Source organism: Promicromonospora sp. NPDC050262 (assembly GCF_040655935.1).
In the GTDB taxonomy this organism is placed as follows: domain Bacteria; phylum Actinomycetota; class Actinomycetes; order Actinomycetales; family Cellulomonadaceae; genus Promicromonospora.
In genome coordinates, this window is sequence record NZ_JBFAKX010000002.1 from 57,672 (window position 1) to 173,014 (window position 115,343).

97 protein-coding genes and 1 pseudogene (2 of these 98 cut by a window edge) are annotated in these 115,343 nt (G+C 73.3%); 69 read left to right on the forward strand and 29 right to left on the reverse strand.

What is annotated here, in order from left to right; translation table 11 throughout:
* From AB0I29_RS03715 to AB0I29_RS03740, 6 genes are all read left to right on the forward strand, one after another.
* Positions 1-834, forward strand: the 3' portion of a protein-coding gene (locus AB0I29_RS03715) for an ABC transporter substrate-binding protein (protein ID WP_285102339.1). The gene continues 813 nt to the left of window position 1, outside the view; only the last 834 of its 1,647 coding nucleotides appear in the window; its start codon lies beyond the left edge, outside the window; it ends in the stop codon at positions 832-834.
* A gap of 123 nt (positions 835-957) precedes the next feature.
* Positions 958-1,965, forward strand: coding sequence for an ABC transporter permease (locus AB0I29_RS03720; RefSeq protein WP_285102338.1), 1,008 nt, complete (start codon positions 958-960; stop codon positions 1,963-1,965).
* 56 nt (positions 1,966-2,021) lie between these two features.
* Complete coding sequence (locus tag AB0I29_RS03725; protein WP_357478967.1) at positions 2,022-2,924, forward strand: ABC transporter permease; 903 nt, start codon at positions 2,022-2,024, stop codon at positions 2,922-2,924.
* A complete protein-coding gene (locus AB0I29_RS03730; protein WP_357478223.1) occupies positions 2,921-4,687 on the forward strand; it encodes an ABC transporter ATP-binding protein in 1,767 nt (588 codons plus the stop codon). The genes AB0I29_RS03725 and AB0I29_RS03730 overlap by 4 nt, the downstream gene beginning before the upstream one ends.
* A 193-nt stretch (positions 4,688-4,880) precedes the next feature.
* Positions 4,881-6,356 carry a 30S ribosomal protein S1 gene (gene rpsA, locus AB0I29_RS03735; protein WP_285102336.1) on the forward strand — a complete coding sequence of 492 codons (1,476 nt, stop codon included), beginning with the start codon at positions 4,881-4,883 and terminating at the stop codon, positions 6,354-6,356.
* A gap of 237 nt (positions 6,357-6,593) precedes the next feature.
* The gene (locus tag AB0I29_RS03740) at positions 6,594-9,383 is read left to right on the forward strand and encodes a tetratricopeptide repeat protein (protein WP_357478227.1); all 2,790 of its coding nucleotides are present in this window, start codon (positions 6,594-6,596) and stop codon (positions 9,381-9,383) included.
* Positions 9,384-9,429: 46 nt separating this feature from the next.
* On the opposite strand, the gene AB0I29_RS03745 is transcribed toward AB0I29_RS03740, so the two are convergent.
* Positions 9,430-10,353 carry a cation diffusion facilitator family transporter gene (locus AB0I29_RS03745; protein ID WP_357478230.1) on the reverse strand — a complete coding sequence of 308 codons (924 nt, stop codon included), beginning with the start codon at positions 10,351-10,353 and terminating at the stop codon, positions 9,430-9,432.
* A 49-nt stretch (positions 10,354-10,402) separates the two neighbouring features.
* Positions 10,403-12,292: an ABC transporter ATP-binding protein gene (locus tag AB0I29_RS03750; protein ID WP_357478970.1), complete on the reverse strand. Its 1,890-nt coding sequence runs from the start codon at positions 12,290-12,292 to the stop codon at positions 10,403-10,405.
* Positions 12,293-12,513: 221 nt separating this feature from the next.
* Between AB0I29_RS03750 and AB0I29_RS03755 the strand changes: the two genes are divergently transcribed.
* Positions 12,514-13,770 (forward strand): cytochrome P450, encoded by a 1,257-nt coding sequence (locus AB0I29_RS03755; protein WP_357478233.1) that lies wholly within the window; start codon positions 12,514-12,516, stop codon positions 13,768-13,770.
* Positions 13,771-13,837: 67 nt separating this feature from the next.
* Here the strand turns inward: AB0I29_RS03755 and AB0I29_RS03760 are convergent, their stop codons facing one another.
* Both AB0I29_RS03760 and AB0I29_RS03765 read right to left on the reverse strand, forming a co-directional pair.
* Entirely contained in the window at positions 13,838-14,770 is a 933-nt protein-coding gene (locus AB0I29_RS03760; RefSeq protein WP_357478236.1) for an alpha/beta hydrolase, read from the reverse strand.
* 128 nt (positions 14,771-14,898) lie between these two features.
* Positions 14,899-15,891, reverse strand: coding sequence for an alpha/beta hydrolase (locus tag AB0I29_RS03765; protein ID WP_357478238.1), 993 nt, complete (start codon positions 15,889-15,891; stop codon positions 14,899-14,901).
* A gap of 123 nt (positions 15,892-16,014) precedes the next feature.
* On the opposite strand from AB0I29_RS03765, the gene coaE reads away from it, so the two are divergent.
* From coaE to AB0I29_RS03795, 6 genes are all read left to right on the forward strand, one after another.
* Entirely contained in the window at positions 16,015-16,644 is a 630-nt protein-coding gene (gene coaE, locus AB0I29_RS03770; RefSeq protein ID WP_357478242.1) for a dephospho-CoA kinase, read from the forward strand.
* A 30-nt stretch (positions 16,645-16,674) separates the two neighbouring features.
* Positions 16,675-17,361 (forward strand): pyroglutamyl-peptidase I, encoded by a 687-nt coding sequence (locus tag AB0I29_RS03775; protein WP_357478245.1) that lies wholly within the window; start codon positions 16,675-16,677, stop codon positions 17,359-17,361.
* 80 nt (positions 17,362-17,441) lie between these two features.
* Positions 17,442-19,553: an excinuclease ABC subunit UvrB gene (gene uvrB / locus AB0I29_RS03780; protein WP_357478248.1), complete on the forward strand. Its 2,112-nt coding sequence runs from the start codon at positions 17,442-17,444 to the stop codon at positions 19,551-19,553.
* 121 nt (positions 19,554-19,674) lie between these two features.
* Positions 19,675-20,103, forward strand: a complete 429-nt coding sequence (locus AB0I29_RS03785; RefSeq protein ID WP_285102327.1) for a VOC family protein — start codon at positions 19,675-19,677, stop codon at positions 20,101-20,103.
* A 92-nt stretch (positions 20,104-20,195) separates the two neighbouring features.
* Complete coding sequence (locus AB0I29_RS03790; protein WP_357478251.1) at positions 20,196-21,167, forward strand: NAD(P)-dependent alcohol dehydrogenase; 972 nt, start codon at positions 20,196-20,198, stop codon at positions 21,165-21,167.
* A 257-nt stretch (positions 21,168-21,424) separates the two neighbouring features.
* Positions 21,425-22,453, forward strand: coding sequence for a TerC family protein (locus AB0I29_RS03795; protein WP_285102325.1), 1,029 nt, complete (start codon positions 21,425-21,427; stop codon positions 22,451-22,453).
* Positions 22,454-22,543: 90 nt separating this feature from the next.
* Here the strand turns inward: AB0I29_RS03795 and AB0I29_RS03800 are convergent, their stop codons facing one another.
* Entirely contained in the window at positions 22,544-23,410 is an 867-nt protein-coding gene (locus tag AB0I29_RS03800) for a hypothetical protein (RefSeq protein WP_357478254.1), read from the reverse strand.
* 136 nt (positions 23,411-23,546) lie between these two features.
* A complete protein-coding gene (locus AB0I29_RS03805; RefSeq protein WP_357478257.1) occupies positions 23,547-23,828 on the reverse strand; it encodes a YciI family protein in 282 nt (93 codons plus the stop codon).
* 89 nt (positions 23,829-23,917) lie between these two features.
* On the opposite strand from AB0I29_RS03805, the gene sthA reads away from it, so the two are divergent.
* Positions 23,918-25,336, forward strand: coding sequence for a Si-specific NAD(P)(+) transhydrogenase (gene sthA / locus AB0I29_RS03810; protein WP_285102322.1), 1,419 nt, complete (start codon positions 23,918-23,920; stop codon positions 25,334-25,336).
* A 122-nt stretch (positions 25,337-25,458) separates the two neighbouring features.
* On the opposite strand, the gene AB0I29_RS03815 is transcribed toward sthA, so the two are convergent.
* Positions 25,459-25,695 carry a hypothetical protein gene (locus AB0I29_RS03815; protein WP_020014780.1) on the reverse strand — a complete coding sequence of 79 codons (237 nt, stop codon included), beginning with the start codon at positions 25,693-25,695 and terminating at the stop codon, positions 25,459-25,461.
* Positions 25,696-25,914: 219 nt separating this feature from the next.
* Here AB0I29_RS03815 and AB0I29_RS03820 point away from each other — a divergent pair, with 219 nt between their 5' ends.
* The 28 genes from AB0I29_RS03820 to AB0I29_RS03955 all read left to right on the forward strand — a co-directional run bounded on the left by AB0I29_RS03820 (position 25,915) and on the right by AB0I29_RS03955 (position 59,442).
* The gene (locus tag AB0I29_RS03820) at positions 25,915-28,695 is read left to right on the forward strand and encodes a tetratricopeptide repeat protein (protein WP_357478261.1); all 2,781 of its coding nucleotides are present in this window, start codon (positions 25,915-25,917) and stop codon (positions 28,693-28,695) included.
* A gap of 81 nt (positions 28,696-28,776) precedes the next feature.
* Positions 28,777-31,734: an excinuclease ABC subunit UvrA gene (gene uvrA / locus AB0I29_RS03825; protein WP_285102320.1), complete on the forward strand. Its 2,958-nt coding sequence runs from the start codon at positions 28,777-28,779 to the stop codon at positions 31,732-31,734.
* A gap of 252 nt (positions 31,735-31,986) precedes the next feature.
* Positions 31,987-33,027 carry a C2 family cysteine protease gene (locus tag AB0I29_RS03830; protein ID WP_285102319.1) on the forward strand — a complete coding sequence of 347 codons (1,041 nt, stop codon included), beginning with the start codon at positions 31,987-31,989 and terminating at the stop codon, positions 33,025-33,027.
* Between the two features lie 29 nt (positions 33,028-33,056).
* On the forward strand, positions 33,057-33,356 hold the full coding sequence (locus AB0I29_RS03835; RefSeq protein ID WP_285102318.1) for a hypothetical protein: 300 nt from the start codon (positions 33,057-33,059) through the stop codon (positions 33,354-33,356).
* Positions 33,357-33,419: 63 nt separating this feature from the next.
* Positions 33,420-33,905, forward strand: a complete 486-nt coding sequence (locus AB0I29_RS03840) for an OsmC family protein (protein ID WP_285102317.1) — start codon at positions 33,420-33,422, stop codon at positions 33,903-33,905.
* A 96-nt stretch (positions 33,906-34,001) separates the two neighbouring features.
* Positions 34,002-35,993: an excinuclease ABC subunit UvrC gene (gene uvrC / locus AB0I29_RS03845; protein WP_285102316.1), complete on the forward strand. Its 1,992-nt coding sequence runs from the start codon at positions 34,002-34,004 to the stop codon at positions 35,991-35,993.
* A 19-nt stretch (positions 35,994-36,012) separates the two neighbouring features.
* Positions 36,013-36,951, forward strand: a complete 939-nt coding sequence (gene rapZ, locus AB0I29_RS03850; protein WP_285102315.1) for an RNase adapter RapZ — start codon at positions 36,013-36,015, stop codon at positions 36,949-36,951.
* Positions 36,948-37,958, forward strand: a complete 1,011-nt coding sequence (gene yvcK / locus AB0I29_RS03855; RefSeq protein WP_357478265.1) for a uridine diphosphate-N-acetylglucosamine-binding protein YvcK — start codon at positions 36,948-36,950, stop codon at positions 37,956-37,958. Before rapZ ends, yvcK begins: the two co-directional genes overlap by 4 nt.
* Positions 37,959-38,465: 507 nt before the next feature.
* On the forward strand, positions 38,466-40,109 hold the full coding sequence (locus AB0I29_RS03860) for an ABC transporter substrate-binding protein (RefSeq protein WP_357478266.1): 1,644 nt from the start codon (positions 38,466-38,468) through the stop codon (positions 40,107-40,109).
* Positions 40,109-41,074, forward strand: a complete 966-nt coding sequence (locus AB0I29_RS03865) for an ABC transporter permease (RefSeq protein ID WP_357478267.1) — start codon at positions 40,109-40,111, stop codon at positions 41,072-41,074. Before AB0I29_RS03860 ends, AB0I29_RS03865 begins: the two co-directional genes overlap by 1 nt.
* Positions 41,071-41,895, forward strand: a complete 825-nt coding sequence (locus tag AB0I29_RS03870; protein WP_357478268.1) for an ABC transporter permease — start codon at positions 41,071-41,073, stop codon at positions 41,893-41,895. The genes AB0I29_RS03865 and AB0I29_RS03870 overlap by 4 nt, the downstream gene beginning before the upstream one ends.
* Entirely contained in the window at positions 41,892-43,667 is a 1,776-nt protein-coding gene (locus AB0I29_RS03875; RefSeq protein WP_357478270.1) for an ABC transporter ATP-binding protein, read from the forward strand. The genes AB0I29_RS03870 and AB0I29_RS03875 overlap by 4 nt, the downstream gene beginning before the upstream one ends.
* Complete coding sequence (locus AB0I29_RS03880) at positions 43,664-44,518, forward strand: DUF1684 domain-containing protein (protein ID WP_357478272.1); 855 nt, start codon at positions 43,664-43,666, stop codon at positions 44,516-44,518. Before AB0I29_RS03875 ends, AB0I29_RS03880 begins: the two co-directional genes overlap by 4 nt.
* Positions 44,515-45,144, forward strand: coding sequence for a GNAT family N-acetyltransferase (locus AB0I29_RS03885; protein ID WP_357478274.1), 630 nt, complete (start codon positions 44,515-44,517; stop codon positions 45,142-45,144). The genes AB0I29_RS03880 and AB0I29_RS03885 overlap by 4 nt, the downstream gene beginning before the upstream one ends.
* Complete coding sequence (locus AB0I29_RS03890; protein ID WP_357478276.1) at positions 45,141-46,217, forward strand: amino acid ABC transporter permease; 1,077 nt, start codon at positions 45,141-45,143, stop codon at positions 46,215-46,217. Before AB0I29_RS03885 ends, AB0I29_RS03890 begins: the two co-directional genes overlap by 4 nt.
* Positions 46,214-46,978 carry an amino acid ABC transporter ATP-binding protein gene (locus AB0I29_RS03895; RefSeq protein ID WP_357478278.1) on the forward strand — a complete coding sequence of 255 codons (765 nt, stop codon included), beginning with the start codon at positions 46,214-46,216 and terminating at the stop codon, positions 46,976-46,978. Before AB0I29_RS03890 ends, AB0I29_RS03895 begins: the two co-directional genes overlap by 4 nt.
* A 98-nt stretch (positions 46,979-47,076) precedes the next feature.
* A complete protein-coding gene (locus tag AB0I29_RS03900) occupies positions 47,077-48,090 on the forward strand; it encodes an ABC transporter substrate-binding protein (protein WP_357478280.1) in 1,014 nt (337 codons plus the stop codon).
* Positions 48,091-48,095: 5 nt separating this feature from the next.
* Entirely contained in the window at positions 48,096-49,370 is a 1,275-nt protein-coding gene (locus tag AB0I29_RS03905) for an LLM class flavin-dependent oxidoreductase (RefSeq protein ID WP_357478282.1), read from the forward strand.
* 32 nt (positions 49,371-49,402) lie between these two features.
* Positions 49,403-50,518: an LLM class flavin-dependent oxidoreductase gene (locus AB0I29_RS03910; protein ID WP_357478284.1), complete on the forward strand. Its 1,116-nt coding sequence runs from the start codon at positions 49,403-49,405 to the stop codon at positions 50,516-50,518.
* Positions 50,518-51,636, forward strand: coding sequence for an LLM class flavin-dependent oxidoreductase (locus AB0I29_RS03915; protein WP_357478286.1), 1,119 nt, complete (start codon positions 50,518-50,520; stop codon positions 51,634-51,636). Before AB0I29_RS03910 ends, AB0I29_RS03915 begins: the two co-directional genes overlap by 1 nt.
* Positions 51,633-52,826: an LLM class flavin-dependent oxidoreductase gene (locus tag AB0I29_RS03920; RefSeq protein WP_357478288.1), complete on the forward strand. Its 1,194-nt coding sequence runs from the start codon at positions 51,633-51,635 to the stop codon at positions 52,824-52,826. The genes AB0I29_RS03915 and AB0I29_RS03920 overlap by 4 nt, the downstream gene beginning before the upstream one ends.
* Positions 52,827-53,015: 189 nt before the next feature.
* Positions 53,016-53,915, forward strand: coding sequence for a DUF1684 domain-containing protein (locus tag AB0I29_RS03925; RefSeq protein WP_285102299.1), 900 nt, complete (start codon positions 53,016-53,018; stop codon positions 53,913-53,915).
* A 112-nt stretch (positions 53,916-54,027) separates the two neighbouring features.
* Complete coding sequence (gene whiA, locus AB0I29_RS03930; protein WP_285102297.1) at positions 54,028-55,008, forward strand: DNA-binding protein WhiA; 981 nt, start codon at positions 54,028-54,030, stop codon at positions 55,006-55,008.
* 257 nt (positions 55,009-55,265) lie between these two features.
* Positions 55,266-56,270: a type I glyceraldehyde-3-phosphate dehydrogenase gene (gap, locus tag AB0I29_RS03935; protein WP_285102295.1), complete on the forward strand. Its 1,005-nt coding sequence runs from the start codon at positions 55,266-55,268 to the stop codon at positions 56,268-56,270.
* Between the two features lie 126 nt (positions 56,271-56,396).
* A complete protein-coding gene (locus tag AB0I29_RS03940) occupies positions 56,397-57,596 on the forward strand; it encodes a phosphoglycerate kinase (protein ID WP_357478291.1) in 1,200 nt (399 codons plus the stop codon).
* Between the two features lie 57 nt (positions 57,597-57,653).
* Positions 57,654-58,424 (forward strand): triose-phosphate isomerase, encoded by a 771-nt coding sequence (gene tpiA, locus AB0I29_RS03945; protein ID WP_285102476.1) that lies wholly within the window; start codon positions 57,654-57,656, stop codon positions 58,422-58,424.
* Positions 58,425-58,782: 358 nt separating this feature from the next.
* A complete protein-coding gene (secG, locus tag AB0I29_RS03950; protein ID WP_020014806.1) occupies positions 58,783-59,025 on the forward strand; it encodes a preprotein translocase subunit SecG in 243 nt (80 codons plus the stop codon).
* A 54-nt stretch (positions 59,026-59,079) separates the two neighbouring features.
* Positions 59,080-59,442 carry an RNA polymerase-binding protein RbpA gene (locus AB0I29_RS03955; protein WP_285102292.1) on the forward strand — a complete coding sequence of 121 codons (363 nt, stop codon included), beginning with the start codon at positions 59,080-59,082 and terminating at the stop codon, positions 59,440-59,442.
* 92 nt (positions 59,443-59,534) lie between these two features.
* Here the strand turns inward: AB0I29_RS03955 and pgl are convergent, their stop codons facing one another.
* Genes pgl through tkt form a run of 5 tightly spaced genes read right to left on the reverse strand, consistent with a single transcriptional unit; the run spans position 59,535 to position 66,087 of the window.
* The gene (pgl, locus tag AB0I29_RS03960) at positions 59,535-60,305 is read right to left on the reverse strand and encodes a 6-phosphogluconolactonase (protein ID WP_357478293.1); all 771 of its coding nucleotides are present in this window, start codon (positions 60,303-60,305) and stop codon (positions 59,535-59,537) included.
* Positions 60,305-61,234, reverse strand: coding sequence for a glucose-6-phosphate dehydrogenase assembly protein OpcA (gene opcA, locus AB0I29_RS03965; protein WP_285102289.1), 930 nt, complete (start codon positions 61,232-61,234; stop codon positions 60,305-60,307). Before opcA ends, pgl begins: the two co-directional genes overlap by 1 nt.
* Positions 61,234-62,796, reverse strand: coding sequence for a glucose-6-phosphate dehydrogenase (gene zwf / locus AB0I29_RS03970; RefSeq protein ID WP_285102288.1), 1,563 nt, complete (start codon positions 62,794-62,796; stop codon positions 61,234-61,236). Before zwf ends, opcA begins: the two co-directional genes overlap by 1 nt.
* Positions 62,793-63,941, reverse strand: coding sequence for a transaldolase (gene tal / locus AB0I29_RS03975; RefSeq protein ID WP_357478296.1), 1,149 nt, complete (start codon positions 63,939-63,941; stop codon positions 62,793-62,795). The genes zwf and tal overlap by 4 nt, the downstream gene beginning before the upstream one ends.
* Before the next feature lie 40 nt (positions 63,942-63,981).
* Positions 63,982-66,087 (reverse strand): transketolase, encoded by a 2,106-nt coding sequence (gene tkt / locus AB0I29_RS03980; RefSeq protein ID WP_285102285.1) that lies wholly within the window; start codon positions 66,085-66,087, stop codon positions 63,982-63,984.
* Between the two features lie 432 nt (positions 66,088-66,519).
* On the opposite strand from tkt, the gene AB0I29_RS03985 reads away from it, so the two are divergent.
* The 11 genes from AB0I29_RS03985 to AB0I29_RS04035 all read left to right on the forward strand — a co-directional run bounded on the left by AB0I29_RS03985 (position 66,520) and on the right by AB0I29_RS04035 (position 78,161).
* Entirely contained in the window at positions 66,520-67,398 is an 879-nt protein-coding gene (locus tag AB0I29_RS03985; protein WP_036970961.1) for a heme o synthase, read from the forward strand.
* Positions 67,399-67,585: 187 nt separating this feature from the next.
* Complete coding sequence (locus tag AB0I29_RS03990; RefSeq protein ID WP_285102475.1) at positions 67,586-68,437, forward strand: CoA ester lyase; 852 nt, start codon at positions 67,586-67,588, stop codon at positions 68,435-68,437.
* Positions 68,438-68,637: 200 nt separating this feature from the next.
* Complete coding sequence (xerD, locus tag AB0I29_RS03995; protein ID WP_285102474.1) at positions 68,638-69,534, forward strand: site-specific tyrosine recombinase XerD; 897 nt, start codon at positions 68,638-68,640, stop codon at positions 69,532-69,534.
* 111 nt (positions 69,535-69,645) lie between these two features.
* The gene (locus AB0I29_RS04000; protein ID WP_285102473.1) at positions 69,646-70,545 is read left to right on the forward strand and encodes an AAA family ATPase; all 900 of its coding nucleotides are present in this window, start codon (positions 69,646-69,648) and stop codon (positions 70,543-70,545) included.
* A gap of 127 nt (positions 70,546-70,672) precedes the next feature.
* Positions 70,673-71,539: a ScpA family protein gene (locus AB0I29_RS04005; protein ID WP_357478976.1), complete on the forward strand. Its 867-nt coding sequence runs from the start codon at positions 70,673-70,675 to the stop codon at positions 71,537-71,539.
* Positions 71,536-72,195, forward strand: coding sequence for an SMC-Scp complex subunit ScpB (locus AB0I29_RS04010; protein ID WP_285102283.1), 660 nt, complete (start codon positions 71,536-71,538; stop codon positions 72,193-72,195). The genes AB0I29_RS04005 and AB0I29_RS04010 overlap by 4 nt, the downstream gene beginning before the upstream one ends.
* A gap of 73 nt (positions 72,196-72,268) precedes the next feature.
* Positions 72,269-73,231 carry a pseudouridine synthase gene (locus AB0I29_RS04015; protein ID WP_285102282.1) on the forward strand — a complete coding sequence of 321 codons (963 nt, stop codon included), beginning with the start codon at positions 72,269-72,271 and terminating at the stop codon, positions 73,229-73,231.
* Between the two features lie 73 nt (positions 73,232-73,304).
* Positions 73,305-74,042: a (d)CMP kinase gene (cmk, locus tag AB0I29_RS04020; protein WP_285102281.1), complete on the forward strand. Its 738-nt coding sequence runs from the start codon at positions 73,305-73,307 to the stop codon at positions 74,040-74,042.
* A gap of 64 nt (positions 74,043-74,106) precedes the next feature.
* On the forward strand, positions 74,107-75,651 hold the full coding sequence (gene der, locus AB0I29_RS04025) for a ribosome biogenesis GTPase Der (protein ID WP_285102280.1): 1,545 nt from the start codon (positions 74,107-74,109) through the stop codon (positions 75,649-75,651).
* A 93-nt stretch (positions 75,652-75,744) separates the two neighbouring features.
* Complete coding sequence (gene lgt / locus AB0I29_RS04030; RefSeq protein ID WP_285102279.1) at positions 75,745-76,737, forward strand: prolipoprotein diacylglyceryl transferase; 993 nt, start codon at positions 75,745-75,747, stop codon at positions 76,735-76,737.
* A gap of 167 nt (positions 76,738-76,904) precedes the next feature.
* Positions 76,905-78,161, forward strand: a complete 1,257-nt coding sequence (locus AB0I29_RS04035; protein ID WP_357478300.1) for an MFS transporter — start codon at positions 76,905-76,907, stop codon at positions 78,159-78,161.
* Positions 78,162-78,191: 30 nt separating this feature from the next.
* Here AB0I29_RS04035 and AB0I29_RS04040 read toward each other — a convergent pair.
* Positions 78,192-78,583, reverse strand: a pseudogene (locus AB0I29_RS04040) (DUF4232 domain-containing protein).
* Positions 78,584-79,145: 562 nt separating this feature from the next.
* On the opposite strand from AB0I29_RS04040, the gene AB0I29_RS04045 reads away from it, so the two are divergent.
* Entirely contained in the window at positions 79,146-80,060 is a 915-nt protein-coding gene (locus tag AB0I29_RS04045; RefSeq protein ID WP_357478303.1) for a glycoside hydrolase family 43 protein, read from the forward strand.
* A 57-nt stretch (positions 80,061-80,117) separates the two neighbouring features.
* Here AB0I29_RS04045 and AB0I29_RS04050 read toward each other — a convergent pair whose 3' ends face one another.
* The 3 genes from AB0I29_RS04050 to AB0I29_RS04060 are packed head-to-tail and all read right to left on the reverse strand — an operon-like array spanning position 80,118 to position 85,634.
* Positions 80,118-83,492: an SbcC/MukB-like Walker B domain-containing protein gene (locus AB0I29_RS04050; protein ID WP_357478306.1), complete on the reverse strand. Its 3,375-nt coding sequence runs from the start codon at positions 83,490-83,492 to the stop codon at positions 80,118-80,120.
* Entirely contained in the window at positions 83,489-84,151 is a 663-nt protein-coding gene (locus AB0I29_RS04055) for a DUF4194 domain-containing protein (RefSeq protein ID WP_285102272.1), read from the reverse strand. The genes AB0I29_RS04050 and AB0I29_RS04055 overlap by 4 nt, the downstream gene beginning before the upstream one ends.
* A complete protein-coding gene (locus AB0I29_RS04060) occupies positions 84,144-85,634 on the reverse strand; it encodes a DUF3375 domain-containing protein (RefSeq protein WP_357478311.1) in 1,491 nt (496 codons plus the stop codon). Before AB0I29_RS04060 ends, AB0I29_RS04055 begins: the two co-directional genes overlap by 8 nt.
* Positions 85,635-85,749: 115 nt before the next feature.
* Between AB0I29_RS04060 and AB0I29_RS04065 the strand changes: the two genes are divergently transcribed.
* The 3 genes from AB0I29_RS04065 (at position 85,750) to AB0I29_RS04075 (ending at position 89,859) form a co-directional block, all read left to right on the forward strand.
* The gene (locus tag AB0I29_RS04065) at positions 85,750-86,571 is read left to right on the forward strand and encodes an ABC transporter ATP-binding protein (RefSeq protein WP_357478314.1); all 822 of its coding nucleotides are present in this window, start codon (positions 85,750-85,752) and stop codon (positions 86,569-86,571) included.
* A 131-nt stretch (positions 86,572-86,702) separates the two neighbouring features.
* Positions 86,703-87,728: an iron-siderophore ABC transporter substrate-binding protein gene (locus tag AB0I29_RS04070; protein WP_357478316.1), complete on the forward strand. Its 1,026-nt coding sequence runs from the start codon at positions 86,703-86,705 to the stop codon at positions 87,726-87,728.
* A gap of 4 nt (positions 87,729-87,732) precedes the next feature.
* Positions 87,733-89,859 (forward strand): iron ABC transporter permease, encoded by a 2,127-nt coding sequence (locus tag AB0I29_RS04075; RefSeq protein WP_357478319.1) that lies wholly within the window; start codon positions 87,733-87,735, stop codon positions 89,857-89,859.
* 9 nt (positions 89,860-89,868) lie between these two features.
* Here AB0I29_RS04075 and AB0I29_RS04080 read toward each other — a convergent pair whose 3' ends face one another.
* Complete coding sequence (locus AB0I29_RS04080) at positions 89,869-90,702, reverse strand: class I SAM-dependent methyltransferase (protein WP_357478322.1); 834 nt, start codon at positions 90,700-90,702, stop codon at positions 89,869-89,871.
* Positions 90,703-90,869: 167 nt separating this feature from the next.
* On the opposite strand from AB0I29_RS04080, the gene AB0I29_RS04085 reads away from it, so the two are divergent.
* Positions 90,870-91,751, forward strand: coding sequence for an LLM class F420-dependent oxidoreductase (locus tag AB0I29_RS04085; protein ID WP_285102263.1), 882 nt, complete (start codon positions 90,870-90,872; stop codon positions 91,749-91,751).
* A 35-nt stretch (positions 91,752-91,786) separates the two neighbouring features.
* Here the strand turns inward: AB0I29_RS04085 and AB0I29_RS04090 are convergent, their stop codons facing one another.
* Positions 91,787-92,458 (reverse strand): GAF and ANTAR domain-containing protein, encoded by a 672-nt coding sequence (locus tag AB0I29_RS04090; protein ID WP_285102261.1) that lies wholly within the window; start codon positions 92,456-92,458, stop codon positions 91,787-91,789.
* Positions 92,459-92,537: 79 nt separating this feature from the next.
* Positions 92,538-93,395, reverse strand: coding sequence for a UbiA family prenyltransferase (locus tag AB0I29_RS04095; RefSeq protein ID WP_357478328.1), 858 nt, complete (start codon positions 93,393-93,395; stop codon positions 92,538-92,540).
* A 67-nt stretch (positions 93,396-93,462) separates the two neighbouring features.
* Between AB0I29_RS04095 and AB0I29_RS04100 the strand changes: the two genes are divergently transcribed.
* From AB0I29_RS04100 to AB0I29_RS04140, 9 genes are all read left to right on the forward strand, one after another.
* Positions 93,463-94,548, forward strand: a complete 1,086-nt coding sequence (locus tag AB0I29_RS04100) for a 3-oxoacyl-[acyl-carrier-protein] synthase III C-terminal domain-containing protein (protein ID WP_285102259.1) — start codon at positions 93,463-93,465, stop codon at positions 94,546-94,548.
* 1 nt (position 94,549) lies between these two features.
* The gene (locus tag AB0I29_RS04105) at positions 94,550-95,077 is read left to right on the forward strand and encodes an isoprenylcysteine carboxyl methyltransferase family protein (protein WP_285102258.1); all 528 of its coding nucleotides are present in this window, start codon (positions 94,550-94,552) and stop codon (positions 95,075-95,077) included.
* Positions 95,078-95,082: 5 nt separating this feature from the next.
* A complete protein-coding gene (locus tag AB0I29_RS04110; RefSeq protein WP_357478333.1) occupies positions 95,083-96,234 on the forward strand; it encodes an NAD(P)/FAD-dependent oxidoreductase in 1,152 nt (383 codons plus the stop codon).
* Positions 96,235-96,352: 118 nt separating this feature from the next.
* Positions 96,353-97,378 (forward strand): acyl-CoA desaturase, encoded by a 1,026-nt coding sequence (locus AB0I29_RS04115; RefSeq protein ID WP_285102256.1) that lies wholly within the window; start codon positions 96,353-96,355, stop codon positions 97,376-97,378.
* A gap of 103 nt (positions 97,379-97,481) precedes the next feature.
* Positions 97,482-97,850 carry a LapA family protein gene (locus tag AB0I29_RS04120; protein ID WP_285102255.1) on the forward strand — a complete coding sequence of 123 codons (369 nt, stop codon included), beginning with the start codon at positions 97,482-97,484 and terminating at the stop codon, positions 97,848-97,850.
* A gap of 131 nt (positions 97,851-97,981) precedes the next feature.
* A complete protein-coding gene (locus tag AB0I29_RS04125) occupies positions 97,982-98,515 on the forward strand; it encodes a toxin-antitoxin system HicB family antitoxin (protein ID WP_357478338.1) in 534 nt (177 codons plus the stop codon).
* A 105-nt stretch (positions 98,516-98,620) separates the two neighbouring features.
* Positions 98,621-99,460, forward strand: a complete 840-nt coding sequence (locus tag AB0I29_RS04130; protein ID WP_285102253.1) for a DUF4097 family beta strand repeat-containing protein — start codon at positions 98,621-98,623, stop codon at positions 99,458-99,460.
* Between the two features lie 35 nt (positions 99,461-99,495).
* The gene (locus tag AB0I29_RS04135; protein WP_357478341.1) at positions 99,496-100,338 is read left to right on the forward strand and encodes an ATP-binding cassette domain-containing protein; all 843 of its coding nucleotides are present in this window, start codon (positions 99,496-99,498) and stop codon (positions 100,336-100,338) included.
* Complete coding sequence (locus AB0I29_RS04140; protein ID WP_285102250.1) at positions 100,335-101,099, forward strand: ABC transporter permease; 765 nt, start codon at positions 100,335-100,337, stop codon at positions 101,097-101,099. The genes AB0I29_RS04135 and AB0I29_RS04140 overlap by 4 nt, the downstream gene beginning before the upstream one ends.
* Before the next feature lie 94 nt (positions 101,100-101,193).
* Here the strand turns inward: AB0I29_RS04140 and AB0I29_RS04145 are convergent, their stop codons facing one another.
* On the reverse strand, positions 101,194-101,913 hold the full coding sequence (locus tag AB0I29_RS04145; protein ID WP_285102249.1) for an ABC transporter permease: 720 nt from the start codon (positions 101,911-101,913) through the stop codon (positions 101,194-101,196).
* 35 nt (positions 101,914-101,948) lie between these two features.
* On the reverse strand, positions 101,949-102,845 hold the full coding sequence (locus AB0I29_RS04150; RefSeq protein WP_357478346.1) for an ABC transporter ATP-binding protein: 897 nt from the start codon (positions 102,843-102,845) through the stop codon (positions 101,949-101,951).
* A gap of 163 nt (positions 102,846-103,008) precedes the next feature.
* Between AB0I29_RS04150 and AB0I29_RS04155 the strand changes: the two genes are divergently transcribed.
* Positions 103,009-104,187: a histidine kinase gene (locus AB0I29_RS04155; RefSeq protein ID WP_285102245.1), complete on the forward strand. Its 1,179-nt coding sequence runs from the start codon at positions 103,009-103,011 to the stop codon at positions 104,185-104,187.
* Here AB0I29_RS04155 and AB0I29_RS04160 read toward each other — a convergent pair.
* Both AB0I29_RS04160 and AB0I29_RS04165 read right to left on the reverse strand, forming a co-directional pair.
* Complete coding sequence (locus AB0I29_RS04160) at positions 104,171-105,343, reverse strand: GDSL-type esterase/lipase family protein (protein WP_357478349.1); 1,173 nt, start codon at positions 105,341-105,343, stop codon at positions 104,171-104,173. The genes AB0I29_RS04155 and AB0I29_RS04160 overlap by 17 nt on opposite strands.
* 14 nt (positions 105,344-105,357) lie before the next feature.
* Positions 105,358-105,927 (reverse strand): WHG domain-containing protein, encoded by a 570-nt coding sequence (locus AB0I29_RS04165; RefSeq protein ID WP_357478352.1) that lies wholly within the window; start codon positions 105,925-105,927, stop codon positions 105,358-105,360.
* A 228-nt stretch (positions 105,928-106,155) separates the two neighbouring features.
* On the opposite strand from AB0I29_RS04165, the gene AB0I29_RS04170 reads away from it, so the two are divergent.
* Positions 106,156-107,364, forward strand: a complete 1,209-nt coding sequence (locus AB0I29_RS04170) for a TerC family protein (RefSeq protein ID WP_357478355.1) — start codon at positions 106,156-106,158, stop codon at positions 107,362-107,364.
* Here the strand turns inward: AB0I29_RS04170 and AB0I29_RS04175 are convergent.
* The 6 genes in view from AB0I29_RS04175 to AB0I29_RS04200 are tightly spaced (at most 3 nt apart) and all read right to left on the reverse strand, a layout consistent with a single transcriptional unit that may run on beyond the window.
* Positions 107,361-109,406, reverse strand: coding sequence for an FAD/NAD(P)-binding protein (locus AB0I29_RS04175; RefSeq protein WP_357478357.1), 2,046 nt, complete (start codon positions 109,404-109,406; stop codon positions 107,361-107,363). The two genes, AB0I29_RS04170 and AB0I29_RS04175, sit on opposite strands and share 4 nt — an antisense overlap.
* Positions 109,403-111,436 carry a hydantoinase B/oxoprolinase family protein gene (locus AB0I29_RS04180; protein WP_357478360.1) on the reverse strand — a complete coding sequence of 678 codons (2,034 nt, stop codon included), beginning with the start codon at positions 111,434-111,436 and terminating at the stop codon, positions 109,403-109,405. Before AB0I29_RS04180 ends, AB0I29_RS04175 begins: the two co-directional genes overlap by 4 nt.
* A gap of 3 nt (positions 111,437-111,439) precedes the next feature.
* The gene (locus tag AB0I29_RS04185; protein ID WP_357478363.1) at positions 111,440-113,623 is read right to left on the reverse strand and encodes a hydantoinase/oxoprolinase family protein; all 2,184 of its coding nucleotides are present in this window, start codon (positions 113,621-113,623) and stop codon (positions 111,440-111,442) included.
* A gap of 3 nt (positions 113,624-113,626) precedes the next feature.
* Positions 113,627-114,460, reverse strand: a complete 834-nt coding sequence (locus AB0I29_RS04190) for an ABC transporter permease (protein WP_357478366.1) — start codon at positions 114,458-114,460, stop codon at positions 113,627-113,629.
* The gene (locus tag AB0I29_RS04195; protein ID WP_285102233.1) at positions 114,453-115,322 is read right to left on the reverse strand and encodes an ABC transporter permease; all 870 of its coding nucleotides are present in this window, start codon (positions 115,320-115,322) and stop codon (positions 114,453-114,455) included. Before AB0I29_RS04195 ends, AB0I29_RS04190 begins: the two co-directional genes overlap by 8 nt.
* Before the next feature lies 1 nt (position 115,323).
* Positions 115,324-115,343: the 3' end of an ABC transporter ATP-binding protein gene (locus tag AB0I29_RS04200; RefSeq protein ID WP_357478369.1), read on the reverse strand. It continues 1,048 nt past the right edge of the window; 20 of the gene's 1,068 nt are visible here — the last part of the coding sequence; its start codon lies beyond the right edge, outside the window; its stop codon occupies positions 115,324-115,326.

Genomic DNA, 115,343 nt, shown 5'->3' on the forward strand with positions numbered 1-115,343 from the left:
CAGGCGCTCGAGGCCGGCGACATCGACGGCTACGACCTGGTCGCCCCGGCCGACGTCGACGCCCTCAAGGGTGCCGGCTACCAGGTCCTGAACCGTGACCCGTTCAACATCCTGTACCTGGGCATGAACCAGAAGCAGAAGCCGCTGGACGACCCGCTGGTGCGTCAGGCGATCGCCCACGCGATCGACAAGGAGGCGCTGGTCGCCGCCGCGCTCCCCGAGGGCACCGAGGTCGCCACGCAGTTCGTCCCCTCGATCGTCTCGGGCTACAGCGACGACGTCGCCACGTACGAGTTCGACCAGGAGAAGGCCAAGGAGCTCCTCAAGGAGGCCGGGCAGGAGAACCTCGAGATCGAGTTCAACTACCCGACCGACGTCTCGCGTCCGTACATGCCGGACGCCGCGGCGATCTACGAGGCCATCTCGGCCGACCTCGAGGAGGTCGGCATCACGGTGACGGCGACCCCGGAGCCGTGGAGCCCCACCTACCTCGACACCATCCAGGGCAGCGACAAGCACGGGCTGCACCTGCTGGGCTGGACGGGTGACTACAACGACACCTACAACTTCATCGGCACCTTCTTCGGCGCCGAGTCGGCGGAGTGGGGCTTCAACGACGAGGCGCTCTTCAAGAGCCTCGGCGATGCCCGCTACGCCCCGATCGACGAGCAGGAGGACCTCTACAAGGCCGCGAACGAGGCCGTGATGGAGTTCCTGCCCGGCGTGCCGCTGGCCAGCCCCGTGCCCTCGCTCGCGTTCACCGAGCAGGTCCAGGGCTACCCGGTCTCGCCGGTGCAGGACGAGGTCTACAACGTCATCACGTTCACGGAGTGACCAGAACCTGATGACATACCTAGGGCGCATCACGCCTTAGGGTGAATTGCTCAGGTCGGGGCGCGGCGCCTGCCGCGCCCCGACCGCTGTCCGTGCCATTCGAGGAACTTCACGAGGATAGGTATGCTCCGCCTCATCGTGCAGCGGCTGCTGCTCCTGATACCGCTGCTGCTAGGGCTGTCGGTGCTGTTGTTCGCGTGGGTCCGGGCGCTGCCCGGCGGCCCCGCCACCGCCCTGCTGGGAGAGCGGGCCACGCCCGAGGCCGTCGCTCGGATCAACACCCTGTACGGGTTCGACCAGCCGGTACACGTCCAGTACTTCAAGTACCTGTCCCGGCTGCTGCAGGGAGACTTCGGCGTCTCCACCCGGACCGGCCGTCCGGTGCTCGACGAGTTCCTGACGCGGTTCCCGGCGACGATCGAGCTGACGGTCGTGGCCCTGATCATCGCGATCGGCATCGGCATCCCGCTGGGCTACGTCGCTGCCCGTCGCGCCGGCTCGTTCCTCGACCACTCGTCGGTGGTCGTGTCGCTGATCGGCGTCACGGTGCCGGTGTTCTTCCTCGCCTTCATCCTGAAGTACGTCTTCGCCGTGGAGCTGGGCTGGTTCCCCTCCACGGGCAGGCAGGACCCCACGATGATCGCGACGCACCCGACGAACTTCTACGTGCTGGACGGCCTGCTCACGGGTGAGTGGGACGCGGCGTGGGACGCGCTGGTGCACCTGATCCTGCCGGGCATCGCGCTCGGCACCATCCCGCTCGCGATCGTGGCCCGCATGACGCGCGCCGCCGTGTCCGAGGTGCAGAACGCCGACTACGTCCGCACCGCCCGCGCCAAGGGGATCAAGTCCGCCCGGCTGCGCGGGGACCACATCGTGCGCAACTCGATGCTGCCGGTCCTGACGACCATCGGCCTGCAGGTCGGCCTGCTGCTCTCGGGTGCGGTGCTGACCGAGACGGTGTTCGCGTTCAGCGGCATCGGCTCGTTCCTCGCCGAGGCCGTCTTCAACGCCGACTACCCGGTCATGCAGGGCTTCGTCCTGATGATCGCGATCGTGTACGCCCTCGTGAACCTGCTCGTCGACGTGTCGTACGGGCTGATCGACCCCCGGCTGAGGAGGCAGCAGTGAGCGCCAACGAGCTTCCTGTGACCGACGGCGCGGCCGCCGCGCCGCTCCACCAGAGCATCCACGGCGACGGCCCCGGCGGCGCCGACCACGCCGGCGAGGGCGTCTGGGCGCGTGCCTGGCGCACGCTGCGCAAGAACCCCGTCGCGATCGCGGGCTTCGTCATCGTCGCGGTCTTCGTCCTGGTGGCGATCCTCGCGCCGGTGCTTGCCCCGTACGGACCCGACGAGCTGCCGGGCCGCGCCGAGGTGCGGCCCACCATGATCCCCGGGCCGTCGGCCGAGTACCCGCTCGGCCTGGACCGCTACGGCGGTGACGTGCTGAGCAAGCTGATCTGGGGCGCGCAGGCCTCGCTCCTGGTCGGCGTGCTGTCCACGCTGTTCGGCCTCGTCGGCGGCATGCTCCTGGGCCTGCTCGCCGGCTGGTTCGGCAAGTGGGTCGACTTCGGCGCGATGCGCCTGGTGGACCTCATGCTGTCGGTGCCCTCTCTGCTCCTGGCGGTGTCGATCGCGGCGATCGCCGGCCAGTCCTCGATGTCGGTGATCATCGCCATCGGTGTGGTGCAGATCCCGATCTTCGCCCGCCTGCTGCGCGGCTCGATGCTCGCGCAGCGTGGTCAGGACTATGTGCTGGCCGCCTCCGCGCTGGGCCTCAGCCGGCGTTCGGTGACCATGAGCCACGTGCTGCCCAACAGCGTCGGCCCGGTCATCGTGCAGGCGACGCTGACCCTGGCCACGGCAGTGATCGAGGCCGCGGCGCTCTCCTTCCTGGGGCTGGGCGGCGGCGAGCCGTCCACCGCGGAGTGGGGACGCATGCTGACGGCCGCGCAGCAGGAGCTCGCGGTCGCCCCGCGCCTGGCGATCCTGCCCGGTATCTGCATCGCCATCACGGCCCTCGGCTTCACCCTCGTGGGCGAGAGCCTGCGCGAGGCCCTCGACCCCCGGAACAGGACCCGACGATGACCGACATCGCTGACAACACGGCCGACGCCCCGGTGGACGCCCCGGTGGACGCTCCCGTGGACGCCCCCGCCGAGGACGTCGTGCTGCGGGTCGAGAACCTGAGCGTCGACTTCCGGACCGAGGGCGGCCCCGCCCGCGCCGTGGCGAACGCCGACCTGACCGTCCGGCGCGGCCAGACCGTCGCGATCGTGGGGGAGTCCGGCTCGGGCAAGACCACGCTCGCCATGGCGGTGCTGGGCCTGCTGGCCAGCAACGGCTCCGTGGCCGAGGGCCACATCTGGTTCAAGGACGAGGACCTGGGCCACATCAGCGCGCAGCGCATGGCGCAGCTGCGGGGCACCGAGCTCGGCCTGGTGCCGCAGGACCCGATGACCAACCTCAACCCGATCCTGCGGATCGGGCAGCAGATCGACGAGGGCCTGATCGACAACGGCCTGCGGACGCGCCGCGACGCGCGCGCCCGCACCGTCGAGCTGCTCGACGAGGTGGGCCTGCCCGACGCCGCCCGCCGCGCGGGCCAGTACCCGCACGAGTTCTCCGGCGGCATGCGCCAGCGGGCGCTCATCGCCATGGGCCTGTCGGGCCGTCCGGCCCTGCTCGTCGCCGACGAGCCGACATCGGCCCTCGACGTGACCGTGCAGCGCGGCATCCTGGACCAGCTCTCCGGCCTGACCGAGGAGCTCGGCACCGCGGTGCTGCTCATCACGCACGACCTCGGCCTCGCGGCCGAGCGTGCCGACATCGTGGTGGTCATGTACCACGGCGAGATCGTGGAGCAGGGCCCGGCCCGCCAGGTCCTCACGTCGCCGCAGCACGACTACACCAAGCGCCTCATGGCGGCGGCCCCGTCGCTCGCCTCGCGCCGCATCGAGATCGCGCGGGAGCGCGGCCTGGAGGACGTGCTGGACGACGCGCTCCTCGCCCCCGGCGAGGAGGCGGTCGCCGACGGCGCGGCCGAGGCCGACGTGCTCGTCTCCGTCAAGGACGTGAGCAAGGTCTTCACGATCCGCGGCGGCGGCCTGCTGTCCCGCAGCAAGGACTTCACCGCCGTCGACGGCGTGAGCTTCGACATCCCGCGCGGCTCCACCGTGGCCGTGGTGGGGGAGTCCGGCTCGGGCAAGTCGACCCTGGCCCGGATGATCCTCGACATCGAGAAGCCCACCACGGGTTCCATCACGTTCGACGGCGGGCTCGTGGGCGCCGGGAAGCACAAGGAGCAGATCGCCTACCGGCGCCGGGTGCAGCCCGTGTTCCAGGACCCGTACTCCTCGCTGGACCCGCTCTACTCGGTGTTCCGGGCGATCGAGGAGCCGCTGCGCGCGCACGACTACGGCGACGCCGCGGCTCGCCACGCCCGCGTGGAGGAGCTCGCCGAGCAGGTGGCGCTCAGCAAGGGCCAGCTGCGGCGGTTCCCCTCCGAGCTGTCCGGCGGCCAGCGGCAGCGAGTGGCGATCGCCCGCGCGCTGGCGCTGTCGCCCGAGCTCGTGGTGTGCGACGAGGCGGTCTCGGCGCTCGACGTCGTGGTCCAGGCCCAGATCCTGCAGCTGCTCGCCGGCCTGCAGGAGGAGCTGGGGCTGACCTACCTCTTCATCACGCACGACCTCGCCGTCGTGCGGCAGATCGCGGACCGCGTGCTCGTCATGCAGCAGGGTCGCGTGGTCGAGGAGGGCACCGTCGACGCGGTCTTCGACTCGCCGGCCACCGACTACACCCGGGCGCTGCTGGACGCCATCCCGGGCAAGGATCTGGAGCTCGCGCTCTGAGCGTCGGGGACCGGATCCGTGCGGCTCGCGCCACCCTGGCTCGCGTTGACCAGGGTGCTGCCGCGCCACTAGGATGACTGGCGGTGCCGTGCGCCTTCCGGCGACCTACCGGCACCTCACGAGCACCGCACAAGCAGAGCTCAAACAGACCCTGTCCGTACTACGCCATGTCCGCATCGGAGCATCGAACTCAATGACCATCTCCACCCCTGCGAAGTCCGCACCCCAGGTTGCCGTCAACGACATCGGCACCGAGGAGGACTTCCTTGCTGCCATCGACGCCACCATCAAGTACTTCAACGATGGTGACATCGTCGAAGGCACGATCGTCAAGGTGGACCGTGACGAGGTCCTTCTCGACATCGGCTACAAGACCGAGGGTGTCATCCCGTCCCGGGAGCTCTCGATCAAGCACGACGTCGACCCTGGCGAGGTTGTCGCCGTCGGCGACGCCGTCGAGGCCCTGGTCCTCCAGAAGGAGGACAAGGAAGGCCGTCTGATCCTGTCCAAGAAGCGCGCACAGTACGAGCGCGCCTGGGGCACGATCGAGAAGATCAAGGAGGAGGACGGCGTCGTCACCGGCACCGTCATCGAGGTCGTCAAGGGTGGCCTCATCCTCGACATCGGCCTGCGCGGCTTCCTCCCCGCCTCCCTCGTGGAGATGCGTCGTGTCCGCGACCTCCAGCCGTACGTCGGCAAGGAGATCGAGGCCAAGATCATCGAGCTCGACAAGAACCGCAACAACGTCGTGCTCTCGCGCCGTGCCTGGCTCGAGCAGACGCAGTCCGAGGTTCGCTCGACCTTCCTGCAGACCCTGCAGAAGGGCCAGGTGCGCCCGGGTGTCGTCTCCTCGATCGTCAACTTCGGTGCGTTCGTGGACCTCGGCGGCGTCGACGGTCTGGTGCACGTCTCCGAGCTGTCCTGGAAGCACATCGACCACCCGTCGGAGGTCGTCGAGGTGGGCCAGGAGGTCACCGTCGAGGTGCTCGACGTCGACTTCGACCGCGAGCGTGTCTCCCTGTCGCTGAAGGCGACGCAGGAGGACCCGTGGCAGACCTTCGCCCGTACGCACGCCATCGGTCAGGTCGTGCCGGGTAAGGTCACCAAGCTGGTTCCGTTCGGTGCGTTCGTGCGCGTCGAGGACGGCATCGAGGGCCTGGTCCACATCTCGGAGCTGGCCGTGCGCCACGTCGAGCTGCCGGAGCAGGTCGTCACCGTCGGTGCCGAGGTGTTCGTCAAGGTCATCGACATCGACCTGGAGCGTCGCCGCATCTCGCTGTCGCTCAAGCAGGCCAACGAGGGTGTGGACCCGGAGTCCGAGGACTTCGACCCCGCGCTGTACGGCATGGCCGCCGAGTACGACGAGGCCGGGAACTACAAGTACCCGGAGGGCTTCGACCCGGAGACCAACGAGTGGCTCGAGGGCTTCGAGACCCAGCGCGAGTCGTGGGAGGCGGAGTACGCCAAGGCGCACGAGCGCTGGACCGCGCACCGCAAGCAGGTCGCCGAGGCGCTCACCGCGGACACCGAGGCGTCGTCCGAGGCCCCGGCCGCTCCGGCCGGTGGCGGCAGCACCAGCTACTCCTCGGCTCCGGTCGAGGAGGCCGGTGGCACGCTGGCTTCGGACGAGGCGCTCGCCGCGCTTCGCGAGAAGCTCACGGGCAACTGACCTGAGCTGATCACCGACGGCCCGTCGCCCCTCCGGGGGCGGCGGGCCGTCGCTGTGTCCCGGGGCACACGTTTCGGGGGCACAGGAGGGGCACGCTCTTTTCGGGATGCGGTGGCCTGGGCCGGCGCCGACCCCCGTCCAGCGCTGTCACCTGCGACGACGCCGCCTGAGGCAGCGCCGCGGAGTATCACAGGGTGCGCTGGTCAGGAACGCGGGAGTGCTGTTGGATGGCTGCTCATGAGCCGACCCGGACCCGACGAGGTGCGGAGCCCGGTGGTGCGCGAGACGAGCGCGGCGGCCCTCCTCGCTCCCGAGCGGGAGGTCGTGCCGTTCACGGGCCGCGGGCGGGAGCTCGCCGACCTGCGCGCCTGGGTGCGGTCCCGGGAACCCGTCGCGCTCCGTCTGATGTGCGGGCTCGGCGGCGTCGGCAAGACCCGCCTGGCGCTCGAGCTCGGCCGGCGGATGCGCCGCACGGGCTGGACCGTGGTCCACGTACCGCCCGGCGAGGAAGTGGCGGCGGTGGCCGCGGTCGCCGCGGCGCGCCGGGTCCTGCTGGTGGTGGACGACGCCGGGCACCGCCTCGACCTGCCCGCGATGCTCGACGCGGTCGCGGATAACCGGATCCGCGGCCGGCTGCGCGTCCTGTGCACCGCCCGCACCGGCGGCCAGTGGTGGCGGCGGCAGCGGTGGACCAGCACGCTGTGGGCGGGGCGCACGCCGTCGGTCACGCAGATGGCGCTGGCGCCGGCGCTCGACCGGACGGTGGAGGTGGGGCCGGACCCCGCGCTCGGCCTGGAGGTGGACCGCTCGGAGGACGACCGCGTGCTGCTGGGCACGGCGGTGACGCGCTTCGCGCGGGCGCTGGACCGGCCGGTGCCCGAGGTCTCGTTCGAGCTCACGCCGGACCACCGGCCGCGCGCCCTCGACCTGCAGGCGGCCGCGCTGGCGGCGGTGCTGGCGCCACAGGATCCGGACGCCGGCGAGCAACCGCCGGTGGTCGTCGACCCGGCCCGCGGGCTCGAGGCCGTGCTGGAGCACGAGCGGGCCGGATGGGCGGCGTCGGCCGCGGCGGCCGGGCTCGTCGCGGGACCGGGCGGGACGGCCGAGGCTGCCCTGGCCACCACCCTGCTGGTGGGGGACACCTCGGAAGCAGGCGTGCGCGCCGCCCTGCGGCGCGCGAACGTGGAGCCGGACGACGGGCGGACGGCGGAGGCCGTCGCCTGGGTCCGCGCGCACGTCCCCGCAGTCCCGCGCCTGGCGGAGCTGCTCGTCTCCCGCGTGCTGGCGGAGCAGGAGCGGCTGATCGAGGCGTGCACGCGCGACCTCGAGCGGCAGGAGGCTTTCGGCGTGCTGGCGTTCGCCACGGCGATGAGCCTGGACCGGCCGGCGACGGGCCGGGACGTCCCCGGGGAGCTGATCGCGGCGGCGGCGTCCGCCCTGCCGGACGAGGGGCCGGCGGACCTGGCCGGCCTCATGCGGGTGACGCGCCGGCTGCCGCGCTCGTCGGGCCCGCTGGCGGTGCCCGTGCTGGACCGCCTCACGCACCGGGTCGCCGAGCTCGCGCGGGTGGTGGGCGACGACGCCACGCAGGGCGAGGCTCTGACCGACCTCGGCGTGGTGCTCGTCGCCGAGGGCGAGCCGGCCGCCGCGGTGCCCGTGCTGCAGGAGGCGGTGGGGCTGTGGCGCGGCCTCGCCCGGACGGACGAGCAGCGCTACCGCCCGCCGCTGTGCACCGCGCTGAACAACCTCGGCATGGGCTACTGGGCGGTGGGCCGGCACGCCGACGCGCTCACCGCCCAGGAGGAGGTCATCACCCTGTGCGCCGGGCTCGGGCCGGGGGACGCCCCGTGGGCCGACGCGGAGCACGCGCGGGCCCTGCAGAACGCCGGCGTGTCCTACACGGAGCTGGGCCGGACCGGCGAGATCGAGGCTACGCAGCGCGCGTCGCTGGACATCTACCGCCGGCTCGCCGAGGGCGACCCCGTGCAGTACGAGCCCCGTGTCGCCGCCGTGCTGGGCAACTTCGAGGCCCTCACGGAGAGCGGCCGTCCCGAGGACGCCCTGCCCGCGAACGCGGAGGCCGTGGCGATCCGGCGGCGGCTGGCCGCGGCCCGGCCCGAGCACCTGGGGGAGCTGGCGTGGTCGCTCGGCCAGCTCGGCACCACCCTGGAGGCGCTCGGGCGATACGAGGAGGCGGGCTCCGTGCTGGTCGAGGCGCTCCAGATCCAGCGGCGCCTCGCGGAGGAGAACGCGCGGGGCACGCGCGCGGACCTGTCCGGCGCGCTGTCCGCGCTCGGCGCCCTGTACTCGACCACGGGCCGCGCCGACGAGTCGCTCCGGCTGGAGCGGGAGGCGCTGGAGATCCGGCGCGAGCTCGCCCGTGAGCACCCCGCGCGGTACCTGCACTACCTGGCGCACTCGCTGTCCAACCTGGGCGTCACCTACGCCCGGCGCGGCCGGTACGACGAGGCCGTGCTGCTCGAGGAGGAGGCCGTGGGCATCCGCCGGGGTCTCGCGCGCCGGAACGCCCGGTCGCTGAAGTACCTCGCGCAGTCGCTGTCCAACCTGGGCGTGCGGTACGCCGACCTGGGCCGGTTCGAGGAGGCGCTGCGGCCCACGCAGGAGGCGGTGGACATGCTGCGCCGGCTCGTGCTGGACGAGCCGGAGAAGTACCGCACCGGCCTCGCGGAGGCGCTGGCGAACCTGGGGGCCACGCTGCTCGACCTGGACAAGCCGACCGAGGCGCTGCGGCCCATGCGCGAGGCGGTCGCGATGCGGCGCCAGCTCGCCGTGGAGAACCCCGACAAGCACCGGCCGGACCTGGCGCTCACGCTCTCCAACCTCGCCAGTGCGCTGAGCGCCGCGGGGGACAACGTGGCGGCCCTCGGCCTCGCGCGGGAGGCGGTGGAGATGCGCCGCCGGCTCGCCGCGGACCTGCCGGAGCGCTACCGGGCCGAGCTGGACCGGTCCCGTGCCGTCCTCGCGCGGGTCGAGGCGGCGATCCGGAACCCGACGACGGTCCGGTAGGCGGGTCCGTCCCGTGCCGCCCGTCGGGTGCGGGCCCGGCGGCCGCTCAGGCGTGCTGCGGGCGCTCGTGGGCGACGTGCGTGTGCGGCTCGACCTGGAACGTGGAGTGCTCCACCGCGATGTCGAAGTGCTGCGCCACGCACTCCTGGAGCTGGTCCAGGATGCGGGCCGCGTGCCCGTCGGTGAAGCAGTCGGTGCGGACCACCACGTGGGCGCTGAGCACGGGCAGGCCGGTGGCGATCAGCGACGCGTGCATGTCGTGCACGTCCTCCACGTGGTCGAGCTCCAGCAGGTGGGCGCGCACCTGGTCGAGGTCCAGCCCGGGCGGGGAGGACTCCAGGAGCACCGAGACGGTCTCGCGCAGCAGCCGCAGGGCCCGCGGGAGGATCAGCGCGCCGATCAGCAGCCCCGCCACGACGTCGGCCCGCTGCCAGCCCGTGAACGTGATGACCAGGGCCGCGACGACGACCGCGAGCGAGCCCAGCGCGTCGTTCACGACCTCCAGGAACGCGGCGCGCAGGTTCAGGTTCGCCGTCCGACGCCCGGCCAGGACGGCCATCGCCGCGACGTTCCCGGCCAGGCCGACCAGACCGAAGACGACGAGCTCGGGGCCGGGCACCTCGGGCGGCGACACGAGCCGCAGCACGCCCTCCACGAGGACGTACACGCCCACGACCAGCAGCACGCCCGCCTGGGCGAGCGCGGCGATCACCTCCGCCCGCCGGTAGCCCCAGGTACGGCGGGCCGACGGCGGACGCTGCGCCAGGCGGGCCGCGAACAGGGCCATCGCGAGACCGGCGGCGTCGGTCAGCAGGTGCACCGTGTCCACGAGCAGCGCGAGGCTGCCCGTCAGCAGCGCGCCGACGACCTGCGCGACCAGGACCGCGGCCGTGATGCCGAACGCGGCGGTCAGCCGGCCGCGGCCGCCGTCGGGCAGGTGCTGGTGGTCGTGCGTGTCCACACGGTCCATCCTCCCAGCCGCCGGTGCCGTCCGCCCGGCCCGGCAGTGGCCCGGAAGCTCAGGATGCCTCGGCGAACTGCGTCCGGTAGAGGTCGGCGTACAGGCCGCCCGTGGCGAGGAGCTCGGCGTGCGTCCCGGACTGGACCACCCGACCGTCGTCGAGCACCACGATGCGGTCGGCGGCGCGCACCGTGGACAGCCGGTGCGCGATGACCAGCGACGTCCGCCCGGCCAGGGCCTGGTCGAGCGCGACCTGCACGGCCGCCTCGGACTCGGAGTCGAGGTGCGCCGTCGCCTCGTCGAGCACCACGATGTCCGGCGCCCGCAGCAGCAGCCGCGCGATCGCCAGGCGCTGCCGCTCGCCGCCCGACAGCCGGTACCCGCGGTCGCCCACGACGGTCTCCAGGCCCTCCGGCAGCCGGTCGACCAGGTCCCAGATGCGCGCCTGGCGCAGCACCCGCTCCAGGTCGGCGTCGGTGGCCTCCGCGCGGACGAACCGCAGGTTCGCCGCGACGGTGTCGTGGAACAGGTGCGCGTCCTGCGAGACGACGCCGACCGTGGCCCGCAGCGACGCGAACGTCACGTCCCGCAGGTCGTGGCCGGCGATGCGGACGGTCCCGGCGGTCGGGTCGTACATGCGGCTGACGAGCTGCGAGACCGTCGTCTTGCCCGCGCCCGACGGGCCCACCAGCGCGACCATCGAGCCGGCGGGGACCTCGAAGGAGACGTCGCGCAGCGTGTCCGTCGTCGGGTCCTTGCGGGGCCCGGCCACCGACTCCAGGGACGCCAGCGACACGTCCTCGGCCCGCGGGTAGCGGAACGTCACGCTCGTCAGCGACAGCGAGGCGCCCCGGGCGGCGACGGCGGCCCGCAGGTCGGCGGCGTCCTCCCGCTCGGCCACCGAGGGCTCCAGGTCCAGCACCTCCAGCACACGCTCGAACGAGACGAGCGCCGTCATCACGTCCACCTGGACGTTCGCCATCGCCGTGAGCGGCCCGTACAGCCGCGTCAGGTACGTGGCCAGCGCCACGACGGTACCCACGGTGAGCTCGCCCGCGATCGCCTGCAGGCCGCCGAACCCGTAGACGCCCGCCACCGCCAGGGACGCGATGGTGGACAGGCCCACCCGGAACCACGTGCCGAACAGCGCGGTCCGCACACCGAGGTCGCGGCGCTCGCGGGCGGGCCCGGCGAACCGCTCGGACTCGGCGTCCGGGTCGCCGAACACCTTGACGAGGTGGGCGCCGGCCACGTTGAACCGCTCGTTCATGACCTGGCCCAGGTCGGCGTCGACCTCCATGCCGCGGCGGGTCAGGCCGGCGAGCCGCCGGCCGAACCAGCGGGCCGGGAACACGAACAGCGGGACCAGCACGAGCGCGCCGAGGGTGAGTTCCCAGGACATGGTGAACATCGCCGCGAGCGTGAACGTGATGGTCAGCGTGTTGGACACGACGGTCTGCAGGGTCGAGGTGAAGGCGCGCTGCGCGCCCAGCACGTCGCCGTTGAGGCGCTGGACGAGCGCCCCGGTGCGGGCCCGGGAGAAGAACGCGAGCGGCATGCGCTGGACGTGGTCGAACACCGCGACCCGCAGGTCGAGGATGAGACCCTCGCCCACCTGGGACGAGACGAGCCGGTCCGCGACGGACAGCCCGGCGGCCAGGATCGCGAGCAGGCCGGCGGCAGCCGCCAGCAGCACGACCAGGCGGGTGTCGCCGTCGACGATCCCGCGGTCGATGATCCGCTGGAACAGCAGCGGCGTGGCCGCCCCGGCCGCGGCCTCCAGGGCCAGGATCAGCACGAACGCGATGAGCCGGCCCCGGTACGGCCGCGCGAACGAGACGATGCGGCGCAGGGTGGCCCAGCCGAGGCGCTGCCGGGTGACGGAACCGTCCTGCGTGAAGGAGCGCAGGGTGCGGCCCCCACCCATGCTCCCGCCGCCTCCGTGCATGCTCACCGTCGGATCGTCCTCACCGTCGAATCGTCCCACGGGGACGGGCCGGCGGCGGCCACGGAGCCTCGCGGACACCTCGCGCGGACACCTGATCCGGCCGTAGCGGGCACCCGGGGGTGATCCGGACCACACGGGTGTTACGCGTTCCTGGTCGGCCGTGATAGAAACCCTCGATCGGGCGTCTACGCAGGTCGCCCCATGAATCGATGGATGAGTCCATGAACAACGACGGGTGGAGTGCCATGCCTGACCTGGAGCCGCAAAGCAGCGGGGGCCGGATGGCGCTGGTGGAGCTGACCGGCGCCGAGGACATGACGGCGGCGCTGCGCGAGCTGCAGGACCAGTGGGGCCCCGTGGCCCCCGTGGACCTGGAGCCGGGTGTCCCCGGCTGGCTCGTGCTCGGGCACGCCGAGGTCATGGAGGTGATGCGGACGGAGAGCGTCTTCGCCAGGGACCCGCGGCACTGGACCGAGCGGCTGCCGATGGACTCGTCGCTGCACGCGATCCTCTCCCCGGCCGGGCGGCGCGCCCTGTACTACGCCGACGGCGCGGAGCACCGGCGCCTGCGGCTGCCGGTGGACGAGGCGTTCGCCGCTATCGACGAGGCGCAGACGGCGGCCATGGTGCGCGGCGTCTGCGGCCGGCTCATCGACTCGTTCGCGGAGCGGGGCGACGCGGACCTGATCGGCGAGTACGCGGCCGCGGTGTCGTTCCTGGCCGTCTCGGGCATGTTCGGCTTCAGCGAGCCGCAGGGGATCGCCCTGCTGCGCTGCGCCCACGGCGTGTTCGGGCACGGCGGCGACGCGGTGGCGGCGCTGACCACGATGGACCAGATCGTGCTGGACCACGTGCAGGCCACCCGGCAGAACCCGGGGCCCAACCTGACCGCCAAGTTCGTCGCGCACCCCAACTTCGAGGACGACACGGAGATCGTGCACTCGATGGTGGTGGCGATCTGCGCCGCCAACGAGATGCTCGTGACCTGGATCGCGGCCACGCTGCGCCGCATGCTCACCGACCCGCGGTACACGGGTCGCGTCACGGGCGTGCGCCGCGGGCTGGACGACGCGATGGACGAGACGCTGTGGGGCGAGCCGCCCGTCGCCAACCTGCCGGCCCGGTACGCCGTCACGGACTGCACGCTGGGCCGGGCGCAGATCCGGGCCGGCGACGCGATCGTGATGGGCCTGGCCGCGGCGAACAACGACCCGCGCGTACGCACCGAGGACGACCTGTTCGAGGCCGGCAACCGGTCGCACCTGTCGTTCGGCGTCGGGCCGCACGCGTGCCCCGCCCGCCGGCCGGGGCGGCTCGTGGTGAAGATCGCCGTGGAGAGCCTGATGGAGCGCCTGGACCTGCGGCTGACCGACCCGCAGGTCACGTGGGCGCCGTCGCCGTGGTCGCGCTACCCGGCCGTGCTGCCGGTGGCGTTCACGCCCGAGCGCAAGGTCGCGCGGACGCCGGCCCGGGTCTGAGCCCGGCGGCGCGCTCCGGCGGCTGCCCCCCACTCCGGCCACCTCCCGTCGACCGGCACGTCGCGCATCAGCGCGCCGATGTCGGTCGACGGGCGCTACGGCCGGCCGCCAGCCGGGTCACGTCGAGCACCGCCTGGACGAACGCGTCCGGTGCCTCCTGGGGGAGGTTGTGCCCGGCGTCCGGTACCCGACGGTGCAGGCGGGGGCCCGTGAAGCGGCTGGTGTCGGGGACCTCGTCGATCACGGGGAAGTTGCCGTCGGCGAGGCCGGCCAGGGTCACCGTCGGGACCCCGACCGGGGGCAACGGTGCGAGGGCGTGCTCGAAGGCGTCGTACTCCGGTGCGCCGGGTGCCGCGCCCAGCCTGTGCCGGTAGGAGTGCAGCACGACGTCGACGTAGTCGGGGTTGTCGAACGCGGCCGCCGCTCGGTCGAGCGTCGCCTGGTCGAAGTCCCACGCCGGCGAGTTACGGCGCCAGATCACCTCGGCGATCTCACGGCGGTTGGCCGTCAGGCCGGCCCGTCCGCGCTCGGTGAGGAAGTAGTAGAAGTACCAGAAGCCGGCCTCGAGGTCAGGACGGATGGGTCGCGCCGACGCGGCGACGTCCTGGATCAGGTAGCCGTTGACGCTGACGAGTCCCGTGACCCGCTCGGGCCGCAGGGCCGCCACCACGCACGCGGCGCGGCCGCCCCAGTCGTAGCCGGCGAGCACGGCCTCGGGGATCTCGAGGGCGTCGAGCAGGCCGAGGACGTCCGCGCCGAGCGCCGCCTGCTGGCCGGAGCGCGGCGTCCGGTCGTCGCGGAACCGGGTCGGACCGTGGCCGCGGAGGTAGGGCACGACGACCCGGTAGCCGAGCGCCGCCAGCCGGGGTGCGACGTCCACGTAGCTGTGGACGTCATAGGGATATCCGTGGAGCAGAACCACTGCCGGGCCGCCGACCGGCCCGTCCTCGACGTACGCGATGTCGAGGACGTCGGTGAGGGCATGCTGGATGGGGGTCATCGAGGTTCCTCTCGTCTCGCGCGCCGCGGCACGGCACGCTCACAACCGACCGACCGGGCAGGGGTCAGGTTCTGTGACACGACAGCCCGGTGACCCGGCCCGGGTCTGCGGACCCGGGACGCCCGGCCCTACCGGCCCAGCGAGTCGACGAACGCCCTGCTCACCTCGGAGATCCGGGACCGGGCCTCGTCGTGGGTGATCGTCGCGGTGCCGTCGCCGGGCTGCGGCCCGTAGTCGCCGAAGAAGGCGTGGACCGCGCCGCCCACCACGGTGTACGTGGTGGACGGCGGCAGGTTCGCCCGCGAGGCCTCGATCGTGGCGGGCGTGGCGAGGCCGTCCCGCGAGGCGGAGACGGACTCGACCGCCGGCGTCAGCGAGCTCAGGTCCTCGGCCGGGTAGGACGCATACAGGAGCAGGCCGACGGCGGGCGCGCCGGCGTCGTCCGCCGCGCCGGCGGCGTCCGTGGACGCGACGACGCCGCCCAGCGAGTGCCCGCCCACGACCCAGCGCTCGGCTGCGGGCACCTCGGCGCGGGCGGCGTCGAACGCCCCGCCGGCGAGGAACGCGACGGCGAGCGGCTGCTTGGCGATCACCACCGTGTGCCCCGCCTCGGCCAGCGGGCGCAGGACCGCGGCGTACGCCCGTGCCTCGACCTTGGCCCCGGGGCGGAAGAAGACGGCGGTCCCGGCTGCGTCCCCGTCGGAGGCCGTGTCCTCCGCAGCTTCCCCGTCCGAATCCCCGGCGGGCGCGAGCACGACGCGCGTCGCGGACTCGGTGACGGTCACGGACTCGTCCGAGTACATCGCGGTCAGCGCCGGCTCCACGGCCGTGAACGGGCGCAGCCAGGCCATGGCGGCGATCCAGACGAGCCCCGCGACGACCAGTGCCACGTCGAGGACCCGGCGTCCGGCCGGCCGGGTCGGACGCGGCCGGCGGCCCGGCCACAGCGCCCACCCGCAGCCCAGGACGGTCAGGCCCAGCAGCACCGCGTAGGCGGGATGCCCGTGCACCACCGCGCCCCACGCGGTCAGGCAGGCCCACAGCACGACGAGCAGCCCGGCGGCCGCGACCGCCCGGACGGTCCAGGTGAGCCATGCCGGCCGGCCCCTGTCGACGATCATCGTGCCCCTTCTGCCTGGCGTACTGTGGTCCCGTGCCCGTCCGGGTCGCGGGACGTGCGGTCACACCGTACGCGCGGACCGGGACCGCGGCAGAAATCCAACGATCCCGGCACTGAGGACCACATGTTCCGCATCGGACTGACCGGAGGGATCGCGGCCGGCAAGTCGGTCGCGGCCGTGCGCCTGGCCGAGCTCGGCGCCGTCGTCGTCGACCACGACCTGCTGGCCCGGGAGGCCGTCGCGCCCGGCTCGGTCGGCCTGGCCGAGATCGTCGAGGCGTTCGGCCCGGGGGTCCTGACGCCGGACGGCGGCCTCGACCGGCCGGCCCTCGGGGCCCTCGTGTTCGCCGACGCCGCCGCGCGCAGCCGCCTGAACGAGATCGTCCACCCCGAGGTGCGCCGGCTCTCGGCGGAGCGCGAGGCCATGGCGGGCGCCGCCGACCCCGCCGCCGTCGTGGTGCACGACATCCCCCTGCTGGTCGAGACCGGGCAGGCAGAGCACTTCCACCTCGTCGTCGTGGTGCACACCCCCGCGGAGCTGCGCGTGCGCCGCCTCGTGGAGGGCCGGGGCCTGACCGAGGACGCCGCCCGCGCCCGCATCGCGGCACAGGCGGGCGACGACGAGCGGCTCGCCGCCGCGGACGTCACCCTCGACGGCTCGGGCAGCGAGGACGACCTGCGCTCCCAGGTCGATACGCTGTGGCAGCGCGTGGCCGGCGAGGTCGCGCAGGAGGCGGAGGCGGACACCGTGTGAACCGGGCCGCCCCGGGGAGGAGCAGCCACGATGAAGGTTCTGGTCACGGGGTTCGAGCCGTTCGGCGGTGACGCGGTCAACGCCTCCGCCGAGGCGGTCGCGGCGCTCGCGGAGCGCTGGGCGGGACCCGAGGAGCTGGTCACCGCCGTCCTTCCGGTCGAGTTCGACCAGGTCCGCGGCGCGGACGGCCCGCTGCTGAGCCTGCTGGACGAGCACGTGCCCGACGTCGTCGTGGCCGTGGGCCTGGCCGCCGGCGTCACCCAGGTGCGGGTCGAGCGGGTGGCGATCAACCTGATGGACGCGCGCATCCCCGACAACGGCGGCGCCCAGCCCGTCGACGCCCCGGTGGTCGAGGGCGGCCCCGCCGCCCGGTTCGCCACGCTCCCCGTCAAGGCGGCGGCCGACGCCGTCCGGGCGGCGGGCATCCCCGCCGGCGTCACGTACAGCGCCGGCACGTACGTCTGCAACGCCACCTTCTACGCCCTCCAGCACGCGCTGGCCGGGCGGCCCGGCGTGCTCTCGGGCTTCGTCCACGTGCCGCGCACCACGGAGGAGGTCGGCGCGGAGGCGTCGGCGTCCGCCCTCGTGGACGGCGGCGAGGCGCACCTCCCGGTCGGCGAGCTCGCCCGGGCCCTGGAGATCGTGGTGCGCACGGCGCTCGCGGCGGCCCGCGGCGAGGTCACGGAGCCGGCCGTGGCGGCGGGGACGCTGCACTGAGCGGGCACTGAGCGGGCACTGACGGGGCCCGGACGGGCCCCGCGCACCGGAGTGTCAGTGGTCCGCCGTACGGTAGTGGCATGCGACCCGTGACCGATCTGCAGCGCACGGTGGCCCCGTTCGAGGTCATCTCCGAGTACCAGCCCGCCGGCGACCAGCCGACGGCCATCGCCGAGCTGACCGAACGTGTCCAGGCGGGCGAGAAGGACGTGGTGCTGCTCGGCGCCACGGGTACGGGCAAGTCCGCGACCACGGCCTGGCTCGTCGAGAAGCTCCAGCGGCCCACCCTGGTCATGGCGCCCAACAAGACGCTCGCCGCGCAGCTCGCCACGGAGTTCCGCGAGCTGCTGCCCAACAACGCGGTCGAGTACTTCGTCTCGTACTACGACTACTACCAGCCCGAGGCGTACATCGCGCAGACGGACACCTACATCGAGAAGGACTCGTCGATCAACGACGAGGTGGAGCGCCTGCGGCACTCGGCCACCTCGTCGCTGCTGACCCGACGGGACGTCGTCGTGGTGGCCTCGGTGTCCTGCATCTACGGCCTGGGCACCCCGCAGGAGTACGTGGACCGCATGGTCCGGCTCGACGTCGGGGACGTCGTGGACCGCGACGACCTGCTGCGCCAGTTCGTCACCATGCAGTACACGCGCAACGACATGTCGTTCACGCGCGGCACGTTCCGGGTGCGCGGCGACACCGTGGAGATCATCCCGGTGTACGAGGAGCTCGCGATCCGGATCGAGATGTTCGGCGACGAGATCGAGTCGATCCAGACGCTGCACCCGCTCACGGGCGACGTGGTGCGCAACGAGGAGTCGATCTACGTGTTCCCGGCCACGCACTACGTCGCGGGCCCGGAGCGCATGGAGCGCGCCATCGGCGGCATCGAGAAGGAGCTCGAGGAGCGGCTCGCCGAGCTGGAGAAGCAGGGCAAGCTGCTGGAGGCGCAGCGGCTGCGCATGCGCACCACCTACGACATCGAGATGATGCGCTCGATCGGCACCTGCGCCGGCATCGAGAACTACTCGATGCACATCGACGGCCGCGAGCCGGGCACCGCACCCAACACGCTGCTCGACTACTTCCCCGAGGACTTCCTGCTCGTCATCGACGAGTCGCACCAGACGGTGCCGCAGATCGGGGCGATGTTCGAGGGCGACGCGTCCCGCAAGCGCGCGCTCGTCGACCACGGCTTCCGCCTGCCGAGCGCGATGGACAACCGCCCCCTGAAGTGGGAGGAGTTCACCGAGCGCATCGGGCAGACCGTGTACCTCTCGGCCACGCCCGGCGACTACGAGCGCTCGCTGTCCGACGGTGTCGTCGAGCAGGTCATCCGCCCCACCGGGCTGATCGACCCCGAGGTGGTCGTCAAGCCGACGACCGGCCAGATCGACGACCTGCTGGGCGAGATCCGCGACCGGGTGGACCGCAACGAGCGCGTCCTGGTGACCACGCTGACGAAGAAGATGGCCGAGGACCTCACGGACTACTTCCTGGAGCGCAACGTCCGGGTGCGCTACCTGCACTCCGACGTGGACACGCTGCGCCGCGTCGAGCTGCTGCGCGAGCTGCGGCTCGGCGAGTACGACGTGCTCGTGGGCATCAACCTGCTGCGCGAGGGCCTCGACCTGCCCGAGGTGTCGCTGGTCGCGATCCTCGACGCCGACAAGGAGGGCTTCCTGCGGTCCGGGCGGTCGCTGATCCAGACGATCGGCCGCGCGGCACGTAACGTGTCGGGTCAGGTGCACATGTACGCGGACAAGATCACGCCGGCCATGCAGATGGCCCTCGACGAGACGAACCGGCGCCGCGAGAAGCAGATCGCCTACAACACCGAGCGCGGCCTGGACCCGCAGCCGCTGCGCAAGAAGATCGCCGACGTCACGGACATGCTCGCGCGCGAGGACCTCGACACCGCCGAGCTGCTGGCCGGCGGGTACCGCAACAGCCGCAAGTCGAAGGGCGAGGGCCGGGCCCCCGTGCCGGGCACGCCCAAGGAGGCCGCGACGTCGGGCAACCGGCTGGCGGGTGCCGCCGCGAGCGAGCTGGCCGAACTCATCCAGGAGCTCGCCGACCAGATGCACGCCGCGGCCGCGGAGCTGCAGTTCGAGGTCGCCGCGCGCCTGCGCGACGAGATCTCGGGGCTCAAGAAGGAGCTGCGGCAGATGCAGGCGGCGACGGCCTGAGGCCGTCGCGGGCCGCGAGCGGGACAGGCAGGCGGCACGGCAAGGACGGCAAGGCGGACGGCACAGCAAGGACGACACGGACCCACGACTCGGACCCACGACTCGGACGGAGTGCAGCGCCATGGCCCTGACGTTCCAGGTGACCTTCGACGCGGCCGACCCCCGCGCGCTCGGCGACTTCTGGTGCGAGGTACTCGGCTACGTGCGCGACGCGCCTCCCGCGGGCTTCGGCTCGTGGGAGGAGGCCCTGACCGCCTGGGGCCTGCCCGAGGAGCGGTGGAACGACAAGAACGCCGTCAGCGATCCGGACGGCGTGGGCCCGCGCATCTTCATCCAGAAGGTGCCCGAGCCCAGGACGGCCAAGAACCGTGTGCACCTCGACGTCGACGTGGCCGCCGGCCTGACCGGCGACGAACGGGTCGCGAAGATCCGCGCCGAGGCGGAGCGGGTCACGGCGCTCGGGGCCGGCGTCGTCAACGAGGCCACCGAGCTCGGTGAGTTCTGGATCGTGCTGCGCGACCCCGAGGGCAACGAGTTCTGCCTGCAGTGAGGCGCCGAGTTCATCCTTGACCCGCTCCCGGGGCCCGGTGGACCCTGATCGCGCAGGGTGGCAGCGCACGTCGGGAGAAGTGGCGGGGCCGGATGCGGGCACTCACGCAGGACAAGTACGGCTGGGACGCTCTCGCGGTGCGCGACGTCCCCGACCCGGTGCCCGGCGAGGGCCAGGTGCTGGTCCAGGTGCACGCGGCCGGCGTCAACCCCTACGACTGGCACTACGCCGCCGGGCAGCCGCTGATCGCCCGTCCGACGCTCGGCGGTCTGGGCGGGCCGCGGCCCGCGGTGCGGGGCGCGGACCTCTCGGGCGTCGTGGTGGAGGCCGGACCTGGCGTCACGGCTTTCGCGCCGGGCGACGAGGTGTTCGGCTTCGGGACGGGCGGCACGTTCGCGGAGCTGGCGCTCGCGGACGTCGACAGCATCTCCCGCCGGCCGGTCGACCTCGCCCACGTCGAGGCGGCGGCGATGCCCATGGCCGCCGTCACGGCCCTGCAGTTCCTGCGCGCCGCCGAGCTCACGGCCGGGCAGCGCATCGCGATCACGGGCGCGGGCGGTGGGATCGGGCACTTCGCGGTGCAGATCGCGGCTGCCTGGGGCGCCCACGTGACCGGGGTGTGCGGCCCGCGCAACGCCGCGATGGTGCGCGAGCTGGGTGCGTCCGAGGTCGTCGACTACACGCAGGACGACGTCACGGCGGGCGAGCCCCGCTTCGACGTCGTCTTCACCAACGCCGGCCGGTACCCGCTGCGGGCGCTCGGCCGCGTGCTCGTGCCGGGCGGGCTGCTGCTCGCCAACGACGGGAGCCGGGAGGGTCTGCTCGGCCCGATGCCCGGGCTGGTGGTGGCGCCGCTGCTGTCGCGGCTGCGTCCGTACCGGATCGTGAACGTCACGGCGACCACGAGCGGCGAGGACCTGGCCGTGCTGGACGGGATGGTCGCCGACGGCGTGCTGCTGCCCATCGTGAGCGCCACCTACCCGCTCGAGCGCGCGGTGGACGCGATCCGGCAGGTGGCCGGGCACGGCCACGCGCGCGGCAAGCTCGTGGTCACGCTCGTCTGAACGTGCCGCAGATCACGTCCGGGAACAAACCTGACGTCCCGTATGCTTTCCCTCCGTTGGAGGGGAGTACCTCAGAACGGCCCGGTCGTCATCACAGCTGCCGATGACGCCAGCTCGGCCTGGCCGGCTCGTGGTGCACCGGTGTGTGGTCTCGGCCAGGCTGGTGCACGGGCGGGCGAGGAAGACCTCCGGTGCCCTGCTGTGCTCACCGGAGGCTCGATGCGATCGCGCGTTCCTCCCTGTTCCGGAAGGAAACAATGGTCCACGAACTGCCCGTGACCTTCGAACTGATCTCGCTCGGCGCGATGGTCCTGCTGCTGGTCGCCGACCTCCTCATCGTCGGACGGCGACCGCACGTGCCGACCATGAAGGAGAGCGCCGTCTGGGTGAGCTTCTACGTGGGCCTCGCCCTGGTCTACGGCGTCATCGTCTGGGCCGTCGGCGGCGTGACCCCGGCGGCGGAGTTCTACGCAGGCTGGCTCATGGAGTACTCCCTGAGCGTCGACAACCTCTTCGTGTTCGTCATCATCATGGCCCGGTTCGCGGTGCCGCGTGACCAGCAGCAGAAGGTGCTCATGGTGGGCATCATCATGGCGCTGATCTTCCGTGCCGCGTTCATCCTCGCCGGTGCCGCCCTGATCGAGCAGTTCACCTGGCTGTTCTACCTCTTCGGCGCGTTCCTCATCTACACGGCGATCCAGCAGGCGATCCCGGAGAAGGAGGACGAGCACGACGACTACAAGGAGAACGCGCTCATCCGGGTGATGCGCAGGGTCCTGCCGCTGCACCACCAGTACAACGAGGGCAGGCTGACCACCACGGTCGACGGCCGTCGTCTGTTCACGCCGCTGATCATCGTCTTCCTGGCGATCGGCTCGACGGACGTGCTGTTCGCGGTCGACTCGATCCCGGCGATCTTCGGGATCACCAAGGACCCGTTCATCGTGTTCGCCACCAACCTGTTCGCGCTGATGGGCCTGCGCCAGCTCTACTTCCTGCTGGGCGGCCTGCTCGACCGGCTGGTGTACCTGCCCTACGCGCTCTCGGCCGTCCTCGGCTTCATCGGCGTCAAGCTGATCCTCGAGGCGTTGCACACCAACTCGCTGTCCTGGATCAACGGCGGCGAGGGTTTCCACTGGGCGCCCGAGATCCCGATCTGGCTCTCGCTCACGGTGATCGTGGTCTCCCTCGCGGTCGGCACGGTCGCGAGCCTGATCAAGTCCGCGCACGACGCGCGGATCGAGGCGGCCCAGCCGGCGCCCGAGCCGGAGGACGCTACGAAGTGACCGCCTGAGCGACTCCGGGCAGCAGCACGGCAGGCCGGCGGCCGCGTCCCCGAGGGGGCGCGGCCGCCGGCCGTTCGCTCTCGGTGCTGGTCAGACCACCGTGTAGTCGACCTCGATCGAGAAGATCTCCCGGTCCCCGGACCGGATGGTCCCGGTGAACGCCCGGCCGTGGACGGCGGGCTCGGCCGGGGCCGAGGGCTCGACGTCCACCGTGCAGAGCTCGCCGGCCGCGGCCAGGTTGTCCGCCCGCAGCCGGAAGAGCCCCGGCAGCCAGCGGGAGTCGGGGCCGGCGGCCGCCTCCAGCACGTGGTCGAAGAGCGCGAACGCGGCGTAGCCGGCCACGGACACGGGCAGCGCCGGATAGCTGTCGAAGTGTCCCCGGCACATCGACGCCTCGACCGCCAGCTTGGCCGTTGCGCTCCGGGCGTCGGTGGCGACGTCGACGAGCGGGGCGGGCAGGCCGTAGGGGTTGGCCGGCTCCGCCGCGTCGGGTGCCCGGGGCGGGCCCATCATGCGGCGGAAGACGGGCACGGACATGACGAGGTACTCGACGTCCATCTGTGCCACGAGGTTGCCGTGGGCGTCGCGCAGCTCGGTCCGGGCCTCGGCACGGTGCCGGCCCGTCATCTGCGCGCTCGCCGTCCCGGTGAGCGCGGTCAGGGGTCCGGTGGCCGGAAACATCCGGCCGACGCCGCGGTGCGCGAGGTAGTAGTGCCGCCTGGAGCTCGGGTTGGTCGTGGCCGCCGCGCACAGGCCGAGGATGGCGAGGTGCCGGCCGGCCTCCGCGATGTTGACCGGCGTGGCCTGCCGTCCCGTCGGCGACTGGACCGGGACCCGTGCGCTGGTGAGCCCGGGTTCCGGGCTGGTCAGCTCGCTGAGTGCGTAGTAGGGCGGCGTCACGCAGATGCGCGGGCCGATCTGGTCGTATCCCACCGATGTACCGTCGACAGAGGTCATGCAGTGCCTCCCCGAACCTAGTCAGCAGTGTTCGAACAGGCATCATGTGCACCATGGAGCGCGCCACGCCATGCTCGAAACGTGACTATTAAGTAAAAACCTCTGTATGGATGGGTATAGGGTGAATTGGCGGGTGCTACTCGGCGAGGCCACCGATCACCACGTCCCACTGCCGCACGCCCCGCTCGGCGACCAGCCCGCGGAGCGCGAACGGGTCCTCGTCCAGGATCGCCAGCGCCGCGTCGGCCGACTCCGCCTCGAGGATCAGCAGGGCGCCGACCCCGCCGTCGACCGGGCCCGAGGCGCGCACCACGCCGTCCGTGTTGAGGGCGCGCAGGAAGGCGCGGTGGCTGGGGCGGACCTCGTCGCGGGTCGCGACGTCGTCGGAGTAGGTGTAACTGACGGCGAAGATGCTCATGGGCGCAGCCTGCCATCCGCGCGGGGCAGCCGGTTAATTCTTGATGAAGACGCTCGTCACGGGCCGCCGTCGGCCGCCACACTCGGAGCATGGACGCACGTGAGAACCACTTCGACCTCGTCGTGATCGGCTCCGGCCCCGGCGGTCAGAAGGCCGCGATCGGCGCCGCCAAGCTCGGCAGGCGCGTGGCGGTGGTGGAACGGCGCGACCAGGTCGGCGGGGTGAGCCTGCACACCGGCACCATCCCGTCCAAGACCCTGCGCGAGGCGGTGCTGTACCTGACCGGCCTGCAGATGCGCGACGTCTACGGCTCCAGCTACCGGCTCAAGGAGCACATCACCGTCCCCGACCTGCTCGCCCGGCTGCAGCACGTCATCGGGCGGGAGATCGAGGTGGTGCGCAACCAGCTCGCCCGCAACCACGTCGAGACCGTCGTGGGCAGCGCCCGGTTCACCGGCCCGCACGACATCGAGGTGACCGACGCCGAGGGCGACGTCGTGCGCCGGCTGACCGCCGACAAGGTGGTCATCGCGGTCGGCACCGCGCCCGCCCGGCCCGCCAACATCGCGTTCGACGGCGTCCGCGTGGTCGACTCCGACGGCATCCTCGACGTCAGCCAGGTGCCCCGGACCATGGTCGTGGTCGGCGCCGGCGTGATCGGCATCGAGTACGCCTCCCTCTTCGCCGCGCTCGGCACGCGGGTCACCGTCGTCGAGGCGCGCGACCGGATCCTCGACTTCTGCGACTCCGAGGTGGTCGAGGCCCTCAAGTTCCAGCTCCGCGACCTGTCGGTGACGTTCCGGCTGGGGGAGACCGTCGCGTCGGTCACCGCCGGCGCGGAGGGCACCGTCACCGCCCTGGCCTCCGGCAAGCGGATCCCCGCCGACTGCGTCCTGTACTCCGCCGGCCGCCAGGGGTCCACCGACGGCCTCGACCTCGCGGCGGCCGGCCTGGAGGCGGACAAGCGCGGCCGCCTCCAGGTCGACAAGCAGTTCCGCACCGACGTCGAGCACATCTACGCCGTCGGCGACGTCATCGGCTTCCCGGCGCTCGCGGCGACCTCGCAGGAGCAGGGGCGCCTGGCGGCGTACCACGCGTTCGGCGAGCCCGTCTCGTCCGTGCTGGAGCTGCAGCCCATCGGGATCTACACGATCCCGGAGATCTCCTACTGCGGGGACACCGAGGACCAGCTCACCACCGCGGGCGTGCCCTACGAGGTGGGCGTCGCGCGCTACCGCGAGCTCGCGCGCGGGCAGATCGTGGGCGACTCCTACGGGATGCTCAAGCTGCTGGTCTCCACCGAGGACCGCAAGGTGCTGGGGGTGCACGTGTTCGGGACGGGCGCCACGGAGATCATCCACATCGGGCAGGCGATCATGACCACGGGCGGCACCGTGGACCACCTGGTCGACACCGTCTTCAACTACCCGACGCTCGCGGAGGCCTACAAGGTCGCGGCGCTGGACGCGACGAACAAGATGCGCGACGTGGAGCGGTTCGGGCTCTGATCCCGGGACCTGGCGCCCCGCGACCCGGCGCCCCGGGACCCGGCCGGGCGGACGGCGAGGGCGCCCGCCCACCGTGTGGTGGACGGGCGCCCTCGGCGTGCTGAGCGGGCGGTGCGGCAGGTCTACTTGTCGCCGGCGATCGCGGGCACCTCGGCGTCCGCGAGGGTCACGAGCGCCTGGGCGTGCACGGCGTGCTGCCAGTTGCCCAGGTCCGCGACCGTCTTGATCTTGAGCTCGGCGAGCATCTCGTCGTGCTTCGGCGTGAGGCCGAGCAGCGCCGACGGCGGCGCCGCGAGGATCGCGGCGATGCTCTGGTCCTTGTAGGCCTTGTCGACGAGCTTGTTCAGGTTCAGGCTCACGTGCCTGCCTTTCGTCCGTGCGGTCGTGGATCGGCCGGATTCTCACCCGGCCGAGGGAAGGATGTCGCGATCGGGGGCGGTATGCAACTTTTGCCCGCATTGTCTGAGTGGCGCCGATCTGTCGGAACCCGCTTTGTTACCGAGGTGAATGAGTCGTCAGCTACCTCTTGAGTGTTGGACGTTCGTCCGGTTGACTTGGGCCTCGTGGTGGTCTCGGACGTGTCGACCAGGCTGGCTGCCGCGGTCCGGGCCGCCCGTACGGCGGTGGGCCGCGGCCCGCTCCCCGCTGCGATCTCGGACGTCCCGCACGACGACGTCCGGTGGCCGGCGGTCCTGCTCGACCCGGCCCGTGCCGTGGTCCCGTTCCTGGGCCGTGAGCGGGAGCTCGGCGAGCTCCGCTCCTGGGCGGAGACGGACGTGCCGATCAGCCTGCGCCTGGTCGTCGCCCCCGCCGGCTTCGGCAAGACCCGGCTCGCGAGCGAGCTCGGCGGCCGGCTGGGCGGGTCCGGCTGGACCGTCGTCCTGGTGCCGCGCGGCAAGGAGGCCGCCACGGTCCGCGCCCGCCCCGTCGGCGACGTGCTGTTCGTCGTCGACGACGCGGCGGCGCGGCGCGGCCTCGGCGCGATGCTCGACGCCCTGGCCCGCCCCGCCCGCGGCCGCACCCGGGTGCTCATGCTCGCCCGGGTCGCGGGGGAGTGGCTGCGCCGGCTGCGCTGGGGCTCGACGCTGTGGACGCAGCTCGGGCCGGGGGACGCCACGCAGACGGCGCTGGACGTCTCGCTCGCCCCCGACCTGACGGACGTCGCGGTGCTGGAGGCCGCGGTCGCCGCGTTCGCCGAGCACCTCGGCGTCACGGCGCCCGAGCTCGGGGACCTGTCGACCGACGAGCCCGACCATGGCACCCGCGTGGTCGACCTGCACGCGGCCGCGGCGCTCGCCGCCCTCACCGTGGCCGGCGCGCCGGTCCCGGCGGACGAGCCGAACCCGTTGCGCGGGCTCCTGGACGTGGCCGCGGTCTCGTGGGCCGCGTCGGCGCGGGAGGCCGGGCTGGAGCTGAGCCTCGACGAGGTCCAGGACGTCGTCGCGGCGGCCTGCCTGCTCGGGGCGGACGACACGGCGGGCGCGCGCGACGTGCTGCGCCGCGTGGTGCCGGGCCTGCCGGCGCGCGCGGGCGCGCGCTGGCTGCTCGGGCTGCCGGCCGCCACCGCGGAGCTCGGGCCGAGTCCCGCCGGGCCCGACCGCCTCGGCGACCTGCTGGTCGTGGACCGGCTCGGCCGGTCGGTCTCGCTGGTCGGGTCGTGCACCTGGGGGCTGTCCCGCAAGGCGGCGCTGCGGGTGGTGCGGGTCGCCCGGCGGCTGGAGGTCGAGCTGTCCGAGGCGCCGGAGGCGACCGCGCTGGCGGGCGAGCTCCTGCGCCGGGCCGCCGACTCCTACGGCGACGACCCGCGCGCGCTGCGGACCGCGTTCCTGCTCAAGCAGCGGTCGGTCGTCGACGCCTCGGTCGACGACGTGTACCGGGGCGAGCGGGCCGTCGCGGTGGCGAAGGACGCCGTGGGCCGGGCGGAGGCGCTGGTCGACCTCGGGACGGCGCTGCGGGACGTGGCGCGGGTGACGGAGTCGCTGGAGGTGCTGGACTCGGCGGTCGAGGCCTGGCGCAAGATCGCCGCCGGAGACCCGGACCGCTACCGCACCGCGCTGGTCTCGGCGATCAACGCCCTGGGCAGCGCGCGCTGGCGGGCCGGGCACAGCCGGGAGTCGCTGGCCGCCCACCAGGAGGCGGTCGAGCTGTGCCGGGCGGCCCCGGAGCGCGACCGGGCCTGGGCCGAGGCCGAGCTGGCACGCGTCCTGATCAGCCTGAACGTGGTGCTCAACGACGCCGGCGCGCCCCAGGAGGAGGACGCGACCTTCGCCGAGCAGCTCCCGATCCTGCGGAACCTGGTGGCGCGCGACCCGCGGCAGTGGTCGGTGTTCCTGACCACGGCGCTGTCCAACCGGTCGGTGGTGCTCACCGAGAGCCGCCCGGAGGAGGCCGTGCCGTTCGCGCGGGAGGCGGTGGCGCTCAGCCGCGAGATGGTGCGGCAGGCACCGAAGCGGCACCGCAACGAGCTCGGGTTCGCGCTGACGAACCTGGCCAACGCGTACGCCGCGCTGGGCCGGGACCGCGAGGCGGTCGAACCGCTCGGCGAGGCGGTCGCCGTGCGGCGCGAGCTGGTCCGCGAGAACCCGGCCACGCACACCTGGACGCTCGCCTACAGCCTCGCGTCGCTCGGCGCGGTGCGCTCGCGGCTCGGCGACCTCGACGAGGCGATCTCGCTGGAGCGGGAGGCGGTGCTGCTGCGCCGCCGGCTCGCCCGGGAGCACCCGGCGCGGTACCGGCGCATGCTGGCGGCGTCCCTGTCCAACCTCGCGGTCACGCACTCCCGGGCGGGCGAGCCGGAGGAGGCCCTGCCGCTCGAGCGGGAGGCGGTCGCGATCCGGCGTGCCCTGGCCAAGGACGGCCAGCCCGGCGAGGACCACCTGGCGCACTCGCTCTCCAACCTGGGCGTGCTCTACGCCGAGCTCGGCCGGCCCGCCGACGCCGTGGCGCCCACCCAGGAGGCGGTGGGGCTGCTGCGGCAGCTCGCCGTGGAGGATCCCGGCCGGTTCGAGCCGCCGCTGGCCGACGCCCTGCTCAACCTCGGCGCCGCGCTCCTCGACGCGGGCCGCGCCGAGGAGGGCGTGGAGCCGACGACGGAGGCCGTGCGCCTGCGCCGGGAGCTCGCCGGGCGCAGCCCCGACGTGCACCTGCCGGGCCTGGCGTCCGCGCTGACCAACCTCGTCGCGGTGCACGTCGACCTCGGGAAGCCCGACACGGCGGCCGAGTACGCGCAGGAGGTCGTCACCGTGCGCCGCCGGCTCGTCGACGGCTCCTACGCCCACGAGCAGGACCTCCTGCGGGCGCTGGACCTGCAGGCCCGCGTGCGCCGGTCCGGCGCCGTCGACGGGCGCGCGATCCGCTGAACCCCGCGGGTGTGACGAGTCTCCCAGGTTGATTCGTAGAACACCCGTGCGAATGTCGGTGGTCCGCCCTAGGATGCCTCTGTGAGCAATCGTCTCGTCGTCTCCGGTGCCCGTGAGCACAACCTCAAGAACGTCGATCTGGACCTTCCCAGGGATCAGCTGATCGTGTTCACGGGGCTCTCCGGCTCGGGCAAGTCGTCGCTCGCGTTCGACACGATCTTCGCCGAGGGTCAGCGCCGGTACGTCGAGTCCCTGTCCGCCTACGCGCGGCAGTTCCTGGGTCAGATGGACAAGCCCGACGTCGACTTCATCGAGGGTCTGTCGCCCGCGGTGTCGATCGACCAGAAGTCCACCAACCGCAACCCGCGGTCCACCGTCGGCACCATCACCGAGGTCTACGACTACCTGCGCCTGCTCTACGCGCGGGCGGGCACGCAGTTCTGCCCGGTGTGCGGCGAGAAGGTGCAGTCGCAGACGCCGCAGCAGATCGTGGACCAGATCCTGGAGCTGCCGGAGAACACCCGGTACCAGGTGCTGGCGCCCGTCGTGCGCGGCCGCAAGGGCGAGTACGCGGACCTGTTCAAGGAGCTGCAGGCCAAGGGCTTCTCCCGCGCCCGGGTCGACGGCGAGGTGGTCCAGCTCACCGACCCGCCCACGCTCGAGAAGAAGCTGAAGCACGACATCGAGGTGGTCGTGGACCGGCTCGTGGCGCGCGAGGGCGTGCAGCGCCGGCTCACCGACTCGGTGGAGACCGCGCTCGCCCTGGCGAACGGCCTGGTGATGATCGAGCTGGTCGACGCCGACATCGACGACCTGGGCCGGACCCGCAAGTTCTCCGAGAAGCGGGCGTGCCCCAACGAGCACCCCCTGGCGCTCGACGAGATCGAGCCGCGGACCTTCTCCTTCAACGCGCCCTATGGCGCGTGCCCCGAGTGCACCGGCATCGGCTTCCGCCTGGAGGTCGACCCGGACCTCATCGTGCCGGACGACGAGCAGACGCTGCGCGGCGGCGCCGTCGCCCCCTGGGCACAGACGTCGTCGGAGTACTTCGAGCGGGTGCTCTCCGCGCTGGCCGAGGAGATGAAGTTCTCCATGGACGTGCCGTGGCGCGCGCTGCCGGCCCGGGCGCGGGAGGCGATCCTGCACGGCCGCGACCACAAGGTGCACGTCAAGTACAAGAACCGGTGGGGCCGCGAGCGGCAGTACTCGACCGGCTTCGAGGGCGCGGTGACGTTCCTGGAGCGGCGCCACCGCGAGACCGACTCGGACTGGTCGAAGGAGAAGTACGAGGCCTACATGCGTGAGGTCCCGTGCCCGACCTGCGGTGGCGCGCGGCTCAAGCCGGAGGTGCTCGCGGTCAAGGTGGACGGCCTGTCCATCGCCGACGTCTGCCGCCTGCCCGTGGGAGAGGCCGCCGAGTTCCTCAAGGGCATCGAGCTCGGTGTCCGCGAGGCGCAGATCGCGACGGAGGTCCTCAAGGAGATCCACGCCCGCCTGGGCTTCCTGCTCGACGTCGGGCTGCACTACCTGACGCTGGAGCGGCCGGCCGGCACGCTGTCGGGCGGCGAGGCGCAGCGCATCCGGCTCGCGACCCAGATCGGCTCCGGCCTGGTCGGCGTGCTGTACGTGCTGGACGAGCCGTCGATCGGCCTGCACCAGCGCGACAACCGCCGGCTCATCGACACGCTCACCCGGCTGCGGGACCTGGGCAACACCCTGATCGTCGTCGAGCACGACGAGGACACGATCCGCGCGGCCGACTGGATCGTCGACATCGGCCCGGGCGCGGGCGAGCACGGCGGCGCCGTCATCCACTCGGGCGACTACGCCGGGCTGCTGGAGCAGCAGGAATCGCTCACGGGCGCGTACCTCGCAGGCCGGCGCTCGATCCCCCTCCCGGCGCAGCGACGGCCCGTCGACGCCGGCCGGCAGGTCACGGTGGTGGGCGCGCACGAGAACAACCTGCGCGACGTCGACGTGTCCTTCCCGCTCGGCGTGCTGACCGTGGTGTCGGGCGTCTCGGGCTCGGGCAAGTCGACGCTCGTGAACTCGATCCTCTACACGGTCATGGCCAACCAGCTCAACGGCGCCCGGCGGGTGGCCGGCCGGCACAGGCGCGTGACGGGCCTGGACCAGCTCGACAAGGTGGTCCACGTGGACCAGGGGCCGATCGGCCGCACGCCGCGGTCCAACCCCGCCACCTACACGGGCGTGTGGGACCGGATCCGCAAGATCTTCGCGGAGACCGAGGAGGCCAAGGTGCGCGGCTACGGGCCGGGCCGCTTCTCGTTCAACGTCAAGGGCGGGCGCTGCGAGGCGTGCGCGGGCGACGGCACCATCAAGATCGAGATGAACTTCCTGCCCGACGTCTACGTGCCGTGCGAGGTCTGCCACGGCGCCCGGTACAACCGGGAGACGCTCGAGGTGCACTTCAAGGGCAAGACGGTGGCCGACGTGCTCGACATGCCGATCGAGGAGGCCGCGGAGTTCTTCAAGGCGTTCCCGGCCATCTCACGGCACCTGTCCACGCTGGTCGACGTCGGCCTCGGGTACGTGCGGCTCGGGCAGCCCGCCCCCACGCTGTCCGGCGGCGAGGCGCAGCGCGTCAAGCTGGCGGCGGAGCTGCAGAAGCGGTCGTCGGGCCGCTCGGCCTACGTGCTGGACGAGCCGACCACGGGCCTGCACTTCGAGGACGTGCGCCGGCTGCTCGGCGTGCTGCAGTCGCTGGCGGACAAGGGCAACACGGTCATCGTGATCGAGCACAACCTGGACGTCATCAAGAGCGCCGACTGGGTCATCGACATGGGTCCGGAGGGCGGCAGCGGCGGCGGCATGGTCGTCGCGCAGGGCACGCCCGAGGTCGTGGCCCAGGTCCCGGAGAGCCACACCGGCACGTACCTCGCCGAGATCCTCGACGGCCACGCGCCCGTGGACGCCGCGCCGACCAACGGGGCGCCGAAGGCCGCCAAGGGCAAGGGGGCCACGGCGAACGGGTCCGCGGCGAGCCGTACACGGCGCAAGGCCGCCGTCGCGGGCTGAGCGGACCGGCGCACTCCTCTCGCCCGAGGGCCGGATCGAACCCTGACGTGGGTCCGGTCCGGCCCTCGCGCGTGCCGCGGACGTGCGTGCCTGCGGGCATTGCGTGCGACGGCGGGATGGGGAGAGGTACCCGGGCAGTATCGTGGCGGCGCCGCGTGGCGGTGCTCTACAGTGATCTCGACGACGAGGGGGCCTGGTATGTCGGAGATGTACGGCGCGGACATCAGCGCGCTTCGCACGCTCGGAAACACCATGGTTCAGCAGGGTGACGTGCTCGAGACCGCCGTCGGCCAGATCAACCAGGCCGTCTCCGCGACGGCGTGGTCCGGACCCGACCACGAGGGCTTCCTCGACGAGTGGCACACGACGCACTCCGGGGCCCTGCGCGCGGTCGCGCTGGGCCTCGCGGAGGTGGGCCGCCGGGTCATCGCGAACGCGGACGCCCAGGAGCGCACGAGCGAGACGTACGACGGCGCGGCCGGCGGTGTCACCGGCGGCGGCCGCGGCCCGGAGGGCACGGACCAGAGCTCGTCCGGCGGCCAGGGGGACAAGGACAAGGCGGCCGGCGACCTCGGCAAGCTGGAGGACGCCGGCAAGGTGCCGCTCGACGACAAGGCGATCGACGCGAGCCAGATCGAGCAGGGCAGCCTCGCGGACTGCTGGTTCCTCGCCTCGGCGGGCGCCATCGCCGAACGGGACCCGGACTGGATCCGGGAGCACATCAAGCCCAACGACGACGGCACCTACACGGTGACGTTCTACGACGACGGCGAGCCGGTGCAGATCACCGTGGACTCGCAGGTGTACGAGAACGCGGCCGGGGACCCGAGCGGCGACCCGTCGTGGATCTCCATCTATGAGAAGGCCGCCGTCGAGTACCTGGGCGGCCAGTACGACGACATCGAGTACGACAGCGCGTCCAAGGCGCTGGAGATGATGACGGGCAAGGACACGTCCAGCGAGTCGCTCGACCCCGTCCTGCCGTGGGAGGACCCGCCCAGCCTGGAGTCGATCCGCGACCGGCTGGGCAACGGCGAGCCGGTCGTGGCCGCCAGCCCGGACGGCGGCGGCTGGTTCGGCGATCCCCCGCCGGACAAGGAGGTCGTCAACAACCACGTCTACGTCGTGGACAGCGTCTCGTCCGACGGCAAGACGATCACGCTGGTCAACCCGTGGGGCCCGAACGGCGGTACCGGTTCGGACGGCAACACCAAGCCGGGGACCATCACCATGTCGGCGGACGAGTTCTATGAGAACTTCGACTCCGTGACCTACGGCGAGTCGATGAAGTGACCGCCGTCGAGCGAGGGAGAGGGGCTGCCGTGGCCGACGACACGGGCCCGGGCGCGGGCGCGGGTCCCGTCGTGCGGGTGAAGCAGAGCGCGCAGGCGCGGTTCGGCGCCACGCGCGTGGGCGTCATGGTCGCCGGGCCGCGCGACGGCGTGCCGACGGCGCGCCTCCTGGTGCGGTCCGACGACGGGCGGCGGGCCACGGTCGACGCCGTCGTCGGCGACCGCGTGGACCTGTTCGGCGAGGGCGCGCTGGAGCTCGTCGGGGTCGAGGGCGGGCGCACGCCGAAGGAGCAGAGCGCGGTCACGGTCCGCCAGGTCCCGGCGGCCTGACCGGCCGGCGCGGCCGCCCGAGAGGCGTGGCCCTCGTCACCCCGCACGGCTAGGGTGAGCAGCATGAGCGGAGCCACGCATGACTACGCCGTGACGGTGCGGTGGACGGGCGCGGGGGACACGGGTACGTCGTCGTACACCGCGTACTCGCGCGACCACGAGATCGACCTGGCGCACAAGCCGCCCCTCCTGGGCTCGGCCGACCCGGCGTTCCGGGGCGACCCGGGCCGGTACAACCCCGAGGAGCTGTTCGTCGTCAGCCTGAGCCAGTGCCACATGCTGTGGTTCCTGCACCTGGCGGCCGAGTCGGGGCTGATCGTGCGGGAGTACTCGGACGCGGCGACGGGCACGATGCGCGTCGAGTCGCGGGGCGAGGGCGCGTTCACGGACGTGACGCTGCACCCGCGGGTCGTGGCGGACGCGGGCGAGCTCGCGACGGACGAGCACGTGGCCGCCCTGCACCACAAGGCGCACGCGATGTGCTTCATCGCGCGCTCGGTCAACTTCCCGATACACGTCGCGCCCGTGCCGCTCGCCGTCCCCGCCTGACCGGGGCGGCGCCGGCCGCGCCACGGGCGTCGTCGGCCCGGGTCGTCGTCCGCGTCATCGGTCCAGGTTGTCAGTGGCAGCGCATAGGTTGGTGCCATGGCGGATCCAGCAACCTATCGACCCAAGGCGGGAGAGATCCCGACGTCGCCCGGTGTCTACCGGTTCCGCGACGAGCACGGCCGGGTCATCTACGTGGGCAAGGCGAAGAACCTGCGCCAGCGCCTGGCGAACTACTTCCAGGACGTGGCGCACCTGCACGAGCGCACGCAGCGGATGGTGACCACCGCGGCGTCGGTCGAGTGGACGGTGGTGGGCACCGAGGTCGAGGCGCTCGCCCTGGAGTTCACCTGGATCCAGCAGTACGACCCGCGGTTCAACGTGAAGTACCGGGACGACAAGTCGTACCCGTACCTCGCGGTGACCCTCGGTGAGGAGGTGCCACGCGCCCAGGTGATGCGCGGGGCCAAGCGCAAGGGCACCCGGTACTTCGGGCCGTACGGGCACGCCTGGGCCATCCGGGAGACCCTCGACCTGCTGCTGCGGGTGTTCCCCATCCGCACCTGCTCCGCGGGGGTCTACAAGCGGGCGGGCCAGTCGGGACGTCCGTGCCTGCTCGGGTACATCGACAAGTGCTCGGCGCCGTGCGTGGGCCGCATCAGCGTGGACGACCACCGCGCGCTGGTCCTGGACTTCTGCGACTTCATGGCGGGCGACACCGCCAAGTTCGAGCGCCGGCTCACCAAGCGCATGCAGGAGGCCGCCGCCGAGATGGAGTACGAGCAGGCGGCCCGCCTGCGCGACGACATCGAGGCGCTGCGGCGCGCCACCGAGAAGAACGCGGTGGTGCTGGGCGACGCCACGGACGCCGACGTGTTCGCGCTGGTGGGCGACGAGCTGGAGGCCGCCGTCCAGGTCTTCCACGTGCGCGGCGGCCGCATCCGCGGCCAGCGCGGCTGGGTGGTCGAGAAGGTCGAGGACATCAGCGACGGCGAGCTCGTGGAGCACCTGCTGCAGCAGGTGTACGGGTCCGACCAGGACCTGAGCGGTCCCGAGGCCCGCGACGCCGTGCCCCGGGAGGTGCTCGTCCCGGTGCTGCCGCCCGACCTGGACCAGGTGGGCGCGTGGCTCACGGGCCTGCGCGGCTCGCGCGTGGACGTGCGCGTGCCGCAGCGTGGCGACAAGAAGGAGCTCGCGGAGACCGTCCGCAAGAACGCCGAGCACGCGCTGGTGCTGCACCGCACCCGCCGCGCGGGCGACCTCACGACCCGCAGCCAGGCACTGCGCGAGATCCAGGAGGCGCTCGACCTGGAGTCGGCGCCCCTGCGTATCGAGTGCTACGACATCTCGCACACCCAGGGCACCTACCAGTCCGCGTCCATGGTGGTCTTCGAGGACGGGCTGCCCCGCAAGAGCGAGTACCGCTCGTTCAGCATCCGCGGGTCGGACGGCGACGGCGCCCGCGACGACACGCAGGCCATGCACGAGGTCATCACGCGCCGCTTCAAGCGGTACCTGACCGACCGGCTCAAGGCCAACGACGTCGAGATCTCGGCGGGGGAGGACCGCGCGGACGAGGATCCCGCCGGCGCCCTGCCCGGCGCGCTGCCGGGCGGCGAGGTCGCCGCCGACGCGCCGGAGGAGAAGGCCCGGTTCGCCTATCCGCCGAGCCTCGTGGTGGTCGACGGCGGGCCGCCCCAGGTCGCCGCCGCCAAGAAGGCGATGGACGAGCTCGGCATCACCGACGTCGCGCTCTGCGGCCTGGCCAAGCGCCTGGAGGAGGTGTGGCTGCCCGGCGAGGAGTACCCGGTGATCCTGCAGCGCTCCAGCGAGGGCCTGTACCTGCTGCAGCGCGTCCGCGACGAGGCCCACCGGTTCGCGATCACGCAGCACCGCCGCCGGCGCAGCAAGGGCATGACCGCCTCCGTGCTCGACGACGTCCCGGGGCTCGGGCCGGCCCGCAAGAAGGTGCTGCTCACCCACTTCGGGTCGCTCAAGCGGCTCAAGGCGGCGAGCGTCGAGGAGATCGCCAGCGTGCGGGGCATGGGGACCACGACGGCCGCGGCCGTCGTGGCCGCCCTCAAGGCCTGACGCTGGCATGCTAGGTGCCATGAGCAACACCGAGCCGTCCCCCACCACGGCCCCCGAGGGAATCGCCGCGGTCGAGGCCGCCACGCACACCCCCGAGCGCAGCGACCCGCAGGTCCTGGTGATCACCGGGATGTCCGGAGCCGGCCGGTCCCGGGCCGCCGCGGTGCTGGAGGACCTCGACTGGTACGTGGTCGACAACCTGCCGCCCATGATGCTGGTGCCCCTGGTCGACCTCATGGCCAAGGGGTCCAGCATCGAGCGCGTCGCCGTGGTCGTGGACGTGCGCGGCCGCCAGTTCTTCTCGGAGCTGGACAAGGTGCTCGTGCACATGACGGAGGCCGGGGTGGCCTACCGGATCCTGTTCCTGGACGCGAGCGACGAGGTGCTGGTGCGCCGCTTCGAGCAGGTGCGCCGCCCGCACCCGCTGCAGGGCGACGGCCGGATCCTGGACGGCATCGCCGAGGAGCGCTCCGTGGTCGCGACCCTCGCCGAGCGCGCCGACCTGCGGATCGACACCTCCGACCTGTCCGTGCACGACCTCGCCCGGGAGATCCGCGCCTGGCTCGCGCACGACGCGACCGAGCAGCTGCGCATCAACGTGATCTCGTTCGGGTTCAAGTACGGCATCCCTCTGGACGCGGACCACGTGGTGGACGTACGGTTCCTGGCCAACCCGTACTGGATCACCGAGCTGCGGCACCTGACGGGGCGTGACCAGCCGGTACGCGACTACGTGCTCGCCCGCCCGGGCGCCGTCGAGTTCGCGGACCGCTACGTCGAGGCCCTGGCACCGGTGCTCGCCGGCTACCTCAACGAGGAGAAGCGTTACGTGACCATCGCCGTGGGATGCACGGGCGGAAAGCACCGGTCCGTCGCCATGTCCGACGCCATCGCCGAGCGTCTGCGCGCCCGCGGGCAGCTCGTCTCCGTCTCGGCGCGTGACCTGGGCCGCGAATGATCCCGCACGCGCCGGGGGTGCCCGACGTCCCCGCCCCGGAGTGGAGCAAGAACCCGTCGGTCGTCGCCCTCGGCGGCGGCCACGGCCTGTCCGCCAGCCTGTCCGCGCTGCGGCTCATGTCGGACCGTCTCACGGCCGTCGTGACGGTGGCCGACGACGGCGGCTCGTCCGGCCGGCTGCGCGAGGAGCTGGACGTGCTGCCTCCCGGTGACCTGCGGATGGCGCTCGCGGCCCTGTGCGACGACTCCGAGTGGGGCCGGACCTGGAGCGCGATGCTGCAGCACCGGTTCTCGTCGTCGGGCGAGCTGGACAACCACGCCATGGGCAACCTGCTCATCGTGGCGCTGTGGGAGCTGCTCGGGGACCCGGTCGAGGGGCTGGACTGGGTGGGCCGCCTGCTCGGCGCGCGCGGGCGCGTGCTGCCGATGGCGTCGGTGCCGCTGGTGGTCGAGGCCGATGTGCGGCACACCGCGCTGCCCGGCGAGCCGGAGGCGCCGCTGGAGACCGTGATCGGGCAGAGCAAGGTCGCCGTGACCGAGGGCCGGATCGAGCAGCTGCGCCTCCTGCCCGCCGACCCGCCGGCGTCCCCGGAGGCCGTCCAGGCGGTGCTCGACGCCGACTGGGTGGTCCTCGGCCCCGGGTCCTGGTACTCGTCGGTGCTGGTCCACCTGCTGGTGCCCGCCCTCGCGGACGCCCTGCACGTCACCAAGGCGCGCCGCTGCGTCACGCTCAACCTCTCCGCCGAGAACGGCGAGACGGCGGGTCTGACCGCCGTCGACCACCTGGAGGCCCTGCACAAGCACGCGCCCGGCCTGCGGATCGACGCCGTGCTGGCCGACCCGTCCGCGGTCGAGGACGTCGCGGCGCTGGAGGCCGCGGCCGCGTCGATGGGCGCGCGCGTGATCATGCGCCAGGTGCGGCGCGGCGACGACACCGCCCGGCACGACGGGCTGCGCCTGGCCGCCGCGTACCGGGACGTGTTCGAGGGCGTCTACGGCGACGTCTGACCTGCGGTTCGACGCGGGGCCGGACGTCGGTGGGGCTGGACGGCGAGCCGGCTCCGTCCGCGATGCGAGACCCTTCGTGGACACCGTTGACATGCCCCGTGGGCGGCCGTAACTTCCCCGCATACCGAATTCCTATCAGTCCGATAGGGAATTCGAATCGGAGGGAGACCGACATGGCACGAGCGATGTACGGCACGGTGCAGTTCGCGCACGCCCGCCCCCTGTGTCGTGCCCAGGAGTGTTGTCCCGCCGGCTGCTGACGGCCCCCGACACCTCGCAGCCCCCGGGGAACGCCTCGCGGCGCCCCCGCTGAACGGCCCATCGCGGCTGTTCCTCGTCGTACGCGTTCCTCGTACCCCTTCCTCGTCGTACCCGCCCGGGCCGGCATGCCGCACCCCGGCGCCGCGACCCCGCGCTCACACCTCGCCCCCCGCGTCACCTCCGGTGACGGACCTTCGTGCACCCTCGCGCAGGTCCGCCTCGCCGTGCCCCGAGAGGACAACCCCCATGGTCCCGAACCACCCCCGCCGCACGCCGTCCACAGCAGTCGCCGCCCCGGCCGTCGCCACGGCCCTGGCCGCCGCGCTCGCCCTGACCGGCTGCGCCGGACCCGACACCGCCTCGGGCAGCGCGTCCGCCGAGCCGACACCGGGCGGCACGCTCCGGTTCGCGCTCGGGGCCGCGCCGCAGGGCGTGGACCCGCAGCAGGTCGGCTCGAACGTCAGCATCTACGTGGCGCGGCAGCTCGCGGACTCGCTGACCGACCAGGACCCGACCACCGGCGAGATCCAGCCGTGGCTCGCCGAGAGCTGGGACGTCAGCGACGACCTGACCCGGTTCACGTTCCACCTGCGCGACGGCGTGACCTTCTCCGACGGCAGCGCGCTGGACTCCGCCGACGTCAAGGCCAGCTTCGACGCCATCGCTGGCGACCTCGGGGCGAGCGCCCCGCTCGCGGCGAGCTACCTCGCGGGCTACGAGCAGACCGAGGTGCCCGACGGGAGCACCGCGACCGTCGTCTTCGACCAGCCGAACGCGCAGTTCCTGCAGGCCACCTCGACGGTGTCGCTCGCGATCCTGGCCGCGGAGACGGCGGACGTGGACCCGGCCGAGCGGCTGCAGGGCGACGTCGTCGGCTCGGGGCCGTTCGTCCTGGACAGCTACACGCAGGACCAGGGCGCCGTGATCACGCGCCGCGAGGGCTACGACTGGGCACCCGCGTCGGCCGAGCACGACGGCGACGCCTACCTGGAGCGCGTCGAGTTCTCCGTGGTCCCGGAGTCCGGGGTGCGGGCCGGCGGGCTCGCGTCCGACCAGTTCGACGCCGTCGGCGACGTGCTGCCGCAGGACGTGCCGCAGATCGAGGGCTCGGGCGGCGCGGTGCTGACCCGCGCCAACCCGGGCGTGCCGTTCGTGCTGCAGCCCAACCTGACCCGCGCGCCCCTGGACGACGTCGAGGTGCGCCGCGCCCTCCTGCTGGCGATCGACCGCCAGGAGCTGGTCGACACCGTGCTGTCGGACGCGTTCGAGCCGGCCACGGGCATCCTCGCGTCCACCACGCCCGGCTACGCCGACCTGTCCGACCGGCTCGCGTTCGACCCCGAGGAGGCCGGCCGCATCCTCGACGACGCCGGGTGGACCCTCGGCCCGGACGGCATCCGCGAGAAGGACGGTGAGCCGCTGGAGATCGAGGTGACCTACACCCCGGTGTTCACCGGCAGCGGGCCGGTGCTGGAGCTGGTGGCCCAGCAGCTGCGCGCCGTCGGCGTGGACCTCACGCTCCGCCAGCTCACGGCCCCCGAGCAGACCGTCGCCCAGGACTCCGGCGACTACGACTTCTACTACTACAACGTCACCCGGGCCGACGCCGACATCCTGCGCACCCAGTTCTCCACCGCGCAGCGCAACCTCAGCCTGCGCGAGCCCGACGACGTCGTGGACCCGCTGCTCGACGAGCAGCTCGGCGAGGCCGACCCGGCCGCCCGCGACGCGATCGCCGCCGAGGCGCAGGAGGCGATCCTCGACCAGGGCCTCGCCGTCCCGCTGTTCGAGCTGTCCCAGTCGATCGGGGTGCGTGGTGACGTGCACGGCGTCACCTTCGACGCCTCCTCCCGGCTGCTGTTCCACGACGCCTGGATCGAGCAGGAGTGATGCTCGCCTACGTGCTGCGCCGCCTCGCCGGCGCCGTCGCGGTCCTGTGGGCGGCGTTCACCGTCTCCTACCTGATCCTGTACCTGCTGCCCAGCGACCCGGTCGCGATCATGCTCGACCAGGGCGCCGGGGGCGAGCGCGTCGACCCGGCGCGCGTCGCCGAGCTGCGCGAGCGCTACGGGTTCGACCAGGGCCCGCTCGAGCAGTACGTCACGCTGCTCGGCCGGACGCTGACGGGCGACCTCGGCACGTCCATCAGCAGCGGCGCCCCTGTCTCCGGCCTCATCGCGGACGCGTTCCCCGAGACGGCGAAGCTCGCCGGCCTCGCGCTCGCGCTCGCCCTCGTCGCCGGGGTGGGGATCGCGCTGCTCGCGTCCTGGACCCGGGCCGCGTGGCTGCGCGACCTGCTGCTCGGCCTGCCGCCGCTCGGTGTCGCGGTGCCCGGGTTCTGGGTCGGGCTCGTGCTGCTCCACCTGTTCTCGTTCACCTGGTTCGTCTTCCCGGCGGTCGGCAACGAGGGGTTCGCCTCCCTGGTGCTGCCCGCGGTCACGCTCGCGATCGGGCTCGCCGCCGTCGTCGCGCAGGTGCTCTCCCAGGGCCTGCGCGAGGCCTGGCGCGCGCCCTACGTCGAGACCGCGTTCGCCAAGGGCTCCGGCCGGGCCCGGGTGCTCGGCGCGCACGTGGTGCGCAACGGGTCCCTGCCGACCGTCACCGTGCTCGGCGTGCTCGTGGGCAACCTGCTCGGCGGCACGGTCGTGGTCGAGACGGTGTTCTCCCGCCAGGGCTTCGGCCGGCTCGTCGAGAACGCCGTGACCACGCAGGACATCCCCGTGGTCCAGGGGCTCGTGGTCGTCGCCGCCGCGGTGTTCGTGCTCACCAGCCTCCTGGTCGATCTCGTGCACCCCCTGCTCGACCCGCGGGTGCTCGCCGGCGCCCACGGCCGCACCGGGGGAGGCGCACGATGACCCGCGGGCTCGCCCTGCTGCGCACGAGGCCCGCCGCGCTGGTGGCGCTCGTGATCGTGGTGCTCGTCCTGGCCTGGGCGCTCGTCCCCGGTCTGTTCACGGGGCAGGACCCGATCACCGGCGTCCCGGCGGACAAGCTCCAGGCCCCCGGCGCCGCCCACTGGTTCGGCACCGACCACCTCGGCCGCGACCTGTTCTCGCGCACCGTGCACGGCACGAGCCTGTCGGTACGCGCCGCGCTGCTCGCGATCGGCGTCGCCCTCGTGGCCGGGTCCGGCATCGGGCTGCTCGCCGGCTTCCTCGGCGGACCCGTCGACGACGCGCTCATGCGCGCCACCGACGTGCTCCTTGCCATCCCCGGCCTGCTGCTGTCGCTCGCCGTCGTGACCGCGCTCGGCTTCGGCACCGTCAAGGTGGCCATCGCCGTGGGCGTCGCCTCCGTGGCCACGTTCGCCCGCGTCATGCGGAGCCAGGTGCTGCGGGTACGGCACGCCACCTACGTGGAGGCCGCCCGGCTCGCCGGGGCGGGCCGGGGCGCCGTCCTGCTGCGGCACGTGCTGCCCAACGCCGCCGGCCCCGTGCTGGCGCTCGCGGCCGTCGAGCTCGGCGCGGTGATCCTGGCGGTCTCCGCCCTGAGCTTCCTCGGGTACGGCGCCACGCCGCCCACGCCCGAGTGGGGCTCCCTGGTGGCCGAGGGGCGCGACTACCTGGCCGTCGCCTGGTGGTACTCGACGCTGCCGGGCCTGGTCATCGCCCTGTTCGTGCTCGCCGTCGGCGTGCTCGGCCGGGCGCTCACCCGCGAGACGAGGACGGACCGATGACGCTGACGACGCGGCCCGGCACGGGCGCGACCACCACGGGCCCGGTCGACCCCGCGCCGTCGGGCGGCCCGCTGCGCGTGCGGGGACTGCGCGTCGCCTACGGCGACCGCGAGGTGGTGCACGGCGTGGACCTGGACGTGCGGCCCGGCGAGGTGGTCGCGCTGGTCGGCGAGTCCGGGAGCGGCAAGTCCACCACGGCGCACGCCCTGATCGGCCTGCTGCCCGACGGCGGCCACGTCACCGCGGGGGAGGTCACGCTCGGCGAGGGGCCGCGGTCCACGCCGCTGACCGGCCTGCTCCCCGACGCGTGGCGGCGCGTGCGCGGCGTGCGCGTGGGGTTCGTGCCGCAGGACCCGGGCACCGCGCTCGACCCCGTGGTGCGGGTGGGGGAGCAGGTCGCCGAGCCGCTCGTGGTGCACGGCACGCCGCGGCGGGCCGCCCGGGAGCGGGCCGTCGAGATCCTGGCCGAGGTGGGGCTGGACCGGCCGCGGGAGCGGGCCCGGCAGTACCCGCACCAGCTCTCCGGCGGCATGCGGCAGCGGGTGCTCGTCGGCATCGCCATGGCGTGCGAGCCGGAGCTGGTCATCGCGGACGAGCCGACGTCGGCCCTGGACGTGACGGTGCAGCGGCGGGTGCTCGACCTGCTCGCGGACCTCACCGGCCGCGCCGGAACGGCGGTGCTGCTCATCACGCACGACCTGGCCGTGGCCGCAGACCGGGCCGACCGGGTGGTCGTGCTCAAGGACGGCGTGGTGGTCGAGGAGGGGCCGGCTGCCCGGGTGCTGGGCGCGCCCGAGCACCCGTACACACGGGAGCTCGTCGCGGCGGTGCCCGGCAGAAATAATGTGCCAAGCGCGTCGGCGCCGGACGCCGGTCCGGAGCCCGGGGCGCCCGACGACACAGCCCCGAGCGGGGCGGGCGCCGTCGCAGGAACCGCCACCGGCACCGCCGTGGCCAGGACCGACCCGGCCCCTGGGGCCACACCCGCCCTCCTGGAGGTCCGCGGGCTCGTCAAGGAGTTCCGCCTGGGCCGCCGCGAGCGGCTGCGCGCGGTCGACGACGTGTCGTTCGCCGTCCCGCGGGGCTCCGCGTTCGCCCTGGTGGGGGAGTCGGGGTCGGGCAAGTCGACCACGGCGCGCCTGGTGCTCGGCCTGGAGCGGCCCGACGCGGGCGCGGTCGAGCTGGACGGCGCGCCCGTCGGCGCCGACCGGGCGACCCGCCGTCGTACCCAGCTCGTGCACCAGGACCCGTACTCGTCCCTCGACCCACGCTTCACGGTCGCCGCCGTGGTGGAGGAGCCGCTGCGCGCGCACCGCGTGGGCGACCGCGCCGAGCGGCGCGAGCGGGTGGCGCAGCTCCTGCAGCAGGTGCACCTCTCGCCGGACCTGGCCCGACGGCGGCCGGCCGAGCTGTCGGGCGGGCAGCGCCAGCGGGTGGCCATCGCGCGGGCGCTGGCGCTCGACCCGGAGCTGCTCGTGCTGGACGAGCCGACCTCCGCGCTCGACGTCTCCGTGCAGGCCCGGGTGCTGGAGCTGCTGGCCCGGCTGCGCGCGGAGCGTGGCCTCACCTACCTGTTCATCTCGCACGACCTGGGGGTGGTGCGGCAGGTCGCCGACCACGTCGGCGTCATGAGCGACGGCCGGCTCGTGGAGACCGGACCCGTCGGCCGCGTGTTCGACCACCCCGCCCACCCGTACACCGCGGAGCTGATCGCGGCGATCCCCGGTGCCCGCACCGCTGCGCAGCACCCCGACGGGAAGGACCTGACATGACCGAGGTACTGAGCCCGCCCGACGCCGCCGCCGCGCGCGAGCACGCCGCGTGGCGGGCCGCCCGCGAGCGCGAGCTGCGCAAGCCCCACGGCTGGCTGACTCCGGCGGCGCTGCTGTGGCCCACGGCCACGCCGTCGCGCCTGCCGGGGCTGCCCGGCGAGTGGTGGGTCGACGACCGGACGCTGTTCACCCGTCCGGCGTCCGGCGACACGGCCAGTCTGGTGGGGGAGCACGTCGAGCCCGACGGGCCGACGTCGATCGTCGTGGGCGAGGGCCGCAGCCAGATCCTGGGCACGTTCCTGCCCGAGGGCCGCGCGGCCGGCGCCGAGCACGAGGTGGCGGTCGAGGTGGTGCTGCGCACCGGCCGGTACGGGGTGCGGCCGCGGGACCCGGAGGCGGCCACCCGCGCGGAGTTCGACGGCGTCCCCGCGTTCGACCACGACCCGGCCTGGGTGCTGGACGTGCCCGTGCGCTGGTACGACGAGCCCGACGCGGTGACCGTGGGCGCGGCGCAGCCCCGCCTGGTGCACCACGTCGAGGTGTTCGGCGAGGTGGACGTCGCCCACGCCGGGACGGTCACCACCCTGGCGCTGACCGGCAGCAGCACCGAGCCGGCCCTCCTGTTCACCGACGAGTCCGACGAGGTCGCGCCGTGGCGGGTCCTGCGGGTCCCGGTCCCGGGGACGACGGCGGACGACGCCGACGGGCCAGCCTCCGGCACGCTGCGCCTGGACCTGAACCGGGCGGTGAACCTGCCGTACGCGTTCACGCGGTTCGGCACGTGCCCCGCCCCGCTGGCGGGCAACCACCTGCCGTTCGCCGTCACCGCGGGCGAGAAGGCACCACGATGACCGCCCTCTCCGCGGGGCCGCACCCGTCGTCCACCGCCCCGGACGCACCGAGCGGGCTGGAGGTCCGCGACGTGCGCCTGTCCGACCCGCTGGTCGAGCCGCTGCTGGCGGGCCTGTCGGTCGAGTACCGCACCCGGTACCACGACCTGCTGACCGAGGAGCAGCACAAGGCCGAGATGACGCACTACGCGGCCGACGAGTTCGCCCCGCCGGTGGGCGCCCTGGTGCTGCTCCTGGAGCACGGCGAGCCGGTGGCGGGCGGCGCGTTCCGCCGTCGGCTGGAGCCCGAGCTGGGGGAGACCGCGCGCCTGGCGCGCGCCGACGCCCGGGACGCGGACGGCGTCCCGGCCGTCCCCACGGCCGAGCTCAAGCGCATCTGGACCCACGACGCGCACCGGCGCCGCGGCCTGGCCCGGCGGGTGCTGTCCGAGCTCGAGACGCGGGCCCGCGACCTGGGCTACCCGCGGCTCTACCTGACCACGGGCCCGCGTCAGCCGGAGGCGGCCGGGCTCTACCGCGCCACGGGCTACACGCCGCTCACCGCGGCCGCCGCCGGCGAGCCCGCCGACCCCGCGGTCGAGCAGCCGTTCGGCCCGCTCCCCTTCGAGAAGTGGCTGACGACATGAGCGCCGACCTGGCCGAGGGCGAGTCCCGCCTCCTGTACCCGCCACCCGGCCTGCCGCCTGGCGGGGACGGTCCGGCGCAGGCAGGGCCCGCCGACGAGGACCTGCGCGTGGTCGCGGCCCGGCACCCGGGCCGCTGGATCGCGACCGCCGTGGTGGGCGTGCTGCTGGCCATGGTCGTCTCCTCCCTGGTCACCAACGACCGCTGGGAGTGGGACGTCGTGGCCCGCTACCTCACGTGGCCCTCGATCCTGGAGGGGGCGTGGGCCACGGTGCGGCTCACGGCGACGGCGTCCGTCGTGGGCTTCGCGCTCGGCACGGTGCTGGCCCTGATGCGGCTGTCGCGCTCGCCGCTGCTGCAGGCCGTCTCGTGGGCCTACACGTGGGTGTTCCGGTCGGTGCCGCTGCTGCTGCAGCTCCTGCTCTGGTACAACCTCGCCTACCTGTACCCGGTGCTGAGCCTCGGCATCCCGTTCGGGCCGGAGTTCCTGTTCTTCGACACGCTCGACCTGATCGACAAGTTCTGGGCCGCGATCCTGGGCCTCGGGCTGTCGCAGGCGGCGTACAGCGCGGAGATCGTGCGGGCGGGCATCCTCGGCGTCGACCAGGGCCAGCACGAGGCCGCGGCGTCGCTGGGCATCCCGCGCCACCGCCAGGTGCGGCGGATCATCCTGCCGCAGGCGATGCGGTCCATCGTGCCCACCGCGGTGAACGAGGTGATCGGCCTGCTCAAGGGCACCTCGATCGTGTACGTGCTGGCGTACGGCGAGCTGTTCTACATCGTGAGCGTCATCTACGGCCGCAACGGCCGGGTGGTGCCGTTGCTCATCGTCGCCGCCATCTGGTACCTCGCGCTGACCACGCTCATCACGGTGGTCCAGTACTACGTGGAGCGGCACTACGCCAAGGGCGCCCTGCGCACCCTGCCGCCCACGCCCGTCCAGCGCGTGCGGTGGGAGATCCAGGTCGGCTGGTCGCGCCTCACCGGCGCCCCCGTGCCCGACGGCGTCCCGCCCGCCTTCGCGGCGCGCGTCCGGGTGGGGCGCTGGGTCGCTCCGCGAGGAGATGCCGCATGACCGGCGGACTGCTGGAGATCCGGGGCGTGCACAAGTCGTTCGGCCTGCTGGAGGCCCTGCGCGGCGTGGACCTGACCGTCCGGCCGGGCGAGGTTGCCGCCGTCATCGGGCCGTCCGGGTCGGGCAAGTCGACCCTGCTGCGCGCCATCAACCACCTGGAGAAGGTGGACCGCGGCTTCGTCTCCCTGGACGGCGAGCTCATCGGGTACGCCCGGCACGGCAACACCCTCCGGGAGCTCACCGAGCGCGAGATCCTGCGCCGGCGCACCCGGATCGGGTTCGTGTTCCAGAACTTCAACCTGTTCCCGCACCTCACCGTGCTGGAGAACATCGTCGAGGCGCCGATCTACGCGCAGGGCCGGCCGCGCGCCGAGGCAGAGGCGGAGGCGCGCGAGCTGCTGGCCCGGGTCGGGCTGGCCGACCGGGCCGACGCCCGGCCCCGGCAGCTCTCCGGTGGTCAGCAGCAGCGGGTGGCCATCGCCCGCGCCCTGGCCCTGCGGCCCGCCGTCGTGCTCTTCGACGAGCCCACCTCCGCGCTCGACCCCGAGCTCGTCGGCGAGGTGCTCGGCGTGATCAAGGAGCTCGCCGGCACCGGCACCACGCTCGTCGTCGTCACCCACGAGGTGGGCTTCGCCCGCGAGATCGCGGACACCGTCGTCTTCATGGACGAGGGCGTCGTGGTCGAGCAGGGACCGCCCGACGCCGTGCTCGACAACCCTGCCAGCGACCGGACCAGGGCCTTCCTGGAGAAGGTCCTGTGACCCGCTGGCACCCGACCCCCGTTCCGTCCCGACCCCCGTTCCCGACCCCCATCCCAGCCCGGGAGCCCGCCCCGGAAACTGCCCCGAGAGGAACCACCGTGACCGTCTCCCGACGAGCCGTCCGCACCCGTCTGCTCGCCCTGGCCGCCGTACCGCTGCTCGCCCTGACGGCCGCCTGCTCGGCCGCCAGCACCGAACGGCCCGAGGCGGACGACGCCGCCGGCCTCGCCGAGAACGCCCCCGAGTCGGCCGGCCTGCAGGTCAGCACCAGCCCCGACCAGGACCGCGTCCGCACCACCGAGTCCGCCGAGGCCGTCGCGCTGCTGCCGGACGAGTGGGCCGACAAGGACGAGATCACCGTCGCCGTGAGTGCCAGCGGCTCCCCGCCCCTGGTCTTCCTCGCCGACGACGACAAGACGCCGATCGGCCACGAGACCGACATCGCGCAGCTCGTCGCCGACGCCCTCGGCAAGGACGTGAAGCTCGAGGTGAAGGCCTGGGCCGACTGGCCGCTCGCCCTCCAGTCGGGCGACGTCGACGCCGTCATCTCCAACATCACCGTGACCGAGGAGCGCAAGGAGACCATCGACTTCTCCAGCTACCGCGTCGACGAGCTCGGCTGGCTCACGGCCGCCGACTCCGACCTGACGATCGAGAAGCGCGAGGACATCGCGGGCAAGGTCGTCGGCGTCGGCTCCGGGACCAACCAGGAGAAGATCCTGCTCGAGTGGGACCGCCTCAACCAGGCCGACGGCCTGGAGCCCATCCAGGGACCCGAGTACTACGAGCAGCTCTCCGACGTGCTGCTCGCCCTCCAGTCGGGCCGCGTCGAGGCCTACGTGGGGCCGAACGCCGTGCTCGCCTACCAGGCCGCGGTCTCCCCGGAGGACTTCAAGGTGGTCGGCACCCTGAACGGCGGCTGGCCCGACACGGCGCAGATCGCGGTCGCCACCAAGAAGGGCGGCGGCGCCGCCGAGGCGGTCACCGCCGCCATCGACCACGCCATCGAGGACGGGTCCTACCAGCAGGTGCTGGAGCGCTGGGGCCTCGAGGTCGAGGCCGTGGACCGCTCCGAGACCAACCCGCCCGGCCTGCCCAAGACCGAGGAGTGAGCCGCATGACCGAACCGACCACCGACCGCACCACCCGGGTGCCCCTGTCCGTCCTCGACCTCGCCCTCGTCGCCGACGGTTCGACCGGCGTCGAGGCGATCCAGCGGGCCGTGGCGCTCGCGACCGACCTCGACGCCCTGGGCTACCACCGGGTCTGGTACGCCGAGCACCACCTCGCGCCCGGCGTCGCCTCGGCGTCGCCGGCGGTCCTCGCGGCCGCCGTCGCGGCACGCACCTCACGCATCCGCGTCGGCTCCGGGGCGGTGCTGCTGTCCACGACGTCGCCCCTGATCGCCGCCGAGCAGTTCGGCACCATCGCGGCCCTCCACCCCGGGCGGGTCGACCTGGGGCTGGGCCGTTCGTTCACGGTGCCGCCGTCGGCCGCCGCCGCGACCGGGGGCGACGAACGTAGGAACAGTCGCGCCAAGGCGGCCGAGAACCCGATCAGATCTACGTTCGACGGCGGACGGGCAGCGGCCGGAGCCGGGGACGTACCGCGGCTCGTGGACGGGCTCTACGTGCCGCCCGCACCGCCGAACGGGTTCAACGACCCCGCGCTGCGCGAGCGGATCCTCGCCCAGCAGGAGGTGATCGGCGTGCAGCGCCAGCCCGCCGACTTCCGCGAGGAGGTCGAGCTCGTGCTCGACGTGCGGCGCGGCACCTACCAGGACCGGAACGGCGGCGCCTACACGAGCCCGCCCGTCGAGGGGGCGCAGTTCGACCTCTGGCTCCTCGCGTCCAGCGGGGGCGAGAGCGCCCGGGTGGCGGGCGAGCTCGGCCTGCCGCTGGCGGCCAACTTCCACGTCAGCCCCGCCACGGTGCTCGACACCGTCGCCGCCTACCGGGAGGCGTTCCGGCCCGGCGTGCTGGAGGAGCCGTACGTCATCGTCTCGGCCGACGTGCTCGTGGCGCAGACCCTGGAACGCGCCCGCGTGCTCGCCGAGCCGTTCGCCGACTGGGTGCTGTCCATCCGGCGCGGCGAGCGCGGCGCCATCGCCTACCCGTCGCCGTCGGCCGCCACCGCCTGGACCGACCGGCCCGACTCCGAGCGCGCGCTGGTGGCCGACCGGGTCGACACGCGGATCGTGGGCGACCCGGAGACCGTCGTCGAACGCCTCGAGACGCTCGTGCGCGTCACGGGCGCCGACGAGCTGCTCGTGACCACCGCGACCCACGACCCCGCCGAGACGCGCCGCTCCTTCGAGCTGCTGGCCCACGCCTGGGGCGGCGCCGACCGGGCCTCCGCCCCGGACACCGGACGGGTGGCCAGCGGGGTCTGACGACGTACCCGTACCGAACGAAGGAGAACCCCATGCCCGTCGAGTTCCTCGGCATCGCCGCGACCAGCGACGCCTCCGAGACCACCGCACGCACCACCAAGCCCTTCGACCCCGAGTACCTGGTCCGCATCGCGCGCGCCCACGCGGACAACGGGTGGACCCGCATCCTGTTCGCCTACGGCTCCTCCGGGCCCGAGCCGGCGGCGCTCGCCGCGCACGTCGCCGCGCACGTGCCGGGGATCGAGCTGCTGCTGGCGCACCGGCCCAACGTCTCCTACCCGACGTACGCGGCCAAGACGTTCGCGACCCTGGACCAGCTCTCGGGCGGGCGGCTGTCGGTGCACTTCATCTCGGGCGGCAACGACCACGAGCAGGGCCGGGAGGGCGACACCCTCACCAAGGACCAGCGGTACGCCCGCACCCGCGAGTACATCCAGATCGTGAGGCGCGCCTGGACCAGCGCGGAGCCGTTCGACCACCACGGCGAGTTCTACGACCTCGACGACTTCGTGCTGGACGCCAAGCCGGTCGACGGCCACGTGCCCACCATCTCGTTCGGCGGATCGTCCGAGGCGGCCTACCCGGTGGGTGCCGCCGAGGCCGACATCTACGCCGTCTGGGGTGAGCCGCTGGACCGCACCGCAGAGCAGATCGCCCGCGTGCACGCCGAGGCCGCCGCGGCGGGCCGGGCGACGCCGCCGCGCATCCACGCGGCGTTCCGGCCGATCATCGCGCCGACCGAGGAGCTGGCCTGGGAGAAGGCGCACGGCATCCTGGGCCGGATCGAGGCGCGCAAGGCGGCTCAGGGCGGCGTGCTGAGCCGCCGGCACCCGATCGACAAGCCGGAGAACGCGGGCTCCCAGCGCCTGCTGGAGATCGCCGCCCAGGGTGAGCGGTTCGACACCGCGCTGTGGACCGCAACCGCGAAGGCCACGGGCGGCGCCGGGAACTCCAACGTGCTGGTCGGTACGCCGGAGCAGGTCGCGCAGGCGCTGCTGGCGTACTACGACCTGGGCGTGCGGGTCATCTCGGCCCGCGGCTACGACCTGCTGGACGACGCGATCGACTTCGGCCGGTACGTCATCCCGCTGGTCAAGGAGGGCGTGGCCGAGCGCGACCGGGCGGCGGCGCAGGAGGTGGCCGCCTGATGCGCTTCCAGGTCCTGGACATCGCGTTCAACCCGCCGCACCCCGTCACGGGCCAGGAGGTGCCGCCCGCAGACCGGCTGAACCGGATCGTGGACACGGCGGTGCTCGCCGAGGAGCTCGGCTTCGACTCCTTCGCCGTGGGGGAGCGGCACGCGGGCCCGGTGCTGTCGTCGGCCCCGACGGTGCTGCTCGGCGCCATCGCCGCCCGCACCTCCCGCATCCTGCTGTCCACCGGCGTCACCGTGCTGTCCCTGCATGACCCGATCCGGCTCGCCGAGGACCTCTCGACGGTCGACCAGCTCAGCCGCGGCCGGCTGGAGATCGTCATCGGCAAGGGCAACGAGGACCTCCAGTACCCGCTGCTCGGCCTGGACATCACCAAGCAGTACGAGTACCTGCGGGAGAACTACGAGCTGCTGCGGCTGCTGCTGTCCACCGAGGACGTCACGTGGGAGGGCCGGCACCGCCACCGGCTGGAGCACGCGACCACGCTGCCGCGCCCGTTCGGGGGGCCGTTCCGCATCTGGCACGGCTCGGCGACGTCGCAGTTCGCCGTCGACCTGGCGGCCGAGCACGGCGACCCGATCGTCAGCGCGAACGCGCTGCAGCCCCGCGGGAACTACGCGGTGCTCATCGACCGGTACCGCGAGCGGTATGCCGCCGCGGGGCACGACCCGGCGTACGGGTTCGTGGGTGCCGGCTCGGGCGGCCTGTTCCTGGCCGACACCACCGAGGAGGCCGTCGAGCAGTACCGGCCCATCTACGAGGGCCAGGTGCGCCAGCAGGACGCGCGCAAGCACGCGCCGGGCGCCGTCGGCAAGGTGACCAGCTTCCGCACGCTGGAGGACGCCGTGGAGCGCGGGCCGGCCCTCGTGGGCTCGCCCGAGCGGGTGGCCGAGAAGATCCTGGACTACCACGGCTCGTTCGGGCACGTGCTGCAGGCGGTGTCGGTGAACCACCTGCTCGAGCCGGCGCGCCAGGAGGACGTGCTGCGGCGGTTCGCGGCCGAGGTGGTGCCGCTGGTCCGGGCGGAGGTGACCACCGACCTGTGGGGCCCGCGCGACGAGCGGCGGGCGGCGGGCTTCACGGCCGGCGAGCCGGCGGAGGCCGTGGCGTGACGGCGGAGCGCCGCCCGGCCGGCGTGCACTGGTTCCTGCCCACCAACGGCGACGCCCGCGGCATCGTCGGCAGCGCGCACGCCAAGGAGTCGCACGGCGGCACGGGCGTCACCGGCCTGCGGTCGCCCACCGTGGAGTACCTCGGCGAGGTCGCGCGGGCCGCGGACCGCCTCGGGTACGACGCCGTGCTCACCCCGACCGGAACCTGGTGCGAGGACGCGTGGCTCACCACGGCCGCCCTGGCGCAGCAGACGGAGCGGCTGCGGTTCCTGGTCGCGCTGCGGCCCGGGCTCGTCTCGCCCACGCTCGCCGCGCAGATGGCGGCCACGCTGCAGCGCTTCGCGGGCGGGCGGGTGCTCCTCAACGTCGTCACGGGCGGCGACGAGGTCGAGATGCGGCGGTTCGGCGACTGGCTCGACCACGACGAGCGGTACGCCCGCACGGCCGAGTTCCTGAGCGTGCTGCGCGGCGTCTGGTCCGTGGGGTCGCCCGGCGGCCCGGCGTCGTTCGACCACACCGGGCGGCACTACCGCATCGAGGGCGCGCGGAGCCTCGCGCCGCCCGACCCGACGCCGGAGATCTGGTTCGGCGGCTCGTCCGACGCCGCGCTCCCGGTCGCCGCCGAGCACGCGGACGTCTACCTGACCTGGGGCGAGCCGCCGGACCAGGCGCGCCGCAAGATCGAGCGGGTCCGCGAGCTGGCCGCCGCGCGCGGACGCACCCTGCGGTTCGGCGTGCGGCTGCACGTGCTGACGCGGGACCGGTCGGCCGACGCGTGGGCGGTCGCGCAGCGCTGGCTCGACGAGCTGGCCCCGGAGCAGGTCGCCGACGCCCAGCGCGTCCTGACCACCTCGGGCTCCGTGGGGCAGCGGCGGATGGCCGCGCTGCACGACGGCGGCCGGCTCGCCGCCACGGGCGACGCCCGGGACCTGGAGATCCACCCGGGGCTGTGGGCCGGCGTCGGGCTGGTGCGCGGCGGCGCGGGGACCGCGCTCGTGGGCAGCCACGAGGAGGTCGCCGACCTGGTGGCGGAGTACCACGCCGCCGGCCTCGACGAGTTCGTGCTGTCCGGCTACCCGCACCTGGAGGAGGCGTACTGGTTCGCCGAGGGGGTGCGCCCGCTCCTGGACGCCCGGGGCATCACGGCGCCGGCCGCGCCGGCGGGTGCCGTGCGCGGTGTGCTTCGTTGACACTCCTGGAGGAGCGACGTAATTTCGTGCGCGGCGATCTCCGACCGATCGAATGTCGATTCGACCGGTTGGTTATCGCGTGCCGCGACTTCACCCGCGGTGCGGGACAACCAGTGCGGCCTCCAGTTCGTCATGTGCGGTGGGGGCCCTCGCCGGCGCACGCCGGCACCCCGACCGGGAGGACATGACATGACCGAGGCTCTGCAGGCCGCCACGTCCGGTACGAACGTCGCCGAGGAGGCCGTTCGTGAGCACGCCGCCTGGCGTGCGGACCGGGAGCGTGAGCTGCGCGAGCCGCACGGCTGGCTGAGCCCGACGGCGCTGCTGTGGCCCACCGCGACGCCGTCGCGCCTGCCCGGGGTGCCCGGCGAGTGGTGGGTCGCCGACGGTGTGCTGCGCACCCAGCCGGTCCCGGGGGACACGACGGTGCTGGTGGGCGAGGACATCGAGCCCGACGGTCCGACCGTGGTCGGCGTCGGCGAGGGCCGCGGCCGCGTCGTGGGCACCTTCCTGCCCGAGGGCCGGGACGGCTCCGCCGGGCCGGACGACGCGAAGGTCGCCGTCGAGGTGATCGTGCGCACGGGCCGCTACGGCGTGCGGCTGCGCGACCCGCAGGCCGCCACGCGCACTGCCTTCGCGGGCGTCCCCGCGTTCGACTACGACCCCGCCTGGGTGCTCGACGTGCCCGTGCGCTGGTACGACGAGCCCGAGCCCGTCACGGTCGGTGCGGCCCGGCCCGGCCTGGTGCACCACGTCGAGGTGCTCGGCGAGGTCGACGTCGTGCACGGCGGCCGGTCGGCCACGCTCGCGCTGACCGGCACCCTCACGTCGCCCACCGTGCTGTTCAGCGACGAGGCCGACGGCGTGGCGCCCTGGCGGGCGCTCCAGGTCTCGACGACCGACGTCACGACGACCGACGGGACGGCGCAGGACGAGCCGGCCCCGGCGCCGTCGGGCACGCTGCGCCTGGACCTGAACCGGGCGGTGAACCTGCCGCACGCCTTCACGGACTTCGGCACGGGTGCCGCGCCGCTCGCGGGCAACCACCTGCCGTTCGCGGTCACCGCCGGGGAGAAGGCGCCGCGATGAGGGCATCTCGTGGAAAGCGGATCTACCGATGAGGCGACACGCCGGGACAATTCGCCCGAGTTTCCGCGATTCCACCGGGTTACCGTGCACATGACCATGGCAGGATGACGCCATGGCGCTCACGGGACAGGTCAAGGAGGAGCTCGCGCGGGTGCGGGTGGCGAAGACGTCGTGCCGTAAGGCAGAGGTCTCCGCGACGCTGCGGTTCTCGGGCGGCCTCCACATCATCTCCGGTCGGGTCGTGATCGAGGCCGAGCTCGACACGGAGTCGGCGGCGACCCGGCTGCGGCATGCCATCCACGACCTGTACGGGCACACGAGCGAGCTCATCGTGGTGCAGGCCGGCGGCCTGCGGAAGAGCTCGCGGTTCGTGGTGCGCGTGGTGCGCGAGGGCGAGTCGCTCGCCCGCCAGACCGGCCTGCTCGATGCCCGCGGCCGCCCCGTGCGCGGCCTGGCACCCGAGGTCGTGTCCGCCGGTGTCCCGGAGGCCGAGGCCGTGTGGCGCGGCGCGTTCCTGGCGCACGGATCCCTGACCGAGCCCGGCCGGTCCATGGCGCTCGAGGTGACCAGTCCCGGGCCGGAGGCCGCGCTCGCGCTCGTCGGCGCGGCCCGCCGCCTGGGCGTGGCGGCCAAGTCCCGCGAGGTGCGTGGCATCGACCGCGTCGTGATCCGCGACGGCGACTCCATCGGCCGCATGCTGGAGCGGATCGGCGCGCCCGAGACGCTCAAGGTCTGGGAGGAGCGCCGCGAGCGCCGCGAGGTGCGCGGCACGGCGAACCGGCTGGCCAACTTCGACGACGCGAACCTGCGCCGGTCCGCGCGGGCCGCGGTGGCCGCGGGGGCGCGCGTGCAGCGGGCGTTCGAGATCCTGGGTGACGAGCTGCCGGAGCACCTGCGGCAGGCGGGTGAGCTGCGCCTGGCGCACAAGCAGGCGTCGCTGGAGGAGCTGGGCCGGCTGGCCGAGCCGCAGCTGTCCAAGGACGCGGTGGCGGGCCGGATCCGCCGGCTGCTGTCGACGGCGGACAAGCGCGCCCTGGAGCTGGGCATCCCGGACACCGAGGCGGGGCTGTCGGCGGACCTGCTCGATCTGTGATCCGTTTTTGTGGGAAAGGACAGAACCGGGAGTTCCAGGCTGTCCGGCTCGGGTCACGGTTCGGCACGGTTCGGGTATAGGCTCGAAATCGTCAGGTGACGACGCCGTGACCATCGCGTTTCCCCTTCGGGTCGTCGCGGGGTCGCGGCGCCCGGAAACACCCTGGCAACGCACTGACTGTCGGGCATCGACGGCAGTGGCGTCAGATCCAAGGAAACGTGTGCGCCGGGACGGCCGGCGCCCCTGAGGAGGGCATTGTGACCATCCGCGTCGGCATCAACGGCTTCGGCCGTATCGGCAGGAACTTCTACCGGGCTCTCGTGGAGTCGGGTGCGGACATCGAGGTCGTGGGCGTCAACGACCTCACCGACAACAAGACGCTCGCGCACCTGCTCAAGTACGACACGACGCTGGGCCGCTTCGGCAAGTCGGTCGACTTCGACGACGACAACATCATCGTGGACGGCAAGAAGATCCGTGCGCTCGCCGAGCGCGACCCCGCGGCCCTCCCCTGGGGCGAGCTGGGTGCGGACATCGTCATCGAGTCCACGGGCTTCTTCACGGACGCCACCAAGGCGAAGGCGCACATCGACGCCGGCGCCAAGAAGGTCATCATCTCGGCCCCGGCCAAGAACGAGGACGCGACGTTCGTCATGGGCGTCAACCACGAGCAGTACGACGCCGCGGCGCACCACATCATCTCGAACGCGTCGTGCACCACGAACTGCCTCGCCCCGCTGGCGAAGGCCCTGAACGACTCGATCGGCATCGAGCGTGGCCTCATGACCACGATCCACGCCTACACGGGTGACCAGAACCTGCAGGACGGCCCGCACAGCGACCTCCGTCGCGCCCGCGCCGCCGCGCAGAACATCGTGCCGACCACCACGGGTGCCGCCAAGGCCGTCGCCCTGGTGCTGCCGGAGCTCAAGGGCAAGCTGGACGGCTACGCCCTGCGCGTGCCGGTCATCACCGGCTCGGCCACGGACCTCACGTTCGAGGCGCCCCGCGACGTCACCGTCGAGGAGGTCAACGCCGCGGTCAAGGCCGCCGCCGAGGGCCCGCTCAAGGGCATCCTGGAGTACGTGGACGACGAGATCGTGTCCTCGGACATCGTGACCAACCCGCACCAGAGCATCTACGACTCGAAGCTCACCAAGGTGATCGGCAACCAGGTCAAGGTCGTCTCCTGGTACGACAACGAGTGGGGCTACTCGAACAGCCTCGTCTCGCTCACCGTGTTCGTCGGCGAGAAGCTCTGACCGCTTTCTCACCAGCGTGAACTCCGACGTCCGCGTGCGCATCGGCCAGCCGGCGCACGCGGACGTCGTCATGTGACGGAAACCCCGACCGGCCTCCTGGCGGCCGGTCCCCGACCTGGAGTGCTCATGAAGACCATCGACTCCCTCGGCGACCTGCGCGGCAAGCGCGTCCTGGTCCGCTCCGACTTCAACGTGCCGCTGGACGGTACGAAGATCACCGACGACGGCCGCATCCGCGCCGCCCTCCCCACCCTGACGCGGCTGACCGACGCCGGTGCGCGCGTCGTCGTCCTGGCCCACCTGGGGCGCCCCAAGGGCACGCCGGACCCGCAGTACTCCCTGGCGCCCGTCGCCGCCCGCCTGGGCGAGCTGCTCGGCCAGGACGTCGCCCTCGCGCAGGACCTCGTGGGTCCCTCGGCGAAGGCCACGGTCGAGGCCCTGGCCGACGGCCAGGTCGCCCTCCTGGAGAACGTGCGGTTCGACGCGCGCGAGACCTCCAAGGTCGACGCGGAGCGCGCCGCGCTCGCCGGTGAGCTCGCGCAGCTCGCGGACGCGTTCGTCTCCGACGGTTTCGGCGTGGTGCACCGCAAGCAGGCCTCCGTGTACGACATCGCGCAGGTGCTGCCCGCCGCGGCCGGCGACCTGGTGCTGAACGAGGTCGAGTCGCTGTCCAAGGCGACCGGCGACCCGGAGCGCCCCTACGCGGTGGTGCTCGGCGGCTCCAAGGTGTCGGACAAGCTGGGCGTCATCGCGAACCTGCTGACCAAGGCGGACCGCCTGCTCATCGGCGGCGGCATGGTCTTCACGTTCCTCGCGGCCAAGGGCCAGTCGGTGGGCAACAGCCTGCTGGAGGCCGACCAGATCGAGACCGTCAAGGGCTACCTGGCCACGGCCGAGGCCAACGGCGTCGAGATCGTGCTGCCGGTGGACATCGTCGCGGCGGACTCGTTCGCCGCGGACGCGCCGCACCAGGTGGTCGCGGCCGACGCGATCCCGGACGGCACCATGGGCCTGGACATCGGCCCCGAGTCCGGCAAGCTGTTCGCCGGCAAGCTGGCGGACGCGAAGACCATCGCCTGGAACGGCCCCATGGGCGTGTTCGAGTTCGAGGCGTTCGCCGACGGCACCAAGGCCGTGGCGCAGGGCATCGTCGACGCGACGGCGGCCGGCGGGTTCTCCATCGTGGGCGGCGGCGACTCCGCGGCCGCGGTGCGGGTGCTGGGCTTCGACGAGGCCGGGTTCAGCCACATCTCGACCGGTGGCGGCGCGAGCCTGGAGCTGCTGGAGGGCAAGGAGCTCCCCGGCCTGACCGTCCTCGCCGACTGACCTGACGTACCTTCGAAGAGAAAGAAGAAGCACGTGGCTACCACCCGCACGCCGCTGATGGCGGGCAACTGGAAGATGAACCTGGACCACCAGCAGGCGATCAGCACGGTCCAGAAGCTCTCCTGGACCCTGAAGGACGCCAAGCACGACTACGCGGCGGTGGAGGTGGCGGTCATCCCGCCGTTCACCGACCTGCGTTCGGTGCAGACGCTCGTCGACGCCGACAAGCTGGAGATCGTCTACGGGGCCCAGGACGTGTCCAAGCACGAGTCCGGCGCCTACACGGGCGAGATCTCCGGCACGATGCTGAAGAAGCTGGGCTGCACCTACGTGGTGATCGGCCACTCGGAGCGCCGCGAGTACCACGCGGAGTCCGACGACGTCGTGAACGACAAGGTGCGTGCCGCGTTCGCGCACGGCCTGACGCCGATCCTGTGCGTCGGCGAGGGCCTGGAGGTCCGCAAGGCGGGCAACCAGGTCTCGTACACCCTCGCGCAGGTCGAGGCCGCGCTGGCCGACGTGCCGGCCGAGCAGGTCGCCAAGATCGTCATCGCCTATGAGCCCGTCTGGGCCATCGGCACCGGCGAGGTCGCGACCCCCGACGACGCGCAGGAGGTCTGCGGCGCGATCCGCCGGGTGCTGGGCGAGCTGTGCGACCCGGGTGTCGCCGACGGCGTCCGCGTCCTGTACGGCGGCTCCGTGAAGTCGGGCAACGTCGCGCAGATCATGGCGCAGCCCGACGTCGACGGCGCGCTGGTGGGCGGCGCGAGCCTCGACCCCGAGGAGTTCGCGAAGATCGCCCGCTACCAGTCCCACGTCGTCGCCTGAGACCAGAGCGCAGCGCAGGGTGAGGGCCGAGGAACGAGGCACTCGCCCGGAGCGGAGCGGCGGTCTCAGGCGACAGAAAATACAGTCTGAGACCTGATCGCTGAGCACCCTCCCTGACATGTCAGACCCACAGCTCACCCCGGTGACCTGTGGGTCTGACACGTAGGGCAGGGCGCACGTTTCCCGCAACCTGCCTGAGGTACCCTCACACGGGCGTGACGTTCCAGGTGCCACTCCCTTTTCGGGGCTTTCCCAGGCCTGATCAGGGGGTTCGCAATGTGAGGTACGTCTCGCTTATTCTTGACCGAATCCGCCGCCGGGGATCGCCCTGGCACATCTACAACCGAGGACGTGAACCGTGGACGCGCTCCGCATCATCCTGGAAGTCCTGCTGGTCCTGACCAGTGGCTTTCTCACCATGCTCATCCTGCTCCACAAGGGCAAGGGTGGCGGTCTGTCCGACATGTTCGGTGGCGGTATCTCGATGGGCGCCGGTTCGTCCGGCGTGGCCGAGCGGAACCTCAATCGCATCACAATCGCCTTCGCCCTCGTGTGGGCCGTGGTGATCGTCCTGCTCGGACTCATCCAGAAGGTCAGCTGACCCGGTCGCCAAGCGCCTAGCAGCTGACGGCCACACACAGAGGGGACGACAGACGTGGCATCAGGCGGTCATGCGATTCGGGGGAGCCGGGTAGGCGCCGGCCCCCTCGGGGAGACGGAGCGGGGCGACACCGCCCCGCGCATCCGAGTTTCTTACTGGTGTGCCAACGGGCACGAGACGGCACCGAGCTTCTCGGTGGGCGAGGACGTCGAGGCGCCCACGCAGTGGGACTGCCCGCGGTGCGGCTTCCCCGCGGGGATGGACCCGGTGAACCCGCCGGCTCCCGTGCGGAACGAGCCGTACAAGACGCACCTCGCCTACGTGAAGGAACGCCGGTCCGACGAGGACGGCGCGGCCCTCCTGGAGGAGGCGCTGGAGGCACTGCGGGTCCGCCGTGGTGGCCGCGTAGCACGCTAAGAGTTTTTCGCGGCGAAGCAGTCGTACACAAAGAGGTAGCCACCCGGTTCGCACCGGGTGGCTACCTCTTTCTGCACGACCGGCCCGTGCGACTACGTCGCCGTCGTCGCGCCCGCGGCCTCCAGGTCCAGCAGCCACAGCGTCCGTGCCTGCCCGACGGCGCCCGCGGCGGGCACCTCCGTGACCGGGTCGCCGGCCAGGGCCGCCGCCACGCGCTCCGCCTTCTCGGCGCCCGCCGCCACGACCCACACCTCACGGGCGGACCGGATCGCGTCGAACGTCAGCGAGACCCGCTCCGGCGGCGGCTTGGGCGAGCCGTGCACGCCCGTCGTCGTGCCCTGCGCGTCCAGTCCCTCGTGACCGGGGAACAGGGAAGCGACGTGGCCGTCCGGGCCCATGCCGAGCAGCAGGACGTCGAACGCCGGGACGCCGCCCGCCTCGCCCTCGTGCTCGGCCAGCAGCGCCGCGTAGGCCGCCGCGCCCTCCTCGGGCGTGGCGACCGATGTCGGCCCCGGCATCGGGTGGACGTTGGCCTCGGGGAGCCCGTGCTCGGTGACCAGGCCGTCGAGCAGGGCCTCCCGGGCCTGCGTCTCGTTGCGGTCCGGGTCGCCGTCCGGCAGGAACCGCTCGTCGCCCCACCACAGGTGCACGCCCGACCAGTCGATCGCCGGCACGAGCGGGCTCGCGGCCACCGCCGCGAGCGTCGCGATGCCGACCGTGCCACCCGTGAGCACGACGTGCACGGGGGAGCGCACCGACTGCACGTCCAGGACGCGCGTCAGCAGGCGTGCGGCCGCGGCCTGCGCGAGCACCTCCTTGTCGGGGTGCACCACGACGAGCCGCACCCCGGACGCCTCGGTCATCAGGCCGCCGTCCGGTTGGTGACCTGGCCCAGACCCCGCGTGAGGACCTCCTCGAAGACCTCGTCCGGGTCGAGCCGGCGCAGCTCCTCGATCAGGGCCTCGTTGAGCGCGCGGATCGGCAGGGCGATCCGGCGTGCGGGCTTGCCCGGCTGGGTGATCGTGACGGTGCGGCCGTCCGGCCGGTCGAGCACGATGGGGCCGCTCTTGCGCTCCAGCACCACCCGCGTGATCGCGTCGTCGCTGGCGGTGCGCACCACCTCGGCCGGGCAGTTCAGCCGGGCGCCGAGCCAGGCCGCGAGCAGGTCGAGCGACGTGTGCTCCTTCTGCCCCTCGACCGTCACGGAGAGCACGGGCTCGAAGGGCGGCTGCTCCACGGCCGCCGCGATGAGCGCCCGCCACAGGGTGACGCGCGCCCACGCGAGGTCGGTGTCGCCGGGGGCGTAGGTCCCGGCGAGGTTGCCGAGCATCTCCTCCGGGTTCTTCGCGGTGGTGCTGTCGATGATCCGGCGGGTCGCCATGGCGCCCACCGGGTCCTGCGACGGCACCGCCGGCGCCTCCCGCGGCCACCAGGCCACGATCGGTGCGTCAGGCAGCAGCAGCGGCATCACCAGCGTGTCCGTCCGCTCCAGGAGCGGGCCGAAGGCGCGCAGCACCACCACCTCGGAGGCGCCGGCGTCACCGCCCACGCGGATCTGCGCGTCGAGCCGGGAACTGGTACCGCGCGCCGCCGGTGCGACGACGATGACGCGGCACGGGTGCTCCCGGCTCGCGTCGTTCGCGGCCTCGACCGACTCCTCGACGTCACGCTCGTCGGCCAGCACCACGAGGGTGAGCACGCGGCCGAGGGCCACCGCACCGCCCTCGTCGCGCAGGCGCACCAGACGCTTGTTGACGTCGTTGGTCGTGGTGTCCGGCATGTCGATGATCATCAGGGCCTCCTCCAGGTCCTGCCGTCGCGCTCCATCATGGCGTCGGCCGACGGCGGACCCCAGGTGCCGGAGGCGTACGGCTCCGGCTGACCCTTGCGCGCCCAGTAGGACGTGATCGGGTCGAGGATCTTCCAGGACAGCTCGACCTCCTCGCGCGTCGGGAACAGCGGCGGGTCGCCGAGCAGCACGTCGAGGATGAGCCGCTCGTAGGCCTCGGGGGAGGACTCGGTGAACGAGTGCCCGTACCCGAAGTCCATCGTCACGTCGCGCACCTGCATCGCCGTGCCCGGCACCTTGGCGCCGAACCGCATGGTGACGCCCTCGTCGGGCTGCACGCGGATGACCAGGGCGTTGTTGCCGAGCTCGGACGTCAGCGACGTCTCGAACGGGAGGTGCGGCGCCTTCTTGAACACCACGGCCACCTCGGTGACGCGGCGGCCCAGGCGCTTGCCGTGCCGCAGGTAGAACGGGACGCCCGCCCAGCGGCGGTTGTCGACGTCGACCCGGATCGCGGCGAAGGTCTCCGTGGTGGAGTCCTTCGCGATGCCGTCCTCCTCGAGGAAGCCGGGCACCTCCTCGCCGCCCTGCCAGCCGGCCTCGTACTGGCCGCGGGCCGTGTGCTTGCCGAGGTCACGGGGCAGACGCACGGACGAGAGCGCCTTGATCTTCTCGGCACGCAGCTCGGCGGCGTCGAAGTTGACGGGCTCCTCCATGGCCACCAGCGCCAGGAGCTGGATCAGGTGGTTCTGGATGACGTCGCGTGCGGCGCCGATCCCGTCGTAGTAGCCGGCACGGCCACCGATGCCGATGTCCTCGGCCATGGTGATCTGCACGTGGTCCACGTAGTTCGAGTTCCAGATGGGCTCGAACATCGTGTTCGCGAAGCGCAGCGCCAGCAGGTTCTGGACGGTCTCCTTGCCCAGGTAGTGGTCGATGCGGAACACCGAGTCCGGGTCGAAGACCTTCGACACCACGGCGTCGAGCTCCTTGGCGCTGGCCAGGTCGTGCCCGAACGGCTTCTCGATGACGACGCGCCGCCAGGCGTGCACGCCGTCACCGTCCGCGTCGTCGTCGGGACGCGACAGCCCGTGCTTCGAGAGCTGCTCGCACACCACGGGGAACGCGGCCGGCGGGACGGACAGGTAGAACGCGTGGTTGCCGCCGGTGCCGCGCTCCTTGTCGAGCGTCTCGACGGTCTCCCGCAGCCGCTCGAACGCGGCGTCGTCGTCGAAGGACCCGTGCACGAACCGGATGCCCTCGGCGAGCTGACGCCACGTCGCCTCCCGGAAGGGAGTGCGGGCGTGCTCCTTGACGGCGTCGTGCACGACCTGGGCGAAGTCCTGGTCGTCCCAGTCCCGGCGGGCGAAGCCCGTCAGGGCGAAGCCCGGCGGGAGCAGGCCGCGGTTGGCCAGGTCGTAGACGGCGGGCATGAGCTTCTTGCGCGACAGGTCACCCGTCACGCCGAAGATCACGAGCCCGCTGGGGCCCGCGATGCGGGGCAGTCGCAGATCGAGAGGGTCGCGCAGGGGGTTGACCCCCTGCGCGATCTTGGCCGGCCTCACCGCTCGCCGGCCTCTGCACCGGCCCCGTCGAGACCGGCCTTGGTGGTCGTCAGGAGCTCGTCCCAGCTGACCTCGAACTTCGTCACGCCCTCGTCCTCCAGCTGTGCGGTCACCTCGTCGATCGAGATGCCCTGCGCCTCGACGGCCGCGATGGTCGCGGCCGCCTGCTCGGCCGAGCCGGTCACGGTGTCGGCCAGCACGATGCCGTGGTCGGCGAAGGCGTCGAGCGTCTTCTCCGGCATCGTGTTGACGACGCCGGCGACGACCAGCTCGTCGACGTACATCGTGTCGCGGTAGGAGGGGTCCTTGACTCCGGTCGACGCCCACAGCGGGCGCTGCGGCTGGGCGCCGGCCGCCGCGAGGGCGGCCCAGCGCTCACCGGCGAAGACCTCCTCGTAGGCGGCGAACGCCAGCCGGGCGTTCGCGATGGCGGCCTGGCCGCGCAGCGCGAGCGCCTCGTCCGTGCCGACGGCGTTCAGCCGCTTGTCGACCTCGGCGTCCACGCGGGACACGAAGAACGACGCGACCGAGCCGATCACGGACAGGTCGTGGCCCGCCTCCTTGGCCTGCTCCAGGCCGGCCAGGAACGCGTCCATGACCGCCCGGTACCGCTCGATCGAGAAGATCAGCGTCACGTTGACGCTGATGCCCTTGGCCAGGGTCGACGTGATGGCCGGGAGGCCCTCGACCGTGGCGGGGATCTTGATCATCACGTTCGGCCGCGCGACGGTCTCCCACAGCCGGACGGCCGTGGTCTCCGTCGCCGCCGTGTCGCGGGCCAGCCGCGGGTCCACCTCGATGGACACGCGGCCGTCCACGGCGGCGGTGGCGTCGTAGACGGGGCGCAGCAGGTCCGCCGCGTCCCGTACGTCGTCCGTGGTGATGCGCTCCACGGCCGACTCCACGTCGGACCCGGCCAGCTCGGCTAGCGTCTCCGCGTAGGCGTCGCCGTGCGCGAGCGCCGCCGCGAAGATCGTCGGGTTGGTGGTCACGCCCACGACGTTCCTGCTGGTCATGAGCTCGGCGAGGTTGCCGGTGCGCAGGCGCTCACGGGACAGGTCGTCGAGCCAGATGGCGACACCCGCCTCGGACAGCCGCTCGGTGGGGCTGACGTTCTCGCCGCTGTCGCTGGTGCTGTCAGTCATCGTGCCCTTCCTCTCTCGTGTCCAGGTGTTCCGGCGCGGTTCAGGACGCCGCCTCGATCGACTCCTTGGCGGCCTGGGCGACCGCCTCGGAGGTGATGCCGTACTCGGCGTAGAGCGTCTTGTAGTCCGCCGACGCGCCGTAGTGCTCGAGCGAGACGATGCGGCCGGCGTCGCCGACCACCTCGCGCCAGCCCTGCGCCACGCCCGCCTCGACCGAGACACGGGCCTTCACACCGGATGGGATGACCGACTCGCGGTACGCCTCGTCCTGCTTGTCGAACCACTCGCGCGAGGGCATGGAGACCACGCGGGCCCGCACCCCGTCGGCCGCGAGGATCTCGCGCGCCTCGACGGCGAGCTGCACCTCGGAGCCGGTGCCCACCAGGACGACGTCGGGCGTGCCCTCGGTGTCCAGGAGCACGTAGCCGCCCTTGAGGGTGCCCTCGGCGCCGGCGAAGCCGTCGGTGCCGCGCGGGTAGGTGGGCACGTTCTGCCGGGTCAGCACGAGGCCGGCCGGGTTCTTCGTGTTCTCCAGGATGCCGCGCCAGGCCCAGGCGGTCTCGTTCGCGTCGGCCGGGCGGACGACGTCGAGGTTCGGGATGGCCCGCAGCGCCGCGAGGTGCTCCACCGGCTGGTGGGTCGGACCGTCCTCGCCGAGGCCGATCGAGTCGTGCGTCCACACGAACGTGGTCGGGATGCTCATGAGCGCGGCGAGGCGCACCGAGGCGCGCATGTAGTCGGCGAACTGCAGGAACGTGCCGCCGTAGGGGCGCGTCAGGCCGTGCAGCACGATGCCGTTCAGGATCGAGCCCATGGCGTGCTCACGGATGCCGAAGTGCAGGGTGCGGCCGTAGGGGTCGCCCGGGAACTTCTTGGTCGCGTGCTCGGTCGGCACGAACGACGGCACGCCGTCCATGGTCGTGTTGTTCGAGCCGGCGAGGTCGGCCGAGCCGCCCCACAGCTCGGGCAGCACGTCCTTGAGCGAGGTCAGGACCTTGCCCGACGCCGCACGGGTCGCGACGCCCTTCTCGCTCGCCTCGAACTCCGGCAGGGCGTCCGTCCAGCCCTCGGGCAGCTCGGACGAGCGCAGGCGCTCCAGGAGCGCGGCCTGCTGCGGGTTCGCCTCGGACCAGGCCGCGAAGGCCGTGTCCCAGGCCTCGCGCTCCGTGGCCTGACGCTCGCCGACGGAACGCGTGTACGCGAGCACCTCGTCGTCGATCGTGAAGGTGGCCTCGGGGTCCAGGCCGAGCGCGGACTTGAGGCCCTTGACCTCGTCGGCGCCCATGGCCGAGCCGTGGATGCCGCCCGTGTTCTGCTTGGTGGGCGACGGCCAGCCGATGATGGTGCGCAGCGCGATGATCGACGGCTTGCCGGTCTCGGCCTTGGCGGCGTCGATCGCCGCGGCCAGCGCGTCGGTGTCCTCCGCGTAGCCCTCGCCGCCCGAGGTCCAGTCCACGCGCTGGGTGTGCCAGCCGTAGGCCTCGTAGCGCTTCAGCACGTCCTCGGTGAACGCGATGTTGGTGTCGTCCTCGATCGAGATCTTGTTGTCGTCCCAGATCAGGATGAGGTTGCCGAGCTGCTGGTGGCCCGCGAGGGACGAGGCCTCGGAGGTCACGCCCTCCTGCAGGTCGCCGTCGGAGGCGATGACGTACACGTGGTGGTCGAAGGGCGACTCGCCGGGGGCGGCGGCCGGGTCGAGCAGGCCCCGCTCGCGGCGCGAGGCGAACGCCATGCCGACGGCGGAGGCGAGGCCCTGGCCCAGCGGGCCCGTCGTGATCTCGACGCCCGCGGTGTGGCCGAACTCCGGGTGGCCCGGGGTCTTGGAGCCCCAGGTGCGCAGAGCGGCGAGGTCTTCCATCTCGAGGCCGTAGCCGGCGAGGAAGAGCTGCAGGTAGATCGTCAGCGACGAGTGGCCGGCGCTCAGCACGAACCGGTCGCGACCCTGCCAGTGCGGGTCGGACGGGTCGTGGCGCATGGCCTTCTGGAAGAGGAGGTACGCGGCCGGCGCGAGCGAGATCGCGGTACCGGGGTGTCCGTTGCCCACCTTCTCGACGGCGTCCGCGGCCAGCGCCTTGATGGCCTTGACCGCTCGCTCGTCGAGCTCCGACCACTCCAGGGGCTTCAGCACGGGGTCGAAAGCGTTCACGAGTCCTCTTTCTCTCCGCCGTCGACCCTCGTCCTTGTCCGGAGAGCGGACGCGCTGGAGAGCCGCGCAGCGTGCGTGCGGCGGCGGCGGGATGCCGGCCGCCCTTCGTTCGATGGCGTCAACAACCCTATACGCGCGCGTAATCCGTTGCGCAGGGCTGTCCACGGACTGTTCGTCCCAGGATGCGGTGGACAAATCTCACACGCTCGTCCGGGAGCGCGGTGCGCGACCCGGTCACCCCGCGACGTACCATGGGCACGCACCCGACCGGCAACAGCGCCGACCAGGTGCGTCATCGACTTCCTGCCTCTCCCGAACGGAACTGCGACGCGCGTGAGAACGAGCCACCTGACGAACGGCCAGACCGCGCGTCCCCAGACGTCCGTCCCCGAGGCCGCGGCCGGCGTCGAGCAGCGTCCCGGGGGATGGTTCATGCGCCGCGCGGGCGCGTACGTCGCCCTGACCAAGCCGCGCGTCATCGAGCTGCTGCTCGTGACGACCGTGCCGACCATGATCCTGGCGGCCGACGGCCTGCCCAGCTTCTGGCTGATCGTCGCCACGCTGATCGGCGGCGCCGGCGCCGCGGGCAGCGCGAACGCGTTCAACATGTGGTGGGACCGGGACATCGACCAGGTCATGAACCGGACCAAGAAGCGTCCGCTGGCCACGGGGGAGATCACGCCGCGCGCCGGTCTGGTGTTCGCCTCGATCCTCGGCCTGCTGTCGCTCGCGTGGTTCGCGCTCGTCATCAACTGGGCCGCGATGTGGCTCACGCTGGGCGCCATCGCGATCTACGTCGTGGGCTACACGATGATCCTCAAGCGCCGCACCCCGCAGAACATCGTGTGGGGCGGCATCGCCGGCTGCATGCCGGTGTTCATCGGCTGGGCCTCGGTCACCGGCGGGCTGAGCTGGGCCGCGCTGGCGCTGTTCGGCATCATCTTCTTCTGGACGCCGCCGCACTACTGGCCGCTGTCGATCAAGTTCAAGAAGGACTACGCGAACGCCAACGTGCCGATGCTCCCCGTGGTCAGCGACGACAAGCGCGTCGCGGCCGAGATGGTGGGCTACACGATCGCGATGATCGCCTGCTCGCTGGCGCTGACCCCGCTCGCGGGCATGTCGTGGGTGTACACCGTGGTGGCCGCCGTGCTGGGTGGCTGGTTCCTCTGGTCCACGATCGCGATGCTGCGCCGGGCGCAGGGCAAGGCCAGCGGCAAGCTGGGCGCCATGAAGGTGTTCCACGGCTCCATCACCTACCTGTCGCTGCTCTTCGTGGCGGTCGCGGTGGACGTCTTCCTGCCCTTCTGAGCTCCGGACCAGACCTCTGCATAGCGGTGGTCATGATTCGGCCTGCACCCTGGTGGCCACCTAGGCTGAGCGCGTGACCGAGACCCCAGCCGACCGAACCACCGACCCTGCCGAACAGCCGGCCGCGCAGTCCGCGGGCTACTCCTCGGGCCTGCCGACGGCGTCCGCCGTCGTCCCCGAGGCCGACCTGGCGCCGCGCCGGGCGGCCCGCGAGAAGTCGCGCGTCGCCCCCGACTACGCGCGTGCCTGGCTCCTGCTCTCCGCGATGCGGACCGAGCTCTTCGACAAGGCGCAGCTCTCCCGGGCGGACCAGGTGATCCTCGACTGCGAGGACGCGATCGACGACTCCCTGAAGGACGAGGCGCGCGAGAACGTCATCCGCTGGATCAAGAGCGGCGGCAGCGCCTGGGTCCGGATCAACGACCGCAAGGCGCCGTCCTGGGCCGACGACGTGGCCTACCTGCGCGGCCTCGAGGGCCTCAACGGCGTGATGCTCGCCAAGACCGAGAGCGCGGACGACGTCATCGACACCGCGCAGCGGCTCGGCGGCGACGTGCCCGTCATCCCGCTCGTGGAGTCGGCCCTCGGCATCGAGGAGGCCGTGCACATCGCCCGGGCGCGCGGCGCGTTCCGGCTCGCGTTCGGCTCCGGCGACTACCGCCGCGACACCGGCGCCGCCAACGAGCCCATGGCCATGGCCTACCCGCGCACGCGCCTCGTGGTCGCCAGCCGCATCGGCGGCCTGCCGGGCCCGGTGGACGGCCCCACGGTCGGCTCGTCCCACGCGCTGCTGCGCGAGCAGTCGGCCGACGCCGTCAACCTCGGCATGACCGGCAAGCTCTGCCTGGACTTCGAGCAGTCGGGCGTCATCAACGAGTCCTTCGCGCCCACGTCGTCCGACGTGGCCTGGGCCGTCGACTTCTTCGCCGAGTTCGAGGCCGCGGGCTCCGTGATCCGCGACGGCAGCGACAAGCCCCGCCTGGCCCGCGCCCAGGTGATCCGCTCGCGCGCCGAGCTGTTCGGCATCAACCCGGCGTGACCTCCCGCGGGTGAGCGATCCCGCCTGAGCCGTCGGCGGGTTCGGCCTCGCGTCGCCGCCGCCCGGCGTGGCCCGCCCGTGGGGCGGGCCACGCTCGGCATGATGGGCCGGTGTCCACCGCACTGGCCCATCTGTCGTCCCGCGAGAACCAGCCCGCCACCCCGTCCGCCCCGGTCGAGGGCGGCCGGCTCGACCGCGCGCTGCGGGACTACCTCGCGCACCTGAGCGTGGAGCGGGGCCTCTCGGCCAACACCGTCGCGGCCTACCGGCGCGACCTCGTGCGGTACGCGGCGTTCCTCGACGCGGCGGGCCGGGGCGGCCTGGCGGGGATCACCGAGTCCGACGTGACGAGTTTCGTCGAGGCCGTGCGCGAGGGGTCCGACGGCGGCCGGCCGCTGTCGCCGTCGTCGACGGCCCGCGCCCTGGCCGCCGTGCGCGGCTGGCACAGGTTCGCGCAGGCCGAGGGCCTGGCGGTCGAGGACCCGTCCGCCGACGTGCGGGCGCCCACCCAGCTGCGGCGGCTGCCGCACGCGCTGTCCGTGGACGACGTCGCCGGGCTGCTCGACGCCGCCGGTGCGGGCGACGGGCCGCTGCCCCTGCGCGACCGGGCCCTGCTGGAGCTGCTGTACGCGACCGGGGCGCGGATCTCCGAGATCGTCGGGCTGGACGTCGACGGCGTGGGGGACTCCACCGCCGTCCGGCTCCTCGGCAAGGGCTCCAAGGAGCGGGTGGTGCCCGTGGGGTCGTTCGCGCGCGACGCCCTGGAGGCCTACCTCGTGCGGGCCCGCCCCGCGCTGGCCGCCGCGGGCCGTGGCACGCCCGCCCTGTTCCTCAACACGCGCGGCGCCCGCATGTCCCGGCAGACGGCGTGGGCCGCCCTGCAGGCCGCGGCCGGACGGGCCGGCCTGACGGAGCACGTCTCGCCGCACACCCTGCGGCACTCGTTCGCGACCCACCTGCTGTCCGGCGGTGCCGACGTGCGCGTGGTCCAGGAGCTGCTCGGGCACGCGTCGGTCACGACCACGCAGATCTACACGATGGTCACGCCCGACGCCCTGCGCGAGGTCTACGCCGCCGCGCACCCGCGGGCCCGCTGACCGCCCGGCACCGAACCACGCCACGCCGGGGCTCCGAGCCGGGCGGTGCCCACACTCTGGTATAGCGTGGCGGGCGTGAGCGAGGCACCCAGCCAGGAGGGAGCGAGCACGATGACCGACATTCTTCTCGGCAAGACGGTCGTCGGCGGTGCACCCACGGACTCGGAGATCGTGCGCGACGTCGTGGGGCGGGTCATGCCCGACCTGCCCGTGCCGGCGCCCCTGGCGAGTCACGGCCCGGCGCGCATCATCGCGATGTGCAACCAGAAGGGCGGGGTCGGCAAGACCACGACCACGATCAACCTCGGCGCGTGCCTGGCCGAGTACGGCCGCAAGGTGCTGCTGGTCGACTTCGACCCGCAGGGCGCCGCGTCGGTCGGCATCGGGGTCAACCCGCACGAGCTCGACCTGACGATCTACAACCTGCTCATGGAGCGAGGCGTGGACGTCCAGGACGTGCTGATCCCGTCCGGCATCGAGAACCTCGACGTGCTGCCGGCGAACATCGACCTGTCGGCCGCGGAGGTGCAGCTCGTGGGCGAGGTCGCCCGGGAGTCGGTGCTCGCGCGTGCGCTGCGTCCGGTGATCGACGACTACGACGTGATCCTCATCGACTGCCAGCCGAGCCTCGGCCTGCTCACCGTCAACGCCCTGACGGCGGCGCACGGCGTGCTGATCCCGCTGGAGTGCGAGTTCTTCGCGCTGCGCGGCGTCGCGCTGCTGGTGGAGACCATCGAGAAGGTGCGGGACCGGCTCAACCCCGCCCTGGAGATCGACGGTATCCTCCCCACCATGTACGACTCGCGCACCCTCCACTCCCGGGAGGTCGTGGCCCGGGTGCACGAGGCCTTCGGCGACACGCTGCTGCACTCGATCATCGGGCGCACGGTGAAGTTCCCCGACGCCACGGTCGCCGCCGAGCCCATCACCGCGTACGCCCCGGGTCACCCGGGTGCCGCCGCGTACCGTCAGCTCGCCCGGGAGCTCGTGGCCCGTGGCGACGCTGCCTGAGGTGCTGCCGGACGTGGTGCCCGAGGTACTGGAGGCCGCTGCCGCCCCGGAAGCGGAGCCCGGGGCGCTGACGGCCGAGCAGGCACCGGCGCCCGAGGAGCAGCCCGCCGAGCGGTCGTCGTCCCGCATGTTCCAGGTGCGGCTGCACAACTTCGAGGGCCCGTTCGACCTGCTGCTGTCGCTCATCGCGAAGCACCAGATGGACGTCACCGAGGTGGCGCTCGCCGTGGTGACCGACGAGTTCGTCGCGCACATCCGCGAGGCGGAGCGGGCCTCCCGCGAGGCCGCCGAGCGCGGCGAGGTGCACGAGTCGTGGGACCTCGGCGTGGCCAGCGAGTTCCTGGTCATCGCCGCGACCCTGCTGGACCTCAAGGCCGCGCGCCTGCTGCCCGGCGTCGTCGACGAGGACGCGGAGGACCTGGAGCTGCTCGAGGCGCGCGACCTGCTGTTCGCGCGGCTGCTGCAGTACCGCGCCTACAAGGAGGTCTCGAAGGTCCTCGCGGAGCAGATGGCGTCGTCCGGACGCCGCGTGCCTCGCCTGGCGCCGCTCGAGCCGCACCTGGCCGCGATCCTGCCGGAGCTGGTCTGGGACACGACGGGGGAGCGGCTCGCGGAGCTGGCCGCGAAGGTGCTCGCGCCCAAGCCGCCGCCCGTGGTGGGCCTGGCCCACCTGCACGGCTCCGCGGTGAGCGTGCGCGAGGAGGCCGGCGTGATCGTCCGGCGCCTGCGGGAGGAGCACTCGGTCACGTTCCGGTCGCTCACCGCCGGTACGGAGCGCCTCGTGACCGTCGCCCGGTTCCTGGCGCTGCTGGAGCTGTTCCGCGACGCGCTGGTCGGGTTCGAGCAGGTCAGCCCGCTGGGCGAGCTGACGGTCCGGTGGACGGCCGGGCCCGACGACGGCGGGAAGTACCTCGACCCGGAGGCGGGCCCGAGCGAGTTCGACGAGGACGACCAGATGGACACCGCACAGCCCGGAACGGAGGCGACAGCATGACGGTCGAGGAACAGGCCCCGCCGGCGGACGCCGCCCCTGAGGCCCCCGCGCCACCCGCGGCCGAGGAGCAGCCCGTCGTCGACGTGCACACGCTCCCGGGCGGCGCGCACGCGGCGGTCGAGGCCGTGCTCATGGTGGCCGACGCTCCGATCGGCGCGGACCGGATCGCGGCGGCGCTGAACCTGACGCAGGACGAGACCGACGACATCCTGCACGAGCTGGCCGACGAGTACGCGGGCCACCTCGGCTCCCGCCCGCGCGGTTTCGAGCTGCGCCGCACGGTGGACGGGTGGCGCATCTACTCGTCCACCGCCCACGCGGACCCCGTGGGGCGCTTCGTGCTGGACGGCCAGTCGGCCAAGCTGAGCCAGGCCGCGCTGGAGACGCTCGCCGTGATCGCGTACCGTCAGCCGGTGTCGCGCGGCCAGATGAGTGCGGTACGCGGCGTGAGCGTCGACGGCGTCGTGCGCACCCTGCTGACCCGCGGGCTGATCGCCGAGATCGGTCAGGACCCGAGCTCGGGTGCGGTTCTGTTCGGAACCACGGGATACTTCTTGGAGCGGATGGACTTCTCGTCGCTCGACGAGCTGCCCCCGCTGGCGCCGCACCTGCCGGATCTCGACATGATCGACGGCCTCGACGGGCTGGACTCCTAGTCCTGCCCGAGGCCTGCACGACGGGTTTCGCGCGCCCCTTTCCGAGATCTTCCGACGTACCGAGAGACGAATCATGAGCAACGAACGCCGCGGCGGGAGCCGCCGCGAGTCCGGTGACGGGCAGCAGCCCCGCCGTCCCGCCCGATCGGGCGGCCAGTCCGGCAACCGATCCGGTGGCCAGTCCGGCAAGCAGGGTGGACGGCAGGGCCAGAACTTCCGTGGGGGCAGCTCCGCGAAGAGCCGCGCGCAGGCGAACCAGCCGCGCCGTCGGCCCGCGAAGCCCACGGAGCCGGCCCGGGACGTGCACGTCGAGGACGGTGTGCGCCTGCAGAAGGTGCTCGCGCAGGCGGGGCTGGGCTCGCGCCGCGCGTCCGAGGAGCTGATCGCGAACGGGCACGTCGAGGTGGACGGCCAGCTCGTCACCGAGCTGGGCGTGCGGGTGGACCCCGCCACCGCCGTCATCCACGTGGACGGGCTGCGCATCCAGCTCGACCAGGCCAAGGTGACGATCGCGCTGAACAAGCCCCTGGGCGTGGTGTCCACGATGGACGACCCCAAGGGCCGCCCGACGGTCGCGGACCTGATCAGGAACCGCGAGGAGCGCCTGTTCCACGTGGGCCGGCTCGACGCGGACAGCGAGGGCCTGCTGCTCCTGACGAACGACGGCGAGCTCGCCAACCGCCTGTCGCACCCGAAGTACGAGATCGCCAAGACGTACCTCGTGACGGTCGAGGGCGAGGTGTACCCGCGCATCGGCCGCGAGCTCCTGAAGGGTGTGGAGCTGGAGGACGGCACGGCCAAGATGGACGCCGTGCACGTGCTCCAGCAGATCGACGGCTTCGCGATGCTGGAGGTCGTCCTGCACGAGGGCCGCAACCGGATCGTGCGCCGGATGTTCGACGCCGTCGGGCACCCCGTGACGCGGCTGGTGCGCACCCGGATCGGCCCGATCCCGCTGGGCGACCTGAAGGCCGGCCGCACCCGCGTGCTCGGCCGCACGGAGCTCGGCACCCTGATGAACGCGGTCGACCTGTAACCTCTCCCGCTGAGTGCTGGCTGTTTGTGGCTGACGAGCACTCCGAAGCGCAGATACCCAGCACTCAACGGAAGTGAGCGAACCTGTGACCAGCCCTGTAGTGATCGCCATCGACGGACCGTCGGGCTCCGGCAAGTCGAGCGTGTCGAAGGCGGTCGCCGCGCGGCTCGGCCTGGCCTACCTCGACACGGGGGCCATGTACCGGGCGGCCACGGTGTGGAGCATGGAGACGGCGGACCTGGCGGACGCCGCGTCGGTCACCACCGCGGTCCGGGCGATGCCGCTGGTCATGGGGCTGGACCCGGCCGCGCCGGGCGTCGAGCTGGACGGCCGGGACGTCGCCGTGACGATCCGCAGCACCGAGGTCACGACCAATGTGTCGAAGGTGGCGTCCAACCTCGACGTGCGGGCCGAGCTCAAGCGGCTCCAGCGCGCGATCATCGACCAGGAGTCCGACGTGACCCGGGCCGTGCAGGCCGCCGGCCGGGGGATCGTGGCCGAGGGCCGCGACATCACCACGGTCGTGGCGCCCGACGCCGACGTCCGCGTGCTGCTCACCGCCTCGGAGGAGGCGCGCCTGCGCCGCCGCTCCCTGGAGGTGCACGGCGCCGCCGACGCCGGCGCCGTCGAGGCCACGAAGGACCAGGTGCTGCGCCGCGACCAGGACGACGCGAAGGTGACGCAGTTCCTCGTCGCCGCGGACGGCGTCGTGACCGTCGACTCCAGCGACCTCGACTTCGAGCAGACGGTCGACGCCGTGCTGGCGGTCGTCACCCAGGTGACGGGACGCGAGGTCGCGCCTTCCGCCTGAGGAGCGACGCAGGTCATATGCCCGCGGGTCGGCCTGAGCGCGCGGGGCCTGCGACAATGGGGGCATGACCCACGACTCCTCTGCATCTGAGGCTGCCCTGGACGCGGCGGCCCGAGACGATGCTGCCCTGGACGCTGCCGCCCCGGTCGCACCCGACCTCGACCTCACCGAGACCGAGGACGACGTCGCGCGCGAGCGCGCCCTGCGCGTCGGCCTCGAGGAGTTCGAGCTCGACGAGGAGGACCAGGCGCTCCTGGACTCCGAGTGGTCCGACGAGGAGTCCGAGGCCGAGCAGATCCTGCCGGTGCTCGCGATCATCGGGCGGCCGAACGTCGGCAAGTCGACCCTGGTGAACCGCATCCTCGGCCGCCGCGAGGCGGTCGTGGAGGACAAGCCGGGTGTGACGCGCGACCGCGTCTCCTACCCGGCCGAGTGGGCCGGCCGCCGGTTCATGCTCGTGGACACGGGCGGCTGGGAGGTCGACGTCGCCGGCATCGAGTCCAAGGTGGCGGAGCAGGCCGAGGTTGCGATCTCCCTCGCCGACGCCGTCGTCTTCGTCGTCGACGCCGCCGTGGGCGCCACCGCGACCGACGAGCGGGTCGTGGAGCTGCTGCGCCGCTCCGGCAAGCCCGTCGTGCTGTGCGCCAACAAGGTGGACGGCGCCTCGGGCGAGGCGGACGCGACCTACCTCTGGGCCCTGGGCCTGGGGGAGCCGTACCCGGTCTCGGCCCTGCACGGTCGCGGCACGGGCGACCTGCTCGACGCCGCGGTCAAGGCCCTGCCCACGAAGTCGGCGCACGGCACGCTGCGGCCCTCGGGCCCGCGCCGCGTGGCGCTCGTCGGCCGGCCGAACGTCGGCAAGTCGTCGCTGCTGAACAAGATCGCCGGCGCGGAGCGCGTCGTCGTCGACGAGGTCGCCGGCACCACGCGGGACCCGGTCGACGAGCTGATCGAGCTGCGCGGCATCCCGTACTGGTTCGTCGACACCGCCGGCATCCGCCGTCGTGTGCACCAGACCAAGGGCGCCGACTTCTACGCGTCGCTGCGCACGGCTGCCGCCATCGAGAAGGCCGAGGTCGGCGTCGTCCTGGTGGACGCGTCCGCCCCGCTGACCGAGCAGGACATCCGCGTGATCCAGCAGGTCGTGGACTCCGGTCGCGCGCTGGTGATCGCGTACAACAAGTGGGACCTCATGGACGAGGACCGCCGCCCCTACCTCGAGCGCGAGATCGAGAAGGAGCTGGTGCAGATCCAGTGGGCGCCGCGCGTCAACCTGTCGGCCCGCACGGGCTGGCACAGCGAGCGCCTGGTGCCGGCGATCGAGCGGTCGCTCGCGTCCTGGGACCGCCGGGTGCCCACGGGCAAGCTCAACTCGTTCCTCGGTGAGCTCGTGGCCGCGCACCCGCACCCGCTGCGTGGTGGCAAGCAGTCGCGCATCCTGTTCGCGACGCAGGCCTCGACGCGTCCGCCGCGGTTCGTCATCTTCGCCACGGGGTTCATCGAGGCCGGCTACCGCCGGTTCATCGAGCGCCGCCTGCGCGAGACGTTCGGTTTCGAGGGCACGCCCATCGAGATCTCGGTGCGGGTGCGCGAGAAGCGCAAGCGCTGAGCCGCCGGCCCGGCATGCGGCTCGGGGTGCGGCGCGAGGCGCGGCACGCCGGTCGATGCCCACGTCGGGGCCGGATCGCGGTACCTTCAGGTCGTGCTTCCGGCCAGTATCCCCAGCCCTGACCCGGTGTGGTCCCAGTTCAGCCTGGGCCCCCTCACCATCCACACCTACGCCCTGTGTCTCCTGGCGGGCATCGTCGCCGCCGCGTGGATCACGGACCGGCGGCTCCGCGCGCGCGGAGCCGCCCCCGGGCTCGCCGTCGACGTCGCGATGTGGGCGGTGCCGATCGGCATCGTCGGCGCGCGGATCTACCACGTGCTCACCCACCTGGACGACTTCACCGGTCCCGAGGTCGACGCCTGGGCCTGGGTGCGCATCTGGGAGGGCGGCAACGCGCTGTTCGGCTCGCTGCTCGGCGGCGCGGTCGGCGTCCTGATCGCGTGCCGCATCTCCGGCCTGCGCTTCTGGTCGTTCGCCGACGCCCTCGCGCCCGGCCTGCTGGTGGCCCAGGCGATCGGCCGCCTCGGCAACTACGTGAACCAGGAGCTGTTCGGCCTGCCGACCACGCTGCCCTGGGGCCTGGAGATCCGTTCCGACGCGCCGATGTTCCCCGACGGCACGCCCGCGGGGACGCTGTTCCACCCGTTGTTCCTGTACGAGATGATCTGGAACCTCATCGGGGTGGCGGTGCTCCTGTACGTCGAGCGGCGCGTGGTGCGCCGGAACGAGGCTCTCGCGGCCGACGGCGGCACCCCCGGGGCCGGCCTGCGCTGGGGCCGCATGTTCGGTCTCTATCTCATCTGGTACGGCCTGGGCCGGAGCTGGCTCGAGTCCATCCGGATCGACCCCACGAGCGACGCGCCCCTGGGGGTCCCGGCGAACATCTGGACGTCGGGTGTCGCGGTGCTGCTGGGCATCGTCATCATCGTGGTGCAGGGCCGCCGCCACCCGGAGCCGGAACTCTCGGTCTACGCGCCGGGCCGCGAGCCCGCGGACGAGGACGCCGAGGCGGGCGACGTCGACAAGGCCGCTGAGGCCGACGCGGACGCGAACGCGAGCCCGGTGGACCCGGCCGGGAGCAAGTAGCCCGCCCGAGGCGGGGTGAAGCCCACTCAGCGGGGAGGGTTACGGAGAGCTAGCAGTGCTACCTCTCCGTAACCCTCCCCGCTGCGTCGGCCACCCCGAGGCGCCTGTGCGCACCCTCACAGCTCCTCAGGTTGTTCACCCGGGCATCCATTACGGAGGATGTGGTCATGCCACACTCGCTCCCCGGGGACACGCCTGCGTCCGAACACCTCCCCGTGGGACCGCGTACCTGGTGGCCCGTCGCCGCCGTGCTGCTGGCCATCGCCTGGGGCGGCAACGAGTTCACCCCGCTGCTGGTGATGTACCGCGAGCAGGGGCACCTCGGCGACGTGACGGTCGACGCGCTGCTGGCCGCATACGTGTTCGGCATCGTCCCGGCGCTGCTGCTCGGCGGGCCGCTGTCAGACCGGCACGGCCGTCGTCCGCTCCTGCTGCCCGCCGCGCCCGTGGGAGCACTGGGCTCCCTCGTGCTCGCCCTCGACCCGACCAGCCCGCTCCTGCTCGCCGCCGGCCGCGTGCTGTGCGGCGTCGCGCTCGGGCTGGTGATGGCAGTCGGCAGCACCTGGATCACCGAGCTCAGCGCCCGCACGGGCGACCGCGCCGCCGGCCCGCGCCGAGGCTCCCTGTCGCTCACCATCGGCTTCCTGCTCGGCGCGGGCGTGGCCGCCATGCTCGCCCAGTTCGGGCCCTGGCCCACGCACCTGGCCTACGTCGTGCACGCCGTCGGCGCCCTGGCCGCGGGCGGGTGGCTGCTGCGCGTGCCCGAGACCAACCCCGGGTTGCACCGCGACGACCGCGCGCCGCTGCGGGACGACCTGCGCATCACCGCCGTCGGGCACCGGCGCTTCCTGCGGGTCGTCGTGCCGCTCGCGCCCTGGGTCTTCGGCTGCGGCGGCAGCGCGTACGCGGTGCTGCCCGCCCTGCTCTCCGACCACGCGGGCGAGATCCCCATCGCGTTCGCCGGCGGGATGACGGTGCTCTCGCTCGGCTGCGGCATCGGCATGCAGGCCGTGGCCCGGCGGATCGACACCCCGGCGTCGGCCCGCGCGTCGGTCGTCGCGCTGAGCATCGTCGCCGTCGGGATGGCGCTCGCGGCGTGGGCGGCGATCTCGCCGTCGCTGCCGCTCGGCGTGCTCGCGGCCGTGGTGCTGGGCACCGGCTACGGGCTGGGCCTCGTCGCGGGGCTCAGCGAGGTCGCGCGCATCGCCGGGCCGGGTCAGCTCGCCGGCCTGACCGCCGTCTTCTACTCGCTGACCTACCTCGGGTTCTTCGCCCCGATGGTGCTCGCGTGGCTGCACACGACCTGGTCGTACGGCCAGATGTTCGGCTTCGGGGCGGCCGCCGCGGCGCTGTGCCTGCTGATCGTCGCGGTCAGCTCCCGCAAGAACCTCCCCCTGGCGGGCGGCGGGCGCGCGGGCCGGTAGCCCTCGCGGACCTGCCCCTGCTGGCCGGTCCTAGCTCGCCGGCTGGAGGGCCTGGACCTGGAGCAGCGACTCGTCCGAGTCGGCGCACGCCGTGAGCGTGAGCTGGTCGTTCCGGACGAACAGGGAGCGCTTCTCGCCCGGCGGGTAGATCCGCAGCCCGTCGGCGGGCGTCTGCCCGCACTCGTCCCCGTAGTTCTCGGCGTTCGAGACCCGGACGACGGCGTGTGCCGAGCCGCCCACGCGAGCGTCACCGTCTCGTGCGGGCTCGACCGGTCGAACGTCGCGGCCTCGCCGATCTGGGTGCCGTCGCCGTCGCCCACGAAGGACACGCCCGGCCAGCCCTGCAGCCAGCACTCGTCCGGCGCCTCGTTCTTCAGCACGACCTCGATCTCGTAGTGCCCGGCTCCGGCGCCGCCCTCCACGGGGACGAGGCTGCCCGCGAGCTCCGGCGTCTGGCAGCGGCCCTCGGTGGCGCCGGCGTCGTCCGTCGATCCCGTTCCGTCCGTCGCGCTCTCCGTCGCGCCGGGCTCCGACGTCTCGTCCGGCGCCTCACCCGAGGGCGATCCCGCCGACGCGGACGGCGTCGAGCTCGTCGACGAGGCGGACGCGCACGCCGGGCCCGACGCCGCCTCGTCGTCGGCGGAGCTCGCCGAACATCCCGTGGTGACGAGCAGTGCGGCGACCCCCGCGGCGCCGAACATCGTCCTGACGATCCCGTGCTTGGTCATACGAACTTCCCCTCGGGCAGATCCAGCCAACCATCGGCCGCCTCCACACCCTGCGGCCGAGATCGATCGTTGCAGAGGTTCGATCATCTCGCCGAGTTGCCCTGAGCAACAATATCTGCCCCGGCGCGGCGCGACACGGCGGCGCGAGCGGGACGCCGTGGACACCCCGGCGCGGCCCGGACATCTTTCCTAGCCTGGTGCGCTGTCGACGGGTCCGCGTATGACCCGCGTGTCGAGCGAGAGGGCAGGACAGACGATGGCGACGAACCCTGTGTACGGCTCCAACTTTCCCGATCCCGCGGTCCTGGAGGTCGACGGGACCTACTGGGCGTACGCGACGAGGAACCGGGTCGAGACGCTGCCGGTGCTGCGGTCCACGGACCTGGTGCACTGGGAGCTGGTGGGGGACGGCATGCCTGAGCGGGCGTCGTGGATCGCGCCGGGACGGGACTGGGCGCCCGAGGTCGCGGTCGTGGGGGAGCGGTACGTCGCGTACTACACGGCGCACGACCGGGTCACCGACGTGCAGGCCGTCGGGGTGGCCGTGGCCGACGAGCCCTACGGCCCGTTCCGGGACGACGCCGACCGGCCGCTGCTGTGCCAGGACACCGAGGGCGGCTCGATCGACGCCTCGCCGTTCACCGACGCCGACGGCTCACGCTGGCTGCTGTGGAAGAACGACGGCAACCACGTGGGCGTCGACACGTGGATCTACGTGCAGCGGCTGTCCGACGACGGGCTGCGCCTGGAGGGCGAGCCCCGCAGGATCCTGAAGCAGGACCAGGAGTGGGAGGGCACGCTCGTGGAGGGCCCGTACGTCTGGCCGCACGGCGGCCGGTACTACCTGTTCTACTCGGGCAACGCGTTCGACTCGGACCGGTACGGCGTGGGCTACGCCGTCTCGGACCGGGCCACCGGACCGTACGTGAAGCCGCAGGACGGCCCGATCATGGTCTCGAACGAGGTGGCGGCAGGCCCGGGCCACGGCATGGTCGTCGAGCGCGACGGGCGCACCTGGTACGTCCACCACGCCTGGCCGCCCGGCGCGGTCGACGCACCCGAGCCGGGCCGGCAGATGTGGCTCACGGAGCTGGTCTTCGAGCCGGCGCCCGACGGCGGCCCGGACGTGCCGACGTTCCTCGGCCCGCGCACGGAGCTGGACCTGGCCTGACCGGCCCCGGTCGGCCGGTCCGCTCCGAACGGCCGTCCGCCCGGACGAGGCGCCGGGCTACCCCGGCGCCTCGTCGGGCAGCCCCACCTCGTCCGGCAGCCCGACCGTGAGCTGGGTGAAGGACTTGCCGCTGGTGTCCTTGAGCACCACGTAGCCCGCGTCGACGTGCGGCTCGATGCCGCTGTGCTTGTCGTTCGGCGCGCCGATGACGAGCTGGAACCCGAGCCCGCGCCAGGCGTTGATCGCCCGGCCGGTGAAGTGGGCGTCGGCCTTGATCAGCGCCTCGTCGAGGAAGACCGGCGCGTACCGCGGCCGTTCCGCGCCGGCGTCGCCGAGCTGGTAGCGCAGGGCCGCGCCCACGATGAACGCGACCAGCTCCTGGGACTCGCCGCCGGACTTCTCGCCGATGTGGTCGTAGACCGCGACGTGCGCGCCGTCCTTGGTGAGCTTCTCGGCGCTGATCCGCACGTGGTTGCGCACGTCGATCAGGTCGTGGAACTCAGGGGCGGTGCGGCGCACGCGGTCGACCACCTTGGCCATGCGGGTGTAGGCGCGCTGCCGGTCTGTGTCGCTCCGGGCGTTGGCAATGGCCTCGCGCACCGCGCGCAGGTCGGCGCGGAACCGGGAACGCACCGGCGAGGCGGTGTCGCGCAGCTCGATGTGCAGCTTGTGGTGCTCGTCGGAGAAGTCGAGGCCGTCGAGGATCCGGTTGACCGGGTCGATGCGGTCGCGGATCTCGCGCACGGCGGTCGAGATGTCGCTGTCGAGCTTGGTCAGGTCCGCGCCGGACAGCCGGAGCAGGCTGTCGCGCCACTCCGACTCCAGCTCGTGCAGCCCGTTCTTCTCCAGGTCGGTCAGGAACCGTTCGTAGTCGTCGTAGGACGTGTCCGGGTCGACGCCGAGGTTCGGGTTGGGCCACCGTTCCTTGAACGTCTCGAAGATGTCGTGCAGGGCCGCGCGGCCCCGGCCGACGGCGGCCTGCGCCTCGCCCTGGTCGTCCCGGACCCGTGCCGCGGCGCGGTCCAGCGCGGCGTCGAAGCGTTCGACGGCCTGGGCGGGGGAGCCCTCGGCGCCCTGCTCGCCCGCGAACAGCTCCTGGAGGTACTCGCGGTGCGCGGCGGCGACCTGGGTCCCGTCGGCCTCGGCCGTGTCGAGCGTGCGCTGCGCGGTGTCGACGGCGTCCGCCGTCCGCTCCCACGCCGCCTCCAGCTCGCCGGCCCGGTTCTTGGCGACGCCGCTCTCCTCGGTCAGCCGGGTGACCCGGTCCTCCAGGACGCCGAGCTCCTTCCGCAGCCGCCCGATCTCCGGGTTGTCCGACGTGACCTCCTCGACGATCGCGGTCCAGCGGCCCCGCTCGGTCCGCAGGGCGTCGAGGTCGACCTGCTCCCACGTCAGGTCGGCGATCTTCTCGTAGGCGCCGCGCTGCTTCTCGAACGAGTCGAGCCCCGCCGTGGCGGCCTCCAGTGCGCCGACGGCGGCGGCGTGCGCCGCCTCCGCCTCGGCGACGGCGCCCTCCAGCTCCTTGAGGCGGCGGGCGTTGGAGAACCCGAGCACGTTCGTCACGCCCTGGCCGCCGTGGGCGCCGCGCCCGCCGTCGGACGTCTGGCCCGTGAGCGTCACCGCCTTGCGGTGCAGGGCGAACTGCGCCGGCGAGTCGATGCAGACGTACGCGAAGCGGTCGGCGAGCTCCTGCCTGAGCCAGCCGGTGAACGGCGTCGGCCGGTGGTCCAGGCGCGCGGGGAGGGTGCGGTCCTGAACGGCGGCCTCGTCGCGCCGCCCGGTGGGCACGCCCCGGAACCGGATCCGGCGCGCGGTGGGCACGGAGTTGATCGCGGCGCGGAACGCCTTGAGGTGGGCGACGTCGATCAGCATCTCGGTGGCGAAGCCGCCCAGCGCCAGGTTGAACGCCTGGCGCCAGGGCTCGAACTCCGTGCGCACCTCGATCAGCTCGCCCACGAACGGCAGCTCGTCCGGCGACAGGCCCGCCGCCTCGGCGAGGGCGGCCCGGGCGCGGTGCAGGTCGGAGGGGATGTTGTCCTTGCGGGCGCTGACGGTCCGCAGCTCCGCCCGCAGGCTCTCCAGCTCCTTCGCCGCGGCCTGCTCGGCGAGGGTCGCCTCGGTGAAGCGCCGCCGGGCGGCCGCGCGCGCGTCGGCGTCGTTCAGCGCCCGGTGCGCCTGCTCGACGACGGCGTCGAACCCGGCGGCGTCCGACACCTCGGCCCCGACGTCGGTCAGCAGCGCGTCGAACCGGGCACGCGCCGCGGCGACCGGTTCGATCCGCGCCTCCAGGCGGTCCACCTCGTCCTGCGCCTTCCTCAGGCGGTCGCCGCCGGCCGCGCCCAGGAGGTCCCGGGCCGCGTCGCGCTCCAGCCGGGCCGCCGAGACCCGGACGGTGAGCTCGGTCGCCTCGTCCCGGGCGCGGGCGCGGCGCCGCTGGAGGTCCGCCTCCGACGCGCGCAGCAGGTCCAGCCGCCGGCCCGCGAGCCACAGCGCGGCGGGGGCCGCCGGGTCCGAGAACTGTCCGACGGCGTCGATCATGCGCAGCCGCTCGACGGCCTGGTCGATCGCGGCGCGGTGCTCGCGGACGGGGCCGAGCGCGCGGACCTGCTGCTGCGCGGTGACCATCCGGTCGCGGGTGGCGGACAGCTCGTCGAACTGCTGCACCGCGCCGTCGGCCGTGGCGAACGTCGAGGGCTCCTCCAGGACCATCGTCTTGTAGAGGGCGTCGACCGTGGTGATCTGCTGCCCGGCCTGGATGCGGCCGAGCAGGCCCACGGCCTTGTGCCCGTCGCCGCTCGCGCCGATGCCGAGCGCGGTGTGCAGCCGCGCCGTGTAGTCCCGGTCGGTCTCGAAGCAGGTCAGCCCCGTGCGCGTCACGGCCCGGCGGTCGAACCGGTGCCGGGCCGCGTCCTCCAGGCCGCTCAGGTCGAACGGCCCGTCGCAGGTGCCGCGCACCGCCGTGACGTTCTCCAGCGTCCGGGCCGACGACGGCACGTACCAGGCGCGGACGGCGGTGAAGGTGGCCCCGCCCTGGTCGACCCACGTCATCGCGATCGCCGACCAGGTGTCCTCCCTCTCGCCGCGCAGCACCCGGACCCGGGTCTCGCCGTCGACCCGCTTCTCGTCGAGCTTGCCGCGCGCGTAGGACAGGATGTTGCGCTGCTCCTTGCCGCGCGGCTTGCCGGTCACGCCGCCGTTGGACGCGCCGTTGAACGGCGTGGTGTGCGGCATGATCAGCGCGATGTAGGAGTCCATGAGCGTGGACTTGCCCGACCCCGAGCCGCCGCTGAACAGCGTGGCCCCCGGGGAGAACCGCACGTGGTGGTGACCGTGGTAGCCGCCCCAGTTGACGAGCTGCAGCGTCTGGGCCACCCACTGCTGGCCCGTCGAACGCGCCGGGACCAGCCCCCACAGCGTCTCGATCATGCTCACGACCTGTCCTCCTTGTTCCCGGCGAGCCAGCGGGTGAGCTCCGCGAGCCGGTTGTTGTCGAGCACGACCTCCACCAGCGGCGTGATGCGGTACCGGCCCGTCGACTCCTCGTCGATCAGGCCCTCGGACGCCAGGCGGCCCACAGCGTCGCGGATCTCGCGCTGCGGGCGCACGAGGTTGTTGTCGTCCAGGTCGAAGAACGTGAGCACGCCCTGCTCGATGTCCTCCAGGTCGATCCGCGCGGAGGTCTCGCCCGAGCTCGCCTCGTGCTGGTAGACGGTGCGCAGGTGCACCAGCACCAGCGTCTCGACGCGGTTGTACGGGTCGTCGCGCAGCAGGATCGGCACGTCGACCTCGCCCGAGCGGACCTGCTGCTTGTAGGCGATCCCGCGGTCGTGGTCGACGACGAGGCGCACGAACAGGTCGTGCAGGCGCGACTCGATCACCGACTGGTGCTCCAGGAGCGTCCTCCACTGCGCGCGGTTCTTCTCCGCCGTCAGGAACCGCCGCTGCAGCAGCCGGACCAGCACGCGCCGGACCTCCGGGTCCAGCAGCCCGCGGTCGCCCGCGAACAGCTCGGTCTGGTCGTCCTCCATCGGGGCGGGCTCGATGAAGCCCGCGTCCTCGGTCCCCGCCTCGTCCGTCACCGTCTCACTCATCCGCCGTCCCGCCCTCGTGCTCGTCCCTCATCGCCACACCACCGAATGCGAACCGCCGCCGTGTCCCGTCCGGCCGGACCGCCTCGACGGTCACCACCTCGTCCGTCTCGACCATGCCGTGCCGGTGCGCGATCTCCAGCAGGCCCAGCAGGTCGACCGGCCGCCGCAGCCGCTCGGGCGCGGACCGGAACGCCGTCGCGACGTCCACGGCCCCGTCCTCGCGGGGCAGCGCGGCCAGGTGCTTCTCCAGGTCCGCGTAGTGCGGACCGCCCCAGGCCCGCGAGTCGTCGTCCGGCACCACGCCCATCTCCCACGCCTCCAGCGGCGTCGGGGGAGCGGGCAGGCGCAGGCCGTCCGCCTTCTGCCGCAGGTGCCCGACGTCGGCCACGGGCAGGCGCCGCATCGGCTCGACCGCCTGCTTGTGCCGCGAGGTGGGCATCCACTGCTGGAACCCCGACATCACGTCGCGCAGCAGCCCGTCCACCTCCCGGTCCCGGAGCGGGTCGTGGTTGCGGATCTGGGTGGTGATGACGTGCGAGGCCTGCTGCTGCGCGTGCAGCACCTCGCGCACGCCCTGCTCGATGCGCCGCGCGATCTCGTGCAGCTCGCGCCGCTGGGGCGCGGGAAGCTGCTCCGCGAACGGGTGGCCCAGGATCACGCGGAGGTTCCCGGCGAGCTGGTCGATGTGCTCGGCCCGGCCGATCAGGGCGAGCGCTCCGGCGAAGGCACGCCCCTCCCGCGTGGACTCCATGATGTCCTTGCCGCGCGCGAGGTACTCGCGGAGCACCTCGCCCGTGGGACGCACGTCCTGCCGCAGGTCGGTGACGACGTCGCGCTGGACCTGCTTGATCGACTCGACCACGCGGGCGAAGTCGGCCGGCAGCTCGCGCGCGAGGTGCAGCACGTTCTCCGCCTCCTCCAGCAGCTGGTCGTCGCCCACCGGCTCGACGGCGCCCGTGCGCTCCAGCCGCTCGACCTCGGCGGTGCGCTCCCGGATCTCGGCGTCGAGCCGGGCGATCCGGGACAGCACGTCCGGGTCGGCGTCCTGCGCGAGCTCCTCGACGGCGTCGAGCAGGGTGCGCACCCGGGACTCGGAGACCCGCGTGCGCGCGCCGCCGACCCGGCCCGCGACCTCGAGGGCGCCGACGCCGTGCGCGGAGACCTGGTAGACCTCGACGCCGTCCTGCACGTGCCGCTTGAGCCAGCCCGAGCGCACCCAGCCGCGGCACAGGTCGCGCGAGCTGCCGACGGGGAGCGGCGCGTTGCCCTCCTCGCCGTACCCGGCGGCCCGCAGGCGGTCCAGGGCGGCGTCGATCTCCGCGTGCGCGTCGGCCACCGGTACCTGGGGCCGCTGCGCCGTGAAGACCAGCGCCAGCATGGTCACGACGAACGGCGCGTACGTCCCGTGGAGCAGGTCCAGCATCGGGTTCTTGAACGCTCGGAGCGCACCTTCGTACGCTCCCTCCACGGTGGCTGTGCTCATCGCCGACCAGGGTACGTGGACAGTCCGACATCGACACGCGTCGGCGGGCGGGCAGCGGGTGAGGAATGAGACGGGCGTGGGGGGCACCCCGGACATAAGGTTAGGCTTACCTCCCGTGACCGCCCCTACCGCTCTCCGTGGTGACGACCTCGTGCTCGGCTACCAGCGCACCACCGTGGTGCACGGCGTCGCCGTCCACCTGCCGCCCGGTGCCGTGACCGCGCTCGTCGGCCCCAACGGGTCCGGCAAGTCCACCGTGCTGCGCTCGCTGGCGCGGTTGCACCCGGTGCAGCAGGGGACCGTCAGACTCGGCGCCACGGCCGACGACGCCGTCGACGTCGCGCCGCTGTCGGCGCGGGACTTCGCCCGGCGCGTCACGCTGCTCGCCCAGTCCCGCCCGCACCCGGCCGGGCTGGAGGTGCGCGACGTCGTCGCGTTCGGCCGCCACCCGCACCGCCGGCGGTTCGCGCCGCTGACCGACGCCGACCACGCCGCGATCGACCGCGCGATGGACATCACCGGCGTGGCCGGCATGGCCCGCCGCGGCGTCGACCAGCTCTCCGGCGGCGAGGTGCAGCGCGTCTGGCTGGCCACCTGCCTGGCGCAGGAGACCGGCGTGGTGCTGCTGGACGAGCCCACCAACCACCTCGACCTGCGCTACCAGGTCGAGACGCTCGACCTGGTGCGCGACCTCGCCGAGGAGCACGGCACGGCGGTCGGCATCGTGCTGCACGACCTGGACCATGCCGCGTCGGTCGCCGACGCCGTCGTCCTGCTGCACCAGGGCCGTGTCCTGGCGGCCGGACCGCCCGCGCAGGTGCTCACGGCCGAGCACCTCTCGCTCGCCTACGGCCTGCCGATCGACGTCACCACCGACCCCGGGACCGGCCGCGTCCGCGTGCACCCGCGCGGGCGGCACCACGGTCGCACCCGCTGAACCCCCGATCTCGCAGCACCACCCAGCACCACCCGTAGACCCCAGACCCGTAGGACGCCGTCGGCGCCCGCACCACCCGCCGCACCCGGCACTGCACCGACACGACGTGTCACGAAGCTCGAGGAGACCCCATGACCCTGCGCAAGAAGGCGACCCTGGTGGGCGCCGCCCTGATCCTGCCGCTCGCGCTGTCCGCCTGCGGCACCACCGACCCCGGGGCGGCCGCGTCGTCCGCGCCCACCGAGGCCGCCTCGGGCGACTGCGCCGACGTGACCACGTCGACCGACCCCGTCACGCTGACCGACTCGTTCGACCGCACGGTCGAGCTCGACAAGCCCGCCGAGCGCGTCGCCGTCCTGGAGTGGCAGCAGGTCGAGGACGTGCTCAGCCTGTGCGTCGACCCGGTCGCCGTGGCCGACGTCAAGGGCTACGCCACCTGGAACGACGCGGAGGAGCTGCCCGAGGGCGTGACCGACGTCGGCACGCGCGGCGAGCCCAACCTCGACGCCCTGTACGCCGCCGACCCCGACCTGGTCATCATCGAGGCCTACACGCCCGACGACGAGATCATCGCCAAGCTCGAGGCCTACGACGTGCCGGTGCTGGCCACGAAGGGCGCCGACGCCGCCGACCCGATCGGGACCATGCTCGACACCTTCGGCATCATCGCCGAGGCCACCGGACGCACCGAGCGCGCCGCCGTCGTGACCGACGAGTTCCAGCAGCACCTGGCCGACGCCAAGGCACAGGTCGCCGAGGCCGCCCCGGAGAGCACGGACTTCGTGTACTTCGACGGCTGGGTCGACGGCGGCAACGTCTCGATCCGCCCGTTCGGCCAGGGCTCGCTGGTCGGCGAGCTGGGCGAGGAGCTCGGCCTCACCAACGCGTGGACCGGCGAGGTCGACCCCGCCTACGGCCTGGGCCAGTCCGACATCGAGGGCATGACCGACGTCGGCGACGCGACCCTGCTCTACACCGGCACCAAGGAGGGCACGGACGACTGGACCGCCGAGCTGACCAAGAACGACGTCTGGGCCGGCCTGCCCGCCGTCAGCGAGGACCGCGCACACGCGTTCCCGGAGCACATCTGGACGTTCGGCGGCCCCCGCTCCGCGGAGAAGATCGTCGACGCGTACGTCGACGTCTTCACGAACTGACGCCATGACCGCCACGCAGTCGCCGTCCGCGACGGACACCCTGCCCCAGGCCCCCGCCTCCCGCCCCGTCACCTGGGCGACGGGCGGGGCCGCCCTGGTGGTGCTCGCGCTGGCCGTGCTCGTCGTCGGTGCCTGGCACCTGACGCAGGGCACGTCCGGCGTGGGCACGGGCGACCTGCTGCGCCTGCTCACCGGGCAGGACGCCGGCGACGCGTCGGCGGTCCGCGACATCCTCGTCGGGTCACGCCTGCCGCGCCTCGCGGCCGGCGTGGCCGTCGGGTTCGCCCTCGGCGTGGCCGGGGCGCTCTTCCAGTCGATCGCCCGCAACGCGCTCGCCTCGCCCGACACGCTCGCCGTGACGGCCGGCTCCTACCTCGCGGTCGTCGCCGTGGCCGCCTTCGGCCTCGCCGTGCCGCTGTGGGCCTCGGGCGCCGTCGCCTTCGCCGGCGGCATCGCCGCCGCGGCGCTCGTGCTCGGGCTGGCCGGTGGCGCCGGGTCGTCGTCCACCCGCCTGGTGCTCGCCGGCTCCGCCGTCGCGCTGGCCCTGCAGGCCGCGGCCTCCGCACTGCTCATCCTGTTCCAGACGGAGACCACCGGACTGTTCGCCTGGGGCAGCGGCTCCCTGAGCCAGCTCAACCTCACGGCGTTCTGGCGGGCACTGCCCGTCGTCCTGCTGGCCACCCTCGGCGGCCTCCTCGTCTCCCGGCGCCTCGACGTGCTCGGCCTCGGCGACGACACCGCCGGGGCGCTCGGCGTCCCCGTCCGCTCGACCCGCGCCATCGGCGTGCTGCTCGCGGTGCTGCTCACCGCCGCGGCCGTGACCCTGGCGGGCCCCCTCGGGTTCGTCGGCCTCGCCGCCCCCGTCGTCGCCCGGCTCCTGGCCCGCGTGGTCCCCGCGCTCCACCGGCACGCGATCCTGCTGCCCGCCGCCGGCCTGCTCGGCGCGTTCGTCGTGGTGCTCGCCGACGCCGTCGTCCGCGCCGTCCTCGGCGCCGAGGAGGCGCTCGCCGTCCCCACCGGCGTCGCGACCACGATCGCCGGCGCCCTGATCATGGTGGTCCTCGCGCGGCGCCTGCGCGACGCCGGGTCGTCCCGCCGGCCGCCGACCGCCGGGACCGGGCCGCGCAGCACCCGCCGCTTCGTCATCGTGCTCGCCGTGTGCGTCGCCCTCGCGATCGGCGTCACGCTGCTCGGCCTGCTCGCCGGCTCCACCTGGCTGCGCACCGGCGACATCGCCCTCTGGCTCGACGGGCAGGGCCCCGCCGTCGTCCGGTTCGCGCTCGACGAGCGCGCGCCCCGCGTCCTGGCCGCCGTCGTCGCCGGGGCCGCCCTCGCGCTGTCCGGCACGATGGTGCAGGCCACCGCCCGCAACCCGCTGGCAGAGCCCGGCATCCTCGGGATCACCGGCGGGGCAGGTCTCGGCGCCGTCGTGGTCGTCACCGCCGTCGCCGGCACCACCTGGGGCAACGGCGTCGCCGCCAGCAACGGCGCGATGCTCGTGGCCGCCGTCGTCGGCGGACTGCTCGCCTTCGCCGCCGTCTACCTGCTCGCCTGGCGCGGCGGGCTGCACGCCGACCGCCTCGTGCTCATCGGCATCGGCCTGGGCTACCTGACCACCGCGCTGACCACGTTCCTGCTGCTGCGCTCCGACCCCTGGAACACGCCGCGCATCTACACCTGGCTGTCCGGCACCACCTACGGGCGCAGCCTCGAACAGGTCCTGCCCGTCCTGGTGACGCTGGCGCTCGCGGTGCCGCTCGCCGTGATCGTCCGGCGCGAGCTGGACCTCCTCGCGCTCGACGACGACACGCCGCGCCTCGTGGGCGTCCGGCTGGAGCGCAGCCGGCTGGTCGTGCTCGCCGTCGCGGCCGTGCTGGCGGCCACGAGCGTGACCGCCGTCGGCGTGGTGGGGTTCGTGGGTCTGGTCGCGCCGCATGCCGCGCGTGCCCTGGTGGGCGGCCGGCACGCGCGGGTGCTGCCGGTCGCGATGCTGCTGGGCGCCGTGCTGCTCGGCCTGGCCGACACCCTGGGCCGGACCGTCATCGCCCCGGCCCAGCTCCCCGCGGGGCTCGCGGTCGCGCTGCTCGGCGCGCCGTACTTCGTCTGGCTCCTGGCGCGCTCGCGGGCGTGACGACGGGGGTCACGCCCGCCGCGCGGTGAACAGCAGGTACTCCCAGCCCATCGCGCCGTCGAGACCCTGGAACCGGGCGGCCAGGTCCAGGAGCGTGCCGTCGAGCTCGGCGGTGCGCGCGGCGTCGTCGGCCACGTTGCGGTACACCGCGATGGTGGGGCCGTACACGGCCTTGAAGAACTCGCGGAACTCCGTGCCCGTGGCGAACCGCGTGACGGGCAGCGACCGCACCTCGGCGCGCACGTCGGTGACCCGGTCGCCCAGCAGCGAGCGCACGTGCTCCTCGTCGCCCCACAGCGGCGGCGGCTGCGCTCCGGGCGGAGGAGCGGGGGCGTAGGGCTTCATCGCGGCGAACATCTGGCCGATGAACCCGGCCGGCGTCCAGGCGACGAGCCCGATCGTCCCGTCGGGCCGCACCACGCGGACCAGCTCGTCCGCCGCGGTCTGGTGGAACGGGGCGAACATGACGCCCACGCAGGACAGCACGGTGTCGAACGCGCCGTCGTCGTACGGGAGCGCGTGCGCGTCGGCCTCGGCCCACGTGAGCTCGGCGCCCCGGGCCGCGGCGGCGGCGCGCCCGGCCTCGAACAGCTCGGGCGTCAGGTCGGACGCGACGACCTGCGCACCGGCGAGCGCGGCGGGGATCGCGGCGTTGCCCGACCCGGCGCCGACGTCGAGCACCCGGTCGCCCGGCCGCACGCCGGCGGCCTCGACCAGGACGGGGCCCAGCGCGGGGATCACCTCGGTGGCGACCGCCGGGTAGTCGCCGAGCGCCCACAGCGCGCGGTGCTTGGCGCGTACGGCCGTGAGGACCTCGGGCGGGACGCGGTCGGTGTCGGTCATGGGGCTGCTCCTCGGCTCGTGCCGTCGCGTGGCCCCCGCGGTCTCCAGTCAACGCCGGGTCCGGGCGCACCACCACCACAGGCCCGAAACTCACCCGGTCCGGGCGGGCGATGGCAGATCACGACATGAGCGTCAGAGCATGACAACCGGGTGCTAAGGTCGGAGGCATGGATCTTGGGCTGCACTACTTCACGTTCACCCACCCGGAGTGGGAGACCACTCTGGCCGACCGCCTCACCGAGACCGCGCAGATCGCCGACGAGGGCGGCGTGAACCTCTTCACGGTCATGGACCACTGGTTCCAGATGCTCCACGCGGGTGGTCCGTACGAGCCGATGCTGGAGGGTTACACCTCGCTGGGCTACCTCGCCGGCGTGACGAAGAACGTCCGGCTGAGCCTGCTGGTCACGGGCGTCACCTACCGGCGTCCGGGCCTCCTGGCCAAGACGGTCTCCACGCTGGACGTGCTCTCGCGCGGTCGCGCCATGCTGGGCATCGGCGCGGCCTGGTACGACCGGGAGCACGCGGGTCTCGGCGTGCCGTTCCCGCCGACGGCGGAGCGGTTCGAGCGGCTGGAGGAGACGATCCAGATCTGCCGCCAGATGTGGTCGGACAACGACGGCGCGTTCGAGGGCAAGCACTACCAGCTCGCCGAGACGATCAACCTGCCGCAGCCGCCGCGCGGCACCGTCCCGGTGATGATCGGCGGGGGCGGCGAGCAGAAGACGCTGCGGCTGGTGGCCCAGTACGGGCAGGCGTGCAACCTGTTCGGCGGGCCCGGCGACGAGGCGCTGGCGACGGTCGCGCACAAGCTGGACGTGCTGCGGGGGCACTGCGAGCGCCTCGGCACCGACTACGACGCGATCGAGAAGACGATGCTCTACCAGGGTGACGCGACCGGTGACACGGACGCGTTCCTGAAGGACATGGAGCGGTACCGGGCGCTGGGCGTCTCGCTCGTGGGCCTGATGCCGACGCCGTACGAGAACCCGGTCCCGTGGGCGACCGCGCTGGCCGAGAAGGTCGTGCCCCGGCTGAACGAGGTCTGACCGGTCCGGAGCGGCCCGGCGCCTGGGCGGTCCGCTCAGGCGCCGGGGTGCTCGTCGGGCGAGGGCTCGTCGGTGACCACCAGGGCGCGCAGGATGGTCTCGGCCACGTCCCGCTGCGTGACGTTGCGGTGCTTGGAGGCTGACTCGATGATCCGTCTCGCCTCGCTCTCGCTGGTGTCGTTCGAGTGCATGATCGCCCCGACGGCGCGCTCGACCGCGGCGGTGTCGGACAGCTCGCGGTACAGGCCCGCGGTGGCGTCCTCGAGCTCGGCCAGCTCCAGGTGCAGGGCGACCATGGCTGAGGCGAGCTGTGCGTAGCCGTCCGCCGCGGTGAGGAGCTCGTTGGTCCAGGGATCCGGTGCGCGGGAGTACAGGTTGAGCGCGACGGCGACGTCGTCGTTGACGAAGGCGGGGACCGCGAGCGCGGAGACGAAGCCCTCGCGCAGGGTCTGGGCGCGCCAGGCATCCCAGCCGGCCGTCTCGGCGACGACCGGTACGACCTGGATCGTTCCCAGGTTGATGGAGTCGATGCAGGGTCCGGTCTCGGCCCGGGCCTCTGCCTGGTCGCACCGGCCGGCAGCGGCGGAGCTGCTGCCCGCGGCGACCGACACGCCGTGCTCACGGAAGATGATGCTGGCCTCGAGGCCGGAGCCGAGCACGGTGGCGGCCCGGCGCGCGAGGTCGTGGGGGGACGTCGAGATTCTCATCGCACGAGACCTTCTCCCGAGTCAGGGCATTGATTCGCCGGGTTCTCCACCCTACGCGCCGAGGGCGGGCCGACCGGGTTCAGGGCACCACGGCGATGTCCGGGGCGGCCAGCGCCAGCAGCACCACGCACACGACGGCGACGCACAGGCTCAGCGCGAACGGTGCGCGGCTGCGGGGCCGGGTCACGGCCACGGCTCCTGCGGCCAGGGCCAGGACGACGGCGACCACGCCGCCGGCCCAGGCCGCGGGTGCCGGGGGCCCGGCCGGCCCGACGACCACGACGGCGACCGCCGCGGTCAGGAGGGCGGGGGCGAGCACGCCGGACGCCCGGCGGCCGAGCCGGTGGGGCAGGCCGCGCACGCCGGTGGCGGCGTCGTCCTCCAGGTCGGGCAGGGTGTTGGCGACGTGCGCGCCCACGCCGAGCAGCGCGGCGGCGAGCACCGCCCAGGCGGCGGGGACGCGCGGGCCGGGCGCGGCGAGCACGACGAAGACCGCCAGCAGGCCGAACGAGAGCGCGTAGGGCAGCCAGGACCAGGGGGTGGACTTGAGCCGGGCGTTGTAGGCCCACGCCCCGGCGACAGCCACCAGGTGGGCGGCCCCGGCGGCGAGGCCCGCCGCCAGCGACGTGACGACGCAGACGGCGAGCGCCGCGAACGCGGCGCCGCGCAGGGTGGCCGCGGTGACGAGCCCTTGCACGACGGGCTTGTCGGCGCGGTGCACGGCCAGGTCGCGGGATGCGTCGATCCAGTCGTTGGACCAGCCGACGGAGAGCTGGCCCGTGCCGACGGCCACGGCGACCAGCGCGACGACGCCTGCTCCGGACCCGAGGGCAGCGGCGAGCCCGGCAGCCAGGGCGGTGACCACGGCGGCGGGCGCGGGGTGGCTCGCGAGCACGAGGCCACGGCCGAGGCGGCGGGCATCGGTGCCGGTCATCATGGGCGGCACGGTAGTCCTGGTGGGCGCTCCCCGCGCGGCTGGGCTGGTCCTGGGTCAGGATGCTTAGGTGTCGCGCGTCGTAGCGGTCGAAGCGGTCCTGCCTCGGTACGTCTACGCCCAGGAGGCGATCACCGAGGCCGTGGCGCCCCTGGTGACGCCGGACCCGACGCGGGCCGCGCTGCTGAGGCGTCTGCACGCGAGCGCCGGCGTGCGTAGCCGGCACCTGGTGCTGCCGCTGGAGGAGTACGCGGGCCTGGGGTCGATGGGCGCGACCAACGCGGTGTTCGTCCGGGAGGGCACGCTGCTCGCGGAGCAGGCCTGCCGCCGGGCGCTGGCCGCGGCGGGGGTCGAGCCGGGGGAGGTCGACCACGTGTTCGCCACCTCGGTCACGGGGGTGGCGGCGCCGTCGCTGGACGTGCTCCTGTCCGAGCGGCTCGGCTTGCGTGGGGACGTGCGGCGCACGCCGTCGTTCGGTCTGGGCTGCGCGGGCGGCGCGGGCGGGCTCGCGCGGGTGCACGACCACCTGCTGGGGCGGCCGCGTGACGTGTCGCTCCTGGTCGCGGTCGAGCTGTGCTCCCTGACCCTGCAGCACGGCGACGACTCCGCGGCCAACCTGGTGGCGTCCGGGCTGTTCGGCGACGGCGCGGCGGCGGCCGTCGTCGTGGGCGCGCAGCACCCGCTGGCACGGGCGACGCCGGGCCGACGGCCGACGGCCCGCGTGCTGGACACCCGCTCGCAGCTCTACCCCGGCACCACGGACGCCCTGGGCTGGGAGGTGCGGGACACCGGGTTCGCGATCGTCCTCTCGGCCGACCTGCCCGACCTGCTGGGCGCGCACCTGCTCGCCGACGTGAAGGGGCTGCTGGCCGACCACGGCCTCACACCCGCCCAGGTGCCCACCTGGGTGGTGCACGCGGGCGGGCCGCGCGTGATCGACGCGGTGCGGGACGCCCTCGGGCTGTCCGAGGACGCCGTCCGGGAGAGCCGCGCGAGCCTGGCGGCCGCCGGCAACCTCTCCTCGGTGTCCGTGCTGGACGTCCTGGCCAGGACCCTGGAGAACGCCGAGGCCCCGCCCGGCTCGCCCGCCGTGCTCATGGCGTTCGGCCCCGGGGTGTCGTGCGAGCTGGTGCTGCTGCGGCTGGAGGGGAGCTGAGGTGCTCGGGTTCTACGTCGCGCTCGTGGCGGCGACGGGCGTGGAGCGCCTCGCCGAGCTCGTCGTGTCGGCCCGCAACGCCCGGTGGTCGTTCGAGCGCGGCGGTGTCGAGTCGGGCCGGGGGCACTTCCCGGCGATGGTGGCGCTGCACACCGGGCTGCTGGTGGCGTGCGTGGCGGAGGCGGTGCTCGCCGACCGTCCGTTCCTGCCGTGGCTGGGCTGGCCCATGCTCGTGCTCGTGCTCGCGAGCCAGGCGCTGCGCTGGTGGTGCGTCGCCACGCTGGGGCACCGCTGGAACACCCGCATCATCGTGGTGCCCGGCCTGCCGCTCGTGTCCGGCGGGCCGTACCGGTGGCTGCGCCACCCCAACTACGTAGCCGTGGTGGTCGAGGGGATCGCGCTGCCGCTGGTGCACACCTGCTGGGTCACGGCCCTCACGTTCACCGTGCTGAACGCGGTGCTGCTCGCCCGGTTCCGCATCCCGGCCGAGGAGCGGGCGCTCCGGCAGGCCGTGCCCGGGCCGGGGTGAGCGGCATGGGCCGGGCCGCCGCGGACGTGGACGTCCTGGTGGTGGGTGCCGGGCCGGTGGGCCTGGCCGCGGCCGTGCACGCGCGCGCCGCCGGACTCGACGTGCTGGTCGTGGACCACCGGGCCGGTACCCTCGACAAGGCGTGCGGCGAGGGCCTGCTGCCCGGCGCGCTGCGGGCCGTGCAGGCGCTCGGCGCCGACCCGCCCGGACACGTGCTGACCGGGATCAGCTACCGGGCGCCCGGGCGGCACGCCGACCACGAGTTCACCGCCGGACCCGGGCGGGGCGTGCGGCGCACCACCCTGCACGAGGCCCTGCGGGCGCGCGCCGCCGACGTCGGCGCCCACCGCACGTGCGGGCGGGTCACCGTCCTGCGGCAGGACGCCGCGGGGGTCGAGATCGAGGTGGCGCCCGGCCGAGCGGACGACGGCCACCCGGCCCGGGACGCGGCCGACGGCGACGCGGGCACGGCGGGCGCACCGATCACCGTGCGCGGCCGCTGGCTGCTGGGGTGCGACGGCCTGCACTCCGCGGTCCGCCGCCTGGCCGGGCTCGACGTCCGCCCGGGGCCCGGGGCCGGCCGGGGAGCCGGCCGGCCGGCCGGCAGCCGGTACGGCCTGCGCCGGCACTTCGCCGTCACGCCGTGGACCGACCTCGTCGAGGTGCACTGGTCGCCGCACGCCGAGGCCTACGTGACACCGGTCGCCCCCGACCTTGTCGGCGTCGCGCTGCTCGCACCCCGCACCGTGACCGGGGCGGGGTTCGACACGCTGCTGCGCTCGCAGTTCCCGGAGCTCGCCGCCCGGCTCTCCGGCGCGACGGCCACCGGGACCGTGCTCGGCGCGGGCCCGCTGCGGCGCCGGTCGCGGCGGCGCACCGCGGGACGGGTACGGCTGGTGGGGGACGCGTCGGGCTACGTCGACGCCCTGACCGGCGAGGGGGTCCGGGTGGGCCTCGCGCAGGCGGACGCCGCCGTCCGCCACCTGGAGGACGCCGAGGCGTACGAGCGGGCGTGGCGCACGGTGACGCGCGACTACCGCGTGCTCACCACGGGCCTGGTCGCGTGGGCGTCGGGACCCGCACGCGGCGCCGTCGTGCCCGCCGCGGCCCGGCTGCCGTGGCTCTACGGTGCCGTGGTCGACCGGCTGGCCCGCTGAACGAGGTGCGCAGGGGTACCGTGGGAAGGTGGGCGAACGAGGGATCGGCCCGCCCGATCCGAGTGAGCATCCGGTACCGGCCGTCACCGCGGCCCCCCGCCGGCCCGCCAGGCGCGTGGTGCGTGACTACTCGGTTCTGGCGAAGGTGGTGCGGGAGTCGGGCCTGAACCGGCGGCAGTACGGGTACTACTGGACGCGCCTGGTCGCCACCGTCGCCGCCTTCGGGCTGGTCTGGACCGCGATCGTGCTCGTGGGCGACTCGTGGTGGCAGCTCCTGCTCGCCGTGGCGCTCGCCGTCGTGCTGGCCCAGCTCGCGTTCCTCGGCCACGACAGCTCCCACCGCCAGATCTTCCGTTCCCGGGCGTGGAACGACTGGACCGGCCGCGTCCTGGCGAACGCGTTCGTCGGGCTGAGCCACGCGTGGTGGACCACGAAGCACGACGCCCACCACTCCGCCCCGAACCAGGAGGAGAGCGACCCGGACATCTCGCCCGGGGTCATCGCCTTCACGCCGGCGGTCGTGGCGAGCCGCGACGGCTGGCGCCGCTGGTTCGCCCGCCGGCAGGGCTGGTTCTTCTTCCCGCTGCTGACGCTCGAGGGGCTCAACCTGCACGTGGCCAGCGTGCGCACCGTGCTCGGCAAGGCGCCCGTGCTGCACCGCGCGGTAGAGGCTCCCGTGCTGCTGACCCGCCTGGCCCTGAACGTCGCCGTGCTCCTGATCCTGCTGCCGCCCGCGATCGCGGCCGCGTTCCTCGCGGTGCAGCTCGGCCTGTTCGGCGTGCTGCTGGGCGGCGCGTTCGCCCCCAACCACAAGGGGATGCCGATCGTCCCGCCCGGTACCGAGATCGACTTCCTGCGCCGGCAGGTGCTCATGTCACGCAACATCCGGGGCAACGTCGCGGTCGACTTCTTCATGGGCGGCCTCAACCGGCAGATCGAGCACCACCTCTTCCCGAGCATGCCCCGGCCCGCGCTCCGGCGCGTCCAACCCCTGGTGCGCGAGTTCTGCTCGACCCTCGGCGTGACCTACACCGAGGTGGGGTTCTTCCGTTCCTACGGGATCGTCGTCCGCTACCTCAACGACGTCGAGCACCGCGCCCGCGACCCGTTCTCCTGCCCGCTGGCGACCCGGCTCGGGCGCTGAGGCGGCCGCGTCCCGCCCCGGTACGAGGGGCGTAGAGTCGAACGTATCCGGGCGAACGTGCCCCGCTTGAGGTGCGCGGGCCCGGAACCGCAGGGAGGCCGTCATGGCCACCGTCCCCACCCCCACCCCGCCGCTGCCCTCCGCCACGAACGGCAACCCCAACCGATCGGGCCACGACACGCTCGGGTCGAGCCACATCCGACGGACCAGCACCCACTCCGTCAAGGCGTCCCGCAGCCGAGCCGGGTGGCTCTGGGCCGGCAGCTGCCTCGCGGCGCTCGTGCTGGTCGCCCTGATCATCTTCATGCTGCAGAACACCCAGCTCGTGCTGGTCTCGTTCCTGGGCATGCAGGGCACGGTCCCGCTCGCCGTCGCACTGCTCATCACGGGGGTCGGCGTCGGCATCATCGCCCTCGTCATCGGCACCATCCGCAGCGCTCGGCTCCGGCGCCGCATCCAGCGCGGCAACTGAGCGATCCCAGCGCTGCCCCTCCCCTCCGAGGGGGTGCGCGACGGGGCGCACCACGGCCGGGACACCAGCATGGTGTCACGAATGACGTCAGAGGCCTTGCGGTGGCACCATGATGGTGTCATAGTGGTGCCATGGACCTGAACCGATACGCCGACGAACTGCAGCGCCAGCTCGCGACGGCCGCCGCCGCCGGTGGTGACGACGCCCGCGAGCTCGCCGCCCGCCTGACCGCACCGCTGGACGCCGCCGCGCGCCTCGTCCTGCTCAGCGCGCTGTCGGACGCCGCCGGGGAGATCTCGGCCGAGCTCGCCCCGGGTTCGGTCGACGTGCGGCTGCGCGGCGGCTCCCCGGAGTTCGTGGTCACCGCCCCTGCCACCACTCCGGCGCCCGCGCCGGATGCGGCCGCGCCGGCATCCACCCAGGCCCCCGCTGCGGCGTCGGTCGCGGTGGAGGGCGAGGCGGGCGCCACCACGCGCACCACCCTGCGTCTGCCCGACCACCTCAAGGCGCAGGCGGAGCTCGCCGCGGCACGCGACGGCGTCTCGGTCAACACCTGGCTCGTGCGGGCCGTGGCCGCCGCCGTCGAGCGGCCGCCCGGTCGCCCGGCCACGCCGACCAGTCCCGAGCAGCGCGCCAACAGCCGCGTCACCGGGTGGGTGCGCTGACCGCACGCGCGACCGCGCGCCGCGGCACCATCCGCCCGCACACGTGACACCACAGCGACACCACAGACATCACCACCACCGTTCACACCGCCTTGGAGCCTTGCCATGCCTACCTTCCCCGCCCCCCACCCGGTCCCCGTCGTCGTGGACGTGCCGTTCGGCAACCTGCACGTCGTCGCCGGCGAGCGGGACGACGTCGTCGTCACGGTGCTGCCCACCGACAAGAAGTCCGGCAGCGTGCGTGCCGCCGAGGAGATCCGCGTCGAACGGGACGGCGACGCCGTCACGATCACCTACCCGAACTCCTGGAAGCAGTACGTGCTGCCGTTCGCGGCTGGCACCGCCGACATCACCGTCGAGCTGCCCGCGGGCTCCGAGCTGCGCGGCAAGACCGGCTCGCTCTACGCCGAGGGCAGCCTTGCGACCGTCGACCTGACGCTCTCGTCCGGCAACGCCACCCTGGACGACGTCGACCGCCTCACCCTCAAGGTCTCGGCCGGGTCGATGTCGGCCCGCCGGGTCGCCGGACCCGCCGACGTCAAGGTGAGCGCCGGCTCGGTGCGCGTCGACGAGATCGCGGGGGACGCCACGATCCGCGCGAGCAACGGCACCACGACCGTCGGCGCCGTCACCGGCACCCTCCAGGTGCACGGTGCGCACGCCGACATCATGGTCAGCCAGGTGCGCGGCACCCTCACCGTGAAGTCCGCGCACGCGGGCATCCGGGTCAACAACCTGGAGTCCGGCAGCGCCACGCTCACCACGTCCTACGGCACCATCGAGGTCGGCGTGCCCGAGGGTGTGGCCGCCTACCTCGACGTCGCCTCCGAGCACGGCAGCGTCCGCAACCACCTGACCCCCACCGAGGGCCCGGTCGAGAACGAGTCGACCGCCGAGATCCACGCCAGCACCGGCTACGGCGACATCGTCGTCCGCCGCCCCTGACCCCAGAGATTTCCCCCAGCGAAGGAGAACTGGACATGACCACCGACCAGGCCACGGCACCCGCCATCCGGGTGCACGGCATCGAGAAGTCCTTCAAGGACCTGCACGTGCTGCGCGGCGTCGACTTCGACGTCGCGGCCGGCAGCATCTTCGCCCTGCTCGGCTCCAACGGCGCCGGCAAGACGACGCTCGTGCGGATCCTGTCGACGCTGCTCAAGGCCGACGCGGGCACCGCCACCGTGCACGGCTTCGACGTCGGCACCCAGGCGGGCGACGTGCGTGAGTCGATCAGCCTGACCGGGCAGTTCGCCGCGGTCGACGAGATCCTCTCGGGCCGGGAGAACCTGGTGCTCGTGGCGAAGCTGCGCCACCTGCCCGACCCGGGCGCCGTGGCCGACGGCCTGCTGGCCCGCTTCTCGCTGACCGAGGCGGGCGGCCGCAGGGCCGGCACGTACTCGGGCGGCATGCGTCGCCGGCTCGACATCGCGATGAGCCTGATCGGCAACCCGCCGATCATCTTCCTCGACGAGCCCACCACCGGGCTGGACCCGCAGGCCCGCATCGAGGTGTGGCAGACCGTCAAGGAGCTCGCGAACAACGGCACCACCGTGCTGCTGACCACGCAGTACCTCGACGAGGCCGAGCAGCTCGCCGACCGTATCGCGATCCTGCACAAGGGCACGATCATCCAGAACGGCACCCTGGCCGAGCTCAAGGCGCTCCTGCCGCCGGCCAAGGTCGAGTACGTGGAGAAGCAGCCCTCCCTCGAGGACGTGTTCCTCACCCTCGTCGGCGAGCCCGACCCGGCCGAGCCCGGCACCACCACCTCTGACGACACGACCAGCGGCACCGCCGCGGCAGGAAAGGAAACCCGATGACCTCCCACGTCCTGGGCGACACCGGTGTGCTCACCGGCCGTTCCCTGCGCCACATCCTGCGCAGCCCCGACACCATCATCACCACGGCCGTCACGCCGATCGCGCTGATGCTGCTGTTCGTCTACGTGCTCGGCGGCGCCATCAACACCGGCACCGGTGAGTCGTACGTCAACTACATGCTCCCCGGCATCCTGCTCATCACCATCGCCTCCGGCATCGCGTACACCGCCTACCGGCTGTTCCTCGACATGCAGGGCGGCATCTTCGAACGCTTCCAGTCCATGCCGATCGCGCGCTCCAGCGTGCTGTGGGCGCACGTGCTCACGTCCGTGGTCTCCAACCTGATCTCGGTGGCGATCGTCATCGGCGTCGCGCTGCTCATGGGGTTCCGCACCGGGGCCTCGCTGCTCGACTGGCTCGCCGTGGCCGGCATCCTGGTCCTGTTCACCCTGGCCCTGACCTGGCTCGCGGTGATCGCCGGGCTCTCGGCCAAGACCGTGGACGGCGCGAGCGCGTTCAGCTACCCGCTGATCTTCCTGCCGTTCATCAGCTCGGCGTTCGTGCCCACCGAGACGATGCCCGGCCCGGTCGCCTGGTTCGCGGAGAACCAGCCGGTGACCTCGATCGTGGACACCATCCGGGCCCTGTTCGCCCAGCAGCCCGTCGGCAACGACATCTGGATCGCGCTCGCCTGGCTCGTCGGCATCCTCGTGGTCGCCTACGGCTTCGCGATCGCCGGGTACAAGCGCAAGATCAGCTGACGGCGTCGGCCGGCGAGAAGAGCGCCGCGCCGTCCGCCCCACCCCAGGGAGCGGACGGCGCGGCGCCGTCGTGCGACCGATCCAGCGCCGCGGCTCAGCGCCGCGGCTCCCAGCGGAACATCCGCAGGGCGAGCGTGACCGCCACGACCACCCAGGCGAGCGTGGGCGCGAGCAGCGGCAGCGAGTCGGTGAGCGGCACGCCGCCGTTCCAGGCGTTGACGATCAGCTCGGTGGCCGCCCCGCCGGGCAGCAGCCGCTTGAGCAGCGTGAGGTCCTCCGTGCCGGTGATCCCCACCCAGCTCGTGACGGCCACGACCCCCAGGCTCAGGGGCAGCGAGGTGACCTGGGCGTGCTCGGGGGAGTTCGTGATCCCCGCGGTGGCCAGCCCCAGGGCGAGCATCATGACGAACGTCGCGACGACGGCCACCACCAGGAGCGCCACGTCGGCGGGCCCGTCGCTCAGCCCGGCGAACACCGCGAGGATCAGCCCCACCTGGACCGCGGACAGGACGCTGATCGGCAGCACCAGGCCGGTCAGGATCGACGCGTCGCCGGCGGCGGTGGAGCGCAGGCGCTTGAGGAAGAGGTCCTGGCGGCGGGCGGCCAGGGTGGTCACCGTGGTGGCGTAGAGGCTGAACGCGGCGATGGTGAAGACGATGACGGCGCCGATGTAGCCGAGGCTGCCGATCTGCTCGAACGTCTCCCGGAACCGGATGAAGAAGACGCTGGCGGCCACGGGCATGATGAGACTGGTGATCAGCACCGCCCGGTTGCGGAGGATCTGGATCAGCTCGCTGCGTGCGATGGAGAGCATGGTGGTGTTTCCGTTTCTCGGGGCTCGGGTCGGGGTCAGGCGGGGACGGGTTCGGCGTCGATGGCGCGGAACACGTCGTCGAGCCGGGTCGGCGCGGCGGACAGGCCGACCAGCTCGACCGAGTGCGCGTGGGCCCAGTCGAGGAGCAGCTTGAGGTCCTTCTGCAGGTCGAACGTCTCGATCTGGTAGGACCCGTCGGCCTGCGGCGCGGCCTGCAGCAGCGGCGCGGGCGCACCCGGCGGGAGCGAGAACTGGATGGCCGCGGGCAGGGTGCGGGTCAGCTCGGCGACGGTGCCCTCGTGGCGGAACGTGCCGTTGTGCATCAGGCCGATGCGGTCGGCGCGCTGCTGCGCCTCCTCCAGGTAGTGGGTCGTGAGGACCACGGTGGACCCGTCCTCGCGGAGCTGCTCGACGGCGTCCCACAGCGCGTCGCGCGACTGGATGTCCAGCCCGGTCGTCGGCTCGTCGAGGAAGACCAGCTCGGGCCGTCCGTACACGGCGGTGGCGAAGTCGAGCCGCCGCTTCTCGCCGCCGGAGAGCTGCGACACCCGGGTGTCGGCCTTGCGGGTGAGGTCGACGACGCCCAGCACGCGCTCCGCCGAGTCGGCACGGCCGCTGAGCTTCCCGATCAGGCGGACGGACTCGGCGACGGTGAGGTCGGGGGAGAACCCGCTCTCCTGGAGCATGATCCCCATGCGGGCGCGCACCGCGCGCCGGTCGGCGGGGTCCTTGCCGAGCACGCGCACCGTGCCCGACGTCGCCTTGCGGTGGCCCTCGACGACCTCCAGGGTCGAGGTCTTGCCCGCGCCGTTGGTGCCCAGCAGCGCGTACAGCTCGCCCTGCTCCACCTGGAACGAGAGGTCCTTGACCGCGTGGAAGTCACCGTAGGTGACGTTCAGCCGGTCGATGTCGATGGCGGGGGTTGTCGTCATGCCCTCCAGCACACCCGCCGCGGTCGTTCCGGACCAGTGTGCTGACGTCAGGTCCGCGGCATGACATCCCGGGGCGGAACGTATGACGCAGCGTCACTGCTGCGCCCGCGCGCGGCGACCATACTGGGAGGGGTCCCCTGCCGATCGACGAGACGACCCACCCATGAACGCTGGATCTGCTCGCCCGGGGCGCGGCCCGTTCCCGGCGGCCCCCTGGTCGCCCGCCGCCACCAGGGTCTCGCGGCGCCGGTTCCGCACGCTCAACCTGTCGATGATGCTGCCGCTGCTCGTCGCCGTCGGCGTGTTCATGCTGGTGCGCCAGGCACAGACGGCGCTCGACGCCGTCGTCCTGGGGCTCGGGATCGTCGCGGTGGTGGTGGCCTTCGAGCGCTGGACGGTCGGCGAGATCAACCGGGTCGCGCTGCCGTGCCTCCTGGTGGCCGCCGCGGTCTGGCCCTACGGGGTGCTGGCGATGGACGGCGACCCGCAGGCGGCGTACTACTCGCTCGCCGTCATCGGCGGCATGAGCGTCGCCCAGCTCCCTCGTCACCGTGCCGCGGCGGCGGTCGGGATCGCCGCCTACGTGGCGGCGGTCGGTGCGCTGGGCCTGGCCCGCACCGCCGACCCCGGGGTGGACGGCCTGCTCGCGAACGTCGTCATCCCGACCGGGGTCACCGTGGTGCTGATCGGCCTGATGTTCCCCAACAAGGGGTTCTACGACGTCATGGCGGAGCTGGAGGAGGCGCGCGAGCGCGACGCGGAGCTCGCGGTGGTACGCGAGCGGATGCGGTTCGCGAGCGACCTGCACGACATCCAGGGCCACACCCTGCACGTGGTCAAGCTGAAGATCGCGCTGGCGAGCAAGCTGCTGCACAGCGACACCGCACGCGTGGAGCAGGAGCTGCGCGAGATGTACACCCTGGTGGGCGACACGATCGCGCAGACCAAGGAGCTGGCCTACGGGCAGCGCAAGCTGAACCTGTCCGCGGAGCTGGAGAACGCGCGCAACCTCATGGAGGCGGCCGGGATGCGCGTGCGCGTGGACCGCCGGGCCGACGCCCACGCGACCGACCTCCTGGCGCAGGTGCTCCGGGAGACGACGACGAACATCCTGCGGCACTCGCGGGCCACGCTGGTCCGTATCGAGCTCACGGAGCACGGCCTCACCGTGGTCAACGACGGCGTCGCGGACGACACCCTCCCGGAGCTGCGCGGGCTCGCCACCCTCCGGCGCCGGGTGGCGGACGACGGCGGTGAGCTGACCGTGCGGATCGAGGACGGCCGGTTCGTGACGGCCGCCGTCTTCCCCGCGCCGGCGCGGGCCGCTACGCCCGCGCCGTGACGCCGGCGGACCGCCCGAACGGCCCCGTCTCCGCGAACGCGTGGTCGGCGAACCGCTCGCCGATCAGCCCGTGGGTCGCGGTGTCGGGGTGCAGGGCGTCCGGCAGCGGGTGCGCGACGGCGTCGTCCGCCCCGTACAGGGTGGTGCCGTCGAGATAGTGCAGGTTCGGGTCGTCCGCGCGGCGCTTGACCACCGAGGCCAGCGCGTCGCGGATGACCCGCAGGGTGAGCTTGCCCTGCTGCTGCTCCTCGCTGCGGCCCGTGGCGACGAAGCGCACGTGGTCGGTGCCGAGGGTGTCCGGGTCGACGGCTCCCGGGCCGGGGGTGTCCTCGTGGATGCCGCAGAAGATGGGCGAGACCAGCAGGAGCGGCGTGGTCGGGTGCCCGTCCCGGATCGTGTCCAGGAACCCGTGCACGGCCGGGACGAAGGTCCGCAGCCGCATCCCGTCGAGGTTGACGACGTTGATGCCGAGCTTGACGCTGATCAGGTCCGCGGGCGCGTCCCGGATCGTGCGCGCGACGAACGGGTCCACGAGTGCGTTGCCGCCGAACCCGAGGTTGCGCAGCTCGACGTCCCCGCGGCGCGCGGCGACGGCGGGCCAGACCTGGGTCGGCGTGCTCGCGTTGGAGCCGTGGCTGATCGAGCTGCCGTGGTGCAGCCACACGCGGCGGTCCGGCTCCACCGGGGCGACCGGCTCGTCGGTGCGCAGCCCGATCAGCTCGACCGACTCGTTGTGCGGCAGCCAGATCTCGACGAGCTTGTCGCCGGCGGGCAGGTCGTCGAACGTCGTGGTGTGCGAGGGGCCGGGCCGGAACTCGGTGGCGCCGGTCTGCAGGTCGGCGAGGATCACGTCGCCGTCGTCGAGCGGGCTGCTCGCGACGGGCGCGCCGTCGACCACCAGGTCGACGCTGCCGCGCGGGCGGTCCGCGCCGCGGTAGGCGAGCCGCGACGGGTGGGTCTCGAGCGCGACGGTGCGCGCCGTCGTCGTGAAGACCACGCGGACGCCGGAGGGCTGGGCCTCCATCATCAGCAGGTGCGGGTCGGGGAACTGCGTGCGCGCCCACTGCGGGAGACGGTGCGGGCGCAGGCCCCGGGCCGTGGTCTCGACCTCGGCCGCGCCGTGCACGAGGGACGGGGTGAGGGGTGTGCTGAACATGGGGTGCTCCTCGTTCATTCGGTGGGCCAGGCCCGTAGGAGGGTGTCGAGCGCGACGACCGCCCGGCGCCACGACGCCTCGGGGTCCGGCTCGCTGTGGTCGAAGCTGCCGATGCGCTCAAGCGCCAGGTAGCCGTTGATCGTGCTGCCGAGCAGCCGGGTCACGTGCACGCGCTCGCCCGGCGGGATGTCGTAGCCGCGCAGCACGGCGTCGGTGAGGGCGACGATCGACCGGGCGGCGTCGGAGGCGACCACCGTGGGACCCGCCCGGCGCTGCAGTGCCTGCCACCGGCCCGGCGACTGCCGGGCGAACGCGCGGTGCGCCTCGGCCAGGCCCTCGAGCGCGGGCAGCCCGGAACGGCCCGCGACCGCCTCGGCGACCCGGGCGGTCAGGTCCGCCAGGGCGACGGCGCTGACGCCGTCCAGGAGGGCCGCATGGTCCCGGACGTGCGAGTACAGGCTGGGCGTGCGGACGCCGAGGCGGCGGGCGACCGCCGAGAGCGTGACTGCCTCCAGCCCGCTCTCGTCGGCCAGCGCCGCCGCCTCGGCGATCACCGAGGCGGACGTCAGGGGTGCGCGGGTCATGGACCCAGCCTACACCCTATAGGTTGTGGCCTACTGGCTTTCGGCCGCGGCACCACGGTTGTCGTCGTTCGTTTCCGACGTCGACAAGGATCCATGCGTTCGACGAGAACCGAGCGGCGTCCGCGGGGTAACCTCGGAGGCCTCGCCTCGTCCGGACACCAGCCACCTCGTTGCCCGAACCCGTCGCGGGCACCGAGCGGCTCTGTCCCTCGACCGAAAGCAGGCCGCATGGATGTCTCGCCGCTCGTCTGGACGCTCACGGTCGCAGGGATCGTGCTGCTGCTCCTCTTCGACTACTTCTTCCACGTGCGCAAGGCGCACGTCCCCGGGCTGAGAGAGGCCGCGATCTGGTCCTCGATCTACGTGGGGATCGCCCTGCTCTTCGGGGTGGGCGTGCTGGTGCTGGGTGGGGTCGACGCGGGGTCGGAGTACTTCTCCGGCTACATCACGGAGAAGGCGCTGTCGGTCGACAACCTCTTCGTCTTCCTCATCATCATGACGAGCTTCCGCGTGCCGCGGGAGGACCAGCAGAAGGTGCTGCTGTTCGGCATCACGTTCTCGCTGGCGGCGCGCACCGGGTTCATCTTCCTGGGCGCCGCCCTGATCAACTCGTTCGCCTGGGTGTTCTACCTCTTCGGGCTGATCCTGCTGGTCACGGCCGGCAACATGCTCAAGCCGGAGAGCTCGGAGTCGCGGCACGACGAGAACATCGCGGTGCGGGTCGCTCGCAGGCTGTTCCACACCAGCCCGGACTACGACGGCGACAAGCTGTTCACGATCCACGACGGCAAGCGGGCGCTGACCCCGATGCTGCTGGTCATGGTGGCGATCGGCGGCACCGACCTGCTGTTCGCGCTCGACTCGATCCCCGCGATCTTCGGCCTGACGCAGAACGTGTACATCGTGTTCACCGCCACCGCGTTCTCGCTCCTGGGCCTGCGCCAGCTCTACTTCCTGCTGGACGGCCTGCTCGACCGGCTGATCTACCTCTCGTACGGGCTCGCCATCATCCTCGCCTTCATCGGGGTCAAGCTGGTGCTCCATGCGCTGCACGAGAACAACGTGCCGTTCATCAACGGCGGCGAGCCGGTACCGGTCTTCGAGATCAGCACGGGCCTGTCGCTGACCGTGATCATCGGCGTGATCATCGTGACCGTGGTCGCCTCGCTGTGGAGCAAGGCGGGGCGTGCGCAGACCGCGATCGCCAACGCCCGCCGCCACGCGACGGAGTACCTGGACCTCGGCTACACGGCCGACCACGCCGAGCGCATCCGGGTCTACGCGGCGCTGTGCGAGGAGGAGACGACGATCAAGAACCTCGGCGAGAAGTACCGCCAGAAGGCCCGCGACGAGAGCGAGCTCATGGACCTCCTGCACCGCGCGCACGCCGAGCACGACGAGTCGGTGCGCCGGGCGGTCCGGGACGGTACGGCCTAGCCCGCCGCGGGGGCCGGACGGCGGCGGGCACCGAGGATCTGTTCCGCCGCCACGTCCGCGCCCGCGAGCAGCGGGGACGGCACACCCGGGCTGGCCCCGATCGCCGATCCCCGCTGCACGGCCTCGGCGGGGATACCCAGCACGACGATGCGCTCGTCGACGCCGCCCGTGGCGTCCACGAGCGCGCAGCCGTCCCGGGTCACGTCGAGGCTCTCGGACGGGACCGTGCCGCCCGCCGCCGTGGGCAGCGGGTGGCGGCGGGCCCGGCCGGAGTCGAGCAGGGTCCGCAGCAGCGGGTCGTCGGTCGGGCTCACGGCGCCCCGGTGCATCCGTGTCTCGATCAACGCCCGCGTGCGGACGGCGTCGCGTACCCGGCTGCGCGCGACGAACGCGCCGTCCTCGACCTCGATCCGCGTGTCCTCGCCGAGCAGCTCCACGATGCCGGCCCGGACGAGCGCCAGGAGCTGGGCCGTCCGCCGCGGGGGAGGGCCCGAGGCGAGCGCCAGGCCGAGCGGGATGAGCACACCCTCGCCCGTCGACTCCAGGGACGTGCCGTCGACCACGCCGGCCCGCGTGAGCCGGGCGACCTCACCGCGCAGCGTCTCCATGGCCTGGTTGACCCGGGCGCGCGGTGAGGTGAGCGGGGTCGCGACCGACTCCTGCTCGTCACGGACCCAGCGCTCGACCCACGCGGGCCAGTCGGCCGGGGCGACCAGCGGCGGCCGGTCGGCACGCGCGGGGTCGACGGCGTCCGCCGGATCGACGACGAGGGCGGCCGCCACGCGCACCGGGTCGTCGGAGCCCTCCACGAGTTCCGCGAGGCCGTCCGGCGTCAGGCCCGGGCGCAGGGCGGACGGTCGGTGCTCGGCGAGCGCCGTCAGGTGGGCGAGCACGAGCTCGGCGGCCATCAGGGGCCAGACGTCGCGCGCCAGGTCGAGCACGGGCCGTCCGCCCGCGCGACCAGCCAGGGCGGCGAAGCGCTCGCGCGTCGCGATCCGCGCCGGGTAGGGCACGGGCGGCCCGTCGGCGAGTGCGCCCTTTCCCCGGTACGGCAGCCCGCGCCGCGACCCGGCGAGCAGGTGCGGCTCGTTGCCGCTCGGCACGTAGCGCAGGGCGTCGCCCGCGTGCGGCCCGTCGGCTCCGCCGTCGTCGCAGGAACGGCCCGAAGCGTCGGTAGGCGCGCCGGTGGCAGCGTCGACGAAGTGCCCGCCGCGTCCCACGGTCAGCAGCGCGAGCACGTCAAAGAAGTTGGCGCCCAGGCCCGCGACCAGCACGTCCTCGCCCGCGGGCACGGCGGCCCAGTCCCGCTCGGCGGGCATGCCCGGCTCGACGTAGACCAGGCCGTGGGTGCGGGCGGCGTCGGCGAACCGCTCGGTCCGGGCGGAGCGGCGGGCCTGGATCATGCCCTGTGCGAGCACGACGACGGGGGTCGTCAGGAGCGTCGGGGCGCTCGGGACAGCCGGGTGAGCGGAGGCGCTCGCGGCGGCGGGTCCGGCGGGCGCGGCGTCCGGGCTCGGGGCGAGCGCGACCTCCCGTAGACCGGACCCGGCAGCGCGCACGTCCACGACCGTGCCGTGCACCGGCACCACCTCGATGCTCCCGCGACGGGCGGCCTCGTCGAGCTGGTCCAGGTAGTAGACGCCCTGGAGCCGCCGGGTCGGGTACGAGCCGGGGCCGAGCCCGCGCGCCTCGTCCCGGGCCCAGGCGGTGTCCGACGTCGCCGCGCGCGCCCAGTCGACGAGGTCCGGCCCGGCCACGACCGGGCCGCTCATGGGGGTCGAGGCGTCGGCGTGGACGGTGGTGCGCGCCGCCCACGTGTTGTTCAGCAGCAGCGCGGACTGGTCGGTGCGCCACGTCGCCCCGGCGCCCACCTCCACACGGTCGACGACGGCGACGCGCAGCACGGGCAGCGTCTCGTCCGGCGCGGCGCCCCAGGGAGCATCCGGCCGACGTCGTGCGGCGAGCCGGGCGACGACGGCGACGGCCCGCGGGCCCCCGCCCACGATCACGGCGTCGAACGGCGCCGCGGATGCGTCGCTCACGCGGTGCCGGGCGTCGGACCGGCCACGGCCGTCACCGCCTCCGCGAACGCCCGCTCGGCCGCGACCGATGCCGCCTCGGAGGCGGGCACCCCGGGGAACCGCTCGGGCAGCCCGGCCAGCACACCCCCGAGGATCTCCCGGCGCCGTGCCGCGCGCGTGGTCGTCGGCAGCGTGCGCAGGTAGGCGTCGAGCCGGTCGGCGAGCACGGAGGGAAAGACCCGCTCCCAGCGCTCCCGCTCGGGTCCGAGCGAGTGCGCGCGGCCACCATCCGCCGAAACGGAACGCCCCGTCCGTTCTCCCGAAACGGAACGCCCCGCCCGTTCCGCCGCGGTCGCGGCCGTGTCCACCACGCCGTCGCGCACCACGACCCCGTAGGCCTCCAGCGCGGCCTCGACGGTAACGAGCCCCGCGGCGACATCGGCCAGCACGGCCTGCTCCGCGCGCTCGAGCGGGTCGCCGTAGCCACCGGCGCCGGAGGTGCGCAGCACCACGCGGTCGCCCGCGCGCAGCGGGTGCACGTCCACGACGGACAGCCGCCGCTCGTCGGTGCGTCCTTCGTTGACCACGAGCTCGGTCAGGGCGCCGGGCCGGCCGCCCGCGAAGCCCCAGGGGCGGAAGCGCAGCCGCTCCAGCCCGCGGGCCAGCAGCCCGCCGTCGGTCAGCGCCTCGAACTCCAGCTCCAGGCCGGAGCCGCCCCGCCAGCGTCCGGCGCCGCCGGAGTCGGCGCGCAGCGCGTAGCGCAGCACGCGCACGCTCACGTTCGCCTCGACGGTCTCGACCGGGTTGTTGGAGAGGTTGGAGATGCCGGAGTCGCGGCCGTCCGCGCCGTCGGCGCCGTGCCGCGCCCCGGTACCGCCGACCATCGGTTCGACGACGTCCACGCGGGACCCGTCGGCGGCGGCGAACACGACGGGCACGACCAGCCCGCTGGAGGCCGCGGGCAGCACCTCGGGCGCGGCCTGGACCAGCGCCCCGGACACCACGTCGTTCACGCGCGAGGTCGTGGCGTGCCGCACGCCCGTGGCGGCGGTTCCGGTCGCGTTGAGCAGCGTGCCCTCGGGCGCGGTGAAGCCGATGACGTCCATCAGCCCGCCGTTGAGCGGCACGGCCGGGTCGAGCGTGCCGACGATCGCGAACAGCCGCGTGACCACCCACGAGTGCGCGCGCCCGAACGTCACCATGTTCAGCGCGGCCTCGACCTGCGGGTCGGTGCCCGTGAGGTCCAGGTGCACGGCGCCGTCGTCGACCGTGGCGGTGACCACAACGCGCAGAGGCACGCCGCTCACGCCGTCGTTGTCGAGGAAGTCCTCGAAGCGGTAGGTGCCGTCGGCGAGGGTGCGCAGGGCGCTGCGGGCGCGGGCCGCGCTCTGCTCGCGCGCGAAGGCGCCGACGTCGGCGAACCCGGCCGGGCCGAGGTCGGCGGTGAGCTCGCCCACCCGCCGTCGTCCGGTGTCCAGCGCCGCGAGCATCGCGTGCAGGTCGCCCCGGTTGGCCTCGGGCGTGCGGGAGTTGGCCGCCAGGATCGCCTCGACCTCGGGGACCACGGTCCCGGCGCGCACGTACCGCACCGGCGGCACGCGCAGCCCCTCGGCGAACACGGAGTCGTTGAGCACGCTCACGGAGGAGGGCACGCGCCCGCCGACGTCCGACACGTGCACGAACGCCCAGCCGTAGCCGACCAGCTCGTCGCCGTCGAAGAACGGCGCGATCGCGTGGACGTCCGGCAGGTGCGTCGAGAGGCCGCCGGAGAGGTAGGGGTCGTTGGTCAGCACCACGTCGCCGGGCGCCAGCGGCCCGTTCGCGGTCGCGGCCTCGATCGCGGGGGTCAGGTCGAGCCCCACGAAGCCGGAGACGCCGACGTCCTGCGGGTAGGCGACGAACCGGCCCGACAGGTCGGCCACGGCGCACGCGAAGTCGGCGGCGTCGCGCACGTACAGGCTGCGGCTCGCGCGCCGCAGGGTCAGGCACATCTCCTCGACCGCGGCCTGCAGCCGCGTGTGGGCGACGTCCTTCTCGACCGTCGTCAGCACGGCTCAGCCCTCCTCGTTCTTGGTGGCGGCCTCGGCGCCGGACCCGGCAGGGCCCCGCACCAGGTGCAGGTTCCCGCCGTCGTCGGTCGTCGCGGTCCACCCGGCCGGCACGAGCACCGTCGTGTCGGGCTTCTCGATCACCGCGGGTCCGGTCACGGACGCCTCGCCGTCCTGCGCGAGCGTGTGCACGCTCGCCGGGCGCGGCGTGCCGTCGTACCGGACGTCGCGCGCGCCGGTCTTCACGAACGCCGCTCCGCCGTGCCCCGGCCGCACCTCGCCGAGGCGCACGCTGACGCTCGCGCGGAGAGTCTCGGCGCGCACGGTGGCGGTGGGATCCACGAACCCGTGGACCCGCTCGTGCTGCTCGGCGAAGCGGCGCAGCACGGGCTCGATCTCCAGGCGCAGCGGCTCCGCCCCGGCCCCGTCGGTCGGGCGCTCGGCGAGCACCACCTCCAACGTGGTCGGCTGGCCCGCGTAGCGCAGGTCGGCGCTCAGCGTGACGGTTCCCGCCGCGGCGACGTCCTGCGTGCGCAGCCAGTCCAGCACCTCGCGCTCCAGCCCGGCCGACGCCGCCGTGAGCGCCTCGGCGTTCTGCTCGCCAACGACGGTACGCACCGTGCGCGCGACGTCACGTCGGATCGGGGCGATCGCTGCGCCGAGCGCGCAGAACGTCCCGGCCGCGGCGGGCACGAGCACGCGGCGGACGCCGACCTCGTCGGCCAGCAGCGCGGCATGCGTACCGCCCGCCCCGCCGAACGCGACGAACGTGTACCGCTCGGGCACCTCGCCGTGCGCGGCCAGCACGGTCCGCAGGCGCGCGGCCATGCCGACCGACGCGACGCGCAGGGCGGCGTCGGTGACGCCGTCGGCACGCGCGGGCCCGGGGTCCGACCCCGACACCTCGCCGTCCCGCAGCTCGTCCGCCACCCGCGCCAGCGCCGCCGTCGCGAGGTCCGCGCGCAGCGGGAACGTGCCGCCCAGGAACGTGGCCGGGTCGATGACGCCGGCGTGCACGTAGGCGTCGGTCAGCGCGGGCTGCGTGCCGCCCGCGCCGTACGCGGCCGGGCCGGGCACGGCACCGACGCTCGCGGGGCCCACGCGCAGCACCGGCCGGGCGCCAGACCGGTCGGCGCTGACCACGGAGCCGCCGCCCGCGCCGATCGCGGACACCTCGACCACGGGCGTCATCAGAGGGTGCGGCCCCACGGTGGCGGTCGTGGTGAGCACGGGGCGGCCGCCGCGCAGCACGCCGATGTCGCTGCTCGTGCCGCCCATGTCCACGGTGACCATGTCCGTGCCGGGCCACGCGGTCGCGGCGGCGGACACCCCGCCGGCCGGCCCCGAGAGCACCGTCTGCACGGGGCGCCGGATCGCGTCCTCGATGGACACCGAGCCGCCGTTCGACGTGGTGATGTAGACGCGGGCGTCGATCCTCAGGCGGGACAGGCGTTCGCGGAGCGCGGTGAAGTAGCCGGTCATCAGCGGCGTGATCTGGGCGTCCAGCAGGGCCAGCGTGGTGCGCTCGTACTCGCCGGCCTCGGGCCACACCGCGGCGGCCGACGTCACCGGGACGTCCAGGGCGGCGGCCAGCCGGTCGGCCAGCCGCTGCTCGGCGTCGCGGGCGGCGTAGCCGCCCACCAGGCTCACGGCCACGACCTCGGGCGCGACGGCGGCCAGCCGCTCCACGAGCCGGCCCAGCTCGGCGTCGTCCACCCCGTCGGCACCGGCGCCGTCGCCGACGGCGGCGCCGTCCGCGGCGAACCGCTGCGCCACCTCCAGCACGTGCTCGCGCGGCACGATGGGCCGCGCGGGGGTGGCGTGCAGGTCGAACGACCGCGGCATCCGCGCGCGGGCGATCTGCAGCACGTCCCGGTGCCCGGCGCTGGTCACGAGCGCGGCCCGGGCCACGCGGCCCTGGAGGATCGCGTTGAGGCCGATGGTCGTGCCGTGCGCGACGGCGGCGACGTCCTCCACCGCGATCCCGCGCGCCAGGAGCTGGGCCAGCCCGGTCTCGACCCCCTCGGAGGGGTCGTGCGGGGTGCTCGGCACCTTGTGCGTGATCGCGTCGGCTGGCGACCACGAGGCGCCGTCGCCAGGGACGGCGACCAGGTCGGTGAACGTGCCGCCGACGTCGATGCCGATGCGCCAGCGACGGCGGCCTGCGGGGACAGCCACGGGGGATGACATGGGCTACAGGAACCTCGAGACGTGGACGGTGCGGTCGAGCACGGCGATGGTCGCCACGCTGACGAGCAGCAGGAGCGTGGAGACGGCCGCGACGGTGGGTTCGAGCTGGACCTGCACCGCGGAGTAGATGCGCACGGGCACGGTGGCCTCGCCGGCGCCGGCCACCAGGACCGACACGGCCACCTCGCCGAGGGAGATCACGGCGCCGAGGAACGCCCCGGCGACGATCCCCGGCCGCATGAGCGGCACGGTCACGGTGAGGAAGGTGCGCAGCGGCGACGCCCCGAGCGACCGCGCGGCGCGGGGCAACGCGGGGTCGAGCGCCGCGGCGCTCACCGCGACGACCCGCACGCAGAACGGGAAGGTCACCACCAGGTGCGCGAGCCACAGGCCCTGCGCCGAGCCGACCATGCCGGTGCGCTGGAGCTGGTAGAGCAGCGCCAGGCCGACCATCACGCCGGGCACCGCCATGGGGGACAGGAACAGCAGGCCGAGCGCGCGCCGGCCGGGGAAGCTCCCCGCGCCGACGGCGTACCCGCCGAGGGTGCCCAGCACCACGACGACCGGCACGACGAGCAGCACGAGCAGCAGCGAGTAGCCGAGCGAGTCGAGCCACTGCGCGGAGCCGAACACCTCGGCGTACCAGCGCAGGCTCAGGCCGGACGGCGGGAACCGGAAGTTGTTCCCGGCGTTGAACGAGCTCAGCGCGACCACGGCGAGCGGGAGCAGCAGGAAGGCGCAGACGAGCGCCACGGGCACGAGCGTCAGCGCGCGGCGGGCGCGGGCCCGGCCGGCAGCGCGCAGCACGGGACGTTCGGGGGCACGACGGTCAGGCACGACGCCCCCTCTCGGCGAACCGGCCCAGCAGGCCGATCAGGCCGCAGACCGCGAGCGTGACGGCCAGCAGCACGAAGCTCAGGGCGGCGGCGCGCGGCTGGTCGAAGGCGACCATGGCCTCGGTCTGGATCCGCAGCCCGGCGAGCGACTGGTTGGCCCCGCCCACGAGCAGCGGCGTCACGTACACGCCCATGCTCAGGGAGAAGACGATCACCGTCGCGGCCACGACGCCCGGGGTGGCCAGCGGCAGCACCACGGAGCGGAACGTGCGCAGCGCGCCCGCGCCCAGGTCGGCCGACGCCTGCAGCAGGCGGTCGTCGATCGCGCCGAGCGAGGCGGACAGGGCCAGCACCGCGAACGGCAGCAGCACGTGCACGACGGCGAGGAACACCGTCCACGGCGAGCGCAGCAGCGGCAGGGACTCGTCGATCAGGCCGAGGGCCTGGAGCGTGACGTTGACCGGGCCCTCGCCGGACATGACCACGCGCCAGCCGAACGACCGCACGACCTCGCTGGTCAGCAGCGGGGACAGCGTGATGACGAAGACCAGGGACTTGCCCACGCCCGACGTCGAGCGGGCGAGGTACCAGGCGAGCGGGAACGCCAGGACGAGGCACGTGACGCTGACCCGGACGGCGAGCCAGAGGCTCTCGACGACCGAGCCCCACAGGTAGGGCGTGCCGAAGACCTCGGCGTACTGCGCGCCGGTGAACCCGGGCAGCACGTTGTTCATCTGGTCGGTGGGGCGCAGGCTCAGCAGGAGCAGTCCGACGAGCGGCAGCAGGAACGCGACCACGACGAACGCCGTGGGCACGATCGCGGCGACGTGGCCGCGCAGGTCGCGGGTGCGGGTGGCCGGCACGTCAGGCCGCCCCGAGCGGCA

What these genes read in the sequence shown, in the direction of transcription:
- AB0I29_RS03720 (WP_285102338.1), top strand. Translation starts at nt 958, where the DNA reads ATGCTCCGCCTCATCGTGCAGCGGCTGCTGCTCCTGATACCGCTGCTG.
- AB0I29_RS03730 (WP_357478223.1), top strand. Translation starts at nt 2,921, where the DNA reads ATGACCGACATCGCTGACAACACGGCCGACGCCCCGGTGGACGCCCCG.
- rpsA (WP_285102336.1), top strand. Translation starts at nt 4,881, where the DNA reads ATGACCATCTCCACCCCTGCGAAGTCCGCACCCCAGGTTGCCGTCAAC.
- AB0I29_RS03740 (WP_357478227.1), top strand. Translation starts at nt 6,594, where the DNA reads ATGAGCCGACCCGGACCCGACGAGGTGCGGAGCCCGGTGGTGCGCGAG.
- AB0I29_RS03745 (WP_357478230.1), bottom strand. Translation starts at nt 10,353, where the DNA reads ATGGACCGTGTGGACACGCACGACCACCAGCACCTGCCCGACGGCGGC.
- AB0I29_RS03750 (WP_357478970.1), bottom strand. Translation starts at nt 12,292, where the DNA reads ATGCACGGAGGCGGCGGGAGCATGGGTGGGGGCCGCACCCTGCGCTCC.
- AB0I29_RS03755 (WP_357478233.1), top strand. Translation starts at nt 12,514, where the DNA reads ATGAACAACGACGGGTGGAGTGCCATGCCTGACCTGGAGCCGCAAAGC.
- AB0I29_RS03760 (WP_357478236.1), bottom strand. Translation starts at nt 14,770, where the DNA reads ATGACCCCCATCCAGCATGCCCTCACCGACGTCCTCGACATCGCGTAC.
- AB0I29_RS03765 (WP_357478238.1), bottom strand. Translation starts at nt 15,891, where the DNA reads ATGATCGTCGACAGGGGCCGGCCGGCATGGCTCACCTGGACCGTCCGG.
- coaE (WP_357478242.1), top strand. Translation starts at nt 16,015, where the DNA reads ATGTTCCGCATCGGACTGACCGGAGGGATCGCGGCCGGCAAGTCGGTC.
- AB0I29_RS03775 (WP_357478245.1), top strand. Translation starts at nt 16,675, where the DNA reads ATGAAGGTTCTGGTCACGGGGTTCGAGCCGTTCGGCGGTGACGCGGTC.
- uvrB (WP_357478248.1), top strand. Translation starts at nt 17,442, where the DNA reads ATGCGACCCGTGACCGATCTGCAGCGCACGGTGGCCCCGTTCGAGGTC.
- AB0I29_RS03785 (WP_285102327.1), top strand. Translation starts at nt 19,675, where the DNA reads ATGGCCCTGACGTTCCAGGTGACCTTCGACGCGGCCGACCCCCGCGCG.
- AB0I29_RS03790 (WP_357478251.1), top strand. Translation starts at nt 20,196, where the DNA reads ATGCGGGCACTCACGCAGGACAAGTACGGCTGGGACGCTCTCGCGGTG.
- AB0I29_RS03795 (WP_285102325.1), top strand. Translation starts at nt 21,425, where the DNA reads ATGGTCCACGAACTGCCCGTGACCTTCGAACTGATCTCGCTCGGCGCG.
- AB0I29_RS03800 (WP_357478254.1), bottom strand. Translation starts at nt 23,410, where the DNA reads ATGACCTCTGTCGACGGTACATCGGTGGGATACGACCAGATCGGCCCG.
- AB0I29_RS03805 (WP_357478257.1), bottom strand. Translation starts at nt 23,828, where the DNA reads ATGAGCATCTTCGCCGTCAGTTACACCTACTCCGACGACGTCGCGACC.
- sthA (WP_285102322.1), top strand. Translation starts at nt 23,918, where the DNA reads ATGGACGCACGTGAGAACCACTTCGACCTCGTCGTGATCGGCTCCGGC.
- AB0I29_RS03830 (WP_285102319.1), top strand. Translation starts at nt 31,987, where the DNA reads ATGGTTCAGCAGGGTGACGTGCTCGAGACCGCCGTCGGCCAGATCAAC.
- AB0I29_RS03840 (WP_285102317.1), top strand. Translation starts at nt 33,420, where the DNA reads ATGAGCGGAGCCACGCATGACTACGCCGTGACGGTGCGGTGGACGGGC.
- uvrC (WP_285102316.1), top strand. Translation starts at nt 34,002, where the DNA reads ATGGCGGATCCAGCAACCTATCGACCCAAGGCGGGAGAGATCCCGACG.
- rapZ (WP_285102315.1), top strand. Translation starts at nt 36,013, where the DNA reads ATGAGCAACACCGAGCCGTCCCCCACCACGGCCCCCGAGGGAATCGCC.
- yvcK (WP_357478265.1), top strand. Translation starts at nt 36,948, where the DNA reads ATGATCCCGCACGCGCCGGGGGTGCCCGACGTCCCCGCCCCGGAGTGG.
- AB0I29_RS03860 (WP_357478266.1), top strand. Translation starts at nt 38,466, where the DNA reads ATGGTCCCGAACCACCCCCGCCGCACGCCGTCCACAGCAGTCGCCGCC.
- AB0I29_RS03865 (WP_357478267.1), top strand. Translation starts at nt 40,109, where the DNA reads ATGCTCGCCTACGTGCTGCGCCGCCTCGCCGGCGCCGTCGCGGTCCTG.
- AB0I29_RS03870 (WP_357478268.1), top strand. Translation starts at nt 41,071, where the DNA reads ATGACCCGCGGGCTCGCCCTGCTGCGCACGAGGCCCGCCGCGCTGGTG.
- AB0I29_RS03875 (WP_357478270.1), top strand. Translation starts at nt 41,892, where the DNA reads ATGACGCTGACGACGCGGCCCGGCACGGGCGCGACCACCACGGGCCCG.
- AB0I29_RS03880 (WP_357478272.1), top strand. Translation starts at nt 43,664, where the DNA reads ATGACCGAGGTACTGAGCCCGCCCGACGCCGCCGCCGCGCGCGAGCAC.
- AB0I29_RS03885 (WP_357478274.1), top strand. Translation starts at nt 44,515, where the DNA reads ATGACCGCCCTCTCCGCGGGGCCGCACCCGTCGTCCACCGCCCCGGAC.
- AB0I29_RS03890 (WP_357478276.1), top strand. Translation starts at nt 45,141, where the DNA reads ATGAGCGCCGACCTGGCCGAGGGCGAGTCCCGCCTCCTGTACCCGCCA.
- AB0I29_RS03895 (WP_357478278.1), top strand. Translation starts at nt 46,214, where the DNA reads ATGACCGGCGGACTGCTGGAGATCCGGGGCGTGCACAAGTCGTTCGGC.
- AB0I29_RS03905 (WP_357478282.1), top strand. Translation starts at nt 48,096, where the DNA reads ATGACCGAACCGACCACCGACCGCACCACCCGGGTGCCCCTGTCCGTC.
- AB0I29_RS03910 (WP_357478284.1), top strand. Translation starts at nt 49,403, where the DNA reads ATGCCCGTCGAGTTCCTCGGCATCGCCGCGACCAGCGACGCCTCCGAG.
- AB0I29_RS03915 (WP_357478286.1), top strand. Translation starts at nt 50,518, where the DNA reads ATGCGCTTCCAGGTCCTGGACATCGCGTTCAACCCGCCGCACCCCGTC.
- AB0I29_RS03925 (WP_285102299.1), top strand. Translation starts at nt 53,016, where the DNA reads ATGACCGAGGCTCTGCAGGCCGCCACGTCCGGTACGAACGTCGCCGAG.
- whiA (WP_285102297.1), top strand. Translation starts at nt 54,028, where the DNA reads ATGGCGCTCACGGGACAGGTCAAGGAGGAGCTCGCGCGGGTGCGGGTG.
- AB0I29_RS03940 (WP_357478291.1), top strand. Translation starts at nt 56,397, where the DNA reads ATGAAGACCATCGACTCCCTCGGCGACCTGCGCGGCAAGCGCGTCCTG.
- tpiA (WP_285102476.1), top strand. Translation starts at nt 57,654, where the DNA reads ATGGCGGGCAACTGGAAGATGAACCTGGACCACCAGCAGGCGATCAGC.
- pgl (WP_357478293.1), bottom strand. Translation starts at nt 60,305, where the DNA reads ATGACCGAGGCGTCCGGGGTGCGGCTCGTCGTGGTGCACCCCGACAAG.
- opcA (WP_285102289.1), bottom strand. Translation starts at nt 61,234, where the DNA reads ATGATCATCGACATGCCGGACACCACGACCAACGACGTCAACAAGCGT.
- tal (WP_357478296.1), bottom strand. Translation starts at nt 63,941, where the DNA reads ATGACTGACAGCACCAGCGACAGCGGCGAGAACGTCAGCCCCACCGAG.
- AB0I29_RS03985 (WP_036970961.1), top strand. Translation starts at nt 66,520, where the DNA reads ATGCGCCGCGCGGGCGCGTACGTCGCCCTGACCAAGCCGCGCGTCATC.
- AB0I29_RS04000 (WP_285102473.1), top strand. Translation starts at nt 69,646, where the DNA reads ATGACCGACATTCTTCTCGGCAAGACGGTCGTCGGCGGTGCACCCACG.
- AB0I29_RS04005 (WP_357478976.1), top strand. Translation starts at nt 70,673, where the DNA reads ATGTTCCAGGTGCGGCTGCACAACTTCGAGGGCCCGTTCGACCTGCTG.
- AB0I29_RS04010 (WP_285102283.1), top strand. Translation starts at nt 71,536, where the DNA reads ATGACGGTCGAGGAACAGGCCCCGCCGGCGGACGCCGCCCCTGAGGCC.
- AB0I29_RS04015 (WP_285102282.1), top strand. Translation starts at nt 72,269, where the DNA reads ATGAGCAACGAACGCCGCGGCGGGAGCCGCCGCGAGTCCGGTGACGGG.
- der (WP_285102280.1), top strand. Translation starts at nt 74,107, where the DNA reads ATGACCCACGACTCCTCTGCATCTGAGGCTGCCCTGGACGCGGCGGCC.
- AB0I29_RS04035 (WP_357478300.1), top strand. Translation starts at nt 76,905, where the DNA reads ATGCCACACTCGCTCCCCGGGGACACGCCTGCGTCCGAACACCTCCCC.
- AB0I29_RS04045 (WP_357478303.1), top strand. Translation starts at nt 79,146, where the DNA reads ATGGCGACGAACCCTGTGTACGGCTCCAACTTTCCCGATCCCGCGGTC.
- AB0I29_RS04055 (WP_285102272.1), bottom strand. Translation starts at nt 84,151, where the DNA reads ATGAGTGAGACGGTGACGGACGAGGCGGGGACCGAGGACGCGGGCTTC.
- AB0I29_RS04060 (WP_357478311.1), bottom strand. Translation starts at nt 85,634, where the DNA reads ATGAGCACAGCCACCGTGGAGGGAGCGTACGAAGGTGCGCTCCGAGCG.
- AB0I29_RS04070 (WP_357478316.1), top strand. Translation starts at nt 86,703, where the DNA reads ATGACCCTGCGCAAGAAGGCGACCCTGGTGGGCGCCGCCCTGATCCTG.
- AB0I29_RS04075 (WP_357478319.1), top strand. Translation starts at nt 87,733, where the DNA reads ATGACCGCCACGCAGTCGCCGTCCGCGACGGACACCCTGCCCCAGGCC.
- AB0I29_RS04080 (WP_357478322.1), bottom strand. Translation starts at nt 90,702, where the DNA reads ATGACCGACACCGACCGCGTCCCGCCCGAGGTCCTCACGGCCGTACGC.
- AB0I29_RS04085 (WP_285102263.1), top strand. Translation starts at nt 90,870, where the DNA reads ATGGATCTTGGGCTGCACTACTTCACGTTCACCCACCCGGAGTGGGAG.
- AB0I29_RS04090 (WP_285102261.1), bottom strand. Translation starts at nt 92,458, where the DNA reads ATGAGAATCTCGACGTCCCCCCACGACCTCGCGCGCCGGGCCGCCACC.
- AB0I29_RS04095 (WP_357478328.1), bottom strand. Translation starts at nt 93,395, where the DNA reads ATGATGACCGGCACCGATGCCCGCCGCCTCGGCCGTGGCCTCGTGCTC.
- AB0I29_RS04110 (WP_357478333.1), top strand. Translation starts at nt 95,083, where the DNA reads ATGGGCCGGGCCGCCGCGGACGTGGACGTCCTGGTGGTGGGTGCCGGG.
- AB0I29_RS04120 (WP_285102255.1), top strand. Translation starts at nt 97,482, where the DNA reads ATGGCCACCGTCCCCACCCCCACCCCGCCGCTGCCCTCCGCCACGAAC.
- AB0I29_RS04125 (WP_357478338.1), top strand. Translation starts at nt 97,982, where the DNA reads ATGGACCTGAACCGATACGCCGACGAACTGCAGCGCCAGCTCGCGACG.
- AB0I29_RS04130 (WP_285102253.1), top strand. Translation starts at nt 98,621, where the DNA reads ATGCCTACCTTCCCCGCCCCCCACCCGGTCCCCGTCGTCGTGGACGTG.
- AB0I29_RS04135 (WP_357478341.1), top strand. Translation starts at nt 99,496, where the DNA reads ATGACCACCGACCAGGCCACGGCACCCGCCATCCGGGTGCACGGCATC.
- AB0I29_RS04140 (WP_285102250.1), top strand. Translation starts at nt 100,335, where the DNA reads ATGACCTCCCACGTCCTGGGCGACACCGGTGTGCTCACCGGCCGTTCC.
- AB0I29_RS04145 (WP_285102249.1), bottom strand. Translation starts at nt 101,913, where the DNA reads ATGCTCTCCATCGCACGCAGCGAGCTGATCCAGATCCTCCGCAACCGG.
- AB0I29_RS04150 (WP_357478346.1), bottom strand. Translation starts at nt 102,845, where the DNA reads ATGACGACAACCCCCGCCATCGACATCGACCGGCTGAACGTCACCTAC.
- AB0I29_RS04155 (WP_285102245.1), top strand. Translation starts at nt 103,009, where the DNA reads ATGAACGCTGGATCTGCTCGCCCGGGGCGCGGCCCGTTCCCGGCGGCC.
- AB0I29_RS04160 (WP_357478349.1), bottom strand. Translation starts at nt 105,343, where the DNA reads ATGTTCAGCACACCCCTCACCCCGTCCCTCGTGCACGGCGCGGCCGAG.
- AB0I29_RS04165 (WP_357478352.1), bottom strand. Translation starts at nt 105,927, where the DNA reads ATGACCCGCGCACCCCTGACGTCCGCCTCGGTGATCGCCGAGGCGGCG.
- AB0I29_RS04170 (WP_357478355.1), top strand. Translation starts at nt 106,156, where the DNA reads ATGGATGTCTCGCCGCTCGTCTGGACGCTCACGGTCGCAGGGATCGTG.
- AB0I29_RS04185 (WP_357478363.1), bottom strand. Translation starts at nt 113,623, where the DNA reads ATGTCATCCCCCGTGGCTGTCCCCGCAGGCCGCCGTCGCTGGCGCATC.